The sequence below is a fragment of the Micromonospora sp. DT63 genome, from assembly GCF_049841615.1.
Taxonomy (GTDB): domain Bacteria; phylum Actinomycetota; class Actinomycetes; order Mycobacteriales; family Micromonosporaceae; genus Micromonospora.
This window is the reverse complement of sequence record NZ_JBNCKQ010000008.1, coordinates 58,041-170,543: the sequence shown is the minus strand read 5'-3', so window position 1 is coordinate 170,543 and position 112,503 is coordinate 58,041. Positions and strand designations below refer to the sequence as shown.

The following is a 112,503-nucleotide window of genomic DNA, read 5'->3' as shown; positions in this document are numbered from 1 at the left end:
GCCGGCGACGAAGTACGGGCCGGCGAAGGAGATGTCGTTCTTGCGCTTGTCGGTGATCGAGTAGGTGCCGACGTAGTAGTCGACCTCACCACCCTTGATCGCGGTCTCCCGGTTGGCCGACGCGATCTCCTTGTACTCGATCTTCGCCGGGTCGACGCCGAGCGTGCTGGCCACGTACTGGGCGATCTCGATGTCGAAGCCGCACCGCTTGCCCTGGGCGTCCTTGTAGCCGAGGTTCGGCTGGTCGAACTTGACGCCGATGGAGACCTTGCCCGCCGCCTTGATCTTCTCGAAGGTCGGGCTGCCGGCGACGGCAGCGTCCGTCTTCGGGGTGAAGGTCGCGCCGGAGCTCTTGCAGGTGTCGGCCTGGGCGCCACCGGAGGCGTTCCCACCGGCGCTCGGCGTCGGCTCACCGTCCTTGCCGCAGGCCGCGGCGGACAGGGCGAGCGACGCCATCATGGCGACCGCCGCCACGCGCTTCATACGCATACTCTTCTCCTTCTTCAACGGAGCCCGCCGTTGTACGGCACGCTCCACTACGGACGCCTAGTGCGTGAGGATCTTGGAGAGGAAGTCCTTGGCCCGCTCACTGCGCGGGTTGGCGAAGAACTCCGCCGGGGAGGCGTCCTCGACGAGCTTGCCGTCGGCCATGAAGATGACCCGATTGGCGGCGTGCCGGGCGAAACCCATCTCGTGGGTGACCACGACCATCGTCATGCCGTCGCTGGCCAGCGAGGTCATCACGTCCAGCACCTCACCGACCATCTCCGGGTCCAGGGCGCTGGTCGGCTCGTCGAACAGCATCGCCTTGGGCTGCATGGCCAGGGCGCGGGCGATCGCTGCCCGCTGCTGCTGACCGCCGGAGAGCTGGGCGGGGAACTTGTCCGCCTGGTTGGCGATGCCGACCCGGTCGAGCAGGGCCAGGCCGCGCTCGCGGGCCACGGAGGCCTTCTCCTTGCGGACCTTGATCGGCCCGAGGGTGACGTTCTCCAGGATGGTCTTGTGAGCGAAGAGGTTGAAGGACTGGAAGACCATGCCCACCTCGCTGCGCAGCCTGGCGAGGGGCTTGCCCTCGGCCGGCAACGGCTGACCGTCGAAGGTGATGGTGCCGGAGTTGATCGGTTCCAGTCGGTTGATGGCGCGGCACAGCGTCGACTTGCCGGAGCCGGACGGGCCGATCACCACGACCACCTCGCCCCGACCCACCGACAGCGAGACGTCGTCCAGCACGTGCAGCGGCCCGAACCACTTGTTGACCGCGTCCAGCACGATGAGCGGTTCGCCCGTCGTCACGTCGTCCACCGTCCCTGTCGTCTCCCCGGATCGGGGTCGGTTGACCCCCGGTTGGGCAACTGTAGGCGGCGTGAAGTGGCGGAACGCAACTCAGTTGGTCACGGAGCGGTAACACCGGCCCCGATCGTTGTCGGGCGTCCGATTTCGGTCACCACCGGGCCGCAACTGTGGCGTCCGCGCGGGCTTGCCGAGATCATGGAGGGATGACGGAACCGGTACGGCTGACCCGTTACGCGCGCGGCGGTGGCTGCGCCTGCAAGATCCCGCCGGGCGAGCTGGAGGTCATGGTGGCTGGCCTTGGCCCGGCCACCGGCACCGCTGAGCTGCTGGTCGGCCTGGACCACGGCGACGACGCCGCGGTGGTCCGACTGGACGAGCGGACCGGCATCGTCAGCACCGCGGACTTCTTCACCCCGGTCGTCGACGACGCGTACGACTGGGGGCGCATCGCCGCGGCCAACGCGTTGTCCGACGTGTACGCGATGGGTGGCATCCCGCTGGTGGCGCTCAACCTGCTCTGCTGGCCGCGCGACGTGCTGCCGCTGGAGCTGGCGCGCGAGGTGCTGCGCGGCGGTCAGGACGTGGCCCGGGAGGCGGGCTGTCACCTGGCCGGTGGGCACAGCGTGGACGACGACGGCCCGAAGTACGGTCTCGCCGTCACCGGCACCGTCCGCCCGGAGGAACTGATCACTCTGGACGCCGGCCGCGCGGGAGTGCCGCTGTCGCTGACCAAACCGCTCGGGGTGGGCGTGCTCAACACCCGGCACAAGGCCACCGGTGAGACCTTCCCGGAGGCGGTCGCCTCGATGAGCGCGCTCAACCGGGACGCCGCCCGCGCGGCGGTCGCCGCCGGCATCCGGTGCGGCACCGACGTGACAGGCTTCGGCCTGCTCGGGCACGCGTCGAAGCTGGCCCGTGCCAGTCAGCTCACGGTGGCCATCGACACCGCCCGGGTCCCGTACCTGGCCGGTGCGCGGGAGGCGCTGCGCGACGGGTACGTCAGCGGCGGCAGCCGTCGCAACCTGGAGTGGGTCACCCCCTGGACGGATTTCGGCGCGGCGGACGAGGGTGAGCGGCTGCTGTTGGCCGACGCGCAGACCTCCGGCGGCCTGCTGGTCGCCGGTGAGCTGCCGGGAGCGCCGGTGGTGGGCGAGCTGCTGCCCCGCGGGGAGCACCTGGTCGTCCTGCGCTGACCGGCGCGGCGGAAAGGCCCGGTGGCGGTGCCGGGACACGCGGTCCCGGTGGTTCGGATGGCGCACGATAGCCGATAAACTGTCACCTTCCCGCTACTCCGAGCAATGCCGCTCAGGGAAATTTTGCCCGGAATGGTCACAGACCGGTAACTTGCCCCCGGCTGGGGTCATATGCCCCCCACCATCGTCAGTAAGGCCCGATCCGGAGGCCGGTGGGACGAACGCAGCGAGGAGGCGGAATGACCGAGCTGTGGAACTGGAGAATCGATCGGGTACGACCCGTGGAGGTCTACCCGGCGCTGGCCGAGGCGCTCGGTCGGGTGGTGATGCCGCTGGCAGTGGCGGATCCGGCCCGACTGCCGGCGTACGCGGTGGTGTGTGACGTCTGGCAGGCGCCGGGCGAGTTCTCGACGGTGGTCGACTGCTACGGGGTGCCCGACCGGCTCTCCGAGCACGCCAGCATCGCCGCGCTGGCCCGCCTGCTGGGCCGCAACTGCCTACTGCGCGACGACACGCTCGACGCCGGTCGGCACCTGCTCGTCGCACCGGACGGGACGGTCCGCCCGGTGCACTTCGACGTCCGGGACACCGACGACGGCGAGGTGCTCAGTCGGCACCGGCTGTGCACGCTGGGTGATCCGGGTTGCCGGGGCTGGTCGCAGTGTCACCGCTCGCGCTGGGCACCCGACACCGTCGCACCGGTGCTCGCCGCAGCCTGACGCGGCACCCAGCCAGGCGGGCCGGTGCCGGGCCGGTGCCAGGGTGAGCCGGGCCGGGGCAGGTGCCGGCCAACCCGGGCCGGTCCCCGGGGCGAGCCGGGCCGGCAGGTGCCGAGCCAACCCGGGCCGGTGTCGGTGCGCCGAAGTGGTCAGCCGCGCCCGGTGGTGGCGGCGGCCGGCCGGTCGGCGGCGCCCGACCCGCCACCCCGCACGACCAGCTGGTCGAGCAGGGTGCGGGTGGCCTCCGTCACGGCGGCCACCGCGGCCTCGAACGCGGCGGCGTTGTGCGCGGCGGGCGCCCGGAAGCCCGAGATCTTCCGGACGTACTGCAACGCCGCCGCCTCGATGTCCGCCTCGGTCACCTGCGGGGTGAACGGCTCCCGCAACGTCTTGATGCTTCGGCACATGTCGGGTCCTCCTCGGTTCGGGGTGATCCGGTCGACCCGGATACGCTGTCCTGGTCATGACTACCGCAGCGGCGGGCAGCCCGCGCACCTACCAGGTGCGCACCTACGGCTGCCAGATGAACGTGCACGACTCCGAGCGCATCTCCGGCCTGCTCGAACAGGCCGGCTACGTGCGCGCGCCCCAGGCCGACGACACCCCGGACATCGTCGTCTTCAACACCTGCGCGGTGCGGGAGAACGCGGACAACCGTCTCTACGGCAACCTCGGTCATCTGCGCCCCGTGAAGGACAAGCACCCGGGGATGCAGATCGCCGTCGGTGGTTGCCTGGCGCAGAAGGACCGCGGCGAGATCGTCCGCAGGGCGCCCTGGGTGGACGTCGTCTTCGGCACGCACAACATCGGTGCCCTGCCGGTGCTGCTGGAACGGGCCCGGCACAACGCCGCCGCCGAGGTGGAGATCCTGGAGTCGCTGGACGTCTTCCCATCCACGCTGCCGACCCGCCGCGAGTCCACGTACGCCGGCTGGGTCTCGATCTCGGTGGGCTGCAACAACACCTGCACGTTCTGCATCGTGCCCTCTCTGCGCGGCAAGGAGAAGGACCGCCGTCCTGGCGACATCCTCTCCGAGGTGCGCGCACTGGTGGACGAGGGCGTGCTGGAGGTGACCCTGCTCGGGCAGAACGTCAACTCCTACGGCGTCGAGTTCGGCGACCGGTACGCGTTCGGCAAGCTGCTGCGCGCGACAGGTGAGATCGACGGCCTGGAGCGGGTCCGGTTCACCAGCCCGCACCCGAAGGACTTCACCGACGACGTGATCGCCGCGATGGCCGAGACACCGAACGTCTGCCACTCGCTGCACATGCCGTTGCAGTCCGGCTCCGACGACGTGCTCAAGGCGATGCGCAGGTCGTACCGCTCCGAGCGGTACCTGGGGATCATCGAGAAGGTCCGCGCGGCGATGCCGGACGCGGCGATCACCACCGACATCATCGTCGGCTTCCCCGGCGAGACGGAGGCCGACTTCCAGCGCACGCTGGACGTGGTGCGCGAGGCCCGGTTCTCCTCGGCCTTCACCTTCCAGTACTCGAAGCGCCCCGGCACTCCCGCCGCGACGATGGACGGCCAGTTGCCCAAGCCTGTCGTGCAGGAGCGGTACGAGCGGCTGATCGCGGCCGTCGAGGAGATCTCCTGGGCGGAGAACAAGCGTCTGGTCGGGGAGCCCGTCGAGGTGCTGGTCGCGGTCGGCGAGGGTCGCAAGGACGAGCGGACCGGGCGGCTGTCCGGCCGGGCCCGCGACGGCCGGCTCGTCCACTTCGACGCCGGCAGTTTCGCCGGGTCGATCCGGCCCGGCGACATCGTGCACACCACCGTCACGTACGCCGCGCCGCATCACCTCAACGCGGACGGGGCGCCGCTGTCGCACCGGCGCACGCGGGCCGGCGACGCCGCCGAGGCGGGGCGCTCTCCGCGTACCCCCGGGGTGTTGTTGGGCCTGCCCACGATCGGCGCACCGGCGGTCGCGCCCGCGCCCACCGGCGGCTGCGCCGCGCACTGACCCCGGCCGGGGCCCGCCGGCACGGCGGACCCCGACCGACTCACGGTCAGACCGTGATGCGACCGGCGCCGGCGCCGGCCGTCACGACGGACTTGACGTTGCTCGCCGTGTCCAGTTGGTACGAGTACGGGATGCTGGCGACGCTGCCGCCGGTCTGCCCGGCCGGCGAGTTGACGAAGTAGTTGTTGCGGGCCACCAGGCGGCCCGGCCCGGAGTCGGCCTCACCGAGGTGGTATGTGTCGGGGACGTTCTCGAAGTAGTTGCCCTCGACGAGCACCCCGGCGTTCTCGGTGGAGGCCACGCCGTAGCCGGTGTTGGCCCGGTAGTAGTTGTTGTAGACGTGCACCGGGTTGCCGAAGCGCACCCGCGGGTTGCGCTGCTTGCTGCCGTCGAACCAGTTGTGGTGGTACGTCACGCGCAGGTGGCCGGTGTCCTGCGCGCCGTTGTCGTCGCTGTGGCCGAGCAGCATGGTCTTGTCGTGGTTGAAGACCCGGTTCCACGACACCGTGACGAAGTCCGATCCGCGCTTGATGTCGACCGCGCCGTCGTACCCGTTGCTGAAGGTGTTGTGGTCGATCCAGATGTTGGTGGCCGACTCCTGCACGTTGATCGCGTCGTCGTTCCAGTCCCGGAAGGTCAGGTTCCGGATGATGACGTTGCGGTCACCGCTGACGTTGAGTCCACAGCCGACGATCGTCGCGCCGGAGTTGCCGAGGATGGTCTTGTTCGACCGGACCCGCAGCATTCCCGAGCAGGAGATGGTGCCGGAGACGCGGATGACGGCGGAGCCGGTGGCGTTCAGTGCGCTGGTCAACGCCGAGGCGTTGGAGACGGTGGTGGCCGGGGCGCCGCCACCGCCGGTGGTGCCGCCGTTCTGGGTGGCCCAGCCGACCAGACCGGTCTGCGGCGGAACGCTGGGCGGCGACTGGCTGGGGATCGGCGGGGTGGTGGGCGGGGTTGTCGGCGTGCCCGGGGTGGTCGGGGTGGTGGTGCCGCCGGTGCACGCCACGTTGTTCAGGGTGAAGCTGGTCGGGTCCGGGTTGCTGGAGTTCCAGCTCGCGTTGAAGCCGAACGAGGTGCTGCCGTTGGTGGCCAGGGTGCCGTTGTAGTCGACGTTGGTGGCGGAGACCTGGCTGCCGCTCTGGGTGACGGTGGCGCCCCACGCCTGGCTGACCTGCTGACCGGCCCCGTACGACCAGCGCAGCGTCCAGCCGGAGACCGGGTCGCCGAGGTTGATGACGGTGACGTTGCCGGTGAATCCGCCCGGCCACTGGCTGGCGACCGAGTAGGCGACCTGGCAGCCGGCGGCCGCCTGGGCCGAGACGGCGGTCAGGAGCCCGCCGGTGACCAGGGCCGCGGTGGCTGCGGCGGTGGTGGCGAGCAGCGTCATCCGACGCTGTGGTGTGCGCATGCTGCTTCCTCTCGATGAGGCGGACGGACCGTCGCGACGCCCATGCCCGTGGGCGGCGAGGTGGCCGGGACCCACGGGGTCTCGGGTCCGCCGGTGCAGTTCGGTGAAAGCGGCTCCCGCGCTCGCGCCGACCACTACGGAGGCAAGCGCTTTCCCGATGAGAACATAGAAGGACCTGGATGTAAATGCTCGGGGTGGCCGGCGCCCCCCACGGGGGCGCCGGCCACCCTCGCGACTCAGCAGCTGGCGCCGTTGAGCTTCACGGTCGCCGGGGCGCTGGCCGTGCCGTTGGCGGTGAAGCCCACGGTGACCGAGGCCCCCGCCGCCAGCGACGGCGCGTGGCTGGGCGCGGCGGCGGTGACAGTCGTGCCCGACTGGGTGACTGTGGCGTTCCAGCCACTGCCAAGCGTCACGCCGGACGGCCAACTCCAGGTGACGGTCCACGGGTTGACCGCTGCCGTACCGGTGTTCTTGACCGTCAACTCACCCTGGAAGCCGCCCTGCCAGGCGTTGACCTGCCGGTAGGTGGCCGTGCAGGCGCCCGGAGGCGCGCTCGTCGGCCCGCCGGTCGGCCCGCCGGTCGGTCCGCCTGTCGGTCCACCCGTCGGCCCGCCGGTGGGTCCGCCACCGGACGGCGCGATCAGGTACGGCTGGAGGATCGCCTGCTTGGTGGTGTTGATGTTCGTCCAGTCGTCCAACGCGATGCCGCCGGTGTCACCCGAGTTGGGGTTCCACGACCAGTAGGTGAAGGACATGCCGGTCACCCCGGTGCCGGTGTACGCCATCAACTTCTCCAGCCACACCTTGTCCTTCGGGTCGGCCAGGGTGCTGCCGAACTCGCCCATCATGATCGGCGCGATGTTCTGCTTGTACAGGTAACCCCAGTACTTGTCCCAGATGGCCGGCAGGTTCGCCGGGTAGTCGGGGGCGTCGAACCAGGTCTGCCGGTAGACCGACGTGGCGTACTCGTGCGGCGAGTAGACCAGCCGGTTGGCCACGTTCAGCCGTACCGGGAACTGGCCGGCCTTGGACAGGTTGCCGCCCCACCAGCCGCAGTCCTCGTCGTTGCTCGGGTCGTTGTCCCACACGTTGGAGAGACCACCGCTGGGGCAGCTCACCCCCTCCACGAAGATCAACCAGTTGGGCTGGACACCGAGGATGGCGTTGCCGGCCCGCTCGGCGGCGAGCCGCCAGTCCCGCGCGGTGTCACCGCAGCCCCAGCACGCGCCGGTGGCCGCCGGGTTGGTGCCCTCGGCGTGCGGCTCGTTGTGCAGGTCCGCACCGATCACGGTGGGGTTGCCCGCGTACCGCTGGGCGAGCATCTTCCAGTCGTTGATCCACGTCGCCTCGGAGACCGTCGACGTGTACCACAGCGGCGACTGCCCGGCCGACGTCGGCCGGTGCCGGTCCAGGATGATCCGCATCCCCTTGCTGCCGGCGTAGTCGATCACCTTGTCCAGGATCTGCAACGGCGACAGCCCGATCAGGTCCGGGTTGACGAAGTCGTTGATCCCGGTGGCCGTCGCGCCCGCCTTCAGCGCGTCGTTCGAGTACGGCACCCGCAACGTGTTGTAGCCCAGCCGGGCCATCGTGTCGAGCTGCCCCCGCCACGGATTGCTCGACCAGAGCCCGTGGAAGGTCTTGTTGTCGGTCTCCATGCCGAACCAGTTGATGCCGGTCAACCGGACCGTGGCGCCGGTGCTGTCCACGATCTGACTGCCGTTCGTGTGCAGATAGCCGGTGCCGGTCCCCGCGGCGGAGGCCGGGGTGGTGCTGACGGCGGCGGCGATGAACACGCCGGCCGCGACGGTGGCGAGCGCGGTCAGCGCACCGCCGAGAGCTTTGGGACGGAACATTCGTGCTCCACTTCAAAGGCCCGGCGCCGGCCAAGGGCCGCGCGGGCGAGCTACCGTCGGCACGTCACGGCCCCTTTGGGGTACGCGGACAGTGCGCGACGGTCCATGTCACGCGGACGGGGACACTCGCGAACGCTCACCGGCCGATCCTCGACAGCGGAGCCCCGCCGTCGTCGCCCTCGTCCCGGTGGCCCTACCTGGCTCCGTCGCCCATTCTCATCAGCCCGCCTCAATGCGTCAACTGCAAGGCCCGCCGCCCAGCCCACGCCCCCGCCCAGCCCGCGCCCCCGCCCAGCCCGCCCGAGCGCGCTGCTCGGTGGCGTGCGCCGCTCGCCCGCGCACCCGCTCCGCCCGCGCACCCGCCCAGCCCCGCCCGCGGCACCCACCCGCCCGCCCGCGCACCCGCCCGCCCGCGCACCCGCGCACCCGCGCGCCCGCCCGCTCAGCCCGGCCGTGTGCCCAGCCCGGCCGTGTGCGCCGCCCGGCCGTGTGCGCCGCTCGGCTGCGTGCGTTGCTCGCCCCCGTGCGCTGCTCGGCTGCGTGCGTTGCTCGCCCGCGCACGCCCCGCCTCCACCCGTTGGGCCTCCACGCGCGCACGCCCCGCCCCCGCGTGCCGGGCCCCCACCTCATGATCACGCTCGAACATGGATGTAGTGGCATCCCCGCGTTCGGTGGCCACTACATCCTGGATCGAGCGTGACCTTGATGCCTGCGGGCACCCCCGACCCCGCTCCCGGCCATGGAGCGCGCGCCCGTCACCAAGATCCGCGCAATATCAGGGATGTTGCTGTCTCCCGCGCGCCGGAGGCAGCAACATCCGGGAAGTTGCGTGGATCTTCACGCGGGGCACGAGACACGGGTCGCGCGGCGCGGCGCGGCGGCAGGTCGGGCGCGGGGCGTAGCGGCGCGGGCGCGGGGCGCGGCGGCGCGGCACGTAGGTGCGGGGGCGCGGCACGTGGGGTGCGGGGGCGCGGCACGTGGGGTGCGGGGGCGCGGCACGTGGGGCCGGAGGGAGAAAGACGGGGTGCGCGCGGGGCGCGGGGGTGCGGATGTGAGCGCCGGACACGGTGGAGCCCCCGGTCCCGCACGGGACCGGGGGCTCTCCGACGGTCTCAGGTCAGCCGGCCTGCTCGGCGAGCTGGAGGAACTGCCGCTTGGCGGCGAGTGCCTGCTCGGCGTCCTTGATCCGGCGCGCGTCCCCGGCGCTCTGCGCCCGGGCCAGCCGCTCCTCGGCCTCCGCAACCTGCGCCCGCATCTGGGCGAGCAGCGGGTTGTCCTCCTTGGTGGTGCGGCGCCACGCCGAGTCCATCACGTCGCGGACCTTGTCGTCGATGACACGCAGCCGGCGCTCCAGCCCGGCGGCCGCCTCGCGGGGCACCCGGCCGGCCTCGTGCCACTGGGCCTGGATCTCCCGCAGCTTGGCCTGGGCGCCCTTCGGGTCGGCGTCGATGTCCAGGGCCTCGGCCTCGGCCAGCAGGGCCTGCTTACGCTCCAGGTTGCCGCGCTGCTCGTTGTCCCGCGCGGAGAACACCTCGCTGCGCCGGCTGAAGAAGGCGTCCTGCGCGGCCCGGAACCGCTCCCAGAGCTTCTGCTCGGCCTCCTTGGAGGCACGCGGGGCGGCCTTCCACTGCGTCATCAGCTCCTTGAGCTGGTTGGCAGTGGCCGCCCACTCGGTGGAGTCCTTGATCTTCTCGGCCTCGGCGACCAGCTCTTCCTTGACGGTCTGCGCCTGCTTGCGCGTCGCGTCCAGGGAGGCGAAGTGGGCGCCCCGACGCCGGGTGAAGCCGTCCCGTGCGGCGGCGAACCGCTTCCACAGCTCACCGTCGGCCTTCTTGTCGACCCCGCGAATGGTCTTCCACTCGTCGAGGATCTCCTTGAGCCGGTCACCTGCCGTCTTCCAGCCGGTGGACTCGGCGGCGAGCTTCTCGGCCTCCTCGACCAGCGCGGTCTTGCGGGCCAGGGCCTCGCCGCGGGCGGCGTCCCGGGCGGCGCGCGCCTCGGTGGCCTTCTCCTCGGCAAGTGTCGCCAGCTTGTCCAGCCGGGCGGCCAGGGCGTCGATGTCGCCGACCACGTGGGCCTCGGGCAGCGTGGTGCGGATCCGCCGAATTGTGCTCAACGAGTTCCCGGCGTCCGCCGCGCCCGAGTTGAGTCGTGCTTCGGTCAGGTCCACCTCGGTGACCAGGTCGGCGAAGCGGCGTGCGAAGTGCGCGAGACCCTCCTCCGGTGCTCCCGCCTGCCAGGATCCGACCACCCGCTCGCCCTCGGAGGTCTTGACGTAAACGGTGCCGTCCGCGTCCACCCGTCCGAAGGCAGTCCAGTCGCTCATGTGCCCATCCTCGTTCTCCCGGCGTCGAGGGAGCCATCCCCCGTCGCCGCCACGGCGCAGCCAAGTTACTTCCGGCATTGTCACAGGTCCGACCCGGTCCCCGTCGAGCGCCTATCGCCGACCGTGACCATACGGTGTCCTAGAGCCTGATTGACCGGATCGGCGCGGAGACGCACCGGGCGTTCCCGCTACGGTGAACGGGTGCCACTGGTCGCCGCCGCTGTCTGCCCGCATCCGCCCCTGCTCGTGCCGGAGGTTGCCGGTGCCGCCGCCAGCGAACTGGACGACCTGCGCGCGGCCTGTGACCTCGCCGTACGCCGACTGCTGGCAGCCGACCCGGACGCGGTGGTGCTGCTCGGCGTCGGCCCGTCGACAGGCCCGATCCGGCCCCCGGCCTCCGGGTCCCTCCAACCCTGGGGCGTCGACCTGGACGTGCCCTTGGTCCCCGGTCAGCCGGACCGCGGCGCGGTGCTGCCGTTGAGCCTGACTGTCGGCGCGTGGCTGCTGGCCCGGCACGCCGAACGCCCCGCCGCGCCGGTGACGGCCGCGCCGGTGACCGCCGTGCAGGTGACCGCCGACGCCGGGCCGGTGGAGGTGGCCGCGCTCGCCGAGCAGGTCGCCGCGGCCGGTGACCGGGTGGCGCTGCTGGTGCTCGGTGACGGGTCGGCCTGCCGGGGGGAGAAGGCCCCCGGGTACGACGACCAGCGCTCCCTCCCGTACGACAAGCGGGTCGCCGCGGCCCTGGCCGGGGCGGACCTGGACGTCCTGCGCGACCTGGACGCGGGTCTGTCGGCGCAGTTGAAGGTCGCCGGCCGGGCGTCCTGGCAGGTGCTCGCCGAGGCGGCCCGGTCGAGCGGCGGCGGGTGGCGCGGCGAGTTGCTGCACGACTCGGCCCCCTACGGTGTGGCCTACTTCGTGGCGTCCTGGGAGCGGGCGTGACCGGCGGTGCGGCAGTCCCGGCCGGCACGGTCGTGGCGGTGGTCGGTCCGACGGCGGCGGGCAAGTCGGCGTTGAGCATCGCGCTCGCGCACGCGCTGGACGGGGAGGTGGTCAACGCCGACTCGATGCAGCTCTACCGGGGCATGGACATCGGCACCGCCAAGCTGACCCCGGCGGAGCGGGAGGGGGTGCCGCATCACCTGCTCGACATCTGGGAGGTCACCGAGCCGGCCAGCGTCGCGGAGTATCAGCGGCTGGCCCGCGCGGCGGTGGACGACATCCTGTCCCGAGGTCGGGTGCCGCTGCTGGTGGGTGGCTCGGGGTTGTACGTGCGGGCGGTGCTCGAACGCTTCGAGTTCCCCGGCACCGACGCGGCGCTGCGCGAGCGGCTGGAGCGGGAGTTGGCCGAGGTGGGCCCCGCGCCGCTGTACGCGCGGCTGCGCGCCGCCGACCCGGTGGCCGCCGAGGGCATCCTGCCCGGCAACGGCCGGCGGATCGTGCGGGCCCTGGAGGTGATCGAGTTGACCGGTGCGCCGTTCGCCGCGTCGTTGCCGCAACCGACTCCGTACTACCCGTCGGTGCAGCTGGGCGTCGATCTGGACACCGGGCTGCTGGACGAGCGGATCGCGCTGCGGGTGGACCGGATGTGGGCCGACGGTCTGGTGCCCGAGACCCGCGAGCTGGTGGGTCGGGGGCTGGCCGAGGGACGGACGGCCAGCCGGGCGCTCGGCTACCAGCAGGTGCTGCGCCTGCTCGACGGTGAGCTGACCGAGGCGCAGGCGCACGACGAGACCGTCCGGGCGACGCGGCGTTTCGTGCGCCGGCAGCGGTCCTGGTTCCGGCGCGACCAGCGGATCCACTGGCTGGATTCGGCGACTCCGGACCTGATCGGGGCCGCGCTGCGTCTGGTGCCGGCCGCTGCGCGATGATGGGGGCGTGGAGTTCACCAAGGGCCACGGCACCGGCAACGACTTCGTCCTCCTGCCCGACCCGGACGGTCAGCTCGACCTGACTCCGGAGCTGGTCGCGGCGCTCTGCGACCGGCGGCGGGGCATCGGCGCGGACGGCGTGCTGCGGGTCGTCCGGGCGGCCAAGCATCCGGACGGCGCCGGGCTGGCCGGCGAGGCCGAGTGGTTCATGGACTACTGGAACGCCGACGGTTCGTTCGCCGAGATGTGCGGCAACGGCGCGCGGGTCTTCGTGCGCTACCTGCTGGACAAAGAACTGGCCACGCCGGCCGGCGCGGCGCTGCCGGTGGCCACCCGGGCCGGCGTCGTGCGCGCGCTGGTCGAGGGCGACGCCGTGTCCGTCGAGATGCGCCGCCCCCAGGTGTACGACTCCTCGACCGCCACCCTGGGCGGTCTGACCCTGCCCGGCACGGTTGTGGACATCGGCAACCCGCACCTGGTCTGCGTCCTGCCGGCCGGCGTGGAACTGGCCGCGCTGGATCTCACCGTCGCGCCCGGGTTCGACCCGGAGGTCTTCCCGGCCGGCGTGAACGTGGAGTTCATCGTGGCGGGCGACCCGGTCGACGGCACCGACGGGCACTCCCTGATGCGGGTGTACGAGCGCGGCAGCGCCGAGACCCTGTCCTGCGGCACCGGCGCCTGCGCGGTGGGCGCGGTGGCCCTGCGCGACGCCGGCCGGGACACCGGCGTGGTCGCCGTGGACGTGCCCGGCGGCCGCCTGACGGTGACGGTCACCGAGACCTCGTGCTGGCTGTCCGGCCCGGCCGTCCTGGTCGCAACCGGCGAGGTCGACCTCTCCATCCTGTCCGCTGCGCCCGGGCGCTGAGGCCGGCCGCGCACCCGGCTGCGCGCCGGCGGCCAACTTCTGCTCACCGGCCGCTCACCGGCCGCTGCTGTCGGCCCTTTGCTCTGCTTCAACCCGCGCAACACCCGGTGTCCGATAACCGGACATCAGGTGTTGCGCGGGGTGAAGCAGAGCAAAGGAGGGAAACGACCCGGTCGGGGGCCTCCCTCGCCTAGCGCCCGCAGGCGTCGAGTTGCTCAGGGGGTGGCGCTGGCGTTCGCGGCGATCTCCGGGAGGTCCGACGGGCCGGGGTCGGCTGCCGGCAGGGGGCTGGGGTTGTGCGCGGCGGCGCGGACGGCGGCGGCGACCGCGGGGGCGACCCGGGAGTCGAAGACGCTCGGCACGATCACCGTCGGGTTGATCTTGTCCTCGCCGACGACGTCGGCGATGGCCTGGGCCGCCGCGATCGCCATCTCCTCGGTGAACTCCTCGGCGTGCGCGTCGAGCATGCCGCGGAACACGCCGGGGAAGGCGAGCACGTTGTTGATCTGGTTGGGCTGGTCCGAGCGGCCGGTGGCGACCACCGCGGCGTACTTGCGCGCCTCTCGGGGGTCGACCTCCGGGTCCGGGTTGGCCAGCGCGAAGACGATCGAGTCCTTCGCCATCTGCGCGATGTCGTCCCCGGTGAGCAGGTTCGGGGCGCTCACCCCGATGAACACGTCGGCGCCCCGGATCGCGCCCGGCAGGTCGCCGGAGTAGTTCTCCTTGTTGGTGTTCTCCGCCAGCCACTGCCAGGCCGGGTTGAGGTCGGTCAGCCCGCGGTGCAGGGCGCCCTGGCGGTCGTACGCGATGATGTCGCCGACGCCCTGGCGCAGCAGCAGCTTCATGATCGCGGTGCCCGCCGCGCCGGCGCCGGAGACGACGACCCGGACGTCCGCGAGCTGCTTGCCCACGACGCGCAGCGCGTTGGTCAGCGCGGCCAGCACGCAGATCGCGGTGCCGTGCTGATCGTCGTGGAAGACCGGGATGTCCAGCGCTTCGCGCAGCCGGGCCTCGATCTCGAAGCAGCGCGGCGCGGCGATGTCCTCCAGGTTGATCCCGCCGTACGCGGGCGCGATCGCCTTGACGATCTGCACGATCTCGTCGGTGTCCTGGGTGTCGAGCACGACCGGCCAGGCGTCCACGCCGCCGAAGCGCTTGAACAGCGCGGCCTTGCCCTCCATCACCGGCAGCGACGCGGCCGGGCCCAGGTTGCCCAGCCCGAGCACCGCCGAGCCGTCGCTGACGACCGCCACCGTGTTGCGCTTGATCGTCAGCCGCCGGGCGTCCGCCGGGTTCTCGGCGATCGCCATGCAGACGCGGGCCACCCCCGGGGTGTACGCCCGGGACAGCTCGTCACGGTTGCGCAGCGCGACCTTCGAGGTCACCTCGATCTTGCCGCCGAGGTGCAGGAGGAACGTGCGGTCCGACACCTTGCGCACGTCCACGCCGTCGAGCGCGGTCAGCGCCTCGACCACCTGATCGGCGTGACCGGCGTCGGCGGTGTCGCAGGTCAGGTCGACGATCACGTTCGTCGGGTCCGAGTCCACCACGTCCAGCGCCGTGACGATCGCTCCGGCCTCGCCGACGGAGGTGGTGAGCCGGCCGATCGAGGACGCGTCCGCGGTCACGGCGATCCGGATGGTGATCGAAAATCCGGCGCTCGGCAGTCGGGTGATGGCCACGGGATCCCTCCGTCACGGCTGTGCGGCCGGTCGGCCGCCGCCTGAGCATTTCTACCGGGTTGCCGTGGTCGACCGGTATTCGCCCCCACTTTTGGCGACCTCCAGCACGGGCATATAGCAGGTGCGTTCGGCGTTGTGTCATGTCAGGATTACGTTCTACTCATCATTTCGGACAGGAGAACCGCTTGCGAGACCAGGAGAGCTTCGTCCCCGTCGAGGACGAGTTCGACGACGTCACCACCGGCGAGATGGAGCTGTCGGAGCGACAGTCCCTGCGACGCGTCCCCGGCCTGTCAACCGAGCTCTCCGACGTCACCGAGGTGGAATACCGCCAGCTGCGGCTGGAGCGGGTCGTCCTGGTGGGCGTCTGGACCGAGGGCACGGTGACCGACGCCGAGAATTCCCTGACCGAGCTGGCCGCGCTCGCCGAGACCGCGGGCTCGCAGGTGCTCGAAGGGCTGATCCAGCGTCGTACCCGACCCGACCCGGCCACGTACATCGGCCGCGGCAAGGTCGACGATCTGGGCGCGGTGGTGCTCTCCACCGGCGCCGACACGGTCATCTGCGACGGTGAACTGTCCCCGTCGCAGCTGCGCAACCTGGAGCAGCGCACCAAGGTCAAGGTCGTCGACCGTACGGCGCTGATCCTCGACATCTTCGCCCAGCACGCCAAGAGCAAGGAAGGCAAGGCGCAGGTCGAGCTGGCGCAGCTCGAATACCTGCTGCCCCGGCTGCGTGGTTGGGGTGAGACGCTCTCCCGGCAGACCGGTGGTTCCGGCCGGGGTGGCGGCGCCGGCGGCGGCGTGGGCGTGCGTGGTCCCGGTGAGACCAAGCTGGAGACCGACCGGCGGCGCATCCGCCACCGCATCTCCCGGCTGCGTCGCGAGATCAAGAGCATGCGCACGGTACGCGTCACCAAGCGCGCCCGTCGCACCCGCAACTCCGTGCCCGCCGTGGCCATCGCCGGCTACACCAACGCCGGCAAGTCCAGCCTGCTCAACCGGCTGACCGGCGCGGGCGTGCTGGTGGAGAACGCGCTCTTCGCGACGCTCGACCCGACCACCCGCAAGGCGACCACCTCGGACGGGCGGCTCTACACGCTCTCCGACACGGTCGGCTTCGTCCGACACCTGCCGCACCAGATCGTCGAGGCGTTCCGCTCGACGCTGGAGGAGGTCGCCGAGGCGGATCTGGTGGTGCACGTCGTCGACGGCACCCACCCGGATCCGGAGGAGCAGGTCAGGGCCGTGCACGAGGTGCTCGCCGAGGTCGGCGCGGACCGGCTGCCCGAGCTGCTGGTGGTCAACAAGACCGACGCGGCCGACGAGGACGCGCTGCTGCGTCTCAAGCGACTCTGGCCGGAGGCGATCTTCGTCTCGGCGTACTCGGGTCGGGGGATCGACGCCCTGCGGGCGGCGATCGAGGAGCGGCTGCCGCAACCCGCCGTGGAGGTCCGAGCCGTCCTGCCGTACGACCGGGGTGACCTGGTGTCCCGGGTGCACCGCACCGGCGAGGTGCTCAGCACGTCGCACCTGCCGGAGGGCACTCTGCTGCACGTCCGGGTCAGTGCGGCGCTCGCCGCCGAGCTGGCGCCGTTCGACGTGCAGCGGGAGGGCCAGGCGGTCGGCAGCCGGCCCTGAGCGGCCCCGGCGTCATCCACCGGAAACGCGCGGCATGCGACACTGGCCGAATGCGCCGCGTTGTTTCCTCGGTCACGGTTGCCCTCGGCCTGCTCGGGGCAACCGTGGCGCTGGCCGGAGTCGCCGTAGCCGCTCCCGCTCCCGGATCATCCCAGCCGTCCGGCGCCATCCCCGGCAAGAAGCGCTGCTCGGTCACCGACGAGCGGCTGCGGGAGCTGTCCGGGCTGGTGGCGACCAAGACCGGCTACATCGTCATCAACGACGGCACCGATGTTGAGGCGCGCAAACGGATCTTCTTCCTCGACAGCAAGTGCAAGATCGCCAAGGAGCCGGTCCGCTACTCGGGCCAGGGGCCGTTCGACACCGAGGACCTGGCCGTGTCGCCGAAGGGCGACACCCTGTGGATCGGTGACATCGGCGACAACACCAGCAACAAGGAGCGGCGGTCGCGGATCGCGGTCTGGACCATGCCGATCACCGGTACGAAGCAGCCCGTGCTGCACCGGCTCTCCTACCCCGAGAACAAGCCGCACGACGCCGAGGCGCTGCTGGTGGGGGCCGACGGCCTTCCGCTGATCATCACCAAGGTGTCGAGCGGCAACGCGGAGATCTTCACCCCGACGGCGAAGCTGAAGAACGGCGACACCGAGCCGGTGCCGATGAAGAAGGCCGGCGAGATCAAGCTGCCGAAGACCTCCACGGAGAATCCGCTCAGCGTCTACGGTCGGCTCGCGGTCACCGGTGCCGCCCGGTCGCCGGACGGTAGCCGCGTCGTCATCCGGACGTACGCGGACGCCTTCGAGTACGACGTGACCGGCGGCGACGTCCTCGGTGCGCTCACCACCGGCAAGCCCCGGGTGACGCCACTGGCCGACCCGTTCGGTGAGGCGATCTCCTACACGCCGGACGGGAAGACCTTCGTCACGGTCTCCGACGGCGGGCAGCTCACCGCGGACGAGCCCGTCGACATTCTGAGTTACACGCCGTCCACCAGCGTGGCGGCGCCCCTTGCCGCTCCCGGGGGTGGCAAGCCGGCGGCCGAGAAGTCCTGGATCGACGGGCTCAGTTTCGACGACATCACCTACCTCGTGGGCGCTGTCGGCGTGCTCGGTCTGCTGCTCGTCGGCGCCGGCATCTTCGGCATCCTGCGGGCCCGCCGCCGGCCACCCGCGGCCGACGATGCGGATTCGACGGACGGCCGGGACGATCGGCGCGGCGCGCTGCGGGACGAGGACGTCCCGCCCGGCGGTGGCCGTCCCGGCACGGGCGTGTACGGCGGTGCGGCGGCCGGTGGCGGCGGCGTCTACGGCGGTGCTTCGGGCCGGGGCGGTCCCGCTCCTGCCGGCGGTGCCGTGTACGGCGGCGGCGGTGCACGCCCGGCCGGTGGCGGTGGTGCACGCCCAGCCGGTGAGGGCGGCGGCGGTTACGGCCCTGCCCGACCCGGCGGTGGTGGCGGTGCTCCGGTCGGGGGCGGTGTCTACGGCGGCGGCGGCCGTGCCGGCGGCGGCCCCGGAGGCCGGCCCGGCGGTGCCGGTGGCCGACCGGGAGGCGCGGGCGGCGGAGTGTACGGCGGCGGTGGTGGCCAGCCCGGCGGCGGTCGGGCGGAGCCGCCACGGCGCGGTGGACAGGAGCCGGACTACCGGGGCCAGCGGCCCGGCCGTCGGCGGGACGGCGACGCGCCCGGCGACCCGTACGGGCAGTATCCTGGCGGCGGCCGTGGCCCTCGGGGCGACCGCTACTGACCGGTCAGCGACATTGGTCCGGCGGCGCGGGTGAGCGCGGTGGGCCACCCACCCGCGCGCCGACCGGTCAGATTCGGCGGAGCACCGCCACGACGCGGCCCATGATGGTGGCGTCGTCGCCGGGGATCGGGTCGAAGGCCGGGTTCTGCGGCATCAGCCAGACGTGCCCGTCGCGTCGCCGGTAGGTCTTGACGGTCGCCTCGCCGTCGAGCATGGCGGCCACGATCTCGCCGGAGTCGGCCGTCGGCTGCTGCCGGACGACCACCCAGTCGCCGTCGCAGATCGCCGCGTCGAGCATCGAGTCGCCCTTGACCTGGAGCATGAACACCTCGCCCTCACCGACCAGCTCGCGGGGCAGGGGGAAGATGTCCTCCACGGCCTGTTCGGCGAGGATCGGCCCACCGGCGGCGATGCGACCGAGCATCGGCACGTACGCCGGGGTGGGTCGTTGGGCGCGGGACAACTCGTCGTCGATGGCCTCGCTGGGGGCGCGGACGTCCACCGCCCGGGGGCGGTTGGGGTCGCGGCGCAGGAACCCCTTCTTCTCCAGCTCCTTGAGCTGGTAGGCGACGCTCGACGGTGACACCAGGCCGACCGCCTCGCCGATCTCCCGGACGCTCGGCGGGTAGCCGTGCCGCTCGACCCAGGTGCGGATGAACTCCAGGATGCGACGCTGGCGGGCGGTCAGGTCGACCGTCGCCGGGTCGGGGAAGGCGCTGACCACCGGGGTGACCGGGCGCACGGCGGGCTGACCCGTCCGGCTGCGCGCGGCGCTGCGGCGTCGGGTGGCCGGCGGGCCCGCCTCGGTGATCTGCTGCGGGCTCTTCGGCCGGCTGGCCCGGTCCTCGGTCACGTCCGTCCTCCCTGGTCGGCGCTGGGTGCCTCGTCGGCTCGTGGTGCGTGCGGTGGTGCCACGGATGGTGCTCGGTTGGTGCGTCGCCGGGTGCGGTGAAGATCCATCGCGCCCGGTTGTTCCTGACCGTATAGGTGAGATCGGTCATTTTCAAACATCTGTACGACCTCTCACCGGCGTGTCGGGGTGAAAAACCGCCCCGGTCGTACGGATGTTCTGATAAATGGTACGTCGGATAGCACGGATGTTCGATCGGTGGCTGTTTTCCGGGGCGTTCCGGCCGTGCGGCCGGTAACCGGGGCGGGTTCTCGGCGTTGGTTCTGCGGTGGCGCGCGGTGTGCGGATGACCGGATGGTCCGTGACGCGCCGGACACGCCGGCCAACTTGACCGGGGTTCGCCAGCGACATACGGTCAACCCCTAGATGTAGTAGTGACATGGGCGTAAGTTGCCTACAGGTTGGGTTCGACTACCGACCGCACTCCCGTAATGTTGATCACGACAGGCGTCACCCGAGGTGGTGCCGTCGTGGCGGACCGTGTCCGGGAGTGCTGGGTGCGTCCGCGGTTGATCATGATTTTGGAGGTTGGGCGATGCGGTGTCCGTACTGCCGGCACGCCGACTCCCGGGTGGTCGACTCGCGGGAGGCCGACGACGGCCAGCTCATCCGGCGGCGGCGCTCCTGTCCGGAGTGCGGTAAGCGGTTCACCACCGTCGAGGAGGCGGTCCTCGCGGTCGTCAAGCGCAGCGGGGTGACCGAGCCGTTCAGTCGCACGAAGATCATCGGCGGGGTGCGCAAGGCGTGCCAGGGCCGGCCGGTGGACGACGACTCACTCGCGCTGCTCGCACAGCGGGTGGAGGAGACCGTCCGGGCCAAGGGGGCCGCCGAGATCCCCAGTCACGAGGTGGGCCTGGCGATCCTGGGCCCGCTGCGCGACCTGGACGAGATCGCCTACCTGCGGTTCGCCAGCGTCTACCGCTCCTTCGACTCGCTCGCCGACTTCGAGCGCGAGATCGAGACGTTGCGGGCCGTGGCGCGAGCCCGGGAGCAGGGCCGGGCCGACGCGGTCGAGGCCGCCGGCCGTACCAGTTGACTTCACTGTTTTTCGAGAGATCAGGACGCGCGGTGGGTGACCGCGCAGACGAGGGGGGCGACGGCGTGACAACGAGCCGTTCACGGAACAAGGCAGGCGCGGGGCTGAAGATCGAGCGGGTGTGGACGACGGAGGGGGTCCACCCGTACGACGAGGTGTCCTGGGAGCGCCGCGACGTCGTGATGACGAACTGGCGGGACGGCTCGATCAACTTCGAGCAGCGCGGGGTTGAGTTCCCGGAGTCGTGGAGCGTCAACGCGGCGAACATCGTCACCACCAAGTACTTCCGGGGCGCGGTGGGGACCCCGGAGCGGGAGTGGTCGCTCAAGCAGCTGATCGACCGGGTGGTCACCACCTACCGCACCGCCGGCGAGGAGTACGGCTACTTCGCCAGCCCGGCCGACGCGGAGGTCTTCGCCCACGAGCTGACCTGGATGCTGCTGAACCAGGTGTTCAGCTTCAACTCGCCGGTCTGGTTCAACGTCGGCACGCCGTCGCCGCAGCAGGTCAGCGCCTGCTTCATCCTGGCCGTCGACGACTCGATGGACTCCATCCTCGACTGGTACAAGGAGGAGGGGCTGATCTTCAAGGGCGGCTCCGGCTCCGGCGTCAACCTGTCGCGGATCCGCTCGTCCCGCGAGCTGCTCTCCTCCGGCGGCAACGCCTCCGGCCCGGTCAGCTTCATGCGCGGCGCGGACGCCTCGGCCGGCACCATCAAGTCCGGCGGCGCGACCCGCCGGGCGGCCAAGATGGTCATCCTCGACGTCGACCACCCGGACATCCAGGAGTTCGTGGTCACCAAGGCGCGCGAGGAGGACAAGATCCGCGCGCTGCGCGACGCCGGGTTCGACATGGACCTCGGTGGCTCCGACATCGTCAGCGTCCAGTACCAGAACGCCAACAACTCGGTCCGCGTCTCCGACGAGTTCATGTCGGCGGTGGAGAACGGCAAGGGCTTCGACCTGCGTGGCCGGCTGGACGGCGCGACGATCGAGACGGTCGACGCCAAGAACCTCTTCCGTTCCATCGCCCAGGCCGCCTGGGAGTGCGCCGACCCGGGCCTGCAGTACGACGACACGATCAACGACTGGCACACCTGCCCGGAGACCGGGCGGATCACCGCGTCGAACCCGTGCTCGGAGTACCTGCACCTGGACAACTCCTCGTGCAACCTCGCCTCGCTCAACCTCATGAAGTTCCTCCGCGCCGACGGTGGCTTCGAGGTGGAGAAGTTCGTCAAGTCCGTCGAGTTCGTCATCACCGCGATGGACATCTCGATCTGCTTCGCGGACTTCCCGACCGAGAAGATCGGTGAGACGTCCCGCGCCTACCGGCAGCTCGGCATCGGCTACGCCAACCTCGGCGCCCTGCTGATGGCCACCGGCCTGCCGTACGACTCGGACCAGGGCCGTTCGGTCGCCGCGGCGATCACCTCGCTGATGACCGGCACCGCCTACCGCCGCTCGGCCGAGCTGGCCGGCGTCGTCGGCCCGTACGACGGCTACGCCCGTAACGCCGAGCCGCACAAGCGGGTCATGCGCAAGCACGCCGCGGCCAACGACGAGATCAAGCCGACCAGCCCGGTGGCCACCGCGATCGTCCGCGAGGCGACCAAGCAGTGGACCCAGGGCAACAAGATCGGTGACAAGAACGGCTGGCGTAACGCGCAGGCCAGCGTCCTCGCACCGACCGGCACCATCGGCTTCATGATGGACTGCGACACGACCGGCGTGGAGCCGGACCTGGCGCTGGTCAAGTTCAAGAAGCTGGTCGGCGGCGGTTCGATGCAGATCGTCAACCAGACGGTTCCGCGCGCCCTGCGCAGCCTCGGCTACCCCGAGGAGCAGGTCGAGGCGATCGTCGAGCACATCGCCGACAACGGCCACGTGGTGGACGCCCCCGGCCTCAAGCCGGAGCACTACCCGGTCTTCGACTGCGCGATGGGGGAGCGGTCGATCGCCCCGATGGGCCACGTGCGGATGATGGCGGCGATCCAGCCGTTCGTCTCCGGCGCCATCTCCAAGACGGTCAACATGCCGGAGGCGGCCACCGTCGAGGACGTCGAGAAGATCTACTTCGAGGGCTGGAAGCTCGGCCTCAAGGCGCTGGCGATCTACCGGGACAACTGCAAGGTCGGCCAGCCGCTCTCGGTGGCCAAGTCCAACAAGGTCACCACGCCGGCCGCCGTCGAGACCGCTGCCGCCGCGCCGGCCGCGGTGGAGAAGGTCATCGAGTACCGGCCGGTGCGCAAGCGCCTCCCGAAGAAGCGCCCCTCCGAGACGGTCAGCTTCTCCGTCGGTGGCGCCGAGGGTTACCTCACCGCGTCGTCCTACCCGGACGACGGCCTCGGCGAGGTCTTCCTCAAGATGTCCAAGCAGGGCTCGACCCTGGCCGGCGTGATGGACGCCTTCTCGGTGGCCATCAGCATCGGCCTGCAGTACGGCGTGCCGCTGGAGACGTTCGTCAGCAAGTTCACCAACATGCGCTTCGAGCCGGCCGGCATGACCGACGACCCGGACGTGCGCATGGCAGCGTCGGTGATGGACTACATCTTCCGTCGCCTGGCACTGGACTTCCTGCCCTACGAGCGCCGCGCCGAGCTGGGCATCTTCACCGCCAGCGAGCGGGCCGCCCAGCTGCGGGCCGAAGCCGACGCGGAAGCCGCCGGGGTCACCGGAGCGGAGCTCACCGCGATGGCGTCATCCGCGCCGGTCGAGGCCCCGGCCAAGCCGGAGGCCGTCGCCCAGCCGGCCCAGGAGATGGCCGACGTGGCCGCCGCCAAGCCGGCACCGAGCGTGGGTTCCAGCACCGAACTGCTGGAGGCCGTGATCGGCAAGGCCGCCGACGCGCCGCTCTGCTTCACCTGCGGTACGAAGATGCGCCCCGCCGGTAGCTGCTACGTCTGCGAGGGCTGCGGCTCCACCAGCGGCTGCAGCTGACGTACGCGAAAAGCGGCGCTGCCCCGGCTTCCCTCACGGGGGGTCGGGGCCGCGCCGTTTCCAGGTTCTCCGCGCTCGCGAGAATTTTGCAGAGGCGGATGCTCGACCAATCGGCACATGAGCAAGCCTGATGGAACTGCTTGGAGCCACTCCGCGTAGGAAGGCACGCCCGGATGACTTGGGCGCCGCACACGGGTGGGAAGCCTATCTTTACCCTTCTGGCAGCTCAGGCCCGACTGACATCTGAAGGACGCGACAATTGCTGGGACCCGAAGCAGGTGAATTTCCAGAATCACTTGAACGGTTGAGTGGTCTTTTCATAGGGCAGGTTCCATCCAGCTTGGGTGGCTACCTTGCCGCGCCTACTGCAGGTCGCCAGTCTCCACTCGTCGGCCCAGTGCCACATCCGAGAAATTACACGCGAACTGCGCAGGGCTTGTGGGCTCCGCGATCAGAGCAGATCGACCCAAATCCGCTCGATAATGCGAAGACCTACATCACTTTCAGTGATGTCGCCGATGGGCAAAAAATAGACGGCACGTATCTAATTCACCTTCTGCGGCGAGTTCCAATTCGAGAGGCCCTCGGCGTGGTTGCGCTCTGCATGGCAACTATCCGTCGGCTCGACAGGGGCGAATCTGCTCGGAAGCTGGATCGAGAATCGCTGCGATTTTTTAAACCGCCCGCACGAGATCGTGTGGCGACAGCACTGAAAGAAGGGTCTGTCCTTCACGCGCCACAGCTGCTAATGGTCTTGGCGAAGCTAATCCTTCGCGTTAGTCCTGACGAAGTGGCCGACGAGGATAGGGTAACGATTCCCTTGCCAGCGTTGCTGCTAGTTTTGGCCGACAGTATTGATGCTGATCTTCCGGATAATGCCGACCCTCCCTCGTTGAATGAGATCGGCCTCGAAATGGCGGCCAACACAAATTTCCACTCAAGGGACCGCGTCGACTCACGGGCCACGAGCTTTCTTCGTCGGTGGATCGAGATGCCGGCCGAACGTCGCGCAACTCCCCATCAGGCAACGATGGAGGAGTCCTTCGCTGCCGCATGTAAATTTACGATCAACGAACTGGCGGCCTTCTGCGTTCTATTGTGGATGAAGGCTGCGAATGGAAACGGCTGCTGGACTCGTCCGGACGAATACTTCGGTCGGGCTGGTTGGCGGCCGGACACCGTCCAGAAAATCCTGCAATACATATCTCTCCCTGTGGGCGAGTACAGGCAAACCATGGCGACAGAGTGGGACGATCGAAATCTCGCTTGGCATTTTACAACGATCACACGATTCCCGCTCGTTCGATTTGGCGACGAAGTGCTTGCCTTGGACCCTGACTTAGTCCTTGATCGGTGCATCGATTTTCCCTTGTGGTATGACATTGGGCATGGACTTGGGCCGGCGGGAGGCAGGGCAACTCTGGACGTCCGCCAGGCTTACGACGAATACTCGGAGCGGCACGTCGGCGAAGTATTCCAGTCGATTGTAGGCCGTTTTCAAGCCCAGCGCGTTTACCTGGATAGGCATCTGAAGAAGGCATACAGGGGTAGTTCTGTCGCCGACATCGCCGTCGACTACGGCGATGCTTGGGTTGTTGTGGAGGTAACTACCACGCCGCCTCAAAGGCATACAGTTAACGCCTCGTCAATCACCGGATTTGAGCGGGATATTGAGATGGTGATCGAGGAAGTGAGCCAAGTCTCTGAAACGATCGATCGTCTGCGATCTAATCCTGCCAGGCTAACGGGTCGACCGGGCGTGAGAGCCAGAGAATTCTTTCCCGTCATTGTTCTGGCTGAGGGCTTTCCTAACAATTTCATAGTGACAGGCATTGTCCGGGATGAGCTTCGCAGGCGGGGAATTCTGCAAGAAGCCGGCATCGCGCCCGTAGAACTGATGACGCTCGGCGATCTAGACGTGGTTGAGGCTATGGCGGAGCATCAGGGATCCACGCTTCCCGATCTACTAAGAGGAAAGGCAGCGTCGGCGTTCCGGTCAGACTCCATCAAGAACTTTATCTTGAGTCAGCCGTCATGCGATCTTAAGCGTTGCACGCGTGTCGCGGCCAGCTTTCAGAGATTCTTCTCGTATGTCAAGGAGGCGATCGCGCTCGGTGATCTACGCTGAATTCTTATGACGCTGCGGTCTGATACAGGCTGGGAGCGATGTGTACTCGCAAGCTCGGTGAGTACCCAGGTAACGAGGTCGCCGAGTGTTGGCCCCACGGTGCCATCCACCTCCAGCGAAGTGGCACTCGCGCTCGTGGAGGAAGTCACGAGCATGGCATCTCGTTGCTCGACGTGTTGCAGATGCTGGAATCGCTGCACTGCACGGTAAGCCTGCTGCCGCTGGGTATTGCAATCGGGAACTACCGGATGCTACGTACGAACTCCGTCCATGCGCCTCTCGTGAAGCGAAGAGTCGAACTACCGGGGTTCTTGCTGTCGCGCACCTCGATGCTCGTATCTAGTTCGGCAACCTCGACACAAGCGCCGCCGTTGTTGTCGCTGTAGCTCGACTTGCGCCAGACCAGGCGATCCGAAGTCTCCATGATCACTCTCTCAGGTCTGTTGCCGCTCCACGTCGTCCGCCATCTTCAGGATGAGCTTGCGCGACTCTACCGGCCCGAGAGCGGCTGCCCGGAGTCGGTCCCACAGTCGAGTGTAGGCCCGTACGGCGTCTGGCCGGTCAAGGTAGTCGGCGTCGGTGAAGGTCTCGACGTAGATCACGTCCGATGCAGCGTCGTCCCCGAAGCGCAGGATGATGAAGCTGAACGATGCCGTCTCGTAGGTCTGTGCGTTGAACGGGAACACCTGCAGCGCGACGTTGGGCTGCTTGCTGACCTCTGCCAGGTGCAGGAGTTGGTTGCGCATCGTCGTCGCGTCACCGATGCTTCGGCGCAGCGCCGACTCGCTGAGGATGAAGCTTAGGTCGGGCCCGTCGTCCTGCCGCAGAATCGACTGCCGTTCCATGCGCACGGCAACCTGTCGGTCGACCTCATCGGTGGGCGGGCGTGGGTGGGCGATCGCGTTCATGGCCCGGATGTAGGGCTCGATCTGAAGGACTCCGGGGATGACCTCTGGCTGGTACCAACGGATCTCTGACGCGTCACCTTCGAGGTCCAGGTACTGGCGGAACCAGTCGGGTACGGCGTTCCGGTAGGTGCTCCAGCGCCCGCGTTGTCGACCTGCGCGTGCGAGGTCGCGGAGCGATTCGGCGTCATCGCCTCGAACTCCGTAGAGATCGAGTAGCAGGTTCAGGTCGGTGAGCTTGATGCCCGACTGTCCAAGTTCGACTCTACTGATCTTGCTCGCTGCCGCGTCGATGACGGTGGCCGCATCGTCCTGCGTCTTGCCTGCACCTTCGCGGGCGCGTTTGAGGGCAAGGCCGAGGCGCCGTCGCTGGATCGTCGGGTTCACCACCGGCCGATTATGGCGTGGCTCTAGCTGGATCCCGCGACACGCCGCGAAGAGGTTCCCAAAATAGGAGTCCAACTTTAGCGTGGTTGTACTTCCAAAATAGGAGTCCAAGTTTGGGGTCTCATGGGATCGCACCTGCCGTACGACGACTACCTGCTGGCAGTGGCGCTGACCTTGGCTCGGCGTCATCGGCCGGTCTGGTCATGGCCGCGGTGGCGGTGGATCTGCCGATGTGGGGCCGACCTGCCGTGCCGAGCCCGGCACCGCATCCCGATCCGGCGAGGCCACTGGCCAGGGGAGGAGCAGGAGTGACCGAGGATCAGGTACGGAATCTTGTCCGTGCACCTGCCCGGCGTTGACGGGCTTTGCGCCGGCTGTCGCTGGTGGTGGGCACGGCTGTCCCCGTACCCCTGCTATCAGGCGGAATGTGCGGCCCGCTGGCACGCCCGGTCGGTCATCCGGCGCTTCCTGGATGGTCTGCCGTGACCACCCACGGCCCGGTCCTTCCGGTCTGGACCTGCGGCGGTTGCGACGCGCCTTGGCCCTGCCGGACCCGCCGCACCGAGATGGTTGCCGAGTTCGAGGGCGCTCCCGTGTCATTGGCCCTCTACATGGGGTCCTACCTGGTCTGGGCATCCGAGGATCTGACCTGGGTGCCCGCCGGGCTGCTGCACCGCCGCTTCCTGGGCTGGGGCCGGTGAGTCTGATCCGGCGGGGCGATGAGCGGTTCCACTACAGCGACAGCTCGCACAAGTGGATTCCGCCGAACCCGGACTACGACCAGGAGGTCTGGGACGAGATGGTCCGGCAGCATCAGCTCCAGCACCTGGAGGAGATCTCCAACCGCAGAAAGCCGGCCCGATCGCCTGATGCTGAGTAGCTGTGGACGACCGGGCTGCTCAGCATCAAGCGATCTCAGCGACCGGGCTACTGGCTCGCGCGTTCGGCGGCGCGTACGGCGTTGCGAAACAGCATCGCGACTGTGGTCGGACCGACCCCGCCGACCCGGGGCGTGATGGCGCCGGCGACCTCGGCGCACGCTTCGTCCACGTCCGGCAGGAGGCGCCGGCCCTCGTAGCGGACGCCGGCGCCGATGACGACGGCGCCGGGCTTGACGTGCTCGGGCTGCACGATCCCGGGTACGCCGGCGGCGGCGACGAGGATGTCGGCGCGGCGGGTGTAGCGGGCCCAGTCGGGCACGCCGGTGTGGACGACGGTGACGGCGGCGTTGGCGGTCGGGCGTTTCTGAGCGAGCAGCATCGCCAGGGGACGGCCGAGGGTGGCGCCCCGGCCGAGGATGACGACCTCACGGCCGGAGACGGGGATCTCGTGGTACGCCAGGAGGGCTTCGATGCCGGCAGGGGTGCACGGCAGCGGACCGGGCAGGCCGACGGCGAGACGCCCCATGTTGAGTGGGTGCATGCCGTCGATGTCTTTGTCCGGGTCGATGGTCTGCAGCGCCGCGTCGTAGTCCAGGTGCCCCGGCACCGGGTACTGCACGAGCAGCCCGTGCACGGCCGGATCGTTGTTGAATCGGGCGATGGCCCGGTGCAGCTCGGCCTGGGTGGCGGTGGCCGGCAGGTGCGCGTGCGGGGAGGCGAACCCGAGCGCGGCGGCCTGCCGCTGCTTGATGGCGATGTAACCGGCGCTGGCGTCGTCGTCTCCGACGAGGATGGTGGCGAGGCTCGGTGTGATCCCGTGGTCGCGCAGGCGGGCGGCCGCGGCGGCGGTCTCGGCCAGGACGGCTTCGGCCACCGGTGCGCCCGGCAGGAGCCGGGCGGTGTCCGGCGGGGTGCGGTGTGTTGCGGATTCGCTGGTCGTGGTCATGGCGGTCCCTCGACGCAGGCGCCCAGGCGGTCGACGCCCGCGAGAGGCTCCCCGATGGTTGGACCATCCCCGTGCCGCCAGTCGCCGGTGGTCCGATAATGCCGCATCACCAGGGCGGCTGCCCAGCCGGACCAGCGGCGTCGCCGTCAGCGTCAGGCAGACCCGCACTCGGGGTATGCCGCCGATCGCCGACATACCTCAGAGTCATAAATATGACTCTGAGGTATACCGCTCGTCGGGGTTGGTGCCGCCGATGGCGCCGGCCGGGCCAGCACGACGGTTCACTCGGGGTTCGGTAACACCCATGCTCCGACGAACGAAGAAGAGGTGTGAACGCGCGAGAGAGGACGGCCTGTGAATGAGCCGAGCCGAGCCGATGACGACATCTCCGGCATCGGAGTGGATCCGGTGGCCTTCGAGGTCTTCTACCGGCGGCACCTGGAGGCGGTGGGCCGGTTCGTGGCGCGGCGGGTCGACGACCCCCATCTCGCCGCCGACCTGACCGCCGACGTGTTCCTGGCGGTGATCGAGTCGGCGGCCGGCTACCGGCCGGACCGGGGTAGCCAGATCGGCTGGCTGTACGGGGTGGCCCGCAACGTCATCGGCGACGAGCGGCGTCGTGCGGCTCAACGACTGCGGGTGACCGGCCGACTGGCTGGACGACGGGATCTCGGCCCCGATGACATCGCCCGCATCGAGGAGCGGATCGACGCCGAGTCGGCGGCCCGCCGCACCCATCGCGCGCTGAGCGAGCTACCCGAGGGCACCCGATCGCTTGTCGAACTCGTCGCCGTGGACGGCCTCACCGTCGCGGAGGCGGCGACAGTGCTCGGGATGTCACCGGCCGCCGCCCGGGTCCGCCTGCACCGTGCCCGCCGCCTGGTTCGCGCCGTGCTCGCCAGCCCGGTCACCACCCTCGCCTGAGATGAGACGGAGCTGACGATGAACAAGACTGAACGATCGCCGCAGGGTTTCGAGGAGCAGCTTCTCAGGGACCTGAGCGCGCACGTCGCCCGACGGGCCGAGCTGGCGTCGGCGGGCCGTCCGGCCGGACGCCGTACCCGGTTCCCGCGCGGTTGGCGTCTCGCCGGAGCGGTCGGGCTGGCGGTGACGCTGACCGCCGGTGCGCTGGCGGTCCAGACCATGAGGCTCGGCGATCAGTCGCCGCCCACGGCCAGCGCGTCGGAGGTCTTTCACCTGGCGGCCGACGCCGCCCGGCAGCAGCCGGAGCTCACCGCCCGCCCCGACCAGTACGTCTTCACGGAAACCGTGGCGACGATCCGGGACATGCCGGCCAGTGGCCCGTACCGGACCATCCGGAACCAACTGTGGCAGTCGGCCGGTGGAGTCGCGTACACGCAGGGGCGCTATCGACCGGAGAGCGACCCGAACGGGTGGAGCGAGCTCAGGGTGCTCCGCATCGATGATCCCGCCGATCCCGAGAAGGAACTCGACGCGTTCCAGCCGCCCGCGTACCACGGCGATCTGCCCACCGATCCGGACGAGCTGCTGCGCTACCTTCGGGCGCACCCGGTCGACCTGCATCTACCCGAAGGCGCCGACGAGGAGGCCGTCTACGGGGGCGAGAGCATGGCGTACACCACCGCGTGGTCGATGCTCGACGGATACGTGCCACCCCGAGCGCTCGCGGCGCTGTTCGAACTGCTGGCACGGCAACCCGGAGCGGTAGTCATCTCGGGTGACGTGGTGGACGCTGCCGGCCGTCATGGGGTGGCGATTCGGATGCCCGGCGTGATCGGTGGAAACCTGGACCTCATCTTCGATCGGGACTCCCACGTCTACCTCGGCACCCGCAACTCGTTGGTGCGTAACGGCAAGGAGTCCCTGTACAACACTGCCGCGCTACTGCGCGTCGCCATCGTCGACCGACCGGGCCAGCTGCCCTGAGCGGTGCCCGGGATCGAGAAGGCCGGTGGGTCGGCGCACGAGCACGGGGCAGACCCACCGAACCTGGGCTGCGACGATGAGGGCATGACAACCGCTGAGGCGTACGTCGAGTTCGCGCGCCGCGAGGCACACGGGGTATCGCCCACGTACGAGCGACTGTCCGACGTCGTCGCCCACGACGGCGACCTGCTCGCCCTCCTCGACACGCTCCCGCCGGCCAAGCGTCAGCCGAATCTGCTGTTCGGCGTGGTCCGTTGGTTGGGCGGCCCGGTCGACGACCCGACCGCGTTCCACGACTTCACGATGGCGCACTGGCCGGCCGTCGAGGCGGAGATGCGAACCCGGGCCACCCAGACCAACGAGGCCGGCAGGTGTGCGGTCCTGCTGCCCGTTCTCGCCGCGCTGCCGCAGCCCCTCGCCCTGCTGGAGGTCGGGGCGTCCGCCGGCCTCTGCCTCTACCCCGACCGGTACGCCTACCGGTACGGCGAGCACCGGATCGGGTCCGGCGAGCCGGTCCTGGAGTGCGCGGCCAGCGGCTTCGAACCGCCGACACGCGTACCCCAGGTGGTGTGGCGGGCCGGCCTGGACCTGAACCCGCTCGACGTGACCGACCCCGACGACGTGTCCTGGTTGGACACTCTGATCTGGCCGGAGCGCGGGCACCGACGGGCCCGCCTGCGCGCCGCCGCTGCGGTCGCTGCGGCCGACCCGCCGCTGCTGATCCGCGGCGACCTGGTGGACGACCTGCCGGCGCTGGCGGCGCGGGCGCCAGAGGACGCGACGCTTGTCGTCTTCCACACCTCGGTGCTCTACCAGGTGCCCGTCGCCCGTCGGGAGGCGTTCGTCCGGCTGGTGCGGGAGCTGCCGGGACACTGGATCGCCAACGAGGCCCCGGAGGTGCTGCCCTACGACGGGCTGCCCGACTCGCCGGACGCGGCGCTGCACAACGTCCTCGCGCTGGACGGGCGACCGCTGGCCTGGACCCGGGGGCACGGCCAGGCGATCACGTGGTTCGGGTGACACCCTGGCTCACGCGGCCGGTGCGCGTATCGGGGCGCGCAGGGCGCGGATGAACCAGTCCACGGCCGGCGTGACCGCGCCGCCACCCGACCAGCCGTTGATCACCGAAAGCAGGTCGAGGTAACGGTCCCGGCGCGGGTCGTTGGCCAGAACCAGCCGGTCGAGCAACCGCTGGCGCAGGTCGGCGTCGTCGGGGAGGCCGTGCAGACGGGCGTACCGGCTGGTGACCGCCGCGACCACCGGCTCGGCCTCGGGGCCGACCGGATCGAGGCCGGCGGCCAGGGCGGCCACCACCCCGTCCCGGACCACGGCGACGGCGTCCGGGCGGGGCAGCCCGGGCACGTCGTGGTCGGCGGCGTGCTGGCGAACGAGCCGCCGCATGCTCGCCCGAAAGGTCGGGTCCCGGCACAGGTCGGCCAACTCCACCCACGCCCGCACCTGCTCGGTGGTCGGGTCGTCGGGCAGCTCGGGTGTCATCGAGACGAGCACACCCGGGTACGGCGCCGGGTCGCCGGTGAAGACGCTGTCCAGGAAGTCGTCCACCAGCTGCCGCCGCTCGTGGGCGGTGAGCCGGGCCAACCGGTGCAGGTCGTCCACCTCGGACGGATCCGCCTCGCGCCTCGCCGCGACGGTCAGGACGGCCTGGCGCAGCCGCAGCACCCGGACCTGCACCGCCAGCGCCTCGGCGTGCGCGGCGGCCACCTCGTGCAGGGGCACCTCGCGGTCCACGACCCGACGGATGGAGGCCAGGTCCACGCCCAGGTCGCGCAACGTCCGGACCAGTTCGAGTCGCGCCACGGCGTCCGGGCCGAACTGGCGGTAGCCGGCCGGGCTCCGGTCGGTCGGCGGCACGATCCCGCTGTCGGCGTAGTACCTGATGGTCTTGACGCTCAGCCCGGTGCGTCGGGCCAGGTCGCCGATCGTGTACCGCTCGTCACCGCTCATGCCCCCACCCTGCGGTCTCCCCCCGCTGGAGACTCAAGCCGACGGGACTCTACGACGCAAGCGGCGGCGTGTCCCGCATCCGTCGCAGCGGCGAGCAGACCACGAACAGGCACGCCGCCCAGGTGCCGAGCACGCACACCCAGAGCGCGCCGCGCAGCCCCAGCGTGGTGCCGAGCGCCCCGCCGGTCAGCGCGCCGAGCGGGATCACCCCGAAGCAGATCCAGAGGAACGCGGCGTTGACCCGGCCGAGGATCGCCGGCGGGGTGATGCGCTGCCGGTACGACATCGCCGCGACGTTGAACAGCACCGCGTTGGCCGAGAACGCGGCCAGCCCGACGCCGTAGAGCAGCAGCCCCCAGCCGGGTCGGGCCAACGGCATCAGCAGATAGAACGGGCCCGGGACGGTCATCGCCAGCCAGATCACCCGGGCCGAGCCGAGCCAGGCCGACAGCCGGGCGGCCAGCACCCCCACCACCAGCCCGCCGACGGCGCTGACCGAGAAGACCAGACCCACCTGCACCGGCGCGGCGTGCAGCTCCCGCACCAGGAAGGTCACCTCGATCGAGGCGGACGCCATCACCCAGAAGTTCGACCACGTCGTGCAGGCCAGGATGCTGACCAGGATCGGCTGCCGCCGGATGAAGCCGAGCCCGTCGGTCAACTCCACCCGCAGGGGTACGCGGGGAGCCGGCTCGCGGCGTACCGGCGCCTCCCGGATCAGGATCAGCGTCAGCGCGCTGACCAGGAAGGCGAACCCGTTGGCCAGGAAAGTGCGGGCGGCGCCGACCAGCCCGATCAACGCGCCGCTGACCGTCGGACCGACGAGCTCGGCGGCGTCCTGGCTGATGGTCAGCTTGGCGTTGCCGTCCACCAGCAGGTCCGCCTGCACCAGCCGGGGCAGCAGGGTCTTGTACGCCACGGTGAACAGCACGGTGAGCACGCCACCGAGCCCGACCACCGCGTACAGGAAGGGCAGGGTGAGGTGGCCGACCAGGGCGGCCACCGGCAGGGACAGCAGGAGCGCGGCCCGACCCAGGTCGCACGCGATCATCAGCCGCCGCTGGTCGAGCCGGTCGGCGACGATGCCCGCCGGCAGCGAGAACAGCAGGTACGGCAGCCAGGCCAGGACGGTCAGCAGGGAGACCTGGAACACGCTGGCGTGCAGGGTGTCCGCGGCGAGCAGCGGCACCGCCACGTTGGCGATGCGGGTGCCCAGCTCGCTTACCGTCTGGCCGCCCCAGAGCAGCAGGAAGTTCCGGCTGCGCCACAGCGACGGGATGGCCCCCGCCTCGACCGCCGGGGACTGCTGCACCTGCTGACTCACCGTCGCCGCCTGTCCGTGCGGGTTAAGCGCCGCCGGCCGGCGGCCCGCGGACTCTATCCACGGCGCGAGCCGTCCGACACCGCATTTCCGCTGCCCCGGCCGTCGCCGTGCAGCGCGGGCCGGGGCACTGCCGGCCGGACAAACGACCTGGGTACGGTCGTCGGGCCGTCCGGCGGCCGGACGGCGAATGGAGGCTCGACCGTGTCCATCGCGCTCATCACCCTCGGCGGGACCATCGCGATGGGCGGGGTGGACGCCGGCCGTTCCGGCGTGGTCACCCGGCTCACCGGCGCGGACCTCACCGCCGCCGTCCCGGGGCTGGCGGATCTGGGCGTGCCCGTGGACGTGCGGGACACCCACGCGGTGCCGAGCGCACACCTCACCGCGCGGCAACTGCTCGCCGTGGTCGACGAGGCGTCCCGGACGGTGTCCGCCGGCGCGACAGGTGTCGTGGTCACGCAGGGCACCGACACCCTGGAGGAGACGGCGTTCCTGGCCGACCTCATCTGGCCGCACGCCGCCCCGCTGGTCTTCACCGGCGCGATGCGCAACCCCACCCTGGCCGGCGCGGACGGGCCGGCGAACCTGCTCGCGGCGCTGCGGGTGGCCGCCGCGCCGGGCACCCGAGACCTGGGCGTGCTGGTCGCCGTCAACGACGAGGTGCACGCCGCGCGGTGGCTGCGCAAGACCCACAGCACCAGCACCGCCACGTTCGCCTCGCCCAACACCGGCCCGCTGGGCCAGGTCATCGAGGGGGAGGTGCGGGTGCTGACCCGCCCGGTGCGCCACGAGCCGTTGCCGCCCGTCGACCCGGACCGGCTCGACGCGACCCGGGTGGCGTTGTACGTGGTCACCCTGGACGACGACGGCGCGCTCCTGCACGGCCTCGCGGACACCCACCACGGCCTGGTGGTCGCGGGGTTCGGGGTCGGGCACGTGCCCGCGACGCTGGTCCCGGTGCTCGGCGATCTCGCCAACCGGATCCCGGTGGTGCTCACCAGCCGCAGCGGCGCCGGCTCGGTGCTGCGCCACACGTACGGGGCGGTCGGCTCGGAGACCGACCTGCAACGGCGGGGACTGCGTAACGGCGGTTTGCTCGACCCGTACAAGGCGCGGGTGCTGCTGCGGCTGCTGCTGGCCGCCGGCGCGGACTCCGACGAGCTGACCGCCGCCCTGGCCCGGCACGGTTGAGTCGCCGTCGTCGGGGCGCCTCTAGACTGCTGCGGGTGACCCGGAAGGACCGCTGCTGGTGACCGGTGAGCGACGACCCCTGGCGGATCGACCGCTCACCGAGCCGCACCCGTCCCGGCTGCCGCCCGGGCACCCCGGGCGGGCCCGGATCCTCGCCGCGCACGCCGCCGCGCTGGCCGCCGACGAAGCCGGTTACCTCGACCCGGCGACAGGGCTCTTCGTGCTCAGCGCCGGCTTCCTCGCCCGCCGCGGCACGTGCTGCGGCCGGGGCTGCCGCCACTGCCCGTACGTGGACGATCCACCCTCGGAATGAGGACTTCCGCCCGACCCGGACACCCCGTACGGTGTCCGACGGACATCCGGCGGGGCCACTTCCGCCGTCGGTCGGCGAGAGGGTGGAGCGTGCGCGGGCGGATCGTGGTCGCCGGGCTGGCGGGCCTGCTGGTGAGCGGCTGTGCCGCCGAGGCCGAGCCGGTGGCGGTGCCGCCGCAGGCGCCGGTCGCCCTGGACGTGTCGGCGGCCTCCTCGGGGGGCGCCTGCCGGCTGCTGGACTTCGCGGTGATCGAGCAGCTCGTCAAGGTGCGCTTCGACGTGGCGGCGGCCAGCGAGCGGGGTGACACGCACACCTGCGTGGTCCGGGCCGAGCGCGCGGCGCTGCCCGAGCTGATGCTCAGTGTGTCCGAGACCACCATCGACAAGACCACCTTCGGCGCGGACGTGGTGCCCGACAAGGCGGCGAAGGTCACCGGACTGGGTCAGCAGGCGTACCGGCGTACCACCGCCGCGGCCGGCGGGCACGGCCCGGTCGCCGAGGTCGGCTGGCTGGCCGCCGACGGTCGCCTCGCCACGCTGACCTGGACCGGCGCCCGTGCCGCCGACCGCGCGGCCGTCGACAAGCTGGCCGGGGACCTGGTCGGGCTGGCGAAGAAGGTGGACACCCGGGCGCTGTGACGCCCGGGTGTGCGGCCGATCAGTTGGCGGCGACGAAGACCCGGGAGGCGACCTCGCGAGGCAGCCGCACCCGGTCACCGGAGCGGTCGATCGACACCCCGTCGCGCTCCTGAGCCACGGTCACCGTGGCGCCGGGGTCGACGCCAGCGGCGTGCAGCTGGCGCAGCACGTCGGAGTCGGTCTGCACGCTCTCGCAGATCCGGCGGACCACTACCGGCCCGGACAGCCCGGGGAAGGCCAGGTTGCGCTCACCCTCGCCCGGCTCGCTGGCCGGAGCCTCGGGGGAACCCAGCTCCTCCAGGCCCGGAATCGGGTTGCCGTACGGCGAGCGGGTCGGCCGGTTGAGCAGGTCGTACACCCGCTTCTCGACGGCGTCGCTCATCACATGCTCCCAACGGCAGGCCTCCTCGTGGGCCTCCTCGTAGGGCATCCCGATGACGTTGACCAACAGCAGTTCGGCGAGGCGGTGCTTGCGCATCACGGAGACGGCGCTGCCCCGGCCGAGCGGGGTGAGCGTCAGGTGCCGGTCGCCCTCGACGGTGAGCAGGCCGTCGCGCTCCATCCGGGCCACGGTCTGGCTGACGGTGGGTCCGCTCTGCTTGAGGCGCTCGGCGATCCGGGCACGCAGGGGCGGCACCCCCTCCTCCTCCAGCTCGAGGATGGTGCGCAGGTACATCTCGGTCGTGTCGACCAGATCGTGAGACTTCATAAGGTATGCGGCCCTCCGATGCACGATGCTACCCTGCCGCGCGGCGAGCGACCGCTGCCGAATCGCGTGGTGGTGACCCGGATGGTGTTGGATGGTCGGCATGTCCGGTACCGAGGAACTGCTCGTCGAGGTGGACCGGCTCGCCGCCGAGCTCGACGACGCCGACCCGCCCACCCTCCTCGACGTCCGCTGGCGGCTCACCGGCCCGCCCGGTCGTGACGACTACCTGGCCGGCCACCTGCCCGGCGCGGTCTTCGTCGACCTGGACACCGCGCTGTGCGGGCCGCCCGGGGCCGGCGGCCGGCACCCGCTGCCCAACCCGGGCGCGCTGCAGGCCGCGCTGCGGGCCGCCGGCGTCCGCGCCGGTCATCCAGTTGTGGTGTACGACGGCGGCGACGGCCTGGCCGCCGCGCGGGCCTGGTGGACCTTGCGCTGGGCCGGGCACCGGCCGGTGCGACTGCTGCACGGGGGCTTCCCGGCCTGGGTGGCCGCCAGACGACAGGTCTCCACCACCGCGCCCGCCCCGGCCGACGGTGACGTCGAGGTGCGCCCCGGTGACCTTCCGGTGCTGGACGCCGGGCAGGCCGCCGCGCTGGCGTCCGCCGACGACGCAGTGCTGCTCGACGTGCGCGCGGCACCCCGGTACGCGGGCGAGGTCGAGCCGATCGATCCGGTCGCCGGTCACGTGCCCGGCGCTGCCAACCTGCCCGCCGGCGAGTACGTGGGCGCCGACGGGCGTTTTCCGGCCGCCGACGTGCTGCGCGAGCGGTTCGCCTCGGTCGGCGCGACCGGGGCGCGGGCGGTCGGGGCGTACTGCGGCTCCGGGGTGACCGCCGCGCAGGCGGTCCTCGCGCTGCACCTGGCCGGCCGTACGGACGCCGCGCTCTACGTGGGTTCGTGGAGCAACTGGGTGGCCGACCCGGCCCGGCCGGTCGCGTCCGGGCCGACACCCGGCCGCTGACCAGCGCGTGCGGTGGGCCGACGACGGTCCTCGTGCGACGATGGGCTCATGTCCGACGACACGGTAGTGGTGTGGGACCCCTCGCTGCTCGCCTATGACATGGGCGACCATCCGCTCGACCCGGTAAGGGTGGAGCTGACCGTCGCGCTCGCCCGGGAGCTGGGCGTTCTGGAGCGTCAGGGGGTGCGCGTCGTCAAGCCGGAGCCCGCCGACGACGCGGCGCTCACCCGCGTGCACGACCCGGCCTACCTGGCCGCCGTGCGTGCCGCGCCACGTGATCCACTCTTCGCCGGGTACGGGCTGGGCACCTCCGACAACCCGGTCTTCGAGGGGATGCACGAGTCCAGCGCACTGATCGCCGGGGCGACGCTGGCCGCGGCCGAGGCGGTCTGGCGCGGTGACGCGCGTCGAGCGGTGAACGTGGCCGGTGGCCTGCACCACGCGATGCCCGCCCGCGCGTCCGGCTTCTGTGTCTACAACGACCCCGCGGTGGCCATCGCCCGACTGCTCGATCTGGGCGCCGAGCGGATCGCGTACGTGGATGTGGACGTGCACCACGGCGACGGGGTGCAGGACATCTTCTGGGACGACCCGAGGGTGCTCACGGTCAGCCTGCACGAGACACCGCTCGCGCTCTTTCCGGGCACCGGTTTTCCGGACGAGACCGGCGGGCCGGGCGCGCAGGGCACCGCGGTGAACATGCCGCTGCCGCCGGGCGTCGACGACACCGGCTGGCAGCGGGCGTTCCACGCGATCGTGCCGTCGGTGCTGCGCGCGTTCCGGCCGCAGGTGCTGGTGAGTCAGTGCGGCGCGGACGGGCACCGGCTGGATCCGCTGGCCGACCTGAACCTGACGGTGGACGGGCAGCGCGCCACCTACCTGGCGTTGCGGGCGCTCGCCGACGAGCTGTGCGAGGGCCGCTGGGTGGCCACCGGCGGCGGCGGGTACGCGCTGGTCGAGGTCGTGCCCCGAGCCTGGACCCACCTGTTGGCGGTGGCGACCGGCGCTCCGATCGACCCGGCGACGCTCACCCCGCCGGGCTGGCGTGAGCTGGCCGCGGCCCGTCGGCCGGGTCGGGAGATTCCGCTGCGGATGACCGACGACGCGGACCCGTCGTACGAGCCGTGGCAGCCGACGGGCGAGCCGAACGCGGTGGACCGGGCGATCGCGGCGACCCGTAAGACCGTCTTCCCGCTGCTCGGGCTCGACCCGTACGACCCGCGGGACTGAGCCGGGCCGTTTCCTGTGACGACCGTGGACCAGCCGGTGGACGTGCTGCTCAGCGACGGCAGCACCGTCCAGTTGCGACCGATCAGCCCGGACGACGCGCCGGCCGTCGTGGCGATGCACAGCCGGTTCTCCGAGCGCACCCGCTACCTGCGCTACTTCTCGCCGTACCCGCGCATCCCGGAGCGGGATCTGGTCCGGTTCGTCACTGTCGACCACCACGACCGGGAGGCGTTCGTGGTGCTGGCCGGGGACCGGCTCGTCGCCGTCGGCAGGTACGAGCGGCTCGGTCCGCAGGCGCCGGAGGCGGAGGTCGCCTTCGTGGTCGAGGACGCCTTCCAGGGCCGGGGCATCGGCTCGGTGCTGATGGAGCACCTGGCGGACGCCGCGCGGCGCAACGGCATCATGAGTTTCGTCGCCGAGGTGCTGCCGGCCAACGGGACGATGCTGCGGGTCTTCTCCGACTTCGGCTACCAGGTCCAGCGCGCGTACGCCGACGGCGTGGTGCACCTGAGCTTCCCGATCGCCCCGACGGAGGCGACCCTGGAGGTGCAGCGCGGCCGGGAGCACCGCACCGAGGCCCGCTCGATCGCCCGGCTGCTCGCCCCGCGAGGCATCGCCGTCTACGGCGCGAGCGCCACCGGCCAGGGCGTCGGCGCGGCAGTGCTCGGGCATCTGCGGGACGGCGGGTTCACCGGCGCGGTGGTGCCGGTGCACCCGAGCGCGTCGACGGTGGCGGGCCTGCCCGCGTACCCCTCGGTGGTCGACGCCGGGGTGGCGGTGGATCTGGCGGTGGTGGCGGTCCCGCCGGAGGCGGCGACCGCGGTGGTCGCCGACGCAGCCGCCGCCGGGGTGCACGGCCTGGTCGTGATCTCGGCCGGCTTCGCCGAGGCCGGCGGTGAGGGCGCGGCCACGCAACGTGCGCTGGTCCGCGCGGCGCACGCGGCGGGGATGCGCGTGGTCGGCCCGAACTGCCTGGGCGTGGCCAACACCGACCCGGCGGTACGCCTCAACGCCACCCTCGCCCCGGCGCTGCCGCCGGCCGGTCGGGTGGGCATCTTCAGCCAGTCCGGCGCGTTCGGGGTGGCGCTGCTCGCCGAGGCGGACCGGCGGGGCCTCGGGCTGTCCAGCTTCGTGTCGGCCGGCAACCGGGCCGACGTGTCGGGCAACGACCTGCTGCAGTACTGGCAGGACGACCCGGGCACCGACGTGATCATGTTGTACCTGGAGACGTTCGGGAACCCGCGCAAGTTCGCCCGGCTGGCCCGGCGGATCGGCCGGGCGAAACCGGTGGTGGCGCTCGCCTCACCGGCCCGCCCGCCCGGGGTGGGCGACTCGGCCGGCCCGGACGAGGTGGCGGTGGCCGCGCTCTTCGCCCAGTCCGGGGTGATCCGGGTGGACACCGTGCCGGAGCTGCTCGACGTGGGGGTGTTGCTGGCCAACCAGCCGCTGCCGGCCGGCGGCCGGGTCGGCGTGGTCGGCAACTCGTCGGCGTTGACCGGCCTGGCCGCCACGGCGTGCGTCGGGCAGGGCCTGACCGTCGCCGACGGCTACCCGCGGGACGTCGCACCGAGCGCCGGCGCCGACGAGTTCGCCGCCGCCCTCGCCGAGACGGCCGCCGACGACGGGGTGGACGCACTCGTCGTGGTCTTCGCCCCGCCGCTGCCCGGCCAGCGCACCGAGGTGGACGCCGATGTCACCGCCGCGTTGCCGGCCGCCCTCGCCCTGGGCAAGCCGACCGTGGCGACGTTCCTGGTCGGTCGGTTGCCCGCCGGGGTGCCCGCGTACGGCGGCGTGGAGGAGGCCGTCCGGGCGCTCGCCCGGGTGCACCGGTACGCCGAGTGGCTGCGTCGCCCGCCCGGGGTCGCGCCCGAGCTGCCCGGGATCGACCGGGACGCCGCGGCGGCCGCGCTGCGCGCCGACGGCACCGACGTCGAGGCGCTGCTGGCCGCGTACGGCATCGAGACCGTCGCGTCGGTGCCCGTGGCCTCGGTCGACGCGGCTGTCGACGCGGCGACGCGGGTGGGTTTCCCGGTGGCGCTCAAGGCCGCCGCCGCGGGGCTGCGGCACCGGCTCGACCTGGGCGCCGTCCGCCTCGATCTGCCCGACGAGGCGAGCGTCCGCCGCGCGTACGCCGACATGGCCGCCGGCTTCGGCGCGGACGTGCTGGTGCAGCCGATGGTCCCGCCCGGTGTGGCCTGCGTGGTGGAGTTGGTGGAGGATCCGGCGTTCGGGCCGGTGGTCGGCTTCGGTCTCGGCGGGGTCGCCACCGAGCTGCTGGGCGATCGGGCCTGGCGGGCGGTGCCGCTGACAAACACCGACGCCGCCGAGCTGGTCGACGAACCTCGGGCGGCTCCGCTGTTGCGGGGGCACCGGGGCGCGGCGCCGGTGGACCGGGCGGCCCTGGCCGACCTGCTGCTGCGGGTCGGTCAGCTGGCCGACGAGCAGCCCCGGGTGCGCTCGGTGACCCTCAACCCGGTGCTCGCCCGCCCGGACGGCATCTCGGTCCTGCACGCCCAGGTGCGGGTGGGCGGCGTGGTCGCCCGTCCGGACACCGGCCCCCGGCGTCTCTGAGCGCGGCAGCTCAGGCGCGGCTGGAGATCTGCTGGACGGCCCAGGCGTTGCCGTCCGGGTCGGTGAAGAAGACGAAGCCGACGTTGTCCAGCGGGTCCAGCACCGGGCGCGGGTTCTGGCCCACCACCTGGATGTCGCTGACCTCCACGCCACGGGCGACCAGCTCCGCGTGGGCCCGCAACAGGTCGGGCACCACCAGTTGCAGGCCCCGCAGCGAACCCGGCGGCATCTCCGGGACCACGCCCTTGCCGATCACGATCGAGCAGCCGGAGCCGGGCGGGGTCAACTGCACGATGCGGGCGTCGTCGCTGATCACCGTGTCGTGGTCGACGGCGAAGCCGAGCTGGTCGGCGTAGAACGTCTTCGCCCGGTCCAGGTCGGAGACCGGCACGATCACCACTTCCAACGTCCAGTTCACGGCACTCTCCTCGCTCGTCGCGGAGTCGGTCGGCGCCACAGTCAAGCACCTCGACAGCGGGCAGGGCCCCGGCGAACCGCCGGGGCCCTGCCTTCCCATCCGGTGCGTCAGCAGGCGTACGCCTCCAGGCGCTGCGCCCGCTCCGGAGCGCGCAGCTTCAGCAACGTCACCTTCTCGATCTGCCGGATCCGCTCACGGGACAGGCCGAACTCGCGGCCGACCTCGTCCAGGGTGCGCTGCCGGCCGTCGTCCAGCCCGAACCGGAGCCGGATGACCGCCTGCTCCCGCTGCGACAGCGTGGCGAGCACGATGCTCACCTCGTTGCGCAGTTCGCCCTGCGCGGCGCCCTCGCCCGGGTCGGTGCGCGGGTCCACCGACGCCACGAAGTCACCGAGTGCGCTCTCGCCGTCGTCGCCGACGGTCTGGTCCAGGCTGACCGGCTCGCGGTCGTACGAGATCAGCTCGATGACCTGGAACTCGGGGATGTCCAGGGCCCGGGCGACCTCGGCGACTCCTGGCTCGCGACCCAGCGTCACCGCCAACTCCCGGCGGGCCCGGACCATCCGGTTGACCTGCTCGACCATGTGCACGGGGATGCGGATGGTGCGGGCCTGGTCGGCCATGGCACGGGTGATCGCCTGCCGGATCCACCAGGTGGCGTACGTGGAGAACTTGTAACCCTTGGCGTAGTCGAACTTCTCCACCGCCCGGATGAGGCCGAGGTTGCCCTCCTGGATCAGGTCGAGGAAGGCCATCCCGCGTCCGGTGTAGCGCTTGGCGATGCTGACCACCAGCCGCAGGTTCGCCTCCAGCAGGTGGTCCTTGGCGGCGCGGCCCTCGGCGACGATCAGCTCCAGGTCGGCCCGCAGCTCTTCAGAGACCGGGGTGCAGGTGGCGAGCTTCTCGTCGGCGAACAGGCCGGCCTCGATCCGCCGGGCCAGGTCGACCTCCTGCGCCGCGGTCAGCAGCTTCGTCCGGCCGATCCCGTTCAGGTACGCCCGGACCAGGTCGGTGGAGATGCCGCGCTCGTCGGTGGCGTCCAGGTCGGTGAGGGCCTCGGCGGACCCGTTGGTCTCGGTGCTGGTGGCTGCCGGGCGCGTCCGGTGTTCCGTCATCTGCAGGACCATCTCTGTCTCTCCCCGTTTCCACGTCTGTGCCGTGTCTCCGGCCCAGTGGTGCCGGTGTGAGACACAGCTTGGCGGGCGGGGCGTAAAACGGGAGTGAGGCGATCGGGCACCCGACAGGAATCCGGCCAGATCGTTGCCGCGGTGTGTCATCCCGGCGGTTGCGGGCCCGGCCCGGCTACGTTGCGGACGGTCGGCCGCCCCGGGTCGGCGTGGTCCGACGATGGAGGACGGTGTGGTCTTCAGGCGGCTCATGAAGGCGATGGGGGTCGGCGGCCCCTCGGTCGAGACGGTGCTCGCCGACCCGGACTGCCGCCCCGGCGGGCAGCTGGAGGGCCACGTCCACGTGCTCGGCGGCGACCACCAGGTCGAGATCGACCACGTCACGCTCGGCCTCGTCACCCGGGTCGAGGTGGAGAGCGGCGACAACGACTACGACACCACCCAGGAGTTCCACCGCCAGCGGGTCACCGGTGCGTTCCGGCTGGAGCCGGGGCAGCGCCACGACCTCCCGTTCCGGTTCGACGTGCCCTGGGAGACACCCGTCACCGAGCTGTACGGGCAGCACCTGCACGGCATGACGATGGGCCTGCGGACCGAGCTGGAGGTCGCCCGCGCCGTCGACTCGAGCGACCTGGACGCCGTGTCGGTGCACCCGCTGCCCGCGCAGGAGCGGCTGCTGGAGGCGTTGCTGCGCCTCGGCTTCCGGTTCGCGCGGGCGGACGTGGAGCGTGGGCACCTCTACGGCGTACGGCAGACGTTGCCGTTCTACCAGGAGATCGAGTTCAACCCGGCACCGCAGTACGCCCGCTCGATCAACCAGTTGGAGGTCACCTTCATCGCCGACGCGCGGCAGATGCAGGTGGTGCTGGAGGTCGACAAGCGCGGCGGCGTCTTCACCGAGGGCCGGGACACCTTCGGCCGGTTCACTGTCGAGCATGCCACCGCCGACGACACCGACTGGACCGTCGAACTGGACACCTGGCTCCGCCAGTCCCTGACCCGCCGAGGCCTCTTCTCCCAACCCACCCACCCACCCACTCCCCAACCGTTGATCATGAAGTTATTGCCACGACACGCCGAGGCGGCGGGCAATAACTTCATGATCAACCGAGTGGAGGGACTTGGCGGCAGAGGGGGAGCGGGGTTGGGTCAGAGATCCAGGAGGAGGGTCTGGGGGCCGATGTTGAGGCTTTCCACGAGCATGTGGGTCCGGAAGCGGCCCGTCTCGACAGTGGCTCCTCGTTGGCGTAGGGCGTCGACCACAGCTGTCACCAGGGGTTCGGCCACCTCGGCGGGGGCCGCCGCGGTCCAGCTTGGACGGCGGCCCTTGCGGGCGTCGCCGTAGAGGGTGAACTGACTGACCAGCAGGATCGGCGCGTCGGTGTCGGCGGCGGACCGTTCACCGTCCAGGATGCGTAGCTCATGGACCTTGCGGGCCATCGTCTGAGCGGTCTCCGCCGTGTCGGTGTGTGTCACCCCGAGCAGCACCAGCAGGCCGTTCTCGATCGCGCCGACCACCTCGCCATCGACGGTCACGCTGGCCCGCCCGACGGTCTGCACCACCGCCCGCATCAGCGCGCCACCGCGCACATCGTCCGCATCAGCCGGTCACCGGCTCGATGAAGCCGCGCTCCACCAGGTGCGCGACGATCGGGCCGGCGGCCTCGGCCATCTCCGCGGGTTCGACGTCGTGGGCCGCCGCGAGCAGGGCGAGCTGGTCGCGCAGCGGCAGCCGGCCGTCGGCCCCACCCACCAGGGCCAGCACCAGCGGGTCGATCTCCTCGGTCCAGCGCAGGCCGTTCGGCATCGCGAGCACCTGTCGGTCCACCGCCCAGCCCTCGTCGCCCATGGTGGCCTCCTGTCGCAGCTGAAGGCCGTCGGTGGCCCGGTAGCGCTCGGCGAGCAGCGCCTCGGTGCCGCGTACCCGCAGGAAGTCCTGGCGGTCGAACCAGCCGCCGATCTGGTCGCCCAGCGGTGGCTGCACCCGCTGACGCAGGTCCTCCACGCGGACCACCGGGTCGGCGTGCCCGCCCTGGCGCAGCGACACGATGCCGAAGCCGATCGCCTCGATCTTGTGCGCGTCGAACCAGTCCAGCCAGACGGCCGCCCGCTGCGGGTCGGCGCCCTCGCCGACGTCGGTGAGCCACAGGTCGACGTACGCCATCGGGTCGGCCACCTCGCGCTGGATCACCCAGGCGTCCAGGCCGGTGCCGGCGAACCAACCGGCCACCCGCTCGTCCCACTCCTCGCCGGCGATGTGCACCCAGTTCGCCAGGTACTGCATGGTGCCGCCCTCGGTGAGCAGGCCGGGGGCTGCGGTGGCCAGCTCGGCGGCGATCGCGTCACCCACCCGCCCCGAGTCGCGGTAGACGTGCGTGGTGGTGCCGGGGCCGACGACGAACGGTGGGTTGCTCACCACCAGGTCGAAGCGGCGGCCGGCCACCGGTGCGACCAGGTCGCCGCGCAGCAGCTCCCAGTCCTGGCCGTTGAGGGCGGCGGTGGTCGCGGCGAAGCGCAGAGCCCGTTCGGAGAGGTCCGTGGCGGTCACCGTGTCGGCGTGGGTGGCCAGGTGCAGGGCCTGGACGCCGGAGCCGGTGCCCAGGTCCAGCGCGCTGCCCACCTGCCGGCGTACGGTCGCGCCGATCAGGGTCTGGGTGGCGCCGCCGATGCCCAGCACGTGCTCGGCGTGCAGCGGGCGACCCGGTCGGGCGCTGGCCGGCACGTCGGCGAGCACCCACCAGTCGTCGCCGTACGGCTCCAGGTCGACGCCGGCACGCAGGCCGTCGCCGTACCGCTCGACCAGCCCACCCGCGATCGCCTCCGCGAGGCTGAGCGGCGCCAGGGCGGTGGCCACCGCGCTCTCCGGCTCGGTCTGGTCGCAGATGAACACCCGGATCAGGGTGCCGAGCGGATCGCCGTCCTCGGTGGCGCGCAGCGCGGCCCGGTAGTCGTTGCGGGAGACCGCAGCGGTGGCCTGCGCGCCCAGCCGCTCGGCGATGCCGTGGCTGGTGAACCCCGTTCGGGTCAGCGCGGTCCGCAGCGCGTCGACGCCGGCGGGGGAGAGCAGCATGTCGTGTTGGTCCACGCTCTCATCCTGCCGGTCGCCCCGTCCCGCGTCGGCAGCACCCGCCGGACGACTGCCGGAGCGTCGGTGACCGCCCGGATCCGCGCGCCAGGCAAGATGGCAGGTATGACGCTCGTGCTGCCCATCGATCCGGAGGCCAACCGGCTGCTGGAGCACAGTCCGCTGGCCCTGCTCATCGGCATGACCCTGGACCAGCACATGTGCTGACCATGGAACGTCTCCTCACGGAGAACGTCGACTTACCTGGTGATTCGGTGCTCCCACCAGGGGAGTTGTCGAGGTGCCAGGGGATTGGGCAGGGTCCGCGCTCGGTACTCGTCGTCGAGTGGCGCGACCAGGCGCAACAGGGCCCGGGACGCCGGCGTGCTGAGCTGATCGAGGGCTTCTTGGAGAATCGCACGGCTTAGACGCCCGCAGCAGTCGCAGGGGTGGGCGCTGCGAGCGCTGGGTAGCTGGGCGGTTGCTCGCCATCCGGCGAGGGCTTCTGCCACGGCACCGGGCCAGAGACCGACGCGAGCCCAGTCGCGTGCGCTCCACAGCTCGATTTGATTGATCTCCTGTTGTACGCAGCCGGCAAGCCCACGGACGTGGGATCTGCTGCGCCAGGACGGCCGGTGAAGCTGATCTTGCCGTAGCTGGTGGGGCCGCCTGCGCGGCATGGTGCCCTTTTTCCGTTGGCTCGTGAGACCTATCCGAAGGATAGCTGCGCGTCGAGCGAACCAACGGCCGGCCACCTGGTGGCAGCATGTGGGCATGACGCTCTCCCTTCCTATCGACCCCGAGGCGAACGAGCTTCTCCAGCGGAATGCTCTGGCACTTGTCATCGCGCTCGTGCTCGACCAGCAGGTGCCGATGGAGAAGGCGTTCTCCTCGCCGTACGTCCTCACCCAGCGGCTCGGCCGCGACCTGGACGCGGCGGAGCTGGCCGGCTACGAACCGCAGGCCCTGGTCGCGCTCTTCGCCACCCCGCCCGCGCTGCACCGGTTCCCGAAGGCGATGGCCGCCCGGGTGCAGGAGGTCTGCCAGGCGCTCGTGGAGCGCTACGACGGCGACGCCGCGCTGCTGTGGGCCGACGTCGCCGACGGGCCGGAGCTGCTGCGGCGGGTGGCCGGGCTGCCCGGCTTCGGCAAGCAGAAGGCGCAGATCTTCGTGGCCCTGCTCGGCAAGCGGTTCGGGGTGACCCCGCAGGACTGGCGGGAGGCTGCCGGCGGGTACGGCGATCCCGGCGCGTACCGGTCGGTGGCCGACGTCACCGACGCCGATTCGCTGCGCCGGGTGCGGGAGTACAAGCAGCAGATGAAGGCGGCGGCGAAGGCTGCCCAGGGCTGACGCTCAGGCGGCGGTCGGGTGGGCGAGCGACGCCAGCGCCCGCCGGACGTCGGCGAGGGAGACGGTCGCGGAGTCGTCCAGGTCGGCCAGGCCGGCCTCGATCCACTGCCGCATCAGCGTGGTGACCCCGATGCCCCGGGCGTCGGCGGCGGCGCGGACCCGCTCGTAGGTGTCCAGCGGCAGCCGGACCGATCGACTCACCATCGGCACGTCGGTGTCGGGGGTGGGCAGGTCCACCGCCGGACTCTGGTCGATCAACTCGGCGATCCGGTCGTCGCCGCTGTGGAACTGCTTGGTCGCGTCGTTACGGTGCATCGTCACGGCCCCCCTCATCGGCGATCTCTCCGCACGGCCTCGTCGTAGCGCTTGGACTCGATGTCGCTCAGCTCGCGGGCGGAGAGGATGTCCCAGTCGTTGTCGGTGCCATCGGCCTCGGCGAGCAGCACGGCCAGTCGGCGACCCCGGCGGGCGGCGGCGTAGACCACCATCACGTCGTCGCCCAGGTGGCGGATGACCCGCCGGGCGCTGTGCAGCGCCTCCCAGACTTCCCCGGGTGTGACGTCGTAGACCCTCAGGTTGGCCAACGCCTCGTCGGTGAAGCTGAACCTGCTGCCCACAGCGCGCAGCGTACCACGCGCGTAACACGGATGGGCCTGGTCAATTTTCGCTGATCACGCCTTTGTGGTGACAGGATGAGGCGTAATCCCCTCGAGGAGGTTCATGGTGAAGCGTCAGGCGTACCAGCCGATTCTGATCACCGATGCCTCGCGCAGCCAGAATGATCAGCTCACCAGCCGTCAGCGCCGCTATGTCCTCATGATGGGCATCCGGGTGGCCTGCATCGTCGCCGGCGCGATCCTGGTCGGCGCGAACGCCCCACTGCTCTGGGTCTGGCTGCCGCTGTGCGCCCTCGGCATGGTGCTCATTCCGTGGCTGGCCGTGCTGCTGGCCAACGACCGGCCACCCAAGGAGGAGCACCGGTTGGCCAATCGGTTCCATCCCCGGCGGCAGGACGAGGCGCCGCCGATGAGTCTCACGGCCGAGGAGCGCCCGCACAAGGTCATCGACGTCGAGCCCTGACCCGCCCAGCGGGCCAGGGCTCGACCGTGACGGCCGCGGGTGCCTGCGGCCGTGCTCCGGCCCCTACGGCTGGGGCCGTGCTCCGGCTGTGGAGACGGCCAGCGCGCCGAGGTCGGTGGCGCGGCTCAGTGCCGCGGTCGGGCTGGCGCCGGCGAGCCACGCGGTGAGCAGACCGGCCGCGAAGGCGTCGCCCGCTCCCGTGACGTCCACCACCGCCACCCGACGGGCCGCAGCCGTGCAGACCGGCGTCGTGCGATCGACCCAGACCGCTCCCGCCGCGCCACGCTTGACCACCACCCGCCGAGCCGTCGCCGACAGCGCCCGCCCCTGTGCCGCCGGGTCCAGCCCGCCGGCCAGCACCGTGGCCTCGTCCGCGTTGACCAGCAGCAGGTCGACATCGCGTACCCAACCCAGGAACGTCCGCGCGCCCGCGCGCCGCAGCGGCGCCGCGGACGCCGCGTCGACGCTGGTGGTGAGCCCGCGCTCGCGGGCGGCGGCCAGCGCCCGCAACCCCGCGCCGCGCGAACCGGCGTCCAACAGGGTGTACGCGGACAGGTGCAGATGCCCCGCGTCGGGCACCGCCGCGAGGGCCTTCTCCACGTGCTCGGCGCTCAACGCGAGGTTCGCGCCCCGCGACGTGACCATGGTCCGCTCGCCGTCGGTCGCCAGCACGATCACCGTGCCGGTCGGGGCGTCCACCACCCGCTCGACCGCGCAGTCCACGCCCGCGCGATCCAGCTCGGCGATCCGGTCGCGCCCGGCGTCGTCGTCACCGACGGCGCCGACGAGCGTGACGGCCACCCCCTGCGCGGCGAGCCAGGCGGCGGTGTTGGCCGCCTGCCCGCCGCCGCCGAAACTGATCTCGGCCCCGGTGTCCGAACCGGCCGCGAGCGGCCCGGACAGCACCGCCACCACGTCGGTGATCACGTCCCCGACGACGACCACGCGGGCCGGAGGGGTCATGCCGGTACGGCGGAGGTGCGGGCGACCGCGGCGACCGCGATGCGCGCGGCCAGGTCGGCGTTGCGCAGGATGATCCGGACGTTCACCGCCAGGCTCGCGCCCTCGGTGGCCGAGTGGAAGTGCGCCAGCAGGTACGGCGTGACGGCCTTGCCGGTGATCCCGTCCCGCTGCAGCAGGGCCAGGCCCTCGGCGAGGGTCCGGTCGTGCAGCTCCGGGTCGAGCTGCTCGTCGACCGGCAGCGGGTTGGCGACGAGCAAGCCCCCGAGGTGCACGGCGTGCCCGTCCCGGGCGGCCAGCACGGCGGCGACCTGCTCCGGCGAGTCCACCGACCAGTCCAGGTCGAAGCCCGCGTCGGTGAGGTAGAAGCCGGGGAACCGGCGGGTGCGGTAGCCGATGACGGCCACCCCGAGGGTCTCCAGGCGCTCCAGCGTCGCGCCCACGTCGAGGATCGACTTGACCCCGGCGCAGACCACCGTGATCGGGGTCTGGGCCAGGGTGACCAGGTCCGCCGACTCGTCGAAGGTGTGCGCCGCCTCCCGGTGCACCCCGCCCAGGCCACCGGTCGCGAACACCCCGATTCCGGCGGCGGCGGCCACCGCGCTGGTCGCCGCCACGGTGGTGGCGCCGTCCGCGCCGGTCGCCGCCGCGACAGCCAGGTCGCGGACGGAGAGTTTCGTCACTCCATCGACGGTGGCCAGCCGGGTCAGCTGCGCGTCGTCCAGCCCGACCACCAGCTCGCCACCGATCATGCCGATGGTCGCCGGCACCGCTCCGGCGTCCCGGACCGCCTGCTCGATCTCCCGGGCCACCCGCAGGTTCTGCGGACGGGGCAGGCCGTGCGAGACGATGGTGCTCTCCAGGGCGACGACGGGTCGGCCGTCGCGCAGGGCTTCGGCGACCTCGGTGCCGTAGCTGATGCGAAAGTCAGTCACACCGGCACGGTACGGGGTCGGACCCGGGCCGGGCTCAAGTGGACCCGGCCGTGATGACCTGCCAAACTTGACGGTCGGAGGTGCAGACGTGAGCACAGAGGTTCTCGAGCGTCCGGAGCTGAAGGACGCCGACACCGGTCCCGAGATGTTCCATTACGTCCGCAAGGAGAAGATCGCCGAGAGTGCCGTCATGGGCACCTTCGTCGTCGCGCTCTGCGGGGAGACCTTCCCGGTCACCAAGGCGGCCAAGCCGGGCTCGCCGGTCTGCCCCAAGTGCAAGGAGATCTACGACTCGTACCGCGAGTGAACCGGGGCCGGCGCTCCGGCCGGCGACGTAGCCTGCGGCGGTGACCACCTCCACCGCCCTGCTCCTCGCCGACCTGACCGGGGTGGCCGTCTTCGCCGCCTCCGGTGCCTCGGCGGCGGTGGCCAAACGACTCGACCTGTTCGGGGTCGCGTTCGTGGGCTTCGTGGCCGCGCTCGGCGGCGGGATCCTGCGCGACCTGGTCATCGACGAGGTGCCGCCGCTCGCCTTCGCCGACTGGCGGTACGCCGCCACCGCGGCGATCACCGCGCTCGCCGTCTTCTGGCTGCACCCGCAGCTCGCCCGACTGCGCACCACGGTGCTGGTGCTCGACGCGGCGGGCCTCGGTCTGTTCACCGTCACCGGCACGCTCAAGGCGCTCGACGCCCGGGTTCCGGCGGTCGGCGCCTGCCTGATCGGCATGCTCACCGCGATCGGCGGAGGGCTCGGTCGGGACCTGCTGACCGCCGAGATCCCGGTCGTGCTGCGCCGGGAGATCTACGCGCTGGCCGCACTTGCCGGTTCGGTCCTGGTGGTGCTGCTGTACGTCAGCGGCCAGACCGGGCCCGCGCCGCTCACCGCCGCCGCCGTCCTGGTGGTCGGGCTGCGCCTGATCGCGCTGCGTCGACGCTGGTCCGCGCCGGTGGCCACGCTGCGCCCGCCGCGCGCCGACGGTGCCGATCCCCGCACGGACCGGGAGTGGTGAACGTTCGTCGGATGTGACCAGCGTGGCGTCGCCTGGGCCGGCGGGCCCGCGCTGGTTATGCTGAGTCGGCCTTCGCGGCAGCTTCTGCGCGGAGGCGTTTTCATGGGCGGCGGTACTCGTGGCCCTCGCCCGGTGTCCGCCCTCGTGCGGTCGGAGAGGAGCTTTCGCGTGGCAGCCCGGACGCCGGTGCTCGAGACGTTCCCGGCCCTACGTGCCTGGCAGCGCAAGGCCCTGGTGGAGTACCTGCGCCGCCGTACCGAGGACTTCACCGCGGTCGCCACGCCGGGCGCCGGCAAGACCACCTTCGCCCTGCGGATCGCCGCCGAACTGCTCGGCGACGGCACCGTCGAGGCGGTCACCGTGGTCGCGCCCACCGAGCACCTGAAGAACCAGTGGGCCGAGGCCGCGGCCCGGGTGGGCATTCAGCTCGACGCCGCGTTCCGCAACGCCGACGTGCACTCGGCGGCCGACTTCCACGGTGCGGTGGTCACCTACGCCCAGGTGGGAATGGCCCCGCAGGTGCACCGGCGGCGCACCATGACCCGTCGCACCCTGGTCATCCTCGACGAGATCCACCACGCCGGCGACTCCCGTTCCTGGGGCGACGGCGTCAAGAACGCCTTCGAGCCCGCCGTACGCCGGTTGATGCTCACCGGTACGCCGTTCCGCTCCGACGACAACCCGATCCCGTTCGTCACGTACGAGCGGGGCGGTGACGGGCTGCTGCGCTCCCACGCCGACTCGGTCTACGGCTACGCGGACGCGCTGCGCGACGGGGTCGTCCGGCCGGTGCTCTTCCTCGCGTACTCCGGGGAGACCCGCTGGCGCACCAACGCGGGGGACGAGTTGGCGGCCCGCCTCGGCGAGCCGATGACCCAGGATCTGGTGGCGCAGGCGTGGCGTACCGCCCTGGACCCGGCGGGGGACTGGATGCCGCAGGTGCTGCGGGCCGCCGACGCCCGACTCACCGTGCTGCGCAACGCCGGCATGCCCGACGCCGGCGGTCTGATCATCGCCACCGACCAGCAGACCGCCCGCTCGTACGCCAAGCTCATCGAGCAGGTGACCGGCGAGAAGGCCGCAGTGGTGCTCTCCGACGACCAGGGCGCATCCGCGCGGATCGCGACGTTCGCGGCGTCCGACCAGCGGTGGCTGGTCGCGGTGCGGATGGTGTCCGAGGGGGTCGACATCCCCCGACTGGCGGTCGGTGTCTACGCCACCAGCGCCAGCACCCCCCTCTACTTCGCCCAGGCGATCGGCCGGTTCGTGCGGGCCCGCCGCCCCGGCGAGACCGCGTCGGTCTTCCTGCCCAGCGTGCCGCACCTGCTCGGGCTGGCCAGCGAGATGGAGAACGAGCGGGACCACGTCCTCGGCAAACCCAAGGACTCCGACGGCTTCGACGACGAGCTGCTGGAACGCGCGCAGCGCGACGACCAGGCCAGCGGGGAGCTGGAGAAGCGGTTCGCCGCGCTCTCGGCCACCGCCGAACTGGATCAGGTGATCTTCGACGGCGCGTCGTTCGGGACCGCCGCCCAGGCCGGCACCCCCGAGGAGGAGGAGTACCTCGGCCTGCCCGGCCTGCTCACCGCCGACCAGGTCTCCCTGCTGCTCACCAAACGGCAGGCCGCACAGCTCGCCGCCCAGCGCCGTCGTACGGCCGACGGGGCCGCTCAGCCGGCCGCTGCGCCCTCCGCGGCGCCGCCGGTACCCATGAGTGCCGCCCAACGCCGTGTGGCGCTCCGGCGCCAACTGAACGCTCTCGTGGCCGCCCGGCACCATCGCACCGGCCAACCCCACGGCAAGATCCATGCCGAGTTGCGCCGGCTCTGCGGCGGCCCGCCGAGCGCCCAGGCCACCATCGAACAGCTCGAGGAACGCATCGCGACGGTGCAGACCCTCTGAACGGGTGCCGGAAGCCCCCACGGTCACGATCGACACCGTGTCGCTGATGTGAGGGGATCGGGGGCGGCCGGATGACCCCATGGCACCGATATCGAGTCGGCCACGCGCACCGAGTGGCCCCTGGATGGCGAAAGCCGGCCGGAGACACCCATCGGGTGCCTCCGGCCGGCTATGTCGATATGCGGATCTAGTTCGCCATCAGGTCGGCGCCACGCCAGCTGAAGTCGGGCTCCGCCGCGAACCGCTCGGTGATCTTCACGAGATCCTCCGCGTACTTGTTCGCGTGGTGCCCGCAGAACACCAGTTCGCTCCCACCCGCCAGAGTGATCCGGAGCTTCCCGGCAGCATTGCAGCGGTCGCACCGTTCATCGGCGGCTGGGGGAACCACCGTCTCGGGCGGCGGCGTGAGGGTCGAGTTCATCGCCTTCCTCCTCTGGTCGTCACCGATGAACAATCTCTTCGGTCGTTGCTCACCTATCGTGCAACACCCGTGCCGGGCACTGCCTTCCCTGTGTGCCCGCGGGGGACCGAGGTCACACATGGCAGGGACAGTGTGCCGTGAACCCAGGGTGCCACGTCAACGATCACATTCGTGCATCCGGACGATCACCATCTGGTGTTGCACACCAGGTGATCAAAACGACACGTCCGGTTGACGAAACCGGCTCAGTCCAGGTAATCCCGCAGGACCTGCGACCGGGACGGGTGACGCAGCTTGGACATCGTCTTGGACTCGATCTGCCGGATCCGCTCCCGGGTCACCCCGTAGACCTGACCGATCTCGTCAAGCGTCCGCGGCTGACCGTCGGTCAGGCCGAAACGCAGCCGGACCACACCCGCCTCACGCTCGGAGAGCGTCTGCAGCACCTGCTGGAGCTGGTCCTGCAGGAGCGAGAACGAGACCGCGTCGACGGCGACCACAGCCTCGGAATCCTCGATGAAGTCACCGAGCTGGCTGTCGCCCTCGTCACCGATGGTCTGGTCCAGCGAGATGGGCTCCCGGGCGTACTGCTGGATCTCCAGCACCTTCTCCGGTGTGATGTCCATCTCCTTGGCCAGCTCCTCCGGCGTGGGCTCACGGCCCAGGTCCTGGAGCAGCTCGCGCTGTATGCGGCCGAGTTTGTTGATGACCTCGACCATGTGCACCGGGATACGGATGGTGCGGGCCTGGTCGGCCATGGCGCGCGTGATCGCCTGCCGGATCCACCAGGTGGCGTACGTGGAGAACTTGTAGCCCTTGGTGTAGTCGAACTTCTCCACCGCGCGGATGAGGCCGAGGTTGCCCTCCTGGATGAGGTCCAGGAAGGCCATGCCGCGCCCCGTGTACCGCTTGGCCAGGGAGACGACCAGACGGAGGTTCGCCTCGAGGAGGTGGTTCTTGGCGCGCTCGCCGTCGCGGGAGATCCAGCCCAGGTCGCGGACCATCTCCCGGGCGAGCTTCTCCTCGCCCTCGTCGGCCGCGCGCAGCTGCTCGGCGGCGTAGAGCCCGGCCTCGATCCGCTTGGCCAGCTCCACCTCCTGCTCGGCGTTGAGCAGCGGGACCTTGCCGATCTGCTTCAGGTACGCCCGGACGGAGTCGGCGGAGGCGGTCAGCTCGGCGTCACGCCGGGCCTGCTTGAGCGCCTCGGACTCCTCGTCGTCCCACTCGAAGTCGTTGTCGGTGGCCGACGCGGCGGCGTCGGTCTCGGCGGCCTGGGCCAGCTCGGCCGGCTCCTCCACCACCACGTCCTCGATGGCGGCGGCGAGCTCCTCGGGGTCGATCTCACCCTCGGCGCCCTCGCCCTTGGCCTTGCCGCCGGCCTTGACCGGCTTGGCTCCGGCCGCCGCGGCGACCGTCGCCTTGGTGGCGCGGGTCGACTTGGTCGCCTTCGCCGGGGTGGCCGCTGCGGCGGCGACCTCGGCGGTGCTGCCGGCGGCCTTGCGAGCGGCCACCTTGCGCGGCGCCGGCGTCGACGGCGCCTCGTCGGAGGCGGGCGCCTGCTTCGGGGCGGGCGCGGCGGCCTTCTTGGTGGTCTTGGCGGTGGTGGCCCGGGACGCGGGGGTCGTCGAGCGGGCCGCGGCGACCCGGCGGCGGGTGCTCGCCGAGCCGTCCACCACAACGGTCACTCCCGCCTCGGAGAGCGCCCGCAGGATCTTCTTGGCCTGGGCCGGAGTCACCTCGGCGGTCTCGACGGTGCGCGCGAGCTGAGCCGACGTGAGCTGACCACCGGCGCTCTGCGCGTGGGCGATCAGGGTGTCGGTGAGCGAGCGAACGTCGGCGCCGGGCTGGCGGGGTTCTGTCACGAATGACCTTCCGGAGGCGAAGAGCGGGCACGGCCGGATCGTCCGGCACAGCGTGGGGCAACCGGGCCGGGCGATGTGGTTGAGGGACCCCCGTGTCCCGGGCCGGCCGGTGGTCGGCGGTCCGTGGCGCGTGGGCAGGGGTGAATTGTAACGCCGTCTGCGGCGATCATCCTGCGCCGCACGGCGTAACGGCGGCGGGACCGCCGATTCGGCGCAGATGTGGACTTTGTAAGGATGATACTCGCGCACGGCCCGGAACGCCCCGGTCGTACGGGAAGGGGACCCTGGAATGGACCGTTCGGCGCCGCCACCGCGGGAACTGTTGGCGATCGCGCTCGACGTGGCGCGGGACGCCGCGGCCACCGCGTACCGGATGCGGGCCGAGGGCGTGTCCGTGGCGGCGACCAAGAGCACCGTCACCGACGTGGTCACGGCTGCGGACCGGGCCGTCGAGCGGCAGGTCCTCGACGCCCTGCGCGCGCTGCGGCCGGGGGACGCGGTCCTGGGCGAGGAGTACGGCACGCAGGCCACCGGCCCGGCGGAGCCGGGCGGTGTTCGGTGGATCGTCGACCCGATCGACGGCACCGTGAACTACCTCTACGGGTTGCCGTACAGCGCGGTGTCGCTGGCCGCCGAGGTGGACGGGGTGGTGGTCGCCGGCGTGGTGCGCAACGTGAACACCGGCGAGGAGTGGACCGCCACCGCCGGTGGCGGCGCCTGGCGCGACGGCGTGCGGCTGCGCTGTTCCGGCGAGACGGACCTCGGGCAGGCTCTGGTCGGCACCGGCTTCGGCTACGACGCCGGTCGGCGGGCGCACCAGGCGTCGGTGGTGGCCGGGCTGATCGCGTCGGTGCGGGACATCCGCCGCCTGGGAGCGGCCGCCCTGGACCTCTGCCTGGTGGCGGAGGGGCGGCTGGACGCGTACTTCGAGAAGGGCCTGGCCGCCTGGGACCTGGCCGCCGGCGGGCTGGTGGCCGCCGAGGCGGGCGTGCGGGTCTCCGGCCTGGCCGGTAGCCCGCCCGGCCCGGACCTGGTGATCGCGGCCCCGCCCGCCCTGTTCGCCGAGCTGCACGACCGGCTGGCCGCCCTGGACGCCTCCGGCGGCCCCTGACCGCGCCGCCGTCGTGGACCGGGACGCCCGGCGCGGGCGTCCCGGTTACGCCGTCACTTCTTGGCGGCGGGGGACGGGCAGGAGCCCGCCGGCGCGACAGGTGGGCCCAGGTCGCCGAGGGACTGGTTGACCTCGGTGGTGGTGGCGAGCTGCTGGAAGCCGTTGCCCAACACCACGTCGACCACGTCGTCCGTGCGCTTCTCGTCGTAGACCGGCTCGGCGTTGTTGAGGAAGTACGCCTTGAGCAGGTGGGCGGAGCTGACGCCCTTGGGGCCGTACCGCAGCACGGCGACGTCGTCGATCCCCTTGGGCGCGTTGCCGACCTTCTTGACCTGGAACTTGCGGTTGCGGAAGTCGTCCGCGACGGCGCCGGCCCGGCCCGGCTCGATTGTCGCGTTCAGGACGTTGATCTTGACGTCCTTGGGCTCGTGCAGGGTGACGTCGGCCAACGGCCAACCGTCCGGGCAGCCGCCCGCCGCGCCGGCCTCGCCCTGGCTGTCGCGGACGATCGCGGTGATCACGAACGCCAGGGCCAGGACCCCCAGCAGGCCGACGACGACGAGTGCCCGCACTCGCGCAAAACTCATCTGGGCGCTCCCGAGACCTCAGGTGGGTGGCGGCGGCCGCCAACGATCGCACTGACCGCCGGCCGTCGAATACGCCGCTGAGGTTAACGGTTGTCCGGCCGTCGCGTGGAAACAGTCCGACATGCCGGCGCGGCGACCGTGAACCGGGTACTACTACCCCTATCTTCGTGTCGCCTGAATCACATTGGGAACAACTTGGCGTGCGGGGGCGTACATCTCAGCCGCAAGGGCGGTATACATGCCTCGCCCAAGGGGGGGTAAGGTTCCGCGCTCGCAGGGGAGTGGCCCCAGCGGTCCCGACCCGTACGGTCCCCCGGGTCGGGTGCCCGACACAAGTGGTTGCCGGCCAGCGGAACCGAAACAGCGTCGTCCGGCGTTACAACCGGAAGCGACAACATCGATATGGGAGAGTGACATCCGATGGCCACCGACTACGACGCTCCGCGTCGCGACGAGGTCGACCTCGGCGAGGACAGCCTGGAAGAGCTCAAGGCCCGGCGCGTCGACTCACAGTCGGGCGCGGTGGACGTCGACGAGGCCGAGGTCGCCGAGAGCTTCGAGCTGCCCGGTGCCGACCTGGCCGACGAGGAGCTCACTGTCAAGGTGCTACCGATGCAGCAGGACGAGTTCCGGTGCGCCCGCTGCTTCCTGGTTCACCATCGCAGCCAGCTGGCGGTCGAGCGCAACGGCGAGCTGATCTGCCGAGAGTGCGTCTGACACTCACGACACCGGCGGCGGCCTCCTGATCGGGGCCGCCGCTACCGGTGTAGGCATGCAACGCCGGTGGGTACCTGCTTGACTCGTAGCGGGTAGCCACACCACCGGGAGGTCCGACCCATGAGCGATCGAGGCGACACCACCGGCGACGGCGCGGACGATCTCGGCGCCACCGTCGCGGCGTTGACCGCGGACGACATCGAGCCGGCCCGGCGGCGGCAACTGCTCACCCGGATGGTGGGGCAGGCCCGCAGCCGAGGCATTTCCGACCTGTTCAAGCCCCGCGCCGCCGTGCGCTGGATGACCGACACGGTGGCCGAGATCGCCCCGCACGTACCGGTGCGGGACCTGGCCACCCTGCGTCGACACTTTCCCGGCCTGGACGACGCCGCCCTGGCCGAGCGACTGATCCGCAACGCCTCCCGCGCCACGGCCGGGATCGGCGCGGCCGGCGGGGGAGTCGCCGCCGTCGAATGGACCGTCGCACCCACGCTGCTCTCCGCGCCCGTGCTGCTCGCCGCCGAGACCGTCGCCGTCGTGGCGGTGGAGCTGAAACTGATCGGTGAGCTGCACGAGCTCCACGGCGTGTCGCTGCCGGGCGCCGGCAGCCAACGAGCGGTCGCCCTGGTGCACTCCTGGGCCACCCAGCGCGGGGTCAACCCGATGGTGCCCGGCGTGGGGGTGGGCGCGGTGCTCGGCACCGCAGCCCGCAAGGAGATGCGCGACATGCTGCTGCGCCGATTCGGGCGCAACCTCACCACCCTCGGGCCGTTCCTGACCGGCGCGGCGGTGGCCAGCTTCCTCAACCGCCGGGCCACCCGGCAGATGGCCGACCAGCTCCAGGTGGACCTGCGCCGCCGCGGCATCGCCCGGCCGGCGCCGCCGCCGGCCCTGCCCGGCCCGCCGACGGGCACCTGAGCGGGGTCGTCGGCATCGGTCAGCCCGGCTCGCCGGCCGTACGGTCGGCGGGTCGGCCGGCGTCCCGCGCGGCCAGCACCGCCTCGGCCAGCTCGACCGGACGCCTCGTGCTCACCACCCAGAAGGGGGTCGGATCGGCCGGGTCGTCGAGCACCACCTGCACGGCGCCGCCGATCCAGGGCCGCTGCACCACGAAGGCGAGAGGGTCCGCGCCCACACCGAGCACCTCGCGGCGACCGGCGACGTCCAGCGGGATCACGTCGGCCACGAAGCGCACCGGCAGGCGGGCGTCGTCCACCCGCAGCTCGGCGTCGACGACCGCGACGCGGATCCGGCCCACCCACCACAGCCCGGCAGCGGTGAGCGGCAACAGCACGGCGAACGGCAGCCAGGCGCGGACGCCGCCGGCGCCCATCCAGATCTCGACGGCCAGCAGCGCGGCGGCCACCAGCCCGGTCAGCCACAGCCACCAGGGCAGGTCCAGCCGTTCGGCGTACGCCGGACGGGCCGGCGCCGGCGGCCGATCGGCGGACGGAGAGGGCGACATGCTCACTCCTGCGAGGGTACGGCGCACGGCGGGCCGGCCAACCGGCAGGATGGCAGGGTCACCGGAGACAACCGGACGAAGAGGGGACCCGTGACCGACGTCGTACCCGTGCCCGTACGGCTGCTCGATGCCGAGCTGCCGCTGCCCACGTACGCCCATCCCGGCGACGCCGGGGCCGACCTGGTGGCCGCCGCGGACGTGGAGCTGCCGCCCGGCGGTCGGGCCCTGGTGCCCACCGGCGTGGCCGTCGCCCTGCCGGACGGGTACGTGGGCCTGGTCCATCCGCGGTCCGGCCTGGCGGCCAGGCTCGGCGTGACGGTGCTCAACGCGCCCGGTACGGTCGACGCCGGCTACCGGGGTGAGATCATGGTCAACCTGATCAATCATGATCGGGACACGCCCGCGAAGATCTCCCGTGGCGACCGGATCGCCCAGCTCGTGATCCAGCGGGTCGCGCGGGCGCGGTTCGAGCCGGTGGCCGAGCTGCCCGGGTCCTCGCGCGGGACCGGCGGGCACGGCTCGACCGGCGGGCACGCTCAGCTGGTGCCGTCACCGGCCGGCCAGGAGTGGGTCGACCAGCGGCGGGCCGAGCCGGGCCACGGGCAGACGGAAGAGGTGGCAGGGTGATTGTGAACAGCGGAGGGTGGGCGCAGTGATCTTCTCCCGAAAGCGGGCCGATGCCGGGCGGCACACCCGCGACGAGCGGACCACCGAGGTCCTCGACGAGGGCACCGGGACGTCCGCGCCGGCGCTCGTGCGCGGGCCGTACGACATCTCCGAGGTCGACGACGAGGTGCAGCGCCTCGACCTCGGCAGCCTGCACATCCCGGCGGTGGCCGAGGTGGAGGTGCGGGTGCAGGCCGACCCGCAGGGCGTGATCCAGCAGGTCGTGCTGGTGCACGGGGACAACGCGCTGCAGCTCGGCGTCTTCGCCGCCCCCCGGTCCGAGGGGATCTGGGACGAGGTGCGCGAGGAGATCCGGCAGTCGCTGCTGCGCGACGGCGCCGCCGCCCAGGAGGTCGAGGGCGAGTACGGCCCGGAGCTGCACGCCCAGGTGCGCACCCCGGACGGCCCGACGAACCTGCGGTTCGTCGGCGTCGACGGGCCGCGCTGGATGGTCCGGGGCGTCTTCCAGGGCCCGGTGGCCACCGATCCGGCCAGCGCCGGGCCGCTCGCCGAGTGCCTGGACGGCCTGGTGGTCGACCGTGGCCAGGAGGCGAAGCCGGTCCGTGAGCCGCTGCCGCTGCGCCTGCCCCGCGAGATCGCCGACCAGGCCGACGCCGAGGGCGGGGACACCTCCGCCGCCGCCGAGCCCCGCCAGGTCTGACCGGGCCCGCACCGGCCCGCCGGAACCGGCCCCGTCGGCGTACGCTGGCGGGACGGTTCCGGCGTCGCCGGAGCTGGGCCGGTGCCGGCGGCGAGCCGGTGAGCGTGGAGAGGGTGACGCGGAGGTCATGACGACCGACGAGAGCCGGGTGTCGCTGCGGCGCATCCTGCAACGGTTCACCGCCAGCGAGGCCGAGATCGACGCGCAGGAGTTGCGGCAGGAGAGCGCCGAGTGCGGCGGTGTCCTGGCCCAGCAGTGCTCCCGGGGCCAGGTGGTCTCGGTGGCCGGTCGGCTGCGCACAGTGGTCTACACGCCGCGCACCAACCTGCCCACCCTCGAGGCCGACCTGTACGACGGCAGCGACGTCGTCACCCTGGTCTGGCTGGGGCGCCGGCACATCTCCGGGATCGAGCCGGGGCGGCACCTGACCGCGCGTGGCCGGGTGGCGATGCGCGACGACCGCAAGGTCATCTACAACCCGTACTACGAGCTGGACTCGCCGAAGTGACGGCACCGCGGACGGAAGGCCGGGCATGACGACGGGACAGCACCGGGCAGCACAGCCGGAGACCGATCCTCCGCAGGACGACGAGCCGCTGCCCACGATCGCCGAGCAGATGGCCGACCAGCTCGGCGGCTGGCGGGGGCTTGTCGAGTCCAGCATCCCGGTGGTCGTCTTCGTGCTCGCCAACATCATCGGCGACCTGCGGCCCGCCGTGATCGCCTCGGTGGCCGTCGCGCTGCTGATCGCCGGGTTGCGGCTGGCTCAGCGCCGGCCGATCCGGCACGCGGTCAACGGGCTGTTCGGGGTCGGTATCGGCGCAGCCATCGCCTGGCGCACCGGTGACGAGCGGGATTTCTACCTTCCCGGCATCCTCTACGGCATCGGCTACGGCATCGCCCTGCTGATCTCGGCGGCCATCCGCCAGCCCCTCGTCGGGTGGATCTGGTCGGTGCTGGTCGCCAAGGGCCGCTCCGAGTGGCGGGCCGACCCGAAGCTGGTGCGCGTCTTCACCCGGCTGACCGTGCTCTGGGGCGTGGTGTGGCTCGCCAAGGTGGGCGTGCAGGCCGGGCTCTACCTGGCCCACCAGGACACGGCGCTGGGCGTGGCCCGGCTGGCGCTGGGCTACCCGCCGTACGCGCTGCTGCTGCTCATCACCGTCTGGACGGTGCGCCGGGTCACCCGGGAGCCGCAACCCACCCCGCTGCCGGGCGCCTGAGCGACAGCGCCGCCCGCGCCCCGCGGCTCAGTGGGAGCCGCGGGTCCGCTCGACGCTGTCCGGACCGAGGATGACCGCGCGGACGTCGTCCTCCACCTCGGCGGTGCAGACGAAGATCAGCTCGTCGCCGGCCTCGATGGGATCGTCCGGGCTGGGCACCAGGACGCGCTTGCCGCGCAGGATCGCCACCAGGGCGGAGTCGCGGGGCAGCGGCACCGCGTGCAGGGGCTGACCGACGTAGGGCGCGGTCGGCGGGAGGGTGATCTCGACGAGGTTGGCCTCGCCCTGCCGGAAGGTCATCAACCGGACCAGGTCGCCGACGGTGACCGCCTCCTCGACCAGGGCGGCCATCACCCGCGGCTTGCTCACCGCGACGTCGACGCCCCACTGCTCGGTGAAGAGCCACTCGTTCTCCGCCCGGTTGACCCGGGCCACCACCCGGGGCACCGCGAACTCGGTCTTGGCCAGCAGCGACAGCACCAGGTTGGTCTTGTCGTCGCCGGTCGCCGCGACCACCACGTCGCAGCCGGCGACGTTGGCCTCCTCCAGGCTGGCGACCTCGCACGCGTCGGCGAGCACCCACTCGGCGGCCGGAACCCGGTCCGGCCGGAGCATCTTCGGCTGCCGTTCGATGAGCATCACCTGGTGGCCGTTCTCGATCAGCTCCTGAGCGATCGAGCGACCCACGTTGCCGGCGCCCGCGATGGCGATCCGCATGGCTCAGTGCCCCCCTTCCGGCGGGGTCGCCGCCACCGACGTGACAGTCGCCACGATGTCGTCGCTGACCAGCATGAACACCTGGTCGCCCTCCTGGACGACTGTGGACGCGGTGGGCAGCGTGCCGATGCCGAAGCGGATCAGGTAGGCCACCCGCGCGCCGGATGCCTCCTCCAGGGCGCGCACCGGCCGGCCGATCCACTCCTTGTGCACCGGGACCTCGACGATCGACACGGTGCTCGTCGGGTCGCGGAAGATCTCCACGTTGCCCTCGGGCACGAGGTGCCGCAGCATCCGGTCGGCCGTCCAGCGCACGGTCGCCACGGTGGGAATGCCCAGCCGCTCGTAGACCTGGGCCCGGCGCTGGTCGTAGATCCGGGCCGCGACCCGGGACACGCCGAACGTCTCCCGGGCCAACCGCGCCGAGATGATGTTGGAGTTGTCGCCGCTGGAGACGGCCGCGAAGGCGTCCGCGCGCTCGATGCCGGCCTGGCGCAGCACCTCGCCGTCGAAGCCCGCCCCGGTCACCGTGATTCCGGCGAAGTCGGGGCCGAGCCGGCGGAAGGCGTCGGCGTCCTGGTCGATCACCGCCACCGAGTGTCCCCGGGACTCCAGGCTGTGGGCGAGGGTCGACCCGACCCGGCCACATCCCATGATCACGACGTGCACGCTGTCCCTCCCAAGGTGCGTACCGCTGCCGCTGGCCCTTTCGCCGCCGGTGGCTCCGAGTCCGAGCCTGCCACGTCCGGGTCGACAGCGGGACCGACCGTACCGCGTCCTGTCTGCCACCCGTGATCGCCCACCCCCGCGTTCGGACCGTGGTGGTCGTACCCTTGGCGTTCGTGGCCAGACCCACCTCGCTGTTGAAGCGACTGCTCCTCGGTCGACCGTTCCGGTCCGACCGACTGCAGCACACCCTCCTGCCGAAGCGCATCGCGCTGCCCGTGTTCGCCTCCGACGCGCTGTCCAGCGTTGCGTACGCGCCTGACGAGATCCTGCTGACCCTCTCCATCGCCGGGGCGTCGGCGTTCCTGTTCTCCCCGTGGATCGCCCTCGCGGTGGTCGTGGTGATGCTCACGGTGGTGGCCAGCTACCGGCAGAACGTGCACGCCTACCCCTCCGGCGGCGGCGACTACGAGGTGGCCACGGTCAACCTCGGACCGAAGTTCGGGGTCGGGGTGGCCAGCGCCCTGCTTGTCGACTACGTGCTCACCGTGGCCGTGTCGGTCTCCTCCGGCGTGGCGAACCTCGGCTCGGTGGTGCCCTTCGTGGCCACCCACAAGGTCATGATCGCGGTGCTCGCGGTGGTCCTGCTGACCGCCGTCAACCTGCGCGGACTGCGCGAGTCGGGCACCGCGTTCGCCATCCCCACGTACGGCTTCGTGATCGTGATGGGCGGAATGCTGCTCACCGGTCTGTTCCGCGTCTTCGTCCTGGGTGACGACCTCCGTGCGCCCAGCGCCGACCTGGTCATCCAGGCCGAGCACAGTGTGACCGGGTTCGCGCTGGTCTTCCTGCTGCTGCGGACGTTCAGCTCGGGCGCCGCCGCGCTCACCGGCGTGGAGGCGATCTCCAACGGCGTGCCCGCGTTCAAGGCGCCCAAGAGCCGCAACGCCGCCACCACGCTGCTGCTGCTGGGCGCGATCGCGGTGAGCCTGCTCGTCGGGATCATCTGGCTGGCCCGGCTGACCCACCTGCAGTTCGTCGAGGACCCGGCCCTGCAGATCGTCTCGGGCCCCGACGGGTACGTGCAGAAGACGGTGACCACCCAGCTCGGCGAGACGGTCTTCGGCTCCGGCTCGTTCCTGCTCTACGTGGTGGCCGGGATGACCGCGCTCATCCTCTTCCTGGCCGCGAACACCGCGTTCAACGGTTTCCCGGTGCTCGGCTCGATCCTCGCCCAGGACCGCTACCTGCCCCGCCAGTTCCACACCCGGGGCGACCGGTTGGCCTTCTCCAACGGCATCACCTCGCTCGCCCTCTTCGCGATCGTGCTGATCGTCGGGTTCCAGGCCGAGGTGACCCGCCTCATCCAGCTCTACATCGTCGGTGTCTTCGTCTCGTTCACCGTCTCCCAGGCCGGCATGATCCGACACTGGAACCGGCGCCTGCGCACCGAGCGGGACCCGGAGGCGCGCAAGCGGATGCACCGCTCCCGGGCCATCAACACCTTCGGCATGGGTCTGACCGGCACGGTGCTGGTGATCGTCCTGATCACCAAGTTCCTGCTCGGCGCCTGGATCGCGATCGCGGCGATGGCGGTGATCTACGCGCTGATGCTGGCCATCCGCCGGCACTACGACCGGGTCGCCACCGAGCTGACCCCGCCGGACGAGGGCCGGGCCGTGCTGCCCGCCCGGAACCACGCGATCGTGCTGGTCAGCAAGCTGCACCAGCCGACGCTGCGGGCCATCGCGTACGCCCGGGCCACCCGGCCGGACACGCTGACCGCGGTGACCGTCAACGTGGACGAGAAGGACACCCGCGACCTGCAGGCCGACTGGGAGCGGCGGGAGATGGCGATCCCGCTCACAGTTGTCGACTCGCCGTACCGGGAGATCACCCGGCCGATCCTGGACTTCGTCGCCTCGACCCGTCGTTCGTCACCGCGCGACGTCGTCACCGTCTTCATCCCCGAGTACGTGGTGGGGCGCTGGTGGGAGAATCTGCTCCACAACCAGAGCGCGCTGCGCCTCAAGGGTCGACTGCTCTTCGAACCGGGGGTGATGGTGGTCAGCGTCCCGTGGCAGCTCGCCTCGACCGCCAGCAAGAACCTGGACCGGCTGGACGCCACGCTCTCCCGTACGCCCGCGCGCGGGCCGCGGGGCACCGTGCCACCAGTGGTCACCGCGCCGCCGCCGGACGAGTCCGGCCCGGTGGACAGCGAAACGGTCGGGAACGGCCGTGACTGAGCGGACCACGCCGTCCGTGACGGCGGCTACCGAACGGGGCCTGGCGGAGGCGGAGCGGGTCGAGCTGACAGTCGACGCGGTAGCTCCCGGCGGGCACTGCGTGGCCCGGGTGGACGGGCAGGTGGTGTTCGTCCGGCACGCGCTGCCCGGTGAGCGGGTGATCGCCGAGGTCACCGAGGTGCACCGGGGGTTCGTCCGGGCCGACGCGGTGACCGTGCTGGACCCCTCACCGGACCGGGTGGAGCCGCCCTGCCCGTACGCGAGGCCGGGCGCCTGCGGCGGCTGCGACCTGCAACACGTCGCCCCGGACGCGCAGCTGGCCTGGAAGACCGCGGTCGTGCGCGAGCAGCTGGTCCGCCTCGGCGGGCTCGCCGACGCCGAGCTGGACCGGCTGGGCGTCCAGGTCGAGGCGCTGCCGGGCGGGTCGCTGGGCTGGCGCTCGCGGGTCCGCTACGCGGTCGACGCCGCGGACCGCGCCGGCCTGCTCAAGCACCGCTCGCACGAGGTCGTGCCGATCGATCGCTGCCGGATCGCCCACCCGGCCATCCAGCAGCTGCCCGTGCTCACCCCGACCGGCACGCGCTGGCCGGCGGCCGAGGCGGTGGAGACCGTCGCCAGCACCGGCGGGGACGTGAGCGTCGCCGAGGTCCGCGACGGGGTGGCCACGCCGGTGAGCGGGCCGACCGAGGTCCGCGAGGTGGCCGCCGGACGGGACTGGGCGCTGCCCGCGTCCGCCTTCTGGCAGGTGCACCCGGCCGCGGCGGACACCCTGTCCACTGCCGTGCTGGAGCTGCTCGACCCGCGGCCGGGCGAGGTGGCCTGGGACCTCTACGGCGGGGCCGGGCTGTTCGCGGCGGCCCTCGCCGGCCGGGTCGGCGACGCGCGGGTCACAGTTGTCGAGTCGAGCCCGACCGGGGCGGACGCGGCCCGGGTGAACCTGGCCGACCTGCCCCGGGTCGAGGTGGTCGCCGCCCGGGTGGAGACCGCGCTGGCCCGCCGACGGATCACCGGCCCGGTCGACGTGGTGGTGCTCGACCCGCCGCGCTCCGGCGCGGGCGCCCCGGTGGTGCGCGACATCGTCGCCGCCGGTCCGCGGGCCGTCGCGTACGTGGCCTGCGACCCGGCCGCCTTCGCCCGGGACGTGCGCACCTTCGCCGAGCTGGGCTGGCGGCTGGCCGCGCTGCGCGGCTTCGACCTGTTCCCGATGACCCAGCACGTCGAGCTGGTGGGCCTCCTGCTGCCGGTCGACGCTCCTGATGTGGACCGGCCCTGACCAGGCGCTCAGCGGCCCACTGCGGTGCGTACGGCTCGGGCCAGGCTGCGGAGTGTCGGACGGCCGATAGACTCTCCGGTCATGAGTGTTGAAGAGGACACGGCCAACCACGGCCGGTTGCTGGGGACGGTCCGCGGTCCGCAGGACGTCAAGCGGATGTCGGGCGAGGAGCTGGATGTGCTCGCCGCGGAGATCCGCGACTTCCTGATCGCCAAGGTCTCCCGCACCGGCGGGCACGTCGGGCCCAACCTCGGTGTGGTCGAGCTGACGCTGGCCATGCACCGCGTCTTCGACTCCCCCCGGGACCGGCTCCTGTTCGACACCGGCCACCAGGCGTACGTTCACAAGATCATCACCGGGCGCCAGGCCGGCTTCGACAAGCTCCGCCAGCGCGGTGGCCTCTCCGGCTACCCCAGCCAGGCCGAGAGCGAGCACGACCTCATCGAGAACTCGCACGCCTCCACCGCGCTCTCCTACGCCGACGGCCTGGCCAAGGCGTACGCCCTGCGGGGTGAGGCGCGCAGCGTCGTGGCAGTGGTCGGTGACGGCGCGCTGACCGGCGGCATGTGCTGGGAGGCGCTGAACAACATCGCCACCGCCGGCAACTCCCTGGTCATCGTGGTCAACGACAACGGGCGGTCCTACTCGCCGACCATCGGCGGCCTGGCCGACCACCTCTCGTCGTTGCGGCTCAACCCCGGCTACGAGAAGGTCCTCGACACGGTCAAGGACGCCCTGGGCTCCACCCCGCTGGTCGGCAAGCCGATGTACGAGGTGCTGCACGCGGTCAAGAAGGGCATCAAGGACGCGGTCGCTCCGCAGGCCATGTTCGAGGACCTCGGCATCAAGTACGTCGGCCCGGTGGACGGGCACGACGTGGCGGCCGTCGAGTCGGCGCTGCGCGCGGCGAAGAACTTCGGCGGCCCGGTGATCGTTCACGCGGTCACCCGCAAGGGCTACGGCTACCGCCCCGCCGAGGAGGACGAGGCCGACTGCCTGCACGGCCCGAGCAGCGCCTTCGACGTGGAGACCGGCACGCTGCTGGCCGCCCCCTCGGTGAAGTGGACCCACGTCTTCGCCGACGAGCTGCTGGCCATCGCCGACGAGCGCCCGGACGTGGTGGGCATCACCGCCGCCATGGCCGAGCCGACCGGCATCGCCAAGCTGGCCCGCAAGTACCCCGAGCGGGTGTACGACGTGGGCATCGCCGAGCAGCACGCCGCCACCTCGGCGGCCGGTCTGGCGCTGGGTGGGCTGCACCCGGTGGTCGCGGTCTACGCCACCTTCCTCAACCGCGCCTTCGACCAGGTCCTGCTGGACGTGGCGATGCACAAGCTGCCGGTGACCTTCGTGCTGGACCGCGCCGGCATCACCGGCCCGGACGGCCCCAGCCACTACGGCATCTGGGACATGTCGGTCTTCGGTGTGGTGCCCGGCCTGCGGATCGCCGCTCCCCGGGACGCCGCGACGCTGCGGGAGGAGCTGCGCGAGGCGCTGGCCGTCGACGACGGCCCGACAGTCGTGCGGTTCCCCACCGGCACTGTCGCCGCCGACCTGCCGGCCGTGCGCCGGGTCGGCCCGGTCGACGTGCTGGCCGAGTCGGCGCGTACCGACGTGCTGCTCGTCGCCGTCGGCTCCTTCGGCCAGCTGGGCATGGAGGTCGCGGCCCGGGTCGCCGAGCACGGCTACGGGGTCACCGTCGTCGACCCCCGCTGGGTCCGCCCGGTGCCGGCCGAGCTGGTCGAGCTGGCCGCCCGGCACCGGCTCGTGGTCAGCGTCGAGGACGGCGTCCGCGTCGGCGGTGTCGGTGACGCCCTCGGCCAGGCCATGCGCGACGCCGACGTCCGGGTGCCGCTCAAGGACCTGGGCGTACCGGCCGACTGGCACCCGCACGGCACCCGTGCGCAGATCCTCGCCGATCTCGGCCTGACCGCCCAGGACGTCGCCCGGAACGTCACCGGCTGGATCTCCGGCCTGGACGCCAGCCCGGACCGGCTGACCCCCAGCGACACGGCAGCCCAGAACTAGCTCGACTGTCCAGCTCGACCCGGCGGCGGGCACCCCCACGGGGCGCCCGCCGCCGGCGTTCCCCGCCATACCCCTGCCCGGTCGATCATGGAGTTGTGGTCCCTGGCAAAAAGGGCGGATAGGTATTCAACGCCCACCACCAGCTCATGATCGACCGGTTGGGGGGTGTGGGGGTTAGCGGGAGCGGGGGCTTACCGAGCGGTAGTGGGTCTTGTCGGTGTTGGCCAGGCTGTAGGTCTGGGTGCTGTCCGGCTCGGGGACGACCACCAGGCCGGGGCGCTCCACCAGCAGCGGGGTGCCCGGCGGCACCGAGAGGGAGCTGTCCCGGGTGGCCCGCCAGCTGAGCACCACCAGGGGCTGGCCGGGCACCGGCAGCTGGTACGTCTGCAACGGCGTGGCACGGTCGGCCGGCGAGACCACCGGCGCGCTCCCGTCCGCCGGCCGGTAGACGACAGCGGTCATCATGCCGGCGTCGGTGTCCCAGCTGAGCTGCTGCAACTCGGCCGGCTCGCCACCGCCCAGAGCCACCTCGCCGAGTGAGCGGACCGAGAGCTTCGCCATCGGCCAGGACGTCGGCACCGACTTCGGCGCGTCCCGGTCGCCGATCCGGCGCGGGATGCTGCCGAACGGACCCCGCTCGCCGGCCAGCACGCAGGTGTCCAGGCCGGTGAGCGCCCGCCGGCCCGCGCCGGACTCGTCACGGACCAGCGGATAGCGCGGGTCGGTCGTGCCGGTGCCCAGGTCCAGCAGCCGGTCGGCGGCCCGCCCACGGGGCAGCGACTCGGTGGCCCGCAGGGTCGCCGTCACGCCGACCGCCGTGCAGGCCGGCACGTCGACCGGGGCGCTGAGGCCGTCGGCGACGGTCAGCGCCCGGCCCTGCGGGCCGAGCAGCTGCTGCACGCGGGCGGAGACCAGATAGCGCCGACCACCGGCCGTCTGCACCGGCAGCACGTCGGAGTAGACCAGGTAGCCGGGGTCGGTGTACTCGGTGGCGCGGGCGATCGCGTACCGGCCGCCGTCGCCGGCGAGTTGCAGCAGCCAGGACGCGCTCTCGCCGGGCACGTCGGCCGCGACCAGGGCCACCGGCGCCCCGTCGACCCGCCCCGAGAAGAGGATGCCGGACGAGGGCAGGTGCGCCCGGTCGTCGGCCGGTGAGCGCCAGTCCCGGACGGCCCTGGTGACCGCCGCCGTCGCCGCCGCGTCACCGGCCAGGTCGCCCCGGGGCGGCCACACGGCCAGCGTGCCGTCGAGGCTGTCGTACCCCACCCGCAGGTCGCGGGGCGTGCGCTCCGCGACGGGACCGCACGCGGTGGCGGTCAACAGCGCGGTCAGCAGGACGCTGAGCGCCCTGCCGTGCCGGCGGCCCGGAGTCACCTGATCCGCCCCCGATCGCCTCGCCGTCGTTGTGGGAAAGCGCCATAGTACGAGATGTCCGACGCGACGCCGCCGCTGGCCGGTCCCGCACCCACCACAATGGACGTCACCGGGGCTTTAGTGCCTTTTCGCCGCTCGGGTAGACTCCGCCGACTGTGACGCCTGCCGAGTCCCGCGCCCTGTCCGCGCCGCACCCGGAGGCGGCCGGCCCCGACGAGACAGTGAGCCACCACACTCCCACCGCTTCCCGGGCCAGGGCCGTCGGCGCTCCCGGCGGCACCGCCGCTCCGGCCTCCCATGCCGGCGCCCGCGTGCGCACCGTTGGGCGCGAGCCCGAGCCCGCCACGACGGCGGTCGCCGCCGCGCCGGCCGAAGCCCCACCGGCAGCGCCGGTCGAGACCCCGCCAGTGCCGGCCGAAGCCCCACCGCCAGCGCCGGCCGAAGCCCCACCGGCGGTCGAGACCTCGCCGGCGCCGCCGGCCACTGCCACCCCGGCCGGCGTGCCCGTCGAGGTCGCCCCGGCCGGCGTACCTGCCCAGGGCGACGGCGACGAGGGGACCGCCGGGCCGCGCCGACGTCGGTGGGCCCGCTGGACCCGGCGGCGGCAGCACCTGGCGGTCGGCGCGTTGTTCCTGGTCGCCGCGCTCTGGGTGACCAGCCGGATCTGGCTGGACCCGGCCGGCCGGGTGGCGTCGCTCTACACCGGAGACCCGGCCCAGGTGCAGTTCTTCCTCGCCCACTCGGTGCGGGTGGTGCTGCACGGCGAATATCCGTTCTACACCGAGCAGTTCAACTATCCCGACGGCGTCAACCTGATGGCCAACACGGCGGTACTGGCGCTGGGTATCCCGATGGTGCCGGTGACCCTGCTGTTCGGGCCGGCGGTGTCCTTCGTGGTGCTGGTGACGCTCGGCCTCGCCGGCACCGCGATGGCGTGGTATCTCATGCTCCGCCGCCACGTCGTGCGTACGCCGCTCGCCGCCGCGGCGGGCGGCTGGTTCTGCGGGTTCTCCCCGGCGATGCTCTCGCACGCCAGTTGGCACCCCAACATCATCAGTCAGTTCCTGCTGCCGTTCATCGTCTGGCGGGTGCTGGTGCTCACCCGCTCGCGCCGGCCGGTCCTCGACGGCGCCCTGCTGGCCCTGCTCGTCACCGCCCAGGCGTTCATCAACGAGGAGATCCTGCTCTTCACGGCGCTGGCCTGCGGGATCTTCCTGCTCGCGGTGGTGGCGCAGGAACCGGCCCGCTGGCGGGCGGCGTGGCGACCGCTGGCCGCCGGCCTGGCCGCGTGCGCGCTGCTGGCCGGGGCGCTGTTGGCGTACCCGCTGTACGTGCAGTTCGCCGGGCCGATGGCGTACCACGGGCTCAGCGACGCCGTGCAGGACTACGGCAACGACATCGCCGCCTTCTTCGCCCCCGGCTCGGCCACCCTCGGCGGCAACCAGCGGGCCAACGTCAACCTGGCCCCGAACTACTCCGAGGAGAACGCCTTCTTCGGGTGGAGCCTGTCGCTGCTCGCCGTCGCCGTCGTGGTGTGGCTGCGTCGGGAGATGGTCGTGCGGGCGCTCGCCGCGACCGGTGGCTTCTTCGCCCTGCTCTCCCTCGGCGAGCGGATCTCCTGGTGGGACCGGGAGCTGATCACCGGGCCGTGGGAACTGCTGGTGCACCTGCCCCTGCTGGACGCGGTCGTGCCGACCCGGTTCGGCCTGATCACCACGGTGCTCATCGGTCTGCTGCTCGCGCTCGCCGTCGAGCGGGCCTGGGCGCTGCGCCCGGCCGACCGGCGTACCGTCCGGACGCTCACCGCCGCCGGCCTGGCGTTCGCGCTGCTGCCGATCGCCCCGATGCCGCTGCGGATGGTCTCCCGGCCGCCGGTGCCGGAGTTCATCACCGCCGACCGCTGGCGGCAGTACGTCGGCCCGGACCAGACGCTCGTGCCGATCCCGGTGCCCAGCATGGGCAACACGCACGGCATGCGCTGGGCGGCCGCCACCAACCTCGACTTCAAGATCCCGGGTGGCTACTTCCTCGCCCCCCGCAACGGCAACACCGGTGACCCCGGTCGGTTCGGCGGCCGGCCCAGCGGGGTGGGCCAGCTGCTGGAGGAGGTCGCGACCACCGGCCGGACCCCCAAGCTGGACGACCGGCAGCGTCGGCGCTTCACCGACGAGCTGCGGCACTGGCACGCGGCGATCCTGGTGCTGCCGGTCCGTCAGCAGCACGTCGAACCGCTGCGGCGTACCGTCGAGGAGCTGGTCGGCCCCGGCCGGCAGGAGCTGGACGTCTGGGTGTGGGACGTTCGGACGCTTACCGACCGCTCGGTCTGATGTCCACGGGAACGACGTCGTCGCCGGCGGAGACGGCGGCAGCGACGCTCGGTCCGCCGACCGCGCGCCGACCCCGGCCGGCGTGGCTCCCGGACGCGGTGGTCATCGCCGGCTACCTGGGGCTCGCGGTGCTGCTGACCGGCACCCAGTGGGGCCGCCCCGACCGGCTGTTCCACCAGGCCGGCGACCAGGTGCTCTTCGAGTGGATGCTGGCCCACGCGGCGCACGCCGTCGTCGCGGGGGAGAACCCGCTCTACAGCACCGCCCTGAACGCGCCCGACGGCGTCAACCTGATGGCCAACACCTCGGTGCTCGGCCTCGGTGTCCCGCTGGCCCCGGTGACGCTGCTGTTCGGCTCGCAGGCGGCGTTCTGCGTGGCGGTGGTCTGCTGCCTCGCCGGCACCGCCACAGCCTGGTACGCGCTGCTGCGCCGTCGACTGGTCACCGCCCGCTGCGCGGCGGCGCTCGGGGGCCTGGTCTGTGGCTTCGCCCCCGGGATGATCGCCCAGGCCGGGGCGCATCTGCACGTGGCCGCCCAGTTCCTGCTACCGGCGATCCTCGCCCTGGTGTTCCGTTCCGGGTCGAGCCCGCGCGGGGTGTGGCGGCCCGGTGTCGGCCTCGGGCTGCTGCTCGTGTGGCAGGTGTTCATCGGCGAGGAGGTGCTCGTCTTCCTGGCGCTCGCCGCCGGGGTGTTCGCGCTCGGCTACGCCCTCGCCGACCGGGCCGCGGCCCGCCGGCTCGCGCCGGCCCTGCTCGGCCGGCTCGCCGTGGCGGCCGTGGTGGCGGTGACGCTGCTGGCGTACCCCCTGTGGTTCCAGTTCCACGGGCCGCAGCACTACACCGGAATGGCCTTCGCCGCGCACGGCTTCCAGCTCGACGCCGCGTCGTTCACCGCGTCGGCCCGGCAGACCGTGCTCGGAGACGACTGGCTACCCGGGCTGCTCGCACCGAACCCCACCGAGGAGAACTCGTTCTTCGGCCCCGGCCTGCTGGTGCTCGCCGTGGTCACCGTGATCTGGCTGTGGCGACGGCCGCTGATCCGCGCGCTGGCCGGCTGCGGCATCGTCTTCGCCCTGCTGTCGCTCGGCACCGACCTGCGGGTGGACGGCAATGCCACAGGCGTCGCGGGGCCGTACCGGCTGGTCGCGGGGCTGCCGCTGCTCGACCTCGCGGTGCCGGCCCGGTTCGCGCTGGTCTGCGTGCCGGTGCTGGGTGTCCTGGTGGCGCTCTTCGTGGACCGGGTGCGGGCGGCCCGCCGGTCACCGACCGTGCCGGGACTGCCGGTACGACTGCTGGGGGCGGGCGCGGTGGCCGCCGCGCTGCTGCCCCTGACGCCGACGCCGATCCGGGCGGTGCCGGTCGCGCCGGTGCCGGGGTTCGTCGCCGACGGCGGGTGGCGGCAGGTGGTGCCTCCGGGACGGACCGTGGTGGCGGTGCCCCCGGTGACCGGCGCCGCGCTGAGCCCGGTGATGCTCTGGTCGGCCCGCACCGGCCTGGCGTTCCGCGCCCCGGGCGGGTACTTCATCGGACCGAGCGGCCCGGACGACCCGGCGGCCCGCTGGGGCGCCCCGGACCTGCCGACCGCCGTGCTGCTGCGCCGGGTCGCCGAGACCGGCACGGTGCCGGTGCTCACCGAGGCCGACCGCCGTCAGGCCGTCGACGACCTGCGGCACTGGCGGGCCGCCGTGGTGGTGCTCGGCCGGTCGACGCACGACGAACCGGTCCGCCGGACCGTCGAGGAACTGCTCGGCCCCGGCCGCCCGGTCGACGGCGGGTGGGCGTGGGACGTCCGGACGTTGGTCGGCTAGCGCTGATCAACCAGCGCGCGGACGTCCCAGACCCAGACGTCGTCGACGCGCTGCGGTGGCCCGATCAGGGCGGTGACCAGTTCGCGCAGCACCGCCTCGCGCGGGTGGGCGCCGAGCACCACCACCGACGCTCGCCAGAACCGGAGGTCCTCGACGGCCTGGCGGCGGTTCTCGTCGGTGAGGACGGGGACCGCGCCGGCGTCCATCGTGGAGTAGATGAGGCTGCTGGTGGGCCGGTTCGGTGCGCCGAAGACGCCCTCGCCCAGCTCGTTGGGGCCGATGAAGTAGCCGCCCGGGACGGGGAACTCCTGCCCGGTCAGGGCACTCCAGCGCAGCGTGGGCAGGCCGTGCACGTTGCTCGGGATCGGCACCGGCACGAGGGTCCGGCCCTGGGGCACGTACGGCCGCCAGCCGCCGGCGGTGATGAAGTGCGGCGGCGGGTCGATCTGCTGGGCGGGCAGCGGCCGGGGAAAGAGCGGCAGCAGGGCGAGGGTGACCGCCGCGTACCCCAGTGGGCGCAGCCACCGGCGTCGCGTCGCGACCGGCGCGGTGACGCCCTGGTCGTCGGACGTCGCCGCCTCTGCGGCGGTCGCCGGCTCTCCGGCGCGCGGGGCCGGCACGCGGGCCGGCGCGGCCACCGGACGGCCGTGGCGGGCCGCGGCGTCCCAGGTCAGCGCCAGCAGTACGCCCACCGCAGCGGCGACCACCAGGGTCAACCGGGTCGGCATCATCATCTCGACCAGGGGCAGGTCGTCCGGCACGTACGACCAGGGGCCGCGCACCCCGGTCTCCACCCCGTCGAAGCGCACCCGTGGCCCGATCGAGGCCACCGTGAAGACCACGATCAGCACCGCGACGATCCGGGCGGCCAGCGAACGGCGCACCAGTAGCACGAGGGCCACCACCGAGAGCAGCACCAGCGGCCAACCGAACCAGGTGTTCTGCTCGGTCATGCCGATCGTCTGCTCGACCGCCGGATCGCCCGCCCAGGTGTCGCGGGCGAAGGTCACGAAGGCGACCAGGTCCTCGCCCCAGTTGTGGAAGACGCCGCCCTGCAAACCGCGGTAGGACTGCGGACCGTTGAACTGGAACCAGATCGGGTACGCCGCCAGCAGCAGGGCCAGCCCACCGGCGACGCCCAGCCCGGCCAGGAACGTCCCGGCCGCGGCGCGCGTCGCCCGTGGCCGCTGCACCGCGTACGCCAGCACGACGACCAGGCAGGCCAGCGCCGTGAGCAGCAGCATCTCCTCGTTGATGAAGATCTGGTAGGTCACCAGCACCCCGAGCACCAGCCCGTTGCGCCGCCACCGGCCCGGCTCGCCCATCCGCAGCACCCGCACCACGATCAACGGCAGCAGGAAGTTGGACACGAAGTTGGGCTGGCCGTTGGCGTGGTGGATGATGCCCGGTGCGAAGCCGAGGAACGCCCCGCCGACGAAGGCCGCCGCCCGGGAGCGCACCAGGTGCCGCGAGAGCATCCAGTAGGCGGTGCCGGCGGTGGCCGCCAGCGCGCCACCCAGGTAGAGCGCGTACGTGACCTGGGGGCCGACCAGCATCGTCAGTGGCGACAGCGGCAGGGTCACCCCGAGCAGCGAGGTGTTGGCCATCATGTTCACCCCGTCCGGGGCGTTCTGCCGGGCCGTGAACAGCGGGTTCTCCAGGTGCCGCACCGAGTACGCGCCGTGCGCGAACAGCCACTCGAACCAGCTGTGGTCGGTGGGCAGGTGCGAGGACACCCGACCGGACACGTCCCCCCAGTAATGGAGGCAGACGAAGACGCCCAGCACCACATAGGCTCCGAGGGCCAACAGGTCGGCTCGGGCCGGACGGCGTCGAGGTCGCCGTGTCGGCTCGACCTCGGCCAGTTCGGCGTCGGTCACGGGATTCAACGAGGGGTCTACCACCGGCACAGCCACGACGCGCCATCGTACAGGCGAGGATGCGTCGCTTTTGCCGGGCCGGTACGCCCCCGGCCGGTTTGCCGGGCCCCCGGCCGACCCCGCCGGTGATGGAGGGACCATCTTTGTCGATCATCGAGCTGGGCGAGGTCCGGGACGAGCCCGAATCGCGGCCGACGGTCCGTCGACCGCGCGCCGCCGGCCGCCGGCTGCGCAGCTCGGCGGTGCTGCTGCTGGCCCTCGTCACGCTGGCCGGCGCGACCCCGGTGCGGCAACGGATCGTGACGTCGGTGCCGGCCTCGCCGGGCGCCTCGGTGTACCTCACCGAGGACGCCGTCGTCGTTGTCGACACGTCGACGCCCGTCGGCGACAGGTACCTGACCGCGTACAGCCGTCCCGGGCCGAGGGTCGGGGACACCGTGCGGCGCCGGTGGCGCGCACCGCTGGAACGCAGCGGTGACTTCCTGGCGGTCTGGGCCGACCGCGGGATGCTGCTGGCGGTGGGTGCCAGCACCGCTGACGGGGTGCTGGAGACCACCGCCTTCGACGCCGGGACGGGTCAGCGGCGCTGGCGCCAGCCGGGGATCGCCCAACGAACGGCCGACGGGGGCCTGCTCCTCGCGAACGACCTGGGCGACGGGCCGGGCACGGTGACCCGGGTGGCGCCCGACACCGGCCGTGTGCTCTGGTCGGTGCCCATCGCGTCCGGCAGCCCCGCCTACCACGGACCGGTCAACCAGGTCGACCAGATCGTGTTCGTCCAGCCGACCGGCGAGCTGCAGGTTTACGACGCCGGCAGCGGCGACCTGGTGGGCAGTGTGGACACGTTGCCCGGTGCCCGGTCGGCGTTCCAGCGGGTGCAGGTGGTGGACGACCTCGTGCTGCTCGTTCCGCCCGGCAGCACCGGGCTGGTCGCCTTCCGGCTGCCCGGACTGGAGCAGGTGTGGACGTCCTCGCTGCCGCTGGTGGCCTGGGCGGTGCCGTGCGCAGATCTGCTCTGCACCGTCCAGCAGACCGGCGCCATCCAGGCCATCGACCCCGCCACCGGCGCCGTTCGCTGGTCGGACCCCGGGCCGGACACGTTGGTCGACGTCCGGCGGGACATGCTGCTGGTGACCACGCCCGAGCAGCGGTACGCGGTGCGGGACGCCCGGACCGGGCGGGAACGCGCGGAGCTGGGCCGGTGGCAGCTGGTGGACCAGCTGCGCCGCGACGACCCACTGATCGGCGTACGGCCGACCCCCGACGGCCGGCTCGTCGTCGCCGAGCTGGACCTCAGCGCCGGCCGGACGCGACTCCTGGACGTGCTCCCGGGCGTGGTCGGGGGGTGCCAGGTGGCGTTGCCCGTCCTGCTCTGCCGCCGCCTCGACGGCTCGAGCGCCCTGTGGCGGTTGTCCCGGTGAGCGGTCCGGTGATCGACCTCGGGGAGCTGCGGCACGGGCCGGACCCCGACCCGATCCGGCTGCCCCGCCCGCCGCTGGCGCGGCAACGGCCCCTGCGCTGCGCGCTGGTTCTGCTGCTGGTGCTCGCCGGCCTCGCCGGTTCGGGGCCGTTCAACAGGCGCGAGGTGCTGACGCTGCCGGCAGAACTCGGCGCCGAGGCGCTGGTCACCGACGACCTCTTCGTCCTCGTCGAGCCGCTCGGCGGGACGGGGCAACGGCGGCTCACCGCGACCCGGCTGCCCGGCGGCGAGCCGGCGTGGCAGGTGCCGTTGCCGACCGAGGGCCGGTACTGGGGGGTCGCGCAGCAGGGCGAGACGCTGCTGGTCACCGGCCACGAGGTCGGCCCGGACAATCAGGGGACGCTCACGATCGCGCTGGACCGCCGGACCGGAACGTACCGCTGGCAGCAGCCCGGCAACGCCGCCGCGCTTCCCGACGGCAACCTCCTCATGTGGTCCACCGCCGGCGACGACCAGGGGGACACCCTGCGCGGGGTCGACCTGTGCTGCGGGACCGTGCGCTGGCAGCTGCCGATCAGCCCCGGCGGCATGTTCGTCCTCCGCGACGGCGAGCACGGGGTGGACCGCCTGCTCGTCGTCCGCCTGCGCGGGGCGACCGAGGTCCGCGACCCGACCACCGGCGCGGTGCTGGCCCGCGCTGACCTCGACGCCGGCGGGGGTGCGTCCGGCGTGTCGGTGCAACTCGCGGACGACCTGCTGCTCACCATCGGTGGCGCGACGGCCACGACCACCGCGTACAGGCTCGACGACCTGCGCCAGCGGTGGCGCGTGCCTGCCGGCGAGGCGCTGTACGCGTCGGACTGCGGCGTCGTCATCTGCGTGCAGACCCGCTCCGGCGGGCTGCGGGCGCTCGACGCCGCCACCGGTCGGGACCTCTGGGCGAGCGACCGCTGGGGGTGGGTCTGGCCCTACGCCGGCCGGCTGGTGGCCACCACGGTGAGCAGCGCCGGGCCGGGTGCGGAGGAGATCGTCGTGCTCGACCCACCGACCGGCCGGGTGCTGGCCGAGCTGGGTCGGTGGGAGCTGGCGCAGTTCGCCCGCGGCGGCCCGCTGATCGGCGTACGCCGCCATCCCGACGGGGGTCTGCTCGTCGCCGAGCTGGACGTCACCGGTGGCCAGGCACGGACGCTCGACGTGTTGCGGGACGCGACCGGGGACTGTCAGGCCCTCACCGGGCGGCTGCTCTGCCGGCGGCGCGACAGCGCGTACGGGCTGTGGCGGTTGCCCCGCTGACCATCGGCGGGTCGGTCCGGGCGCCGAGGGAGGATTGTTGCCCGCCGGCACTAGGTTGTCGGTGGTCAGCAGCGAGGAGGCCGGGATGCGGGTACTGGTGGTGGAGGACGAACGCAACCTCGCCGACGCGATCGCGCGCGGGTTGCGCAAGCGGGGCATGGCGGTGGACGTGGCGTACGACGGCGACGCCGGCCACGAGGCGGCGTTCGTCACCCGGTACGACGTGGTGGTGCTCGACCGCGACCTGCCCGGCGTGCACGGCGACCAGATCTGCGCCGACCTCGCCGCCTCCGGGGCGCTGACCCGTGTGCTGATGCTTACCGCGAGCGGCACCGTGGCCGACCGGGTGGAGGGGTTGCAGCTCGGGGCGGACGACTACCTGCCCAAGCCGTTCGCGTTCGACGAGTTGGTCGCCCGGGTGCAGGCGCTGGGTCGGCGGGCCACCCCGGCCGCGCCGCCGGTTCTCGAACTGGCGGACCTGGTGCTCGATCCGGCCCGTCGGGTCGCGACCCGCGCCGGTGTGCCGATGGACCTGACGAACAAGGAGTTCGGCGTGCTCAGTGAGCTGCTCAAGGCCCGGGGCGCGGTGGTGTCCAGCGAGGAGTTGTTGGAGCGGGTGTGGGACGCCAACACCGACCCGTTCACCACCATCGTCCGGGTGACAGTCATGACGCTGCGCCGCAAGCTCGGCGACCCGCCGCTGATCGAGACGGTGGTGGGGGCGGGTTACCGCACGGCCGAGGTCCTGCCGTGAGCCGGCCGGGGCGGTTGCGACCCACCCTGCGGTTGCGGCTGACGCTGCTCAACGGAGTGCTGCTGGTCGGCGCTGGCGCGATCCTGGTGCTGCTGGCCTGGCTGCTGGTCCGGGACGCGCTGCGGCCCACCGACGAGCTGCTGCCCGGCACGACGGTGCTGCTCTCCGACGGTGGGCGGATGGACGCCGCCCAGTGGCAGCGGGAGCTGGTCGACGCCGCCTCCGGGGAGCTGCTGGCCAAGGGCCTGGTCGCGCTGTTGGCGATCAGCGTGGTCGGGGTGGCCGGCGCGTACGCCGTGGCCGGCCGGGCGCTGCGACCCCTGCACCAGGTCACCGCGACCGCACAGCGACTCGGTGAGGCGACGCTGGACCAGCGGATCGGCTACTCGGGCGCGGACGACGAGGTCGCCGAGTTGGCCAAGACGTTCGACGCGATGCTGGACCGGATCGCGTCCGCGTTCGAGGCGCAGAAGCGCTTCGTGGCCAACGCCTCGCACGAGCTGCGGACCCCGCTCGCCGTCATGCGGACCGAGATCGACGTGACGCTCAGCGACGACGACGCGGACGCCGCCGAGTACCGCCGGATGGCGACAGTCGTCCGGGACGCCTCGGAGCGGGCGAACAGCCTGGTGGACGCCCTGCTGGTGCTGGCCCGCAGCGAGGCGCAGGCCGGGCGGCGCCTCGGCCGGCGCACCGAGTGCGACCTCGCGGCGGGCACCGCCAACGCGCTGTCCGCGATGCGCCGCGAGGTCGAGCGGATCGGCCTGCGCGTGCAGACGTCGCTGGAATCCGCGCCGGTGGTCGGCGATCCGGGTCTGCTCGACCGGCTGGCCGGCAACCTGATCGAGAACGCCGTCCGCTACAACCACCTGCACGGTCGGCTCTGGGTGCGTACCGGCACCGACGGCGACCGCTCGTGGCTGGTCGTGGGCAACACCGGGTTCGAGGTCGACCAGGCCGACGTGCCCGGGCTGTTCGAGCCGTTCCGGCGCGGCGGCCGGGAACGCACCGGGGCGCGCGGCTCCGGCCTGGGCCTGTCCATCGTCCGGGCGGTCTGCCAGGCACACGGCGGCACCGTCCGGGTGATCGCCCAGCCCGGCGGCGGCCTGGAGGTGACCGTCACCCTGCCGACCGCGGACGCCCCGGCGGTGACCGGCCCGGTGCCCGCTGCCGGCTGAGCGGTCGGCGCGGCCGCGAGGGTTGCGGACGGCGCTCGCCCGATGGCAAGATCACCCACGTCAGCTCGAGAGCGAAAGGGGGTGCGTCGATGTCCACCATTCAGGGCTCCGCACCCCGGGTCTTCGCCGGCTGACCCCGGGCAGCGGAGCGTCCCCATCCGACCATGGAGGGACCACCCGTGTATCCACGGATCCGCAACATCAGTTTCGACTGCCACGACACGTACTCCCTGGCCGGCTTCTGGTCGGCGGTGCTCGGCTACGCCCGGCACGGCGAGGACGCCCCGGGTGATCCGGAGGCGGTCCTGCTGCCGCCGGACGAGGCCACCCCGAACCTGTTCTTCCAGGCGGTGCCCGACGACAAGGTGACCAAGAACCGGCAGCACATCTGCCTGGAACCTGTCGACCGGACCCGCGACGAGGAGATCGAGCGGGTGCTCGGCCTCGGCGCCACGATGGTCGCCGACCGTCGGCATGCCGACGGCACGGGCTGGGCGGTGCTCGCCGACCCGGAGGGCAACGAGTTCTGCGTGCTGCGCAGCGCCAGGGAACGTGTCGTCACCACCACTTCGGAGGACCAACAGTGAGTTCGACGATCCACAACATCAGCTTCGACTGTCGCGACACGTACGCCCTGGCCGGCTTCTGGTCGCAGGTCTTCGACTGCCCCCGGCAGCCCGACGACTTCCCGGGCGACCCGGAGGCGATGCTGCTGCCGCCGGGCGGGCCGGAGGTGCTGTTCATCGCCGTGCCCGAGGGCAAGGCGGTGAAGAATCGACTGCACCTGGACCTGGAGCCGGCCGACCGGTCGCGGGCCGACGAGGTCGAGCGGCTGCTCGGCATCGGCGCGGTGCACGTCGCCGACCAGATCCGCCCGGACGGCTCGGGCTGGGTGGTGCTCGCCGACCCGGAGGGCAACGAGTTCTGCGTGCTGCGCAGCGCGGCCGAGCGGGCCGCGTCACCGGCTGTCGTCGCGGCGACGGGTGACGCCGAACCGGTCTCCTGAGCGATCGGTGCGGTACGGCAGGGGCCCCGACCACCCTGAGGTGGCCGGGGCCCCGGTCGTGCACGGGTCAGGAGCGCTGCTCGATCTGACCCCGGATGGTGACGAACTCGGCCTTCGTCTCCTCGGCCGACTTGAAGTACATGACCACCAGGCCCACGCTGCCCCGGTCGGCCCAGACGCAGACGCCGAGCGGCACACCCTCGGTCTTGCCGTCGCCGCAGCGCGCGTCACCGCCCAGCGGGCCCGCCTCGACCACCGCCATGTTGGTCACCGACAGCTCGCTGGAGAGCCCGGTGACGGCCTCGTCCAGTTCCTTCTTCGGGTCGGCCATCACGCCGGACACCGCCGTGACCATGATCAGGTCCTGCTTGGCCGGGTCACCGTAGAACGCGCCGATCGTGCTGGTCTCGTTCTGCACCTCGGCCTTCATTGAGGTGACCATCTGGTCGGCGACCGACTGCAACTGCGGGTCGGTGTTCTTCGCCCGGCCGGCGAGGGTGGCCGGCGCGACCACCCGGGTCTTGGTGGCGTCGACGACGTCGCCCACCTCGTCCTTGACCGCGAACCAGGTGATCGCCGCGCCGCCGAGGCAGAGCACGAGCACCACGGCCAGCACGATCAGGATGATCTTGCCGACGTTCGACTTCTTCGCCGGCGGCGGGCCGCCGAACTGGTTCGGGTCGCCGTACGGCTGGCCCGGCTGAGCCGGCCCGAAGCCCTGCTGCGGCGGCGGCCAACCGCCGGGCTGCTGCGGCTGGCCCGGCTGCTGCGGCACGGCCGGCTGGCCCGGCTGCTGCGGCGGGTGAGGGGAATCGTGCGGCGGGCCGAATGGGTTGGCCGGCGGCTGGGACATCAGTCAGCTCCAGGATGGGTGTGCAAAGCGCGTGATCGTAACCCGACGACCGCCCCGGCGTTGCCTCAGCCCAGGCCCGGCACACGCCGTGGCCGGCCACCAACGAGCGCGGTGGCCGGCCCGGTCCACGAGGGACGGTCCGGCCACCGCGACGGTGGTGCTGGGGACGTGTCAGGCGGGCAGGCTCGCCGCTCCGAGCGGCAGGAACCGCCGGCCGGTGACCCGCTCGCTGGTGCCGGTCCGGTCCAGGTACGGCGTGACGCCGCCCAGGTGGAACGGCCAACCGGCGCCCAGGATCATGCACAGGTCGATGTCCTGCGCCTCGGCGACCACGCCCTCGTCCAGCATCAGCCGGATCTCCTGCGCGAGCGCGTCGAGCGCGTTCTGGCGTACCTGCTCGGCGGTCAGCGGCTGGTCACCGACCACGAGCAGCTTGGCCACCTCGTCGTTCACCTGGTCGTCGACCACGATCGGCTGGCCCGAGTCGGCGATCCGCTTGAGGTTCTCGCTGACCCCGAACCGGTCCGGGAACGCGGCGTGCAGGGTGCCGCCCACGTGGTACGCCACTGCCGGCCCGACCAGCTGAAGCAGGGCGAGCGGGCGCATCGGCAGGCCCAGCGGGTCCAGTGCGCTGTTCGCCACGTCCAGCGGCGTGCCGGCGTCCACGGCGGCGAAGACGGTGCCCAGGAAGCGGGTGAGCAGCCGGTTCACCACGAACGCCGGGGCGTCGGAGACCAGCACGCTCGACTTCTTGAGCTGCTTGCCGACCGCGAACGCGGTGGCGAGGGTGGCGTCGTCGGTCCGCTCGCCCCGGACGATCTCCAGCAGCGGCAGCACGGCCACCGGGTTGAAGAAGTGGAAGCCGACCACCCGCTCCGGGTGCTCCAGCTCGGCGGCCATCTCGGTGATGGACAGCGAGCTGGTGTTGGTGGCGAGCACCGCCTCCGGGGAGACGATCTTCTCCAGCTCGGCCCAGACCTGCTTCTTGACGCCCAGGTCCTCGAAGACCGCCTCGATGACGAAGTCGGCGTCCGCGAAGGCGCCCTTGTCGACAGTGCCGCTGACCAGGCCGTACAGCTTGGCGGCCGTGCCCTTGTCCATCCGGCCCTTGGTGACGGCCTTCTCGATCTGGGTGTGTACGTAGCCGACGCCCTTGTCCACCCGGGCCTGGTCCAGGTCGCTCATGACGACCGGCACCTGGAGGCGGCGGGCGAACAGCAGCGCCAGCTGGCTGGCCATCAGGCCGGCGCCGACGATGCCGACCTTGGTGACCGGGCGGGCCAGGCCCTTGTCCGGTGCGCCGGCCGGCCGCTTGGCCCGCCGCTGCACCAGGTCGAACGCGTACAGGCCGCTGCGCAGCTCCTCGGAGAAGACCAGGTCAGCGAGGGCCTCGTCCTCGGCGGCGGTGCCGGCGGCGAAGTCGCCGTCCTTCGCCGTCTCCAGCAGGTCCAGGGCCTTGTACGCGGCCGGAACCGCGCCGTGCAGCCGCTGGTTCAGCGTCTCCCGGGCGAAGTAGAGCACGCCCGCCCACATGTCCTTGTCGACCTCGGGCCGGGTCACGGTGACCTGACCCCGCACCACACCGGCGGCCCATTCCAGGGACCGCTCCAGGAAATCGGCCGGCTCCAGCAGCACGTCCGCGATGCCCATCTCGGCAGCCTGCTTCGGCTTGAGCATCTTGTTCTGCATGAGCGGGTTCTGGATGATCACCTGGGTGGCGGCGGGGATGCCGATCAGGTTCGGCAGCAGTTGGGTGCCGCCCCAGCCGGGCACCAGACCGAGGGAGACCTCGGGCAGGGCGAGCGCCGCCGCACCGCCGGACAGCGTCCGGTAGTGGCAGTGCAGCGCCAACTCCAGGCCGCCGCCCATTGCCGCGCCGTTGACGAACGCGAACGTGGGGACGCTGCTGTCCTTGAGCCGGGCGAAGACCCGGTGGCCGAGCCGGCCGATCTCCAGCGCCTGCGCGCGGTCGGCGAGCTGCGGCAAGCCGACGATGTCCGCGCCCACACAGAAGATGTACGGCTTGCCGGTGACCGCGATGAACGCCGGGTCGGCGGCGAGCGCGGCCGTGATGGCCTCGTCCAGACTGGTCAGACCGGCCGGGCCGAAGGTGTTCGGCTTGGTGTGGTCGAAGCCGTTGTCCAGGGTGATCAGGGCGGCGGGACGGTCCAGCCCCGGCACGGTCACCGAGCGCAGCAGCGCCCGGGTGACGACCTCGTTTGGCGCCTTCACTTGTCGCCCTCCGTCCAGTGCGGGTTCTCCCAGATGACCGTGCCGCCCATGCCGATGCCGATGCACATCGCGGTGACGCCGTAGCGGACCTCGGGGTGCTCGGCGAACTGGCGGGCCAGCTGCGTCATCAGCCGTACGCCGGACGAGGCGAGGGGGTGGCCGATGGCGATGGCGCCACCCCACGGGTTGACCCGCGGGTCGTCGTCGGCGATGCCGAAGTGGTCGAGGAACGCGAGCACCTGCACGGCGAACGCCTCGTTCAGCTCGAACAGGCCGATGTCGTCGATCGTCAGGCCGGCGAGGCGCAGGGCCTTCTCCGTCGACGGGATCGGGCCGACGCCCATCACCTCCGGCTCCACGCCGACGAAGCCGAACGACACCAGCCGCATGGCGATCGGCAGGCCCAGCTCGCGGGCGGTGGCCTCGTCGGCGAGCAGGCTCGCGGTGGCGCCGTCGTTCAGGCCCGCCGCGTTGCCCGCGGTGACCTTCCCGTGCGGGCGGAACGGGGTCTTCAGGGTGGCCAGCTTCTCCAGCGACGTGTCGCGGGGAGCCTCGTCCACGCCGGCCAGACCCCAGCCGCCCTCGGCGTCGCGGATGGCCACCGGCACCAGGTCGTCCTGGAGCTTGCCGTTGGCGTACGCCTTCGCCGTCTTCTGCTGCGAGGCGAGCGCGAACGCGTCGGTGCGCTCCTTGGTGATGTGCGGGACGAGGTCGTGCAGGTTCTCCGCCGTGGCGCCCATGACTAGCGCCGACGGGTCCACCAGCTTCTCCGCGATGATGCGCGGGTTGGGGTCGACGCCCTCACCCATCGGGTGACGGCCCATGTGCTCGACGCCGCCGGCGATGGCGACGTCGTACGCGCCCATGGCGATGCCGCTCGCGACCGTGGTCACGGCGGTCATCGCGCCGGCGCACATCCGGTCGATCGCGAAGCCGGGAACGGTCTTGGGCAGACCGGCCAGCAGCGCGGCGGTGCGGCCGATGGTGAGGCCCTGGTCACCGATCTGGGTGGTGGCCGCGATGGCGACCTCCTCGACCCGCTCCGGCGGCAGCTGCGGGTTGCGGCGCAGCAGTTCACGGATGCAGCGGATCACCAGGTCGTCGGCGCGGGTGTTGGCGTACATGCCACCCGCCTTGCCGAACGGGGTACGGACGCCGTCGACGAAGACGACATCCCGAACTTCACGGGGCACTTGAGCCTCCTAGCCGAACGGGCACGGTACCCCGGATGCTACTCGCCAGTAACCAACCTGCCGCCCGCCCCCGCTGTGGCACACCCCACACCGGGAGGCGGGGACGGGTCAGGGGATGGGGTTGGGGGACAGGGCCCGGGTCAGCTCGGCGGTCAGCAGGGCGATCTGCCACTCGCGGGCGTTGAAGCCGCGCAGGGTCTCCGCCACCGTGTCCTCGGTGACCTCCTCCGGCGGGCTCCACGCCAGACGGCGTACCGAATCCGGGGTGATCAGATTTTCCGGGGGCAGGTTGTGCTCGCCCGCGATGCGGACCACCACCTCCCGGCAGCGGGCCAGCCGACCCGCCGCCACCGGGTCCCGCTCGGCCCACCGGTGCGGCGGTGGTGGGCCCTCCACCGCCGGGGTGACCGGAAGCGCGTCGTCCGGCAGCTCCCGGGCGACGTCCAGCGCGGCCAGCCAGGTGCGGGCCAGCCGACGGACCGACCGGCCGCCGAAGCCGGGCAGCGTCAGCAGGGTCTTCTCGTCCTTCGGGTCCAGCTCGGCGGCGGCGACGATGGCCGAGTCGGGCAGCACCCGGCCGGGCGCGGCGTCCCGCCGGGCCGCGATCTGGTCCCGGGCATACCACAACGAGCGGACCCGGGCCTGGGCCCGCGCCCCGCGCACCCGGTGGATGCCCGACGTGCGCCGCCAGGGTTCCGCGCGGACCCGGGGCGGCCGCGCGCCCGTCCGGACCAGGGCGGCGAACTCCTCGGCGGCCCAGGCCGACTTGCCCTGCCGGGTCAGCTCGGCGTCGAGCGCGTCCCGGAGGTCGGTGAGCATCTCCACGTCGAGCGCCGCGTAGGTCAGCCACGACTCGGGCAGAGGCCGACTCGACCAGTCGGCCGCCGAGTGATGCTTCTCCAGGGTGAATCCGAGTAGCTGCTCGGTCAGCGCGGCCAGGCCGACCCGCTCGAACCCGGCCAGCCGAGCGGCCAGTTCCGTGTCGAACAACCGGCGTGGACGCAGCCCCACCTCGGCCAGGCACGGCAGATCCTGACTGGCCGCGTGGAGCACCCACTCGGCCTCGCCGATCACCGCGTCCAGCGCGCTGAGGTCGGGCAGCGGCAGCGGGTCGATCAGCACGGTGCCGGCGCCCTCGCGGCGCAGCTGCACCAGGTACGCGCGTTGGCTGTAGCGGTAGCCCGAAGCACGCTCGGCGTCCAGGGCAACCGGGCCGGTGCCCGCCGCGAACCGGGCCACGACCTCGGCGAGCTCGGCCTGTGTGGTCACCGGATCAGGGGTGCCGTCGCGGGGGGCGGTCAGCGGAACGGGCCCACCGTCGGTCGGGTCGGGCCCCTCGCCCGCCGGCTGCGGCTGGGCCGACGGCGGCTGCTGGGGTGCGTGTCCCGGGAGTTCTTCGGTGGGCCGACGGCGCAGGGGTGGTTCGTCGGTCACCTGCCAACCCTAGTGCGCGCCGTGATCCGGCGTGTGCAGCCGGTCCGGCGTGTGTCGGTCAGGTGTCCGCAAGGTGTCCTTTCGGATGCCGGACATCGGGGGAGACAAAGCCCTTTCGCGCAGGTACGGTCCATCGAGCCGCCGGCCCCCGTTCGGGTGATCCTGGGCCGTGGCCGCAAGCGCACGACCACGGGGAAGGGCAAGACGATCATGACGGCTGGCTTCGGTGCGGGGGACGCACGGCCAACGGGCGCCGAGCCTGACGACGTGAGCGGGCGGGCGGCCGAACGGCCGGGCCCTCTGCCGCCGCGCATCGAACCGCACCCGGAGGTCGGTGCCACCTGGCACGGTGCCCCGGGCCCCGGTGGCGAGACCACCGCCGCCGTCCCGGCGCCCCGCGCCGGCTGGGCGGCCCCGCCGAACGCCGGCCAGTGGGGCGCGGCGCCCCAGGGGCCCGTGCCGGCCGGCCCACACACCACGGCCGCCGCACCGGGCACCGGAACTGCACACGGCACCGCCGCTGCGCAGGGCACGCCGGCTGCACAGGGCACGCCGACTGCACAGGGCACGCCGACTGCGTACGGCACGCCGGCTGCGCACGGCACGACCGCTGGACCGGGCGTCGCCGCTGGACACGGCAGTGCCGCGCCGTACGCGGCCGGGCCGGCGCCGCACGCGGCCGGTCCCGCGCCGTACGGCGCCGGTCCGTACACCCCAGGCGCTCCCACGGCCTACGGCGCGGGCGGCTATCCGCCCGCCGGTGACCTGGCCAGCGCGCCGCCGTTCCCGACCGCGACTCACCCCGGCCAGCCCGCCTGGCCGGGCGCCACCCCGCCCGCGCGACCCACCCGGCGCCGTTGGCCGATGGCGCTCGCCACGCTGCTCGTCGTCGTGCTGGCCGCCGTGGCCGGCCTGCAGGCGTACCAGCTCAACCGCCTCGGCGACCGGCTCGCCGCCACCGACCGCCGGCTGGCCCAGGCCCAGGACGGCGACGGCACGCGCCTCGACGGCCTGGAACAGCGCACCGACGCGCTGGAGAAGCAGGCCGGGGCCGCGTTCAACCCCGAGGCGGTGGCCAGCGCCGTGCTGCCCAGCGTCTTTCGGGTGCGGGCCGGCCAGTTCACCGGCACCGCGTTCGCGGTGGGCAAGCCGGCCGCCGGTGGCGGCACCAACCTGTTCACCAACTTCCACGTCGTCGAGTCGATCTGGGAGAGCGGCGGCCGACAGGTCTTCCTGGAGCGCACGGACCAGCGCTTCCCGGCCACCATCGTCAAGGTCGACAAGGCCAACGACGTGGCGCACCTGCGGGCGACCGGCAAGTTCACCGGCCTGGTCACCGCGCCCAGCGCCGTGAAGTCCGGCCAGCAGATCATCGTCGTCGGTGCTCCGCTCGGCCTGGAGGACAGCGTCACGACCGGTGTGGTGAGCGCGTTGCGCGCCGCGCAGGGCAGCTCCGGGCCGGCCATCCAGTTCGACGCTCCGATCAACCCCGGTAACTCCGGCGGTCCGGTGATCAACGGCAGCAAGCAGGTGGTCGGCATCGCCACCGCCAAGGCTCGTGACGCCGAGGGCATCGGGCTCGCCATCCCGATCAAGGTCGCCTGCGACGGGTTCAAGATCTGCTGACCGGCGGCTCCGGCCGCTCGCGCCACCCACGGCCTTCCCGGCCGCTCGCGCCACCGACGGCCTCTCCGGCCGCTCGCGTCACCGACGGCCTTCCCGGCCGTCTCCGACCCATCCGGGTCCTCGGTCCCGGACGATCCCGCCGCTGCACCTGGTCCGTCGCGCCTACCGGCGGAGGACCTGCTCACCTGGAGGAAGAACATGTCCCAGCCACCGACCGGGCCGGAGGGTTTCCCGCCCGCCACCCCCACGCCGCCGGCCGGCTCGCCCGACCCCGACGCCACGGTGCAGCACGCGGCCGGCACCGACCCGACCGTGCGGTACCCGGCCGGGCAGCCCGCGCCGCAGCAGTACGCGCCCGGCCAGCCCACGCCGGCGCAGCAGTACGCGCCGGGCCAGCCGGCACCGCAGCAGCAGTACGCGCCCGGCCAGCCCACGCCGCAGCAGTACGCGCCGGGTCAGGCCGCGCCGCAGTACGGCACCCCGCAGACGCCGGGCTACCCGGCCAGCGCCCCGCCGTACGCCGGCCAGCCGATGTCCGCGCCGCCGGTCTCCGGGCCGGCGTACGGGCAGCCGATGTCCGCGCCGCCGGTTTCCGGGCCGGCGTACGGGCAGCCGATGTCCGCGCCGCCGGTCTCCGGCCCGGCGTATGGGCAGCCCATGTCGGGTCCGCCCGGGATGGCGCCGTACGGCGCTCCCGCCGCCCCGCGGCGGGGTCGTGCGGTGCTGGTGCTGGCTCTGGTGGCCGCGCTGCTCTTCGTGGTCAGCGGGGTGATGACCGGGCTGTTCGTGACCAAGAACAACGAGCTGAACCGGACCGAGAAGCGCCTCACCGGCCAGGTCAGCCAGCGCGACGGGACCATCGCGGCCAACACCACCGAGATCGCGAAGCTCAAGACGGATCTGCAGACGATGCAGGACAAGCTCGACAACACCGAGCAGGACCTGACCGGCACCCGCAACGACCGTGACGAGCAGGCGCGGCAGAAGAAGGTCATCGCGAGCTGCCTGGACAAGCTGACCACCGCCCTGGGTGCGGCGGCGGCCGGCAACAAGGGCGCGTACGACGCGGCGATGAAGGGCCTCGACAAGGTGTGCGACGAGGCGGAGAACTACCTCTGATCCGTTGTGCCGGCCGCCGCCGTGGTTTCAGGCGGTGGCGGCCGGACGGCGGTCGGCCAGGGCGGTGACCCCGGGTGGGGGCAGGCCGGCCGTCGAGGCGAGCAGGGCGCACCAGCCGAGCAGGTGTGGGGCGAGGTCGTCGTCGACCGGCGTCCAGGAGGCGCGGATCTCGATGTCGCCGGCCGTCGGTGGCCCGGCCAGGTCGCCGAACCGGGTCGACATGGTCTGGGTGACGGTCCCGCCGATCGCCCGGTGACAGGCGTCCTGGGTGTCGAGGGCGTCGGTCAGCCACGTCCAGCCGACCCCGGGGAGCAGCGGATCGGCGGCGAGGTCGACCTCCAACTCCGCCGTCACGTAGGTGACCAGTCGCAGCGTGCCCTGCCAGGCCTCGTGCCCGGCCGGGTCGTGCAGCAGGATCAGCCGGCCGGTGGCCACCTCGTCGCCGTCGCGCAGCACCGTCGCGGCGAGCGCGAACGTGAACGGCGCGAGCCGCTGGGGGGCGCCGACCTCCTCGAGGGTGATCTCCGGTCGGGGTGCCGGCGACCGGAGCCCGGCGACCGCGCGGGCGAAGGTCTCCGGGAGCGCGATCGGGGGGGCCATGTCGGCAGCCTATGCCGCCGTCGGCCCACCCGCTTCGACGGCACGCCGACGCGTACCCCGACCGACCGCTGGCGCGACGGACGTTAGGTGCGTCCCCTTCCGTTCACCCGCGGCGGGCTGGGGTCGGGCGGCGTGGCACGATTGCGGCGATGACCACGGACACCACGGGCACTGCCGCCCGAGACGGACAGCCGCGCCCCGGCGGCCCGGCCGACTCGCCCTTCATCCGGGCCTGTCGGCGACGGCCCGGGCCGCACACCCCGGTCTGGTTCATGCGCCAGGCCGGCCGCTCACTGCCGGAGTACCGGGAGATCAGGGCCAGCGTGCCGATGCTGGAGTCCTGCCGTCGCCCGGAGCTGGTCGCCGAGATCACCCTCCAGCCGGTGCGCCGGCACGGGGTCGACGCGGCCATCCTGTTCAGCGACATCGTGGTGCCGGTCGCCGCGGCCGGGATCGACCTGGACATCGTGCCGGGCACCGGCCCGGTGGTGGCCGAGCCGATCCGTACCGCCGCCGACATCGAGCGGATCCGCCCGATCGGTCGCGACGACGTCCCGTACGTGGACGAGGCCGTCCGCCAGCTGGTGGTCGAGCTGGGCGACACCCCGCTGATCGGCTTCGCCGGCGCACCGTTCACCCTGGCCAGCTACCTGGTCGAGGGCGGCCCGTCGCGGACCCACGCGAAGACCAAGGCCCTGATGTACGGCGAGCCCGAGCTGTGGCACGCGCTCTGCGGCCGGTTGTCCGAGGTGACATTGGCCTTCCTGCGGGTGCAGATCGAGGCCGGCGTCTCCGCCGTGCAGCTGTTCGACTCGTGGGCGGGCGCGCTCTCCGAGGCCGACTACCGCCGCTACGTGCTGCCGCACTCGACAGCGGTGCTGAGCGGGCTCGTCGCCGCGGGCGTGCCGCGGATCCACTTCGGGGTGGGCACCGCCGAGCTGCTCGGCGCGATGGGCGAGGCCGGCGCGGACGTGGTCGGCGTCGACTGGCGTACCCCGCTGGACGTGGCCACGCACCGGATCGGCCCGGACAAGGCGGTGCAGGGCAACCTGGACCCAGCCGTGCTGCTCGCGCCGTGGCCGGTGGTGGAGGCCGAGGTGCGCCGGATTTTGGCGCAGGGGCGGGCGGCTCCCGGGCACGTGTTCAACCTCGGCCACGGTGTGCTGCCGGAGACCGACCCGGACGTGCTGACCCGGGTGGTCGCGCTGGTGCACGAGGTCTCCAGCCGCCGGGCCGACCAGGGCTGACACGGCGATGCGGCAGCCCTGGCGGGTGGCGGTGGTCGGCGGCGGGATCGCCGGGCTGGCCGCCGCGGTCCGGCTGCGCGACCGCGCGCCGGAAGGCACCGAGATCACGGTGTACGAGCAGTCCGGCGCGGTGGGCGGCAAGCTGCGCACCGGGACGTTGGCCGGAGCGCCTGTGGAGTTCGGCGCCGAGTCGTTCCTGATGCGCGACCCGACGGGGGCCGAGAGCGCGGCGGTGACCCTGATCCGCCGGCTCGGCCTGGCGGACCGGATCGTGCACCCGAGCGTCGGGCAGGCCGCGCTTGTCGTCGACGGAGGGCTGCGCCCCATCCCGGGCGGGACGCTGGTGGGCGTACCCGGGGATCTGGATCGGGTGGCCACTGTCGCGCGCCCGGCCGCGGACGCCGACACCGACGGCGGCCGGCCGCTGGTCGGGCCGGACGCGGACGTCTCGGTGGGCGCGCTGGTCCGGTCCCGCTTCGGGGACGAGGTGGTCGAGCGGTTGGTCGACCCGATGCTGGGTGGCGTGTACGCGGGCCGCGCGGACGACCTGTCGCTGGTCACCACGATGCCGGCGCTGGCACGTGCCGCCCGGGTGGAGCACACCCTCGTCGGCGCGGTCCGGGCGGCGCAGGCCGCCGCGCCGCGCGCGCCGGGGGCCCCGGTCTTCGGCACCCTGGCCGGTGGGCTGAGCACGCTGGTCGAGGCCGCGGTGACGGCCAGCGGCGCGACGGTACGACGGGACGCCGCGGTGCGCGACCTCACGCCCACCGGCACGGGTTGGCGGCTCACGGTCGGCCCGACCCGCGCTCCCGAGCTCGTCGACGTGGACGCCGTGGTGCTGGCGGTGCCGGCCCGGCCGGCGGCCCGGCTGCTCGCCGGCCCGGCCCCGGTGGCCGCCTCGGCGGTGGGCGAGCTGGACTACGCGAGCGTCGCGCTGGTCACCCTGGCGTTGCCGCAGCCGCTGCTGCCCGAGCTGTCCGGCTTCCTGGTGCCGAGCACCGAGGGGTTGCTGATCAAGGCGGCCACGTTCTTCACCACGAAGTGGGGGCACCTGCGGCGGCCGGACGGGCTGGCGCTGGTGCGCGCCTCGGTGGGCCGCTACGGCGAGGAGGCGCAGCTCCAGCGCCCGGACGTCGACCTGGCCGCCACCGTGCACCGGGAGCTGTCGGCGGTGCTCGGCGCCCCGCTGCCCGCCCCGGTCGACGGGCACGTGCAGCGGTGGGGCGGCGCGCTGCCCCAGTACGCGCCGGGGCACGCCGACCGGGTGACGGCAGCGCGGACGGCGCTGCGGGCCGCGCATCCCACACTGGCCCTGGCCGGCGCCGGTTACGACGGTGTCGGCATACCGGTCTGCGTACGCTCCGGCGAGACGGCGGCCGACGAGATCATCACAGCACTGGGAGGATCGGCGAGATGACCGAGCAGACCAACGCGGCCCGGTTGCGGGAGCTGAACGACAGCATCCGTTACACGATGTGGTCGGTGTTCCGGGCGAGCGCCCCGCTGCCGTCTCTGCGGGACAACGTCACAGGTGAGGTCGAGTCCCTCTTCGAGGAGCTGGCCGGCAAGGACGTGGTGATCCGGGGCGTGTACGACGTGTCCGGGTTGCGCGCCGACGCGGACGTGATGATCTGGTGGCACTCCGCGTCGAGCGACGCTCTGCAGGACGCGTACCTGCGGTTCCGCCGCACCACGCTGGGCCGGGCGCTGACCCCGGTCTGGTCGCAGATGGCGCTGCACCGGCCGGCGGAGTTCAACAAGAGCCACATCCCGGCGTTCCTCGCCGGCGAGGAGGCCCGCCCCTACCTGTGCGTCTACCCGTTCGTGCGCTCCTACGAGTGGTACCTGCTGCCCGACGCCGAGCGGCGCGAGATGCTGGCCGAGCACGGCAAGATGGCGCGTGGCTACCCGGACGTCCGCGCCAACACGGTCGCGTCGTTCGCGCTGGGTGACTACGAGTGGATGCTCGCCTTCGAGGCCGACGAGCTGCACCGGATCGTCGACCTGATGCGGGACCTGCGCGCCTCGGGGGCCCGCCGGCACGTCCGCGAGGAGGTCCCGTTCTACACGGGCCGCCGCCGGTCGGTCGCCGAGATCGTCAACTGCCTGGTCTGAGCCCCGCCGGCCGGCGCCGCACCCCCGCCCGGGTGCGGCGCCGGACGGGGATCAGCTGGTCTTCGTACAGGAGACCAGGGGAACGGGGTTGCTGCCGGTCCACGAGCCGAGGAAGCCGAACGTGGTGCTCGCTCCGCCGGCCAGGGCGCCGTTGTAGTTCACGTTGCGCGCGGTCACCAGCGTGCCGTTGGTGGTGAGGTTGGCGTTCCACGCGGACGCGACCTGTTGACCGTTGTTGAAGTTCCAGCTCACCGACCAGCTCTGGGTCGGCGAGTTGGCCCCCGCGGTCACCTTCACCTCGGCCTGGAAGCCGCCGGCCCACTGACCGGTGATCGAGTACGTCGCGTAGCAGGCGCCGGCCGGCACGGGAGTGCTCGGCGGCGGGGTGCTCGGCGGCGGGGTGCTCGGCGGCGGCGTGCTCGGGGGCGGAGTGGTGGGCGGCGGGGTCGTCGGCGGCGGCGTGGTGGGCGGCGGGGTGCTCGTGCCGCCGGAGAAGTCCACGTCACTGCACAGGTAGTACGACTGGTCCAGGTGACTGGCCTGCCAGACCGTGTAGACGATGTGCCGCCCGGTGCGGCCCGGCGCGCTGACCGGGATCTGGATGGACACGCCACCGGTGTCCTTGTCCCACTGCGACGCCGGGGTGTTGCCGATCTGGCCGGCCAGCTCCAGGTCGTCCCAGCCGAGCGCCTCGGTCGACGAGTTGAAGCCCTGCTTGGTCACGTACACCCGGATGTAGTCCGCGCCGTGGCTGGCCTGGTCGAAGAAGCGCAGCCGGAAGTTGTTCGACACCGGGGTGGCCTTCCACGCGCCGATGGTGTCCAGGGCGTTGTAGCGACCGTTCTGTGTGCGTCCGCCGCTGCACAGCTGGCCGTCGGGGACGGCGGCCTGGTGGTTGCCCGCCACACCCTCGCGGAACAGCCCGTTCCAGTTCCACATGGCCTGCGGGTCGGCCTGCCAGGCCTGCCAGCACATCGGGTCCTCGGTGGCCATCCGGGGATTCTGGAAGTCGCTGCCCCAGCGTTGCCAGCAGCTGTAGTTGCGCGAGGCCGGGTCGACGACCGAGCCGTGCGCGGAGGCGGGCTGGACCAGCGCGACGCTCAGCGCGGTGGTCAGCAGGAGCGTGACGGCCGCCGCGATGGCGAGTGGCCGGAGCACGCGTGGTGATCGGGCGAGAGTGGACATGGAGCCCCCGGGGGGATGAGGTCGGACGACGACACCCGGACGGCCGGGAGTTGCCCGCTCCCGTGCCTGCTGCGCTGCTCCCGCGCTGGCTCTACCCGGCACGATGCCAGGTCGATCGTCAGACGTCAATGACCTTGCGGCGCATCGGGGTGTGCGGAATGCCGTCCTCGACGTACTCCGGGCCGCTCACCGCGAAGCCGTGCCGGGCGTAGAAACCGACCAGGTGCGACTGGGCCTCCAGCACGCAGGGCCGGTTGCCGACGAGGTCCAGCGCCGCGGTCATCAGCCGCCCCGCCTGCCCGCCGCCGCGCGCCTTCGGGGCCACCACCACCCGACCGATCCGGGCGGCGCCGTCGGCGTCGGCGAGGATCCGCAGGTACGCCAGCGGCGCGTCGCCGTCGGTCAACCAGAGGTGGCGCGTGCCCGGCTCCACGTCGCGCCCGTCGAGTTCGGGGTAGGGGCAGTTCTGCTCGACCACGAACACGTCGATGCGCAGCTTGAGCAGGTCGTGGAAGGTGCGGGCGTCCAGGTCGGCGAAGGACGCCGCCCGGATCTCGGTGGTCTGCTGGGGCACCCACCGATCGTAGGCCGGGCCGGCTCACGCGGCGTCTCCGCGGGTCGGCGCGAGGTAGGTGGCGGCCACGGCGGTGAGCAGCAGCGCGCCGCCGAGGAGTACCGGCAGGGGGAGCGGCTCGTGCAGCAGCGCCACGGCCAGCGCCGCCGCCGTCAGCGGTTCGAGCAGGGTCAGGACGGCCGCGACGCTGCCGGCCGTCGTGCGCAGCCCGGCGTAGAACAGCGCGTACGCCACGGCGGTGGTGACGATGCCGAGGTGCAGCAGCAGCGCCAGGGTGTCGAGGCGTACGTCGACGGCGACGCCGGCGACAAGTGCCATCGGCGCCAGGGTCAGCGCGCCGACCACCGTGGAGATGGTGGTCAGTGTCATCGGTGCGGTGTGCTGCGACACCTGGCGGCTGATCAGAGTCGTCACCGCGTACCCGAGGCCGGACCCGGCGGCCGCGAGCAGGCCCAGCAGCGGGGCCGGCGCCGCCGTGGTGGGCTCGGCGGTGGCCCCGGTGATCAGGGCGAGCCCGGCCACGGCGGTGATCAGGGTGCCGAGGCGTGTCGGGCCGGGAAGCCGGCGGGCCCGCAGCGACTCCCAGGTCGCCGCGAGCACCGGCGCCAGGCCCAGGCTCACCACGGTGGCCACGCTGACCCCGGCGAGGGCCACGGCGGCGAAGTAGAGCGCCTGGTAGAGGCCGAGGCCGACGCCGGTGAGCAGCAGCGGTACGGGTGCCGCGCGCAGGGCGGCCAGGAGTGTGCGGAGTCGGCCGGCGCTGCACGCCAGCAGCACGAGCGCGGCGATCGCGAGACGGTGGAAGCCGATGCTCACCGGGCTGAGCCCGGTGCCCTCGCGCAGCAGTTGCACCGCCACACCTGTGGTGCCCCACAGGACTCCGGTGACGGTGATCTGGATCAGGCCGGTGCGGGCCTTCAGGGCGGCCGGGGCCGGGGTGGCCGGCGGCGCGGTACGGGACGTGGACACTGTTGCGCTCCGTTGGGATGACGTTGCCGGGGACGACGTCGACGGAGCGCGTACGGCGAACTGACCGGCCGGGGTGGGTCACCCGGTCGGTGTGGGGCGCGGCGCTCCGCTCAGGAGCGCGGCGGGGGCAGGACGCCCAGCAGTGGCCGCATCGGGCGACCGTACCGCAGGGCGCGCGGTCAGGCGGGGCGGGCGCCGACGGCGTCGCGGATCTCGGCGCCCTCGGCGCCCTCGACCGCGCGGGCGCAGTGCCCGCAGCAGAAGAACCGGCCGTTGACCTCCACGCCGTGCCCGACGATCTTGACCTGGCAGTGTTCGCAGATGGGCGCCAGGCGGTGGACGGCGCACTCGAACGAGTCGAAGGTGTGCACGTCGCCGCTGACGGTGTGCACCTCGAACGCCATCCAGTAGTCGTTGCCGCAGACCTCGCAGGTTGCCACCGAAAAACCCCCCGTATCAGGACATGTGCCCTCAGAGTGCCCCAGGGTGGGGCGGCGGCGGGCGGGTTGCCGCCAGCTGGCCGGGTTGGGCGGCGTGTCGGCTCCGGCGTGTCGTCCGTTAGGTCCGATGAGCGCCGTGACCCCGGAGGATCGCCATGATCAAACGCAACAAGCTCTTCGGCAGCCAGACCCGGGTGACGTTCTGCCTCCCGCGGGACACCCCGCCCGGCCCGGTGAGCGTCGTGGGCTCCTTCAACGACTGGGAGCCCGGCCGGCACGAGTTGGTGGCCCGCCGCGACGGCACCCGGACGGTGACGGTGAAGCTCGGCCCGGGGGAGTACCGGTTCCGCTATCTCGCCAGCGGCGGGGTCTGGCTCGACGACGAGACGGCCGACGACGTCGACGACCGCGGCAGCCTGCTGCGACTCTGAGGAGCGAAGTCGTCACCATCGATGTATTTATCGACCGCGCTCTTTACTGTTAATAAAGTTTAAATTACCTTGGGGGCACCTCACCGCACCTGGAGAAGGAGCTGCCCCCATGCGTCGAAGAATCACCGTCCCGCTGGTGGCGGCGGGCGCTGTCGCCGCCACCCTCACCGTCGCCGCGCCCGCCCAGGCGCACGGCTACGTCTCCGCCCCACCGAGCCGGCAGGCGCTCTGCGCCCAGGGCCGGGTGCCCGACTGCGGCCAGATCAAGTACGAGCCGCAGAGCGTCGAAGGACCCAAGGGCCTCAAGAGCTGCAACGCCGGCATCGCCCAGTTCGCCGTCCTCAACGACGACAGCCGGGGCTGGCCGGCCACGTCGGTCGGCAGCTCGCTGACCTTCACCTGGGTCAACACCGCCCGGCACGCCACCAGCAACTGGGAGTACTGGATCGGCAACACCCGCGTCGGCGTGGTCAACGGCAACGGGCAGCAGCCCGGCGCCACTGTCTCGCACACCGTCAACCTGGGCGGCTTCTCCGGCCGGCAGAAGATCCTCGCGGTGTGGAACATCTCCGACACGGCGAACGCGTTCTACTCCTGCATCGACGTGCAGATCGGCGGCGGCGGATCGACGCCCACCCCCACGCCGACGACCTCACCCACGCCACGGCCCACCACCAGCCCGACCACGGCGCCGACGACCCCGCCGACGACGCCGCCCGCGACGGGTGGCACCTGGACCGCCGGCCGGGCGTACCAGGTCGGCGACCAGGTCACCTACGGCGGCCTGACGTACCGCTGCCGGCAGGCCCACACGGCGATCCTCGGCTGGGAGCCGCCGAACGTGCCGGCCCTCTGGCAACAGGTGTGACCGACACGGGTGCGGCCCCGGCCGCACCCGTGCCGCGCCGTCCCCGGATGATCGGAGCCCTCGGCATGCCCCGCGCAACCCTGCTGACCTGCCTGGTCGTCGCGTCGCTGCTCACCGCCTGCGCAGGGCCGTCGGAGCGCCCGCCAGCTTCCGCGTCCCCGGCCGCGTCGGCGGCGGTCGGGCCCGCGCCGACCGGAGCTGAGCTGAGCGGCATCGACGTGGTGTTCCTGAGCACGATGGTCGGGCACACCGAACGCACGTTGCAGATCGTCCGGCTCGTCCGGGACCGGCTGCGCGACGACTCGCTGCGCACCCTGGCCGCCGCCATCGAGGCGACCGAGGCCGACGAGCTGTCGGCCATGCGCGGTTGGCTGCCCACGACCGGGCCGGGCGTGAGCGCGGCCGGGCACGACCACGCCGGGCACGGCGACGACACCGCGCTTGACCGGCTGCGGGCCGCGTCGGACGCCGACGTCGACCGGGTGCTGCGCGAGGTCCTCGCCGACCACCAGCGGGCCGCCGCCGACCTGGCCCGGGCCCAGGTCGGCGTCGGTCGCAACGAGCAGGTCCGCGACCTGGCCCGGCGGATCGACCAGTCCCGCAGCGCGGAGGTCGAACTTCTCAGGGGTACGCCCTGAACGCGCCCGTCAGCGCGGTTCCAGCCGGACCGAGATCGAGTTGACGCAGTGCCGGGTGTCCTTCGGGGTGAAGCCCTCGCCGTGGAACACGTGCCCGAGGTGGCTGTCGCAGCGGGCGCAGCGGATCTCCGTACGGGCCATGCCGAGGCTGCGGTCCTCGATCTCCTTGACCCGGCCCGGGATGGCGTCGTCGAAGCTCGGCCACCCGCAGTGCGAGTCGAACTTCGTGTCGCTGGAGAAGAGTTCGAGACCGCAGGCGCGACAGTGGTAGACCCCCTGGGTCTTGGTGTCCACGTACTCACCGACCCACGGGCGTTCGGTGCCGGCCTCCCGCAGGACGTGGAACTCCTCGGGGCTCAGGCGGACACGCCACTCGTCCTCGGTCTTGGGCAGGTTGTTGTCGTCAAGACTCACCAGTCAACGGTACGTCGAACGTCGGGGGCGTGGCATAAGGTCGCGGGATGGGTGGCACCAAGGCAGCGGTCGCCGAGGTCGAGGTGGCCGGGCGCAGCGTACGGCTGAGCAGTCCGGACCGCGTGATCTTCCCGCAGCGGGGGTTCACCAAGGCGGACGTCTTCCACTACTACCTGGCGGTCGGCGACGGGATCATGCGCGCCCTGCGCGACCGGCCCACCACGCTGCAACGCTTCCCCGAGGGCGTCGAGGGTGAGGCGTTCTTCCAGAAGCGGGTGCCCACCCGGGGCGTGCCGCCCTGGGTGACCACCGCCCAGATCACCTTCCCCAGCGGTCGCAGCGCGGCCGAACTCTGCCCGGCCGATCTGGCGCACGTGGCCTGGGCGGCACAGATGGGCACGATCGTCTTCCACCCGTGGCCGGTGCGCGCCGCCGACGTGGACCGCCCCGACGAGCTGCGCATCGACCTCGACCCGCAGCCCGGCACCGACTTCGCCGACGCGGCGCGGGCCGCCGGGGAGGTCCGCGCGCTCCTCGACGAGCTGGGCGCGACCGGCTGGCCGAAGACCTCCGGCGGCCGCGGCGTGCACGTCTACCTGCGCATCCAGCCCCGTTGGACGTTCACCGAGGTGCGCCGCGCCACGATCGCGCTGGCCCGGGAGGTGGAGCGCCGCAACCCCGACCTGGTGACCACCGCCTGGTGGAAGGAGGAGCGCGGCACGCGGGTCTTCGTCGACTACAACCAGATGGCCCGGGACCGGACGATCGCCTGCGCGTACTCGCTGCGGGCCAACGCCCGGGCGACCGTCTCCACCCCGGTCACCTGGGACGAGCTGCCCGACGTCGACCCGGACGACTTCGACCTGCGCAGCGTCCCGACCCGGCTCGCCGAGCAGGGCGACCCGCACGCCGGCATCGACGACGCCCCGTGGGACATCACGCCCCTGCTGGAGTGGGCCGAGCGCGACGCCGCCGCCGGCCAGGGCGACCTGCCGTACCCACCGGACCACCCCAAGATGCCCGGCGAACCCAAGCGCGTGCAGCCCAGCCGCGCCAAGCGCACCCCCGACAACGACACCGTCTGACGGCCTCTGCCTCACGGGGATGGTTGGGCGGTCGACGCCAGAAACCGGGCGAACAGCTGCGCCGGGTCGGGCGGTGGATCGGGGTTGAGTCGGTACAGATCGGCCGTGGCGTCGAACAACTGGCTGGCCATGTAGATCGACAGCCCCACCCGGTCCGCCCGGTACTCGACTCGCAGCAACATCCGTGCCGACGGGCACGTCCACCGGTCGCAGCAGACCCGGCAGAGCCACAGTGGCCGGCGCGGCAGGTGCTGGTGTACGGGATGAAGGCCGCGAAGTGGCCGACGGTCAGGGATGGGCACGTCCGATGTAGGCATACCCTTTACGGTGACCGGGGCGTTGCCCCGAGTCAAGGAGCCGGGGCAACTCTCTAGCGTCCGCCGTATGGAGCTGGTGGGCGCTGCGGAGATTCGAGTGATGCTCGGCGGCATCAGCAAGCAGCGGGTCTACGTCATCACCAGCCACCGGAACTTTCCGGAGCCGGTGGCGGATCTGGTGCAGGGAAAGGTCTGGCGGAAGTCGGACGTGATGGCCTGGATCAGGGAGCATCGGCCGGAGTTGGTCGAAGGCTGAGGAAGCTGCTCAGTTCGGGCGGCATGTGGTCCTGCGGACTGCGAAAGTGTCGTACACCCGTTCTAAAATTTGTGGGTGATCGATGAGTTGGCGCGGGCGGAGAGTGCGGTGGCGGCCTGCGCCGACGCTGCTGCCTGGGCCCTCTCCGAGCGTGACCTGATCGCGACGATCGATGCCACCCACCGGCTGCAGCAGCGTCTGGCGGCGGTGCAGTTGGCGGCGGTTCGCGAGCTGGACGGCCGGGGTGTCGCGGTCGCGCAGGGTGCGTCCTCGACGGCGGTGTGGCTGCGCCACCGCCTACGCCTCGACGTCGCCGTCGCCCGGCGGCTGGTCGGGCTCGCTGCCTCGCTCGACGTGGCCCCGCCCGGCGCGCGGGCCGCCCTGGCGGATGGGGTCGTCAGCGTCGAGCAGGCCCGGGTCATCGTCGACACCGCCGCCGCCGTGTCGGCCTCGGCGGGCGCCGAGGTCGTCGACAAGGCGGTCGGCGTGCTGGTGGAGTGGGCCGAGCAGTTCGAACCCACCCTGCTGCGCAAGATGGGCACTCGGATCCTCGACCACGTCGCCCCCGACCTCGCCGATGCTGCCGCCGCAGCGGCCTTGAAGGCCGAGGCCACCCGAGCCGCCCGCGACCGGCACGTCACCATCTCCGAGCAGGCCAGCGGCCGGCTGCGGCTCGCCGGCACGCTCGACGCGGAAGCCGCTGCCCTGCTGCGGGCCGCCATCGATCCTCTCTGCGCGCTCTCCGGGCCGGATGACAGCCGCAGCCCCGGGCAGCGCCGCCACGATGCCCTCGCCGACGTGTGCCGACTCGCCCTGCGTACCGGTGAGCTGCCCGAGCACGGCGGCGACCCCGCCCAGGTCGTCGTCACCACCAGTTACGACGGCCTGGCGCGGCAACTGCATGCCGGCGTCCTCGACATCGGCCCGCATCTCACCCCCGAGTCGGTGCGTCGGCTCGCCTGCGATGCCGCCATCCTGCCTGCCGTGCTCGGCGGCAGCGGTCAGGTCCTCGATGTCGGCCGGCAACGCCGACTGGTCACCGGGCCGCTGCGTCGGGCACTGGTGCTGCGGGACGGCGGCTGCACGTTTCCGGGCTGTGACCGGCCGTCGCGCTGGTGCGCCGCCCACCACATCCGCCACTGGGTCGACGGTGGCACGACCAGCCTCGACAACGCCGTTCTGCTGTGCGGCCACCACCACCGCCACGTCCACCAGAGCGACTGGGCCGTCCGCCTCGGCGGCGACGGCCACCCGGAATTCGTGCCGCCGGCCTGGCTCGACCCGGAGCAGCTGCCGCGCCGCAACCACTACCACCGGCGAACGTAGGCGATCGGCACCCGGGTTCCTTCTCGCCGGCCAGCCACGCGGTTCAGAGCAGTTCGAGGATGATGCCGTTCTCGGATTCCTCGCCGCGTGGGCCGTGGTCGCGGATGATCTCGACGATCATGTCGAACAGCGTCTGTCCCTGGCCGCGTCGCGCGCCGCGGAGCCTGGCCTCGACGTCGGCGCGGTTCGACGGGTGGCAGGTGCGCAGGATCTGCTCCAGCCAGCGGACCGTCGCGTCCTGACCGAGTGCCGCCCGCGACGCGTCGGAGTTGAGCCACCTGAGCACCCACTGCGTCTCGGGGGTGCCGAAGCCTGCGTGCAGGATGTCGTTGAAGGCGTCGAGGTTTCCGTTCCACGTCGCGTCCGGCAGCAGCCGCGAGAACTCGCGTACGAAGCCGGCGAAGTCGACGAACGAGGCGCCGTCGATGCTCAGCACGGGGAGAGCGTCGCTCTGGTTGGTCACGGTCCAAGTATGCGAGTCCCAGGCGGATGACGTTGACGCTGTACCGATTGACTTTCGATAGGTAACGAGCGAAAATCGATGCATGGTTGTTGAACGTCGAGCGGTAGCCGCTCTCAGAGTCTTTCTCGTGGTGCTGTTCGTGGTCCTGGTCGGCTTTCAGAGCTTCTCGTTACCGGGGCAGTTCGCGCACATGGCCCAGGAGTCGCCGGAGCACGCGTACCTCCGGTGGCCGCTGACCGCCGTGACGGTGTTCTGGGTGCTGTGTGTCCAGGTGGTGATCGTCTGCACCTGGAAGTTGCTCAGCCTGGTCAAGGACGACCGCATCTTCACCGAGGCGTCCCTGAAGTGGGTCGACCTGATCGTGTGGGCCATCGGCGCGGGGTGGGTGGTGCTGGTGGGCGTCTTCCTCTACGTGGGCTTCAACGCGGACGACCCGGGCGGCCCGATCCTGCTGTTCCTGTTGACGATGGGCGTCACGGTGCTCGGGCTCCTCATGGTCGTGATGCGCGCGCTGCTGCGGCAGGCCACGACGCTGCGTACCGACATGGAAGCGGTGATCTGATGCCCATCATCGTCCGCATCGACGTCGAGTTGGCCAAGCGCAAGATGAGCGTCGGCGAGTTCGCCGAGCGCGTCGGGCTCACCCCGGCGAACGTGGCGGTCCTGAAGAACGGCCGCGCCAAGGCCGTCCGCTTCAGCACCCTGGAAGCGATGTGCCGAGTGCTCGACTGTCAGCCCGGAGACCTGCTCGAGTGGGTCGAGGAGGAAACCCCATGAGGTACGTCATCGCCGTTCTCGTCGTCGCCCTCGGCGTCGCCGCCGTCGTGTACGGAGGAGCCGACGACTCGCCGGGCCTCCAGCTCATCGGCGCCCTGCTCGTCGTGGGCGCGGTGCTGTTCGCGGTACGGACGGCCCGGCGCGGAACGTGACCACGCCTGCCGTACTCGTAATAACGATCATGTAACGGGCGCGAACCTTTCCCCGTAGGTGACCTGTCTTGAAGGTCGTCGGCCCGCCAGGGCCAGGGGAGGCGTCGGATGAAGCTGGTGTGGAGGCGGGCCCGCGAGGCGCGGGGTCTGCTGGTTGCCGCGGTGATCGCCGCCCTGGTGGCCGTAGCGTTGGTCACCGGTCTGTCCGACTACAACCGCCGGGCGGTGGACGCCGGGCAGCGGGCGCTGGTCGCCGCGTCGCCGGCCGAGGAACGCGGCCTGCTCATCAGCGGCGCCGGCGGCCGTGACGCCGCCGAGTTCGCCACCCGCGACCAGGCGGCACGTGCCCAGTTCGCCGACGGGCTCGCCGGGGTCCCGGTCACCGTCGCCGGGGCCCAGTACGGCACCGGCCGGGAGTTGACCGGCGACCTCGGCTCGGTGCCGCGCACAGGCGACGAGCCGATCTTCGCGAACCTGGCCACCCTCGACGACCTGGCCGCGCACGCCGAACTGGCCAGCGGAGCGTGGCCGCGTCCCGGAGCGAAACCCGTCCAGGTGAGCCTGCCGGAACGGGTCGCCACGACACTCGGCCTCACCACCGGCGAGCGGATCCCGCTGCGCGACCGCTCCACCGAGAAGGCCAGCGAGGTGGTGCTCGCCGGGACCTGGCGGCCCCGCGACCCGGCCGAGGCGTACTGGCTGCTGGCCCCCGGCGTGGGTGTGGGCAGCGCCGGGTCGGCCACCTCGTACGGGCCGTTCGCGCTGGACCCGGCCGACTTCGCGACCGCCTTCCCGGGCTCGGTGACGGCGTCCTGGCTGGCCGAACCGGACCTCGGCGGCGTCGACGCCGGTGACCTGCCCGCGGTGCGGGCCGCCGTGAACGCGGCCTCGACGGCGGTGCCGGAGGCCGCCCAACTGGGCAGCTCGGCGCAGTCCCTGACGAAGATGGACCAACTGCTCGACCGGATCGCCCGCGCCGACCTGGTGGGACGCTCCGCGCTGGCCACTCCGCTGCTGCTCATCCTGGTGCTCGGCGGGTACGCGCTGGTGCTGGTCGCCGCCCTGCTGCACGAGGACCGCCGTCCACAGACCGCACTGCTGCGCGCCCGGGGCGCTGCCCGGCGCCAACTCGCGGGCCTGGCCGCTCGGGAAGCGACCCTCGTGGTGGCGCCGGCCGCCCTGCTCGGGCCGGTGCTCGCCGGGGAGGCGCTGCGGTTCGTCCGGCCCGGCGGGGCGGCGGAACTGTCCGCCTCCGGCGGCAACGCCACCCTGGTCTGGGCAGTTGCCGCGGCGACCGCCGCCGGATGCCTGGTGGCCATGGTCGCGCCGACGCTGCGCGGGGCCGGCACGTACGTGGCCGACATGGCCGCCCGGTCCCGGCCGAACCGGTCGGCGAGCATCCAGCGGGCCAGCGTCGACCTGGTGCTTGTCGCACTCGCCGTGCTCGCCTGGGTGCAACTGCGCCGGTACGCCTCACCGCTGGCCGGCTCGAACGGCCGTCTCGGGCTCGACCCGCTGCTGGTGGCCGCCCCGACCCTCGGTGTGCTGGCCGGGGCCGTGCTGGCGCTGCGGGTGCTCCCGCCGCTGACCCGGTTCGCCGAGCGGTTCGTTGACCGGCGGCCGTGGACGGCCACCATGTTCGGCATGTGGCAGGCCGGCAGGCGTCCGCACGCCGGGCCCGTGCTGCTGCTCGCCCTCGCCGTCGGCGGGAGCACCCTGGCCTGGTCACTGGTCAGCACGGGCGAGCGGTCCCAGGTCGAGCAGGCCGGCCACACGGTCGGCGCCGACCTGCGGGTCACCGAGCGGGCCGGCTCCGCCCCGCCGTCCCGGGCCGGTCAGCTCGCCGCGCTGCCGGGCGTGCACCGGGCGGTGCCGGCGTGGCGCGACGAGGTACGGGTCGGCCGCGGGGACCTTCCCGTGACCGTGATCGGGTTCGACCCGGCCAGCGCGGCCGGTGTCGTCCGGCTCGCCGACCGGCTCAGCGACGAGCCGGTGTCGACGCAGTACCAACGGATGGTCGCCGCGCGTGGCGCCCCCGCCGGCGTCGAACTGCCCGTCGGCACCCGTGCGATCACCGGCACGGCTCGCACCCCCGTCGGCCAGGCCGTCCGGCCACAGCAGATCGCGGTGGCGCTGCTGGTCACCAGCAGCGACGGGCTCGCCTTCCGGCTGCCGGCGGTCAGCGCCACCAGCGACGGACGGCCTGCGCCGTTCACCGTGCAGTTGCCCGACGTGGGCCCGGCGCGGCTGCGGCTCGCCGGCTTCGAGGCCGACGGCGGGGCGGCGGCCGGGAACTCGTACCAGCTCCAGGTGGAGGGGCTGACGCTCGTCGGCGCGGACGGCACCACCCGACCCGCCGAACTGACCGGGCAATGGAACACGACGACCGGCCGCCAGGACGGCAACCAGGCGCCCGCCGTCGCACGGTCCACCGCGTCGGGCGTCGCCGCGAGCTTCCCGGTGGAGGTGATCCCCGGCGGGCAGTTCGCCTACCAACCGCCCACCCGGTTCGCCATCGTGCCCGCCGGAGACATCGCACCCGTTCCGGTGCTGATGACCCCCGGGGTACGCGACGCGTTGAGCCTGCGCACCGGCGACACCTTCACCCTGACCCTCTCCGGCGCGTCCGTGCCGGCCCGACTGCTCGGCGAACTGGACTCCGTGCCGACCACCACCGGCGAGGGCGTGCTGCTCGACCTGCCCACGGCGGTCGACGCGCTGATCCGCTCCGGCGGGACCATCCGGCCGGTGCCGGAGTGGTGGATCGGCGCCGACGACCCGGCCGCCGCGGCCCGCGCCACAGGTGAGTTGACGGGGGTCACAGTCCTCGACCGGCGAGCCGTGATCGAGGCCGCCGCCGACGACCCGTACTGGCGTGGGTCGCGTACGGGGATGCTCGCCGCGGCGCTCGGGGCGGTGCTGCTCGCCCTGGTCGGTCTCATGGTCGACGTGTGGGCCACGGCCCGGCGTCGACTGGGCGAGTTCGCGGTGCTGCACACCCTCGGCGCCACACCCCGGCTGCTGGCCCGGGCGTTGCTGGCCGAACAGACCTTCCTGGCCGGCATCGGCGTCGGGGTCGGGCTGCTGCTCGGCGCCACCGTCGGGGCCACCATGGCTCCACTGGTCATCCTCACCCCGGCCGCCGGCCGGCCGGTGCCCCCGGCGGCCTTCGCGCTGCCCTGGGTGCCCATCGGCCTGACCGCGGTCGGCCTGCTGCTGGCGGCGCTCGCCTTCAGCGCGTTCATCGCCGCCGGCATCCGTCAGCGGGTGGCGGCGGTGCAGCTGCGAATCGGGGGAGAACGATGAGCGTCGGCGCGGCCGCCCGCCGGGTCCGGGCGTACGGCGGGCAGTTCCTGCTTCTGGCAGTGCTGACCCTGGTGGTCACTCTGCTGGTCAGCGGAGTGCCCCGACTCGTCAACCGGCTCGCGGAACAGGGGCTGCGGGCGCAGCTCACCAATGAGCCCGCCGCCCGCCGGGACCTCTCGTACACGTCGAACTCCGCCATTCCCACGACGAAGACGGCGATGGCGGAGTCGCAGGAGAAATTCGACGGCCTGCTCGCGGCGATGCCGCCGCAGGTGCGCTCGGCCGTCACCGAGTCGTGGCACCGGGTGGACCTCCCCCCGACCCGCCTGGTCGGGCCGGACCTCGCGGCCCGCAAACTGCTTGTCGACCTGGGTCTGCGGGCCATGCCCGGGATTCAGGACGCCGGCGTCCTCGTCGAGGGCACCTGGCCCAGTGAGACGTACGTTCCGGACCGGCCGATCGAGGTCGCGCTGGACGTCGACGTGGCCCGCAAGCTCAACCTGCGCGCCGGCAGCCGGCTGCGCATCGGCACCGTCGATCTCGCGGGTACCTTCGGCGACCCGAAACCGGTGGTGGTGTCCGGGCTGTTCCGGCCCATCGACCGCGCGGACGGGATGTGGGACGGACTGCCGCAGCTGCTGCGAATCATTGAACCGCAAGGCGACGGCCAGCCGTTCACCATCACCGGCGTGATCGCCCAGTCCGCCATGAACAAGCGAGCCACGGAGGGCTGGCCGATCCAGTCCGAGTGGCGGTACCGACTGGGCGTCGACCGGATCGACGCACGCGGTCTGGACGAGATGATCGGCGGCCTGCAGGAGATGCAGCGCAACGTTCCGCCGGGCTTCGCGTTGACCATCGGCGTCGACGTTCCGCTGCGGGCGTTCGCCGCCCAGCTGAACGCCGCCCGTACCCTGCTCGCCGTCATCGGCGCCGGCGTGCTGGCCACCCTGGCCGGTCTGATCGTGCTCGCGGCCATCCTGGCCACCCGTCGGCGCCGCTCGGAGTTCGCGTTGATCCGGGCCCGTGGTGGCGCCGCCACCGCAGGCGCCCGTCGCAGTCTGGCCGAGTCACTGCTGGTGGTGCCGGTCGCCGCAGTGGCCGGCTGGTTGCTCGGCACCCTGTTCCCCGGCGCTCCGGATCCGACCGCCCGGTACGCCGCGGCGGCGACCGTGCTGGTCACCCTGGCGCTGCCGCTGGCGACACTGGCCGTGCAGGGTGGCGGTGCCGCTCGCCGGGACCTGGTCCGGGTGCGCCCGTCGGCCCGCCGGCTCACCGTCGAGGTCTCCCTGCTGCTGCTGGCCGGGCTCGCCGCGGTGCTGCTGCGCCGACGCGGGCTCACCCTCGGCGAGGTGGACCCGCTGCTGGTGTCCGTGCCGGTGCTGCTCGCGGTCGCCGCGGCGGTGCTCGCGCTGCGCGCGTACCCGTGGCCGTTGCGGTTGGTCAGCCGGCTGGCCGCGCGGACGCGCGGCAGCGTGACATTCCTCGGCACCGCGCGGGCCGGGCGATCCGCCGTCGCCGCGCCACTGGTCGTCGTGGTGCTGGCGATCGGCACCGCGGCGTTCTGCGCGGTGGTCGCCGCAGGCGTCGACGCCAGCCGCGACCGGGCCGTGGAGCGGACCGTTCCCGCCGACGCGGTGATCCGGGGGGAACGCTTCGCCCCGGACACGGTCGAGGCGTTGGCCGGTCTGCCCGGCGTGCAGGCAGCCACCCCGGTCCTGATCGAGCCGGACGAGCGGCTGGCCACCGACGAGGTGGGCACCGACGCGCGGGTCGGACAGACGACGGTGCTGCTGGTCGACGGCCCCGGACTGGCCCGGGTGGCCGGCGACGCGGAGGTCGACGTGACGGTCCCTGACGCGTTGCGCTCCGCCCGGGCCGAACCGGGACCGCTGCCCGCGATCGTGTCCCCGGCCGTCGCCGCCGACCTGTCGCGGGCGGGCCTGGACCGCTCGGCGTTCGTGTCGGTGCAGGGGCAGCGGTACGAGTTCCGGGTCGCCGGCGCGCAGGACAGCTTCCCGCTGTTGGCGCAGAGCACCAGCCGGTTTGTCATCCTGCCCTGGCAGGCGCTGCCGCCGCGGAACACCACGCCCGTGCCGACCAGCCTGCTCGTCGCCGGGGACCGGCTCGATGTGGAGGCGCTCCGGCAGGCCGGTGACCAGGGCCAGCTGCGCTACCAGCAGCAGGGTGCGGTCACCGGCCGGGAACGGCCGCTCGGAGTCACCGTCGACACCCGAGCGGCCGTACGACGGGACCTCGGTGACGGTGGCGCGAACGGCGTGCTGGCCTTCGGGTTCGTGGCGGGCGCCGCCGGCGGCACCGTGCTCGGACTGCTGGCCATCGCGTTCACCGTGCTGGCCGGCGCGCGGGCCCGGGGGCAGGTGCTGTCCCGGCTGCGCACCCTCGGCCTGTCCCGCCGGCAGTGGCGAGGGCTGCTGCTGGTCGAGCTGGCACCGCTGGTCGGCGTGTCGGTGCTGACCGGCGCGCTGGTCGGCGCGGTGCTCCCGCTGGTGCTCAATCCGGTGCTCGGCCTGTCCGCGTTCACCGGCGGAGTGCCGGTCCGGGTGGCGTTCGAACCCGGCCTGGTCGTCGCGGTGTTCGCACTCGGGGCGGTCGCCCTCGGCTTCGCGGTCGCCGTCGAGGCCCTGAACAACCGCCGGCTGCGCCTCGGTGAGGTGCTCCGGCTCGGAGAGGAGAGCTGAGATGACCGTTACCGAACAGACGTCACTGGTGCCCGACCTGGCCGCCCTGCAACAGAGGGCCGCGCAACGCGCTGCCGAGCGGGCCGGCGGGCAGGACCGACTGCGCGGACACATCGTCTGCGACGGTCTGGTGCGCATCTTCAAGACCGAGGGGGTGGAGGTCGTCGCCCTGCAGGGTCTGGACCTGGTCATCGACCGGGGTGAGCTGGTGGCGATCGTCGGCGCGTCCGGCTCGGGCAAGTCGACCCTGCTCAACATTCTCTCCGGTCTGGACACGCCGACCGCCGGCATCGCCCGGGTGGCCGACTACGACCTGCTCTCGCTGTCGGCCAAGCGGCGGCTGAGCTACCGGCGCGAGCTGGTCGGGTTCGTCTGGCAGCAGACGGGTCGCAACCTGCTGCCGTACCTGACCGCGCTGGAGAATGTCGAGTTGCCGATGCAGTTGGCCGGCAAGCGGGGCGCCAAGGCCCGCCGGGAACGGGCCCGGGAGCTGCTCGACATGGTCGGCGTGGGCTACTGCGCGGACCGCCGGCCGGGCCAGCTCAGCGGCGGCGAGCAGCAGCGGTGCGCGGTGGCGGTGGCCGTGGCCAACGACCCGGAGGTGCTCTTCGCCGACGAGCCGACCGGTGAACTGGACGAGGCCACCGGCGCGGAGGTCTTCGCGGCGCTGCGCACCATCAACGCCGAACTGGGCGTGACCATCGTCGTCGTCACCCACGACCACGCCGTGGCCACCCAGGTCCGCCGGACCGTCGCGATCCGCGACGGCCGAACCGCCTCCGAGGTACGCCGGACCGCGCGCGTCGGCGCGGACGGCAACACCGAACTGGTCAGCGAGGAGTACGCGGTGCTGGACCGCAACGGCCGGATGCAGCTGCCGGCCGCGTTCGTCGACGCGCTGTCGCTGAAAGAGCGGGTCCGGCTCGATCTGGAGCCCGACCACGTGCAGGTACGGCCCGGTGACCGGGCCTCGGACGAGCGGGAGGCACGGGCGTGAGCCCTCAGGACATGGTGGTGGCCGGAACGGCCGGGTTCAGCGGCAGCTCCGGAACGCCCGCGGACGAGGTGGTGCGGGTCAGCGGCGTGAGCCGGACCTTCGGTCGCGGTGAGCACGCCGTGCAGGCGGTACGCGATGTCTCGTTCAGCGCCAACCGTGGTGAGCTGGTCGCCATCCGGGGTCGCTCCGGCGCCGGCAAGACCACGTTGCTCAACATCATCGGCGGACTGGACCGGCCGGACAGCGGTCAGGTCATGGTGGCCGGGCACGACGTGACCTCGGCCGGGGAGGCCGAGCTGCTGCGGCTGCGCCGGGGCACCGTCGGTTTCGTCTTCCAGACCTTCGGGCTGGTGCCGATCCTCTCCGCCGCCGAGAACGTGGGCGTGCCGTTGCGACTGGCGCAGGTGCCGGCCGCGGAGCGGGAGCAGCGCGTGGCGGTGCTGCTGGAGCTGGTGGGGCTGGGCGGGCACGCGGCGCAGCGCCCGTACGAGCTGTCCGGCGGGCAGCAGCAGCGCGTGGCGGTCGCCCGCGCGCTCGCCAACGAGCCGGACCTGCTCATCGCCGACGAACCCACTGGACAGCTGGACTCGGAGACCGGCCGCTCCATCATGGACCTGCTGCGCGCGGTGGTGCACGCCCGTGGCATGACGGCCCTGGTGGCCACACACGACCCGGCCCTGATCGACCTCGCGGACCGGGTGCTCGTCCTGCGCGACGGCCGCCTGGTCGACGGCTGACCGCCGCCCTCGGCCGTGGTCCTGGTCCGTGGTCCGTGTGTCCTGGTCGGTGGTCGGTGGTCGGTGGTCGGTGATCGGTGATCGGCGGTCGGCGGTCCGTGGTCTTCGGTCGGTGGGCGGTGATCTGCGGTCTGCGGTCAGCGGTCACAGGCTGCGGGGCGCGGGCGGCGCGGGCTTGGTCAGAGCCAACCGGCTGTGGTCTGTTCGCATCCTGTCGAGCTGCCCCAGATATGGACCATCCGGCCGACGCGGCCGGGTATCGGGGTGAGCGCGCTGGCCGTTCGAGCTGCCCCGGATGTGGACCGTCGGGCCGGCGTGGCTGGGTATCGGGGTCGGCGCGTCGGCCGTTCGAGCTGCCCCGGATGTGGACCGTCGGGCCGGCGTGGCTGGGTATCGGGGTCGGCGCGTCGGCCGTTCGAGC

105 protein-coding genes, 1 pseudogene and 1 riboswitch (1 of these 107 cut by a window edge) are annotated in these 112,503 nt (G+C 72.4%); of the genes and pseudogenes, 64 read left to right on the top strand and 42 right to left on the bottom strand.

The genetic code is table 11. The annotated features are described in order from the left end of the window. On the bottom strand, positions 1 to 489 hold the 5' portion of the coding sequence (locus tag ACLQ27_RS26680; RefSeq protein WP_357497843.1) for a glutamate ABC transporter substrate-binding protein. Its footprint begins 447 nt before the window's first position; 489 of the gene's 936 nt are visible here — the first part of the coding sequence; its start codon is at positions 487 to 489; its stop codon lies beyond the left edge, outside the window. A gap of 57 nt (positions 490 to 546) precedes the next feature. Further along, on the bottom strand, positions 547 to 1,302 hold the full coding sequence (locus ACLQ27_RS26675) for an amino acid ABC transporter ATP-binding protein (RefSeq protein ID WP_357497840.1): 756 nt from the start codon (positions 1,300 to 1,302) through the stop codon (positions 547 to 549). Between the two features lie 194 nt (positions 1,303 to 1,496). On the opposite strand from ACLQ27_RS26675, the gene selD reads away from it, so the two are divergent. Next, the gene (gene selD, locus ACLQ27_RS26670; protein WP_234590783.1) at positions 1,497 to 2,486 is read left to right on the top strand and encodes a selenide, water dikinase SelD; all 990 of its coding nucleotides are present in this window, start codon (positions 1,497 to 1,499) and stop codon (positions 2,484 to 2,486) included. Between the two features lie 239 nt (positions 2,487 to 2,725). Continuing rightward, positions 2,726 to 3,205, top strand: a complete 480-nt coding sequence (locus tag ACLQ27_RS26665) for a hypothetical protein (protein WP_234590785.1) — start codon at positions 2,726 to 2,728, stop codon at positions 3,203 to 3,205. Positions 3,206 to 3,354: 149 nt separating this feature from the next. Here the strand turns inward: ACLQ27_RS26665 and ACLQ27_RS26660 are convergent, their stop codons facing one another. Beyond that, the gene (locus tag ACLQ27_RS26660) at positions 3,355 to 3,612 is read right to left on the bottom strand and encodes a DUF2277 family protein (RefSeq protein WP_425869232.1); all 258 of its coding nucleotides are present in this window, start codon (positions 3,610 to 3,612) and stop codon (positions 3,355 to 3,357) included. A 56-nt stretch (positions 3,613 to 3,668) separates the two neighbouring features. On the opposite strand from ACLQ27_RS26660, the gene miaB reads away from it, so the two are divergent. Further along, positions 3,669 to 5,168, top strand: a complete 1,500-nt coding sequence (gene miaB, locus ACLQ27_RS26655; protein WP_425869230.1) for a tRNA (N6-isopentenyl adenosine(37)-C2)-methylthiotransferase MiaB — start codon at positions 3,669 to 3,671, stop codon at positions 5,166 to 5,168. Positions 5,169 to 5,214: 46 nt separating this feature from the next. Here the strand turns inward: miaB and ACLQ27_RS26650 are convergent, their stop codons facing one another. The 3 genes from ACLQ27_RS26650 to ACLQ27_RS26640 form a co-directional block, all read right to left on the bottom strand. Beyond that, on the bottom strand, positions 5,215 to 6,579 hold the full coding sequence (locus tag ACLQ27_RS26650) for a cellulose binding domain-containing protein (protein WP_425869228.1): 1,365 nt from the start codon (positions 6,577 to 6,579) through the stop codon (positions 5,215 to 5,217). Between the two features lie 236 nt (positions 6,580 to 6,815). After that, the gene (locus tag ACLQ27_RS26645; RefSeq protein ID WP_425869226.1) at positions 6,816 to 8,435 is read right to left on the bottom strand and encodes a cellulase family glycosylhydrolase; all 1,620 of its coding nucleotides are present in this window, start codon (positions 8,433 to 8,435) and stop codon (positions 6,816 to 6,818) included. A 1,117-nt stretch (positions 8,436 to 9,552) separates the two neighbouring features. Continuing rightward, positions 9,553 to 10,761, bottom strand: a complete 1,209-nt coding sequence (locus ACLQ27_RS26640; protein WP_234591447.1) for a DUF349 domain-containing protein — start codon at positions 10,759 to 10,761, stop codon at positions 9,553 to 9,555. A 201-nt stretch (positions 10,762 to 10,962) separates the two neighbouring features. Between ACLQ27_RS26640 and ACLQ27_RS26635 the strand changes: the two genes are divergently transcribed. The 3 genes from ACLQ27_RS26635 to dapF are packed head-to-tail and all read left to right on the top strand — an operon-like array spanning position 10,963 to position 13,494. After that, positions 10,963 to 11,700 (top strand): class III extradiol dioxygenase subunit B-like domain-containing protein, encoded by a 738-nt coding sequence (locus ACLQ27_RS26635; protein WP_357499072.1) that lies wholly within the window; start codon positions 10,963 to 10,965, stop codon positions 11,698 to 11,700. Continuing rightward, positions 11,697 to 12,629 (top strand): tRNA (adenosine(37)-N6)-dimethylallyltransferase MiaA, encoded by a 933-nt coding sequence (miaA, locus tag ACLQ27_RS26630; protein ID WP_357499074.1) that lies wholly within the window; start codon positions 11,697 to 11,699, stop codon positions 12,627 to 12,629. The genes ACLQ27_RS26635 and miaA overlap by 4 nt, the downstream gene beginning before the upstream one ends. A 7-nt stretch (positions 12,630 to 12,636) precedes the next feature. After that, the gene (gene dapF / locus ACLQ27_RS26625) at positions 12,637 to 13,494 is read left to right on the top strand and encodes a diaminopimelate epimerase (RefSeq protein ID WP_357499076.1); all 858 of its coding nucleotides are present in this window, start codon (positions 12,637 to 12,639) and stop codon (positions 13,492 to 13,494) included. 215 nt (positions 13,495 to 13,709) lie between these two features. Here dapF and ACLQ27_RS26620 read toward each other — a convergent pair whose 3' ends face one another. Continuing rightward, positions 13,710 to 15,176 (bottom strand): NAD-dependent malic enzyme, encoded by a 1,467-nt coding sequence (locus ACLQ27_RS26620; protein WP_357499078.1) that lies wholly within the window; start codon positions 15,174 to 15,176, stop codon positions 13,710 to 13,712. A 185-nt stretch (positions 15,177 to 15,361) separates the two neighbouring features. Here ACLQ27_RS26620 and hflX point away from each other — a divergent pair, with 185 nt between their 5' ends. Next, complete coding sequence (gene hflX / locus ACLQ27_RS26615) at positions 15,362 to 16,816, top strand: GTPase HflX (RefSeq protein ID WP_234591467.1); 1,455 nt, start codon at positions 15,362 to 15,364, stop codon at positions 16,814 to 16,816. 50 nt (positions 16,817 to 16,866) lie between these two features. Then, entirely contained in the window at positions 16,867 to 18,558 is a 1,692-nt protein-coding gene (locus ACLQ27_RS26610; RefSeq protein ID WP_425869222.1) for a hypothetical protein, read from the top strand. A 67-nt stretch (positions 18,559 to 18,625) separates the two neighbouring features. Here the strand turns inward: ACLQ27_RS26610 and lexA are convergent, their stop codons facing one another. Continuing rightward, positions 18,626 to 19,411 (bottom strand): transcriptional repressor LexA, encoded by a 786-nt coding sequence (lexA, locus tag ACLQ27_RS26605; RefSeq protein ID WP_091400540.1) that lies wholly within the window; start codon positions 19,409 to 19,411, stop codon positions 18,626 to 18,628. A 592-nt stretch (positions 19,412 to 20,003) separates the two neighbouring features. Between lexA and nrdR the strand changes: the two genes are divergently transcribed. The 3 genes from nrdR (at position 20,004) to ACLQ27_RS26590 (ending at position 25,571) form a co-directional block, all read left to right on the top strand. Further along, a complete protein-coding gene (gene nrdR, locus ACLQ27_RS26600) occupies positions 20,004 to 20,504 on the top strand; it encodes a transcriptional regulator NrdR (protein WP_234587987.1) in 501 nt (166 codons plus the stop codon). 32 nt (positions 20,505 to 20,536) lie between these two features. Beyond that, on the top strand, positions 20,537 to 23,443 hold the full coding sequence (locus ACLQ27_RS26595) for a vitamin B12-dependent ribonucleotide reductase (RefSeq protein ID WP_425869220.1): 2,907 nt from the start codon (positions 20,537 to 20,539) through the stop codon (positions 23,441 to 23,443). A gap of 259 nt (positions 23,444 to 23,702) precedes the next feature. Next, positions 23,703 to 25,571 carry a hypothetical protein gene (locus tag ACLQ27_RS26590; protein WP_425869218.1) on the top strand — a complete coding sequence of 623 codons (1,869 nt, stop codon included), beginning with the start codon at positions 23,703 to 23,705 and terminating at the stop codon, positions 25,569 to 25,571. 241 nt (positions 25,572 to 25,812) lie between these two features. On the opposite strand, the gene ACLQ27_RS26585 is transcribed toward ACLQ27_RS26590, so the two are convergent. After that, a complete protein-coding gene (locus ACLQ27_RS26585; RefSeq protein WP_425869216.1) occupies positions 25,813 to 25,995 on the bottom strand; it encodes a DUF397 domain-containing protein in 183 nt (60 codons plus the stop codon). Between the two features lie 10 nt (positions 25,996 to 26,005). Further along, positions 26,006 to 26,866 carry a helix-turn-helix domain-containing protein gene (locus ACLQ27_RS26580; RefSeq protein WP_425869214.1) on the bottom strand — a complete coding sequence of 287 codons (861 nt, stop codon included), beginning with the start codon at positions 26,864 to 26,866 and terminating at the stop codon, positions 26,006 to 26,008. Between the two features lie 694 nt (positions 26,867 to 27,560). Here ACLQ27_RS26580 and ACLQ27_RS26575 point away from each other — a divergent pair. Beyond that, on the top strand, positions 27,561 to 27,743 hold the full coding sequence (locus tag ACLQ27_RS26575; RefSeq protein WP_425869212.1) for a hypothetical protein: 183 nt from the start codon (positions 27,561 to 27,563) through the stop codon (positions 27,741 to 27,743). 47 nt (positions 27,744 to 27,790) lie between these two features. Here the strand turns inward: ACLQ27_RS26575 and ACLQ27_RS26570 are convergent, their stop codons facing one another. Beyond that, positions 27,791 to 28,690 (bottom strand): bifunctional 5,10-methylenetetrahydrofolate dehydrogenase/5,10-methenyltetrahydrofolate cyclohydrolase, encoded by a 900-nt coding sequence (locus tag ACLQ27_RS26570; RefSeq protein ID WP_425869210.1) that lies wholly within the window; start codon positions 28,688 to 28,690, stop codon positions 27,791 to 27,793. A gap of 13 nt (positions 28,691 to 28,703) precedes the next feature. Continuing rightward, positions 28,704 to 28,785: riboswitch (ZMP/ZTP riboswitch) on the bottom strand. A 259-nt stretch (positions 28,786 to 29,044) separates the two neighbouring features. Between ACLQ27_RS26570 and ACLQ27_RS26565 the strand changes: the two genes are divergently transcribed. The 3 genes from ACLQ27_RS26565 (at position 29,045) to ACLQ27_RS26555 (ending at position 31,618) form a co-directional block, all read left to right on the top strand. Continuing rightward, entirely contained in the window at positions 29,045 to 29,614 is a 570-nt protein-coding gene (locus ACLQ27_RS26565; RefSeq protein ID WP_425869208.1) for an RNA polymerase sigma factor, read from the top strand. Positions 29,615 to 29,632: 18 nt separating this feature from the next. Further along, the gene (locus ACLQ27_RS26560; RefSeq protein WP_425869206.1) at positions 29,633 to 30,598 is read left to right on the top strand and encodes a CU044_5270 family protein; all 966 of its coding nucleotides are present in this window, start codon (positions 29,633 to 29,635) and stop codon (positions 30,596 to 30,598) included. Positions 30,599 to 30,682: 84 nt separating this feature from the next. Then, positions 30,683 to 31,618, top strand: a complete 936-nt coding sequence (locus tag ACLQ27_RS26555; RefSeq protein WP_425869204.1) for a DUF2332 domain-containing protein — start codon at positions 30,683 to 30,685, stop codon at positions 31,616 to 31,618. 9 nt (positions 31,619 to 31,627) lie between these two features. On the opposite strand, the gene ACLQ27_RS26550 is transcribed toward ACLQ27_RS26555, so the two are convergent. Both ACLQ27_RS26550 and ACLQ27_RS26545 read right to left on the bottom strand, forming a co-directional pair. Continuing rightward, the gene (locus ACLQ27_RS26550) at positions 31,628 to 32,563 is read right to left on the bottom strand and encodes a MerR family transcriptional regulator (RefSeq protein ID WP_425869203.1); all 936 of its coding nucleotides are present in this window, start codon (positions 32,561 to 32,563) and stop codon (positions 31,628 to 31,630) included. A 49-nt stretch (positions 32,564 to 32,612) separates the two neighbouring features. Further along, positions 32,613 to 33,887 carry an MFS transporter gene (locus tag ACLQ27_RS26545; RefSeq protein ID WP_425869201.1) on the bottom strand — a complete coding sequence of 425 codons (1,275 nt, stop codon included), beginning with the start codon at positions 33,885 to 33,887 and terminating at the stop codon, positions 32,613 to 32,615. Between the two features lie 201 nt (positions 33,888 to 34,088). Here ACLQ27_RS26545 and ACLQ27_RS26540 point away from each other — a divergent pair, with 201 nt between their 5' ends. From ACLQ27_RS26540 to ACLQ27_RS26530, 3 genes are all read left to right on the top strand, one after another. Beyond that, positions 34,089 to 35,078, top strand: coding sequence for an asparaginase (locus ACLQ27_RS26540; protein ID WP_425869199.1), 990 nt, complete (start codon positions 34,089 to 34,091; stop codon positions 35,076 to 35,078). A gap of 58 nt (positions 35,079 to 35,136) precedes the next feature. Further along, positions 35,137 to 35,391, top strand: coding sequence for a DUF5522 domain-containing protein (locus tag ACLQ27_RS26535; RefSeq protein WP_357498492.1), 255 nt, complete (start codon positions 35,137 to 35,139; stop codon positions 35,389 to 35,391). An 89-nt stretch (positions 35,392 to 35,480) separates the two neighbouring features. Next, a complete protein-coding gene (locus tag ACLQ27_RS26530; RefSeq protein ID WP_357575513.1) occupies positions 35,481 to 36,029 on the top strand; it encodes a hypothetical protein in 549 nt (182 codons plus the stop codon). Positions 36,030 to 36,048: 19 nt separating this feature from the next. Here ACLQ27_RS26530 and ACLQ27_RS26525 read toward each other — a convergent pair whose 3' ends face one another. Beyond that, positions 36,049 to 36,738, bottom strand: coding sequence for a metal-dependent transcriptional regulator (locus ACLQ27_RS26525; RefSeq protein WP_234587967.1), 690 nt, complete (start codon positions 36,736 to 36,738; stop codon positions 36,049 to 36,051). A 100-nt stretch (positions 36,739 to 36,838) separates the two neighbouring features. Here ACLQ27_RS26525 and ACLQ27_RS26520 point away from each other — a divergent pair, with 100 nt between their 5' ends. From ACLQ27_RS26520 to ACLQ27_RS26510, 3 genes are read left to right on the top strand one after another with little or no spacing between them, the layout of a single operon-like run. Beyond that, on the top strand, positions 36,839 to 37,699 hold the full coding sequence (locus ACLQ27_RS26520; protein ID WP_425869197.1) for a sulfurtransferase: 861 nt from the start codon (positions 36,839 to 36,841) through the stop codon (positions 37,697 to 37,699). Positions 37,700 to 37,747: 48 nt separating this feature from the next. Further along, a complete protein-coding gene (locus ACLQ27_RS26515; RefSeq protein WP_357498498.1) occupies positions 37,748 to 38,929 on the top strand; it encodes an acetoin utilization protein AcuC in 1,182 nt (393 codons plus the stop codon). A gap of 15 nt (positions 38,930 to 38,944) precedes the next feature. After that, positions 38,945 to 41,500: a GNAT family N-acetyltransferase gene (locus tag ACLQ27_RS26510; protein WP_357575515.1), complete on the top strand. Its 2,556-nt coding sequence runs from the start codon at positions 38,945 to 38,947 to the stop codon at positions 41,498 to 41,500. 10 nt (positions 41,501 to 41,510) lie between these two features. Here the strand turns inward: ACLQ27_RS26510 and ACLQ27_RS26505 are convergent, their stop codons facing one another. Further along, on the bottom strand, positions 41,511 to 41,918 hold the full coding sequence (locus ACLQ27_RS26505) for a VOC family protein (protein WP_425869194.1): 408 nt from the start codon (positions 41,916 to 41,918) through the stop codon (positions 41,511 to 41,513). A gap of 107 nt (positions 41,919 to 42,025) precedes the next feature. Beyond that, complete coding sequence (sigB, locus tag ACLQ27_RS26500) at positions 42,026 to 43,045, bottom strand: RNA polymerase sigma factor SigB (protein ID WP_305076144.1); 1,020 nt, start codon at positions 43,043 to 43,045, stop codon at positions 42,026 to 42,028. A 232-nt stretch (positions 43,046 to 43,277) separates the two neighbouring features. On the opposite strand from sigB, the pseudogene ACLQ27_RS26495 reads away from it, so the two are divergent. Beyond that, a pseudogene (locus tag ACLQ27_RS26495) lies at positions 43,278 to 44,060 on the top strand (sporulation protein); the annotation flags it as partial. A 134-nt stretch (positions 44,061 to 44,194) separates the two neighbouring features. Here ACLQ27_RS26495 and dtd read toward each other — a convergent pair. Both dtd and ACLQ27_RS26485 read right to left on the bottom strand, forming a co-directional pair. After that, positions 44,195 to 44,617 (bottom strand): D-aminoacyl-tRNA deacylase, encoded by a 423-nt coding sequence (gene dtd, locus ACLQ27_RS26490; protein ID WP_425869192.1) that lies wholly within the window; start codon positions 44,615 to 44,617, stop codon positions 44,195 to 44,197. A 28-nt stretch (positions 44,618 to 44,645) separates the two neighbouring features. Continuing rightward, positions 44,646 to 46,130: a DUF7059 domain-containing protein gene (locus tag ACLQ27_RS26485; protein WP_425869190.1), complete on the bottom strand. Its 1,485-nt coding sequence runs from the start codon at positions 46,128 to 46,130 to the stop codon at positions 44,646 to 44,648. Here ACLQ27_RS26485 and ACLQ27_RS26480 point away from each other — a divergent pair. Then, complete coding sequence (locus ACLQ27_RS26480; protein WP_425869188.1) at positions 46,119 to 46,337, top strand: hypothetical protein; 219 nt, start codon at positions 46,119 to 46,121, stop codon at positions 46,335 to 46,337. The genes ACLQ27_RS26485 and ACLQ27_RS26480 overlap by 12 nt on opposite strands. Before the next feature lie 546 nt (positions 46,338 to 46,883). Then, positions 46,884 to 47,459 carry an HhH-GPD-type base excision DNA repair protein gene (locus ACLQ27_RS26475; protein WP_425869187.1) on the top strand — a complete coding sequence of 192 codons (576 nt, stop codon included), beginning with the start codon at positions 46,884 to 46,886 and terminating at the stop codon, positions 47,457 to 47,459. A 3-nt stretch (positions 47,460 to 47,462) separates the two neighbouring features. On the opposite strand, the gene ACLQ27_RS26470 is transcribed toward ACLQ27_RS26475, so the two are convergent. Further along, positions 47,463 to 47,774 (bottom strand): BrnA antitoxin family protein, encoded by a 312-nt coding sequence (locus ACLQ27_RS26470; RefSeq protein WP_234587992.1) that lies wholly within the window; start codon positions 47,772 to 47,774, stop codon positions 47,463 to 47,465. A gap of 14 nt (positions 47,775 to 47,788) precedes the next feature. Next, complete coding sequence (locus ACLQ27_RS26465) at positions 47,789 to 48,076, bottom strand: hypothetical protein (protein WP_357498509.1); 288 nt, start codon at positions 48,074 to 48,076, stop codon at positions 47,789 to 47,791. 103 nt (positions 48,077 to 48,179) lie between these two features. Between ACLQ27_RS26465 and ACLQ27_RS26460 the strand changes: the two genes are divergently transcribed. Then, the gene (locus ACLQ27_RS26460; protein ID WP_234587958.1) at positions 48,180 to 48,539 is read left to right on the top strand and encodes a DUF3099 domain-containing protein; all 360 of its coding nucleotides are present in this window, start codon (positions 48,180 to 48,182) and stop codon (positions 48,537 to 48,539) included. Between the two features lie 63 nt (positions 48,540 to 48,602). On the opposite strand, the gene ACLQ27_RS26455 is transcribed toward ACLQ27_RS26460, so the two are convergent. Both ACLQ27_RS26455 and ACLQ27_RS26450 read right to left on the bottom strand, forming a co-directional pair. Beyond that, entirely contained in the window at positions 48,603 to 49,502 is a 900-nt protein-coding gene (locus ACLQ27_RS26455) for a carbohydrate kinase family protein (RefSeq protein ID WP_357498511.1), read from the bottom strand. Next, complete coding sequence (locus tag ACLQ27_RS26450; protein WP_357498513.1) at positions 49,499 to 50,434, bottom strand: pseudouridine-5'-phosphate glycosidase; 936 nt, start codon at positions 50,432 to 50,434, stop codon at positions 49,499 to 49,501. The genes ACLQ27_RS26455 and ACLQ27_RS26450 overlap by 4 nt, the downstream gene beginning before the upstream one ends. 88 nt (positions 50,435 to 50,522) lie before the next feature. Between ACLQ27_RS26450 and ACLQ27_RS26445 the strand changes: the two genes are divergently transcribed. The 3 genes from ACLQ27_RS26445 (at position 50,523) to ACLQ27_RS26435 (ending at position 53,346) form a co-directional block, all read left to right on the top strand. Next, entirely contained in the window at positions 50,523 to 50,741 is a 219-nt protein-coding gene (locus ACLQ27_RS26445; RefSeq protein WP_007456912.1) for a DUF3039 domain-containing protein, read from the top strand. Between the two features lie 40 nt (positions 50,742 to 50,781). Beyond that, the gene (locus tag ACLQ27_RS26440; protein WP_234587955.1) at positions 50,782 to 51,444 is read left to right on the top strand and encodes a trimeric intracellular cation channel family protein; all 663 of its coding nucleotides are present in this window, start codon (positions 50,782 to 50,784) and stop codon (positions 51,442 to 51,444) included. Positions 51,445 to 51,612: 168 nt separating this feature from the next. Beyond that, positions 51,613 to 53,346 carry a DEAD/DEAH box helicase gene (locus ACLQ27_RS26435; RefSeq protein WP_234587954.1) on the top strand — a complete coding sequence of 578 codons (1,734 nt, stop codon included), beginning with the start codon at positions 51,613 to 51,615 and terminating at the stop codon, positions 53,344 to 53,346. A 187-nt stretch (positions 53,347 to 53,533) separates the two neighbouring features. On the opposite strand, the gene ACLQ27_RS26430 is transcribed toward ACLQ27_RS26435, so the two are convergent. Together ACLQ27_RS26430 and ACLQ27_RS26425 are read right to left on the bottom strand one after the other, a co-directional pair. Next, complete coding sequence (locus ACLQ27_RS26430; RefSeq protein ID WP_357498515.1) at positions 53,534 to 53,767, bottom strand: DUF7455 domain-containing protein; 234 nt, start codon at positions 53,765 to 53,767, stop codon at positions 53,534 to 53,536. Between the two features lie 245 nt (positions 53,768 to 54,012). Beyond that, positions 54,013 to 55,629: an RNA polymerase sigma factor gene (locus ACLQ27_RS26425; protein ID WP_234587952.1), complete on the bottom strand. Its 1,617-nt coding sequence runs from the start codon at positions 55,627 to 55,629 to the stop codon at positions 54,013 to 54,015. A gap of 289 nt (positions 55,630 to 55,918) precedes the next feature. Between ACLQ27_RS26425 and ACLQ27_RS26420 the strand changes: the two genes are divergently transcribed. Continuing rightward, positions 55,919 to 56,740: an inositol monophosphatase family protein gene (locus tag ACLQ27_RS26420; protein WP_357498517.1), complete on the top strand. Its 822-nt coding sequence runs from the start codon at positions 55,919 to 55,921 to the stop codon at positions 56,738 to 56,740. Positions 56,741 to 56,793: 53 nt separating this feature from the next. On the opposite strand, the gene ACLQ27_RS26415 is transcribed toward ACLQ27_RS26420, so the two are convergent. After that, positions 56,794 to 57,312 carry a LytR C-terminal domain-containing protein gene (locus ACLQ27_RS26415; RefSeq protein WP_357498627.1) on the bottom strand — a complete coding sequence of 173 codons (519 nt, stop codon included), beginning with the start codon at positions 57,310 to 57,312 and terminating at the stop codon, positions 56,794 to 56,796. Between the two features lie 435 nt (positions 57,313 to 57,747). On the opposite strand from ACLQ27_RS26415, the gene ACLQ27_RS26410 reads away from it, so the two are divergent. Then, complete coding sequence (locus tag ACLQ27_RS26410) at positions 57,748 to 58,044, top strand: DUF4193 domain-containing protein (RefSeq protein ID WP_007075406.1); 297 nt, start codon at positions 57,748 to 57,750, stop codon at positions 58,042 to 58,044. Between the two features lie 120 nt (positions 58,045 to 58,164). Next, complete coding sequence (locus ACLQ27_RS26405) at positions 58,165 to 58,962, top strand: hypothetical protein (protein WP_234587949.1); 798 nt, start codon at positions 58,165 to 58,167, stop codon at positions 58,960 to 58,962. A 19-nt stretch (positions 58,963 to 58,981) separates the two neighbouring features. Here ACLQ27_RS26405 and ACLQ27_RS26400 read toward each other — a convergent pair whose 3' ends face one another. Continuing rightward, the gene (locus ACLQ27_RS26400; protein WP_425869184.1) at positions 58,982 to 59,515 is read right to left on the bottom strand and encodes a DUF3093 domain-containing protein; all 534 of its coding nucleotides are present in this window, start codon (positions 59,513 to 59,515) and stop codon (positions 58,982 to 58,984) included. Between the two features lie 84 nt (positions 59,516 to 59,599). On the opposite strand from ACLQ27_RS26400, the gene dut reads away from it, so the two are divergent. The 4 genes from dut (at position 59,600) to ACLQ27_RS26380 (ending at position 62,056) form a co-directional block, all read left to right on the top strand. Further along, the gene (gene dut, locus ACLQ27_RS26395; RefSeq protein WP_357498521.1) at positions 59,600 to 60,136 is read left to right on the top strand and encodes a dUTP diphosphatase; all 537 of its coding nucleotides are present in this window, start codon (positions 59,600 to 59,602) and stop codon (positions 60,134 to 60,136) included. A 25-nt stretch (positions 60,137 to 60,161) separates the two neighbouring features. Beyond that, positions 60,162 to 60,836, top strand: coding sequence for a DUF3710 domain-containing protein (locus ACLQ27_RS26390; RefSeq protein ID WP_357498523.1), 675 nt, complete (start codon positions 60,162 to 60,164; stop codon positions 60,834 to 60,836). A 127-nt stretch (positions 60,837 to 60,963) separates the two neighbouring features. Next, entirely contained in the window at positions 60,964 to 61,344 is a 381-nt protein-coding gene (locus ACLQ27_RS26385) for an OB-fold nucleic acid binding domain-containing protein (RefSeq protein ID WP_357498525.1), read from the top strand. Positions 61,345 to 61,369: 25 nt separating this feature from the next. Further along, positions 61,370 to 62,056, top strand: a complete 687-nt coding sequence (locus ACLQ27_RS26380) for a DUF3159 domain-containing protein (protein WP_234587938.1) — start codon at positions 61,370 to 61,372, stop codon at positions 62,054 to 62,056. A gap of 27 nt (positions 62,057 to 62,083) precedes the next feature. On the opposite strand, the gene ACLQ27_RS26375 is transcribed toward ACLQ27_RS26380, so the two are convergent. Next, entirely contained in the window at positions 62,084 to 62,773 is a 690-nt protein-coding gene (locus ACLQ27_RS26375; protein ID WP_234587936.1) for a potassium channel family protein, read from the bottom strand. A 3-nt stretch (positions 62,774 to 62,776) separates the two neighbouring features. Next, positions 62,777 to 63,442 carry a potassium channel family protein gene (locus ACLQ27_RS26370; protein ID WP_234587934.1) on the bottom strand — a complete coding sequence of 222 codons (666 nt, stop codon included), beginning with the start codon at positions 63,440 to 63,442 and terminating at the stop codon, positions 62,777 to 62,779. A gap of 173 nt (positions 63,443 to 63,615) precedes the next feature. On the opposite strand from ACLQ27_RS26370, the gene ACLQ27_RS26365 reads away from it, so the two are divergent. The 3 genes from ACLQ27_RS26365 (at position 63,616) to dxs (ending at position 68,986) form a co-directional block, all read left to right on the top strand. Further along, the gene (locus tag ACLQ27_RS26365) at positions 63,616 to 65,685 is read left to right on the top strand and encodes an APC family permease (protein WP_357498528.1); all 2,070 of its coding nucleotides are present in this window, start codon (positions 63,616 to 63,618) and stop codon (positions 65,683 to 65,685) included. Further along, positions 65,678 to 66,958: a class I SAM-dependent RNA methyltransferase gene (locus ACLQ27_RS26360; protein WP_425869181.1), complete on the top strand. Its 1,281-nt coding sequence runs from the start codon at positions 65,678 to 65,680 to the stop codon at positions 66,956 to 66,958. Before ACLQ27_RS26365 ends, ACLQ27_RS26360 begins: the two co-directional genes overlap by 8 nt. Before the next feature lie 81 nt (positions 66,959 to 67,039). Beyond that, the gene (gene dxs / locus ACLQ27_RS26355; RefSeq protein WP_234587931.1) at positions 67,040 to 68,986 is read left to right on the top strand and encodes a 1-deoxy-D-xylulose-5-phosphate synthase; all 1,947 of its coding nucleotides are present in this window, start codon (positions 67,040 to 67,042) and stop codon (positions 68,984 to 68,986) included. Positions 68,987 to 69,160: 174 nt separating this feature from the next. Here dxs and ACLQ27_RS26350 read toward each other — a convergent pair whose 3' ends face one another. Beyond that, positions 69,161 to 70,360 carry a hypothetical protein gene (locus tag ACLQ27_RS26350; protein ID WP_425869178.1) on the bottom strand — a complete coding sequence of 400 codons (1,200 nt, stop codon included), beginning with the start codon at positions 70,358 to 70,360 and terminating at the stop codon, positions 69,161 to 69,163. Positions 70,361 to 70,971: 611 nt separating this feature from the next. Between ACLQ27_RS26350 and ACLQ27_RS26345 the strand changes: the two genes are divergently transcribed. Both ACLQ27_RS26345 and ACLQ27_RS26340 read left to right on the top strand, forming a co-directional pair. Then, positions 70,972 to 72,687, top strand: coding sequence for a hypothetical protein (locus ACLQ27_RS26345; RefSeq protein WP_425869347.1), 1,716 nt, complete (start codon positions 70,972 to 70,974; stop codon positions 72,685 to 72,687). Further along, complete coding sequence (locus tag ACLQ27_RS26340) at positions 72,687 to 74,495, top strand: hypothetical protein (protein WP_425869176.1); 1,809 nt, start codon at positions 72,687 to 72,689, stop codon at positions 74,493 to 74,495. The genes ACLQ27_RS26345 and ACLQ27_RS26340 overlap by 1 nt, the downstream gene beginning before the upstream one ends. Here ACLQ27_RS26340 and ACLQ27_RS26335 read toward each other — a convergent pair. Beyond that, on the bottom strand, positions 74,492 to 76,405 hold the full coding sequence (locus tag ACLQ27_RS26335) for a hypothetical protein (RefSeq protein WP_357575593.1): 1,914 nt from the start codon (positions 76,403 to 76,405) through the stop codon (positions 74,492 to 74,494). The two genes, ACLQ27_RS26340 and ACLQ27_RS26335, sit on opposite strands and share 4 nt — an antisense overlap. A 113-nt stretch (positions 76,406 to 76,518) precedes the next feature. Between ACLQ27_RS26335 and ACLQ27_RS26330 the strand changes: the two genes are divergently transcribed. From ACLQ27_RS26330 to ACLQ27_RS26305, 6 genes are all read left to right on the top strand, one after another. After that, positions 76,519 to 77,796 carry a PQQ-binding-like beta-propeller repeat protein gene (locus ACLQ27_RS26330; RefSeq protein ID WP_357575520.1) on the top strand — a complete coding sequence of 426 codons (1,278 nt, stop codon included), beginning with the start codon at positions 76,519 to 76,521 and terminating at the stop codon, positions 77,794 to 77,796. Then, positions 77,793 to 79,088, top strand: a complete 1,296-nt coding sequence (locus tag ACLQ27_RS26325) for a PQQ-binding-like beta-propeller repeat protein (protein ID WP_425869174.1) — start codon at positions 77,793 to 77,795, stop codon at positions 79,086 to 79,088. Before ACLQ27_RS26330 ends, ACLQ27_RS26325 begins: the two co-directional genes overlap by 4 nt. Before the next feature lie 85 nt (positions 79,089 to 79,173). Beyond that, positions 79,174 to 79,842, top strand: a complete 669-nt coding sequence (locus ACLQ27_RS26320) for a response regulator transcription factor (protein WP_039907546.1) — start codon at positions 79,174 to 79,176, stop codon at positions 79,840 to 79,842. Then, positions 79,839 to 81,020, top strand: a complete 1,182-nt coding sequence (locus ACLQ27_RS26315; RefSeq protein WP_425869172.1) for a sensor histidine kinase — start codon at positions 79,839 to 79,841, stop codon at positions 81,018 to 81,020. The genes ACLQ27_RS26320 and ACLQ27_RS26315 overlap by 4 nt, the downstream gene beginning before the upstream one ends. Before the next feature lie 164 nt (positions 81,021 to 81,184). Then, entirely contained in the window at positions 81,185 to 81,607 is a 423-nt protein-coding gene (locus tag ACLQ27_RS26310; protein ID WP_357498538.1) for a VOC family protein, read from the top strand. Beyond that, the gene (locus ACLQ27_RS26305; protein WP_234590807.1) at positions 81,604 to 82,026 is read left to right on the top strand and encodes a VOC family protein; all 423 of its coding nucleotides are present in this window, start codon (positions 81,604 to 81,606) and stop codon (positions 82,024 to 82,026) included. The genes ACLQ27_RS26310 and ACLQ27_RS26305 overlap by 4 nt, the downstream gene beginning before the upstream one ends. A gap of 67 nt (positions 82,027 to 82,093) precedes the next feature. Here the strand turns inward: ACLQ27_RS26305 and ACLQ27_RS26300 are convergent, their stop codons facing one another. The 4 genes from ACLQ27_RS26300 to ACLQ27_RS26285 all read right to left on the bottom strand — a co-directional run bounded on the left by ACLQ27_RS26300 (position 82,094) and on the right by ACLQ27_RS26285 (position 87,738). After that, positions 82,094 to 82,801 carry a hypothetical protein gene (locus ACLQ27_RS26300; RefSeq protein ID WP_425869169.1) on the bottom strand — a complete coding sequence of 236 codons (708 nt, stop codon included), beginning with the start codon at positions 82,799 to 82,801 and terminating at the stop codon, positions 82,094 to 82,096. A 249-nt stretch (positions 82,802 to 83,050) separates the two neighbouring features. Continuing rightward, positions 83,051 to 85,111, bottom strand: a complete 2,061-nt coding sequence (locus ACLQ27_RS26295; protein WP_357575523.1) for a 3-hydroxyacyl-CoA dehydrogenase NAD-binding domain-containing protein — start codon at positions 85,109 to 85,111, stop codon at positions 83,051 to 83,053. Then, positions 85,108 to 86,304 carry a thiolase family protein gene (locus ACLQ27_RS26290; RefSeq protein ID WP_354858147.1) on the bottom strand — a complete coding sequence of 399 codons (1,197 nt, stop codon included), beginning with the start codon at positions 86,302 to 86,304 and terminating at the stop codon, positions 85,108 to 85,110. The genes ACLQ27_RS26295 and ACLQ27_RS26290 overlap by 4 nt, the downstream gene beginning before the upstream one ends. A gap of 108 nt (positions 86,305 to 86,412) precedes the next feature. Then, positions 86,413 to 87,738 carry a ribonuclease D gene (locus tag ACLQ27_RS26285; protein ID WP_425869168.1) on the bottom strand — a complete coding sequence of 442 codons (1,326 nt, stop codon included), beginning with the start codon at positions 87,736 to 87,738 and terminating at the stop codon, positions 86,413 to 86,415. 210 nt (positions 87,739 to 87,948) lie between these two features. On the opposite strand from ACLQ27_RS26285, the gene ACLQ27_RS26280 reads away from it, so the two are divergent. After that, positions 87,949 to 89,364: a trypsin-like peptidase domain-containing protein gene (locus ACLQ27_RS26280; protein ID WP_425869166.1), complete on the top strand. Its 1,416-nt coding sequence runs from the start codon at positions 87,949 to 87,951 to the stop codon at positions 89,362 to 89,364. 198 nt (positions 89,365 to 89,562) lie between these two features. Further along, the gene (locus tag ACLQ27_RS26275) at positions 89,563 to 90,483 is read left to right on the top strand and encodes a hypothetical protein (RefSeq protein WP_425869164.1); all 921 of its coding nucleotides are present in this window, start codon (positions 89,563 to 89,565) and stop codon (positions 90,481 to 90,483) included. A 27-nt stretch (positions 90,484 to 90,510) separates the two neighbouring features. On the opposite strand, the gene ACLQ27_RS26270 is transcribed toward ACLQ27_RS26275, so the two are convergent. Then, on the bottom strand, positions 90,511 to 91,083 hold the full coding sequence (locus ACLQ27_RS26270; RefSeq protein ID WP_234591593.1) for a DUF3000 domain-containing protein: 573 nt from the start codon (positions 91,081 to 91,083) through the stop codon (positions 90,511 to 90,513). Positions 91,084 to 91,232: 149 nt separating this feature from the next. Here ACLQ27_RS26270 and hemE point away from each other — a divergent pair, with 149 nt between their 5' ends. Genes hemE through hemQ form a run of 3 tightly spaced genes read left to right on the top strand, consistent with a single transcriptional unit; the run spans position 91,233 to position 94,445 of the window. Beyond that, the gene (hemE, locus tag ACLQ27_RS26265; RefSeq protein ID WP_357498552.1) at positions 91,233 to 92,330 is read left to right on the top strand and encodes a uroporphyrinogen decarboxylase; all 1,098 of its coding nucleotides are present in this window, start codon (positions 91,233 to 91,235) and stop codon (positions 92,328 to 92,330) included. Between the two features lie 7 nt (positions 92,331 to 92,337). Further along, a complete protein-coding gene (gene hemG, locus ACLQ27_RS26260) occupies positions 92,338 to 93,747 on the top strand; it encodes a protoporphyrinogen oxidase (protein WP_425869162.1) in 1,410 nt (469 codons plus the stop codon). Further along, the gene (hemQ, locus tag ACLQ27_RS26255) at positions 93,744 to 94,445 is read left to right on the top strand and encodes a hydrogen peroxide-dependent heme synthase (protein ID WP_007456984.1); all 702 of its coding nucleotides are present in this window, start codon (positions 93,744 to 93,746) and stop codon (positions 94,443 to 94,445) included. Before hemG ends, hemQ begins: the two co-directional genes overlap by 4 nt. 51 nt (positions 94,446 to 94,496) lie before the next feature. Here the strand turns inward: hemQ and ACLQ27_RS26250 are convergent, their stop codons facing one another. The 4 genes from ACLQ27_RS26250 to ACLQ27_RS26235 all read right to left on the bottom strand — a co-directional run bounded on the left by ACLQ27_RS26250 (position 94,497) and on the right by ACLQ27_RS26235 (position 97,613). Further along, positions 94,497 to 95,630, bottom strand: coding sequence for a lytic polysaccharide monooxygenase auxiliary activity family 9 protein (locus ACLQ27_RS26250; RefSeq protein ID WP_425869160.1), 1,134 nt, complete (start codon positions 95,628 to 95,630; stop codon positions 94,497 to 94,499). 118 nt (positions 95,631 to 95,748) lie between these two features. Further along, positions 95,749 to 96,204, bottom strand: a complete 456-nt coding sequence (locus tag ACLQ27_RS26245; RefSeq protein ID WP_425869158.1) for a GNAT family N-acetyltransferase — start codon at positions 96,202 to 96,204, stop codon at positions 95,749 to 95,751. A gap of 24 nt (positions 96,205 to 96,228) precedes the next feature. Continuing rightward, positions 96,229 to 97,173, bottom strand: a complete 945-nt coding sequence (locus ACLQ27_RS26240) for a DMT family transporter (RefSeq protein ID WP_357498560.1) — start codon at positions 97,171 to 97,173, stop codon at positions 96,229 to 96,231. A gap of 179 nt (positions 97,174 to 97,352) precedes the next feature. Beyond that, the gene (locus ACLQ27_RS26235; RefSeq protein WP_357575530.1) at positions 97,353 to 97,613 is read right to left on the bottom strand and encodes a Prokaryotic metallothionein; all 261 of its coding nucleotides are present in this window, start codon (positions 97,611 to 97,613) and stop codon (positions 97,353 to 97,355) included. A 155-nt stretch (positions 97,614 to 97,768) separates the two neighbouring features. Here ACLQ27_RS26235 and ACLQ27_RS26230 point away from each other — a divergent pair, with 155 nt between their 5' ends. The 3 genes from ACLQ27_RS26230 (at position 97,769) to ACLQ27_RS26220 (ending at position 99,550) form a co-directional block, all read left to right on the top strand. Then, positions 97,769 to 98,044: a glycoside hydrolase gene (locus ACLQ27_RS26230; RefSeq protein WP_357498564.1), complete on the top strand. Its 276-nt coding sequence runs from the start codon at positions 97,769 to 97,771 to the stop codon at positions 98,042 to 98,044. Positions 98,045 to 98,153: 109 nt separating this feature from the next. Next, a complete protein-coding gene (locus ACLQ27_RS26225; RefSeq protein WP_357498565.1) occupies positions 98,154 to 98,912 on the top strand; it encodes a lytic polysaccharide monooxygenase in 759 nt (252 codons plus the stop codon). A gap of 65 nt (positions 98,913 to 98,977) precedes the next feature. Continuing rightward, positions 98,978 to 99,550, top strand: a complete 573-nt coding sequence (locus ACLQ27_RS26220) for a DUF305 domain-containing protein (RefSeq protein WP_425869155.1) — start codon at positions 98,978 to 98,980, stop codon at positions 99,548 to 99,550. A 9-nt stretch (positions 99,551 to 99,559) separates the two neighbouring features. Here the strand turns inward: ACLQ27_RS26220 and msrB are convergent, their stop codons facing one another. Continuing rightward, complete coding sequence (gene msrB, locus ACLQ27_RS26215) at positions 99,560 to 99,964, bottom strand: peptide-methionine (R)-S-oxide reductase MsrB (RefSeq protein WP_234588985.1); 405 nt, start codon at positions 99,962 to 99,964, stop codon at positions 99,560 to 99,562. 47 nt (positions 99,965 to 100,011) lie between these two features. Here msrB and ligD point away from each other — a divergent pair, with 47 nt between their 5' ends. Continuing rightward, on the top strand, positions 100,012 to 101,049 hold the full coding sequence (ligD, locus tag ACLQ27_RS26210) for a non-homologous end-joining DNA ligase (RefSeq protein WP_425869154.1): 1,038 nt from the start codon (positions 100,012 to 100,014) through the stop codon (positions 101,047 to 101,049). Between the two features lie 11 nt (positions 101,050 to 101,060). On the opposite strand, the gene ACLQ27_RS26205 is transcribed toward ligD, so the two are convergent. Next, a complete protein-coding gene (locus tag ACLQ27_RS26205; protein ID WP_425869153.1) occupies positions 101,061 to 101,231 on the bottom strand; it encodes a hypothetical protein in 171 nt (56 codons plus the stop codon). A 202-nt stretch (positions 101,232 to 101,433) separates the two neighbouring features. Between ACLQ27_RS26205 and ACLQ27_RS26200 the strand changes: the two genes are divergently transcribed. Together ACLQ27_RS26200 and ACLQ27_RS26195 are read left to right on the top strand one after the other, a co-directional pair. Next, positions 101,434 to 101,622: a hypothetical protein gene (locus tag ACLQ27_RS26200; RefSeq protein ID WP_425869152.1), complete on the top strand. Its 189-nt coding sequence runs from the start codon at positions 101,434 to 101,436 to the stop codon at positions 101,620 to 101,622. Positions 101,623 to 101,697: 75 nt separating this feature from the next. Beyond that, on the top strand, positions 101,698 to 102,948 hold the full coding sequence (locus ACLQ27_RS26195; RefSeq protein WP_425869150.1) for a DUF222 domain-containing protein: 1,251 nt from the start codon (positions 101,698 to 101,700) through the stop codon (positions 102,946 to 102,948). Positions 102,949 to 102,991: 43 nt separating this feature from the next. Here ACLQ27_RS26195 and ACLQ27_RS26190 read toward each other — a convergent pair whose 3' ends face one another. Continuing rightward, positions 102,992 to 103,411, bottom strand: a complete 420-nt coding sequence (locus tag ACLQ27_RS26190; RefSeq protein WP_425869148.1) for a barstar family protein — start codon at positions 103,409 to 103,411, stop codon at positions 102,992 to 102,994. Positions 103,412 to 103,493: 82 nt separating this feature from the next. Between ACLQ27_RS26190 and ACLQ27_RS26185 the strand changes: the two genes are divergently transcribed. The 7 genes from ACLQ27_RS26185 to ACLQ27_RS26155 all read left to right on the top strand — a co-directional run bounded on the left by ACLQ27_RS26185 (position 103,494) and on the right by ACLQ27_RS26155 (position 112,082). Further along, a complete protein-coding gene (locus ACLQ27_RS26185; RefSeq protein WP_425869146.1) occupies positions 103,494 to 103,973 on the top strand; it encodes a DUF2975 domain-containing protein in 480 nt (159 codons plus the stop codon). After that, on the top strand, positions 103,973 to 104,188 hold the full coding sequence (locus tag ACLQ27_RS26180) for a helix-turn-helix domain-containing protein (protein ID WP_007457017.1): 216 nt from the start codon (positions 103,973 to 103,975) through the stop codon (positions 104,186 to 104,188). Before ACLQ27_RS26185 ends, ACLQ27_RS26180 begins: the two co-directional genes overlap by 1 nt. After that, positions 104,185 to 104,340, top strand: coding sequence for a hypothetical protein (locus tag ACLQ27_RS26175; RefSeq protein WP_234588995.1), 156 nt, complete (start codon positions 104,185 to 104,187; stop codon positions 104,338 to 104,340). The genes ACLQ27_RS26180 and ACLQ27_RS26175 overlap by 4 nt, the downstream gene beginning before the upstream one ends. Before the next feature lie 108 nt (positions 104,341 to 104,448). Continuing rightward, positions 104,449 to 107,646 carry an FtsX-like permease family protein gene (locus tag ACLQ27_RS26170; protein ID WP_425869143.1) on the top strand — a complete coding sequence of 1,066 codons (3,198 nt, stop codon included), beginning with the start codon at positions 104,449 to 104,451 and terminating at the stop codon, positions 107,644 to 107,646. After that, positions 107,643 to 110,348 (top strand): FtsX-like permease family protein, encoded by a 2,706-nt coding sequence (locus ACLQ27_RS26165; protein ID WP_357498584.1) that lies wholly within the window; start codon positions 107,643 to 107,645, stop codon positions 110,346 to 110,348. The genes ACLQ27_RS26170 and ACLQ27_RS26165 overlap by 4 nt, the downstream gene beginning before the upstream one ends. Position 110,349: 1 nt before the next feature. Beyond that, positions 110,350 to 111,345, top strand: a complete 996-nt coding sequence (locus ACLQ27_RS26160; RefSeq protein ID WP_234588998.1) for an ABC transporter ATP-binding protein — start codon at positions 110,350 to 110,352, stop codon at positions 111,343 to 111,345. Positions 111,346 to 111,356: 11 nt separating this feature from the next. Continuing rightward, on the top strand, positions 111,357 to 112,082 hold the full coding sequence (locus tag ACLQ27_RS26155) for an ABC transporter ATP-binding protein (RefSeq protein ID WP_234589014.1): 726 nt from the start codon (positions 111,357 to 111,359) through the stop codon (positions 112,080 to 112,082). The last annotated feature ends 421 nt before the right edge of the window (positions 112,083 to 112,503 follow it).

Bases quoted from the DNA above. Each gene is read 5' to 3' on its own strand.
- selD (WP_234590783.1), top strand. From the start codon at position 1,497: ATGACGGAACCGGTACGGCTGACCCGTTACGCGCGCGGCGGTGGCTGC.
- ACLQ27_RS26665 (WP_234590785.1), top strand. From the start codon at position 2,726: ATGACCGAGCTGTGGAACTGGAGAATCGATCGGGTACGACCCGTGGAG.
- ACLQ27_RS26660 (WP_425869232.1), bottom strand. From the start codon at position 3,612: ATGTGCCGAAGCATCAAGACGTTGCGGGAGCCGTTCACCCCGCAGGTG.
- miaB (WP_425869230.1), top strand. From the start codon at position 3,669: ATGACTACCGCAGCGGCGGGCAGCCCGCGCACCTACCAGGTGCGCACC.
- ACLQ27_RS26650 (WP_425869228.1), bottom strand. From the start codon at position 6,579: ATGCGCACACCACAGCGTCGGATGACGCTGCTCGCCACCACCGCCGCA.
- ACLQ27_RS26645 (WP_425869226.1), bottom strand. From the start codon at position 8,435: ATGTTCCGTCCCAAAGCTCTCGGCGGTGCGCTGACCGCGCTCGCCACC.
- ACLQ27_RS26640 (WP_234591447.1), bottom strand. From the start codon at position 10,761: ATGAGCGACTGGACTGCCTTCGGACGGGTGGACGCGGACGGCACCGTT.
- ACLQ27_RS26610 (WP_425869222.1), top strand. From the start codon at position 16,867: ATGCGCCGCGTTGTTTCCTCGGTCACGGTTGCCCTCGGCCTGCTCGGG.
- nrdR (WP_234587987.1), top strand. From the start codon at position 20,004: ATGCGGTGTCCGTACTGCCGGCACGCCGACTCCCGGGTGGTCGACTCG.
- ACLQ27_RS26585 (WP_425869216.1), bottom strand. From the start codon at position 25,995: ATGGAGACTTCGGATCGCCTGGTCTGGCGCAAGTCGAGCTACAGCGAC.
- ACLQ27_RS26570 (WP_425869210.1), bottom strand. From the start codon at position 28,690: ATGACCACGACCAGCGAATCCGCAACACACCGCACCCCGCCGGACACC.
- ACLQ27_RS26560 (WP_425869206.1), top strand. From the start codon at position 29,633: ATGAACAAGACTGAACGATCGCCGCAGGGTTTCGAGGAGCAGCTTCTC.
- ACLQ27_RS26555 (WP_425869204.1), top strand. From the start codon at position 30,683: ATGACAACCGCTGAGGCGTACGTCGAGTTCGCGCGCCGCGAGGCACAC.
- ACLQ27_RS26550 (WP_425869203.1), bottom strand. From the start codon at position 32,563: ATGAGCGGTGACGAGCGGTACACGATCGGCGACCTGGCCCGACGCACC.
- ACLQ27_RS26525 (WP_234587967.1), bottom strand. From the start codon at position 36,738: ATGAAGTCTCACGATCTGGTCGACACGACCGAGATGTACCTGCGCACC.
- ACLQ27_RS26520 (WP_425869197.1), top strand. From the start codon at position 36,839: ATGTCCGGTACCGAGGAACTGCTCGTCGAGGTGGACCGGCTCGCCGCC.
- ACLQ27_RS26515 (WP_357498498.1), top strand. From the start codon at position 37,748: ATGTCCGACGACACGGTAGTGGTGTGGGACCCCTCGCTGCTCGCCTAT.
- sigB (WP_305076144.1), bottom strand. From the start codon at position 43,045: ATGGTCCTGCAGATGACGGAACACCGGACGCGCCCGGCAGCCACCAGC.
- dtd (WP_425869192.1), bottom strand. From the start codon at position 44,617: ATGCGGGCGGTGGTGCAGACCGTCGGGCGGGCCAGCGTGACCGTCGAT.
- ACLQ27_RS26475 (WP_425869187.1), top strand. From the start codon at position 46,884: ATGACGCTCTCCCTTCCTATCGACCCCGAGGCGAACGAGCTTCTCCAG.
- ACLQ27_RS26470 (WP_234587992.1), bottom strand. From the start codon at position 47,774: ATGCACCGTAACGACGCGACCAAGCAGTTCCACAGCGGCGACGACCGG.
- ACLQ27_RS26460 (WP_234587958.1), top strand. From the start codon at position 48,180: ATGGTGAAGCGTCAGGCGTACCAGCCGATTCTGATCACCGATGCCTCG.
- ACLQ27_RS26455 (WP_357498511.1), bottom strand. From the start codon at position 49,502: ATGACCCCTCCGGCCCGCGTGGTCGTCGTCGGGGACGTGATCACCGAC.
- ACLQ27_RS26430 (WP_357498515.1), bottom strand. From the start codon at position 53,767: ATGAACTCGACCCTCACGCCGCCGCCCGAGACGGTGGTTCCCCCAGCC.
- ACLQ27_RS26420 (WP_357498517.1), top strand. From the start codon at position 55,919: ATGGACCGTTCGGCGCCGCCACCGCGGGAACTGTTGGCGATCGCGCTC.
- ACLQ27_RS26410 (WP_007075406.1), top strand. From the start codon at position 57,748: ATGGCCACCGACTACGACGCTCCGCGTCGCGACGAGGTCGACCTCGGC.
- ACLQ27_RS26405 (WP_234587949.1), top strand. From the start codon at position 58,165: ATGAGCGATCGAGGCGACACCACCGGCGACGGCGCGGACGATCTCGGC.
- ACLQ27_RS26385 (WP_357498525.1), top strand. From the start codon at position 60,964: ATGACGACCGACGAGAGCCGGGTGTCGCTGCGGCGCATCCTGCAACGG.
- ACLQ27_RS26380 (WP_234587938.1), top strand. From the start codon at position 61,370: ATGACGACGGGACAGCACCGGGCAGCACAGCCGGAGACCGATCCTCCG.
- ACLQ27_RS26375 (WP_234587936.1), bottom strand. From the start codon at position 62,773: ATGCGGATCGCCATCGCGGGCGCCGGCAACGTGGGTCGCTCGATCGCT.
- dxs (WP_234587931.1), top strand. From the start codon at position 67,040: ATGAGTGTTGAAGAGGACACGGCCAACCACGGCCGGTTGCTGGGGACG.
- ACLQ27_RS26340 (WP_425869176.1), top strand. From the start codon at position 72,687: ATGTCCACGGGAACGACGTCGTCGCCGGCGGAGACGGCGGCAGCGACG.
- ACLQ27_RS26320 (WP_039907546.1), top strand. From the start codon at position 79,174: ATGCGGGTACTGGTGGTGGAGGACGAACGCAACCTCGCCGACGCGATC.
- ACLQ27_RS26310 (WP_357498538.1), top strand. From the start codon at position 81,185: ATGGAGGGACCACCCGTGTATCCACGGATCCGCAACATCAGTTTCGAC.
- ACLQ27_RS26280 (WP_425869166.1), top strand. From the start codon at position 87,949: ATGACGGCTGGCTTCGGTGCGGGGGACGCACGGCCAACGGGCGCCGAG.
- ACLQ27_RS26275 (WP_425869164.1), top strand. From the start codon at position 89,563: ATGTCCCAGCCACCGACCGGGCCGGAGGGTTTCCCGCCCGCCACCCCC.
- ACLQ27_RS26270 (WP_234591593.1), bottom strand. From the start codon at position 91,083: ATGGCCCCCCCGATCGCGCTCCCGGAGACCTTCGCCCGCGCGGTCGCC.
- hemE (WP_357498552.1), top strand. From the start codon at position 91,233: ATGACCACGGACACCACGGGCACTGCCGCCCGAGACGGACAGCCGCGC.
- hemG (WP_425869162.1), top strand. From the start codon at position 92,338: ATGCGGCAGCCCTGGCGGGTGGCGGTGGTCGGCGGCGGGATCGCCGGG.
- hemQ (WP_007456984.1), top strand. From the start codon at position 93,744: ATGACCGAGCAGACCAACGCGGCCCGGTTGCGGGAGCTGAACGACAGC.
- ACLQ27_RS26250 (WP_425869160.1), bottom strand. From the start codon at position 95,630: ATGTCCACTCTCGCCCGATCACCACGCGTGCTCCGGCCACTCGCCATC.
- ACLQ27_RS26230 (WP_357498564.1), top strand. From the start codon at position 97,769: ATGATCAAACGCAACAAGCTCTTCGGCAGCCAGACCCGGGTGACGTTC.
- ACLQ27_RS26225 (WP_357498565.1), top strand. From the start codon at position 98,154: ATGCGTCGAAGAATCACCGTCCCGCTGGTGGCGGCGGGCGCTGTCGCC.
- ACLQ27_RS26220 (WP_425869155.1), top strand. From the start codon at position 98,978: ATGCCCCGCGCAACCCTGCTGACCTGCCTGGTCGTCGCGTCGCTGCTC.
- ligD (WP_425869154.1), top strand. From the start codon at position 100,012: ATGGGTGGCACCAAGGCAGCGGTCGCCGAGGTCGAGGTGGCCGGGCGC.
- ACLQ27_RS26205 (WP_425869153.1), bottom strand. From the start codon at position 101,231: ATGTTGCTGCGAGTCGAGTACCGGGCGGACCGGGTGGGGCTGTCGATC.
- ACLQ27_RS26200 (WP_425869152.1), top strand. From the start codon at position 101,434: ATGGAGCTGGTGGGCGCTGCGGAGATTCGAGTGATGCTCGGCGGCATC.
- ACLQ27_RS26185 (WP_425869146.1), top strand. From the start codon at position 103,494: ATGGTTGTTGAACGTCGAGCGGTAGCCGCTCTCAGAGTCTTTCTCGTG.
- ACLQ27_RS26180 (WP_007457017.1), top strand. From the start codon at position 103,973: ATGCCCATCATCGTCCGCATCGACGTCGAGTTGGCCAAGCGCAAGATG.
- ACLQ27_RS26175 (WP_234588995.1), top strand. From the start codon at position 104,185: ATGAGGTACGTCATCGCCGTTCTCGTCGTCGCCCTCGGCGTCGCCGCC.
- ACLQ27_RS26170 (WP_425869143.1), top strand. From the start codon at position 104,449: ATGAAGCTGGTGTGGAGGCGGGCCCGCGAGGCGCGGGGTCTGCTGGTT.
- ACLQ27_RS26165 (WP_357498584.1), top strand. From the start codon at position 107,643: ATGAGCGTCGGCGCGGCCGCCCGCCGGGTCCGGGCGTACGGCGGGCAG.
- ACLQ27_RS26160 (WP_234588998.1), top strand. From the start codon at position 110,350: ATGACCGTTACCGAACAGACGTCACTGGTGCCCGACCTGGCCGCCCTG.
- ACLQ27_RS26155 (WP_234589014.1), top strand. From the start codon at position 111,357: ATGGTGGTGGCCGGAACGGCCGGGTTCAGCGGCAGCTCCGGAACGCCC.